Raw genomic sequence first — 111,205 nt, 5'->3', positions numbered from 1 at the left:
AGCTCAGTCGGTTAGAGCGCATCCCTGATAAGGATGAGGCCGGAGGTTCAAGTCCTCCTAGGCCCACCCAGTAGCCCCAGCTCAGAGGCCGGTTCCGCGTCCAGCGGACCCGGCCTCAGATCTTTTGGCACTCCGATGGCACTCGGACCTCGTGTCATCAAGGAGCACGAGCCGATCACCCGAGACACCCGACCGTCCCTTGGTCATGTTCTACTTCCTGGCGAAGCCGCCTCATCTGGAGCGGTGGGACTGGGCGTTCCGGGCGGCTACGGCGAGCCGACGAGGACCAGTTGGTCGCGGCGGCGCGGGAGGCCGAGGACGAAACCGGTTGAGGCTCCGCAACGTGGAGTTCGTCTGCTTGTTCCAGCCGATGATCGTGTCGGCGGACGCTCTGCAGGACCTGTACGTCGCCGGTGGTAGTGATCTGATGGGCGACCAGCACGTCGACGAGGACGAAGAGGTCCGGTGGATGTCGCTGAACAGGAAGGAAGAAAATTCCTATCCGAGGGTGCGTTGGACGAGGATGATTCACAGATGGCTTGGGAGTGGGTCGCACCTGTCGTCACGGGCGCCACTGGCGCAATCGGAGTGGGCTTTACCTGGCTTGCCGGCGCCCAGAGCCGCATCCACGCCGAACGTATGGTCGAGCAGAGCCACCTGGCCGAGGAACGTGCACGCCTGTTCAAGGAACGCAGGGACGCCTACTTCACTCTCCTGCGCTGGGTCGACTTGGTGGCCAAGCGGGCCGACATCGAGGCGCGGGGCGACCAGGACAAGGTTCGAAAGTTCGACGAGCAGTGGCCCTGGGGCAAGCGCATCGACTGGACGATAGACGTGCTGATCGGGGTCCAGGCGTTCGGAAGTGAACGTGTGTCGCAACTCTGCGAGGACTGGAACGTCGCCTTCGGCGCAGGACTCTACGATGCCGCCGCCGAACTCCGCGAACAGCTCCGGGCAGTAGTCCGAGACGAGCTCCAGGGCATCGAGTCCCAACGCGAATTCGGCCGGCACCGACGCTAGCCCCGTCCCTGACCCGGAGAACAACGAGCCCCTTCAGCTCTATGCCAGGGCACTGATGCCCGCTCGCGTCCTGTCGTGTAGGACACGTCGGATACGGCAGGGGGTGTCGGTCCGGTGCGGGGCTTCGCGGTCGCGGGCAAGAAATGGAAATCGTGCACATAAGGCGCCTGAACCGGGCGCGGTCCAGGTGGCGGACGGGATCGAGCGCGATTCTGGAGGTGGCAGTAGTAGCCGGACAGGGGAAGCGCGGTAGATGAGCGCCCAGCGTGAACCGGCGAGCTCCGGCACCTGCCTTGAGACCGAACTCGGGCGGTCATGATCCCGGTGTGGGCGGTCACGCCCACTTATCGGGACGTTGGCGAACCAGGCCCTTGTCCGGGACGGAGTCGGGCAGCAGGGACGCCTTCAGATGCTCCTCCCTGATCGGGAAGGAGGTCACCATGCCGTCGAACCGGCTGGGGCTGCCTCTGCCTGGAGGGCAGGCGACCAGTATCGGGCGGGTGGGGGCCAACTCCAGTGAGGCTTTGATCGCGGGTAGGAAGTCGGTGTCCGTCGAGACCAGCACTGACAGGTCACCGTTCCCGAGGGCGGCGTCCCGGACCATCTCGGTGGCCAGTGCGACGTCGGTCAGCTTCTCCTCGTAGGTGCGGTAACGCTGCTGAGGCGGCTGGCACTGGCACTGCCACTGCGCGCCGCAGGCCCGGCAGCTGATCCGCATGTTCTTCACCTTGAAGTGGCCTCGGATCACCTGCACCTGCGGCCGGTGGGCCGTCAGCGCGGCCAGGTACGTCTCCTGGCGACGCGCAGCGTCCGGCTCGCCTTTGACGATGGCGGTGAAGTACTTCACGGCTCGCACCGTGTCATCGCGCCGCATCCGTTGCACCAACTCGACGACGTCGAGCCACAGGTAGGCACGGCCGTACTTGGACTTCAACCCGTGGTAGAGGTTGAACCCGTCGACGTACGCGATCGCATCCGGCACGTCACAGAACGTTAGACGGCAGCGTAGGTGGCGCGGGCCGGAAGTAGTAACTATCCTGGGTGGCAGACGAAGTCGGTTACGGCCGACAGGGCGGCCCCGTTCAGGGGCCGCATTTTTTTTACGGGGTGGATCGCCTCCTCAACGCCAGAGCCCGGGAACAACCGGCCATCGCGCATTGCTCGGCGTCTTCAGCGGGGGTGCCGATGCGGCACCGAGGCCGGGGCCTGCCGTCAGGCCGTGCTCATGTGGGGACGGGAGTCGGGGCGGAGGGCCAGAGCCATGTCGGCGAAGGCGGCTCGGAGGCGTTCGTTCTCGGCCTTGAGAGCGTCCAGCTCGGAGGTTTCCGAGGCTTCGTTGATCTGGGGTCCGCGGATCTTGTCGAGCGCGGCGAGGGCGGTCTCATCGGCGTTGGGGAGGGTGTGGAGGTACTGCTTGGTCGTGGCTATCGAGGCGTGGCCCAGTCGCTCCTTGACGACCTGGAGGTCTGCGCCGCCGGCCAGGAGCCAGGAAGCGTGAGCGTGGCGTAGGTGGTGTGGGGTGACATGGTCCAGCCCCGCCGTCTTGCAGGCCGGGGTCCAGATCTGCTTGCGGAACCAGTCGGCCGGGATGTGACCGTCGGACTGGCGTACGCGCGGTGAGCGCGGGTTGTCCTTGCCCGTGGCCCGGCGCTGGGCACGGTAGAGGCGGTAGGCCTCCTTGCAGTACTCGCAGCGGCACTTTCCGGTGGTGTAGGCAGTGAGCGAGCCGTGGTCGTAGCTCTTCCCCTGTTCGTTGGGCATTGTCTTGCCGTGGGCACCGGGCACCGGAACGGGACGCAGCTTCCTGGGCTTGGGCTGATCAACGGGTAGGTACGTGAAGAAGAGGTCGCCCTCCCCGAGGTCTCGGGTCCCGGCGTGTGCCTTGAGCTTGCGGACGATCTGGGGACTGAGCTTGAAGCGGCGGTACCCCTTGCCCTTGGGATAGGGCTTGACGAGGAACCGGCCCTGGGTCGGATGGAACTGCGGGTTGAGTTCGACGACCGGCCTGCTGACGGTGAGGACGCGCGTGGCGAAGTCCAGGTCCCCCACGCGGAGTTCGGCCACCTCACCCCAGCGCAGCCCGCTCTCGATGATCGTCTCGACGAGCAGGCGGCCGTCGGCGTCGGGCAGCGCCCCGTAGAGGCTGTCGAACTGCTTGGCCGTGATGGCCTTCTTCGGCTTCTTGGGGACCGGCGGGATCCGCACCCCTCGGCTGGGATGCTGACTGATCACCTGGTCGTTGAGTGCCGTGGTGAAGATCGAGTTGAGGATCCCCCGCTTGCACTTCTGGATCGTGGCCGCGGATGCCCCCTTGCGCTGCATCTCGGTGATCCATTCGCGCACGTGCTCGGGGAGGAGGTCGCACATGCGCATGGGGCCGAAGAAGCCCATCAGGTGCTTGTTGATCTTGTAGGTGTAGTCCTGCCGGGTGGTCGCCTCAAGGACCTGGTGGGGCAGCCACTTCTTCTCGACGTACGTCTGGAAGGTCTGGCGTCCGCGACGCCGGTCGCCCAGCCCGCCCTTGGCGATCTCCGCCTCGGCGGCGTGCCACGCGGCGACGGCTTCCTTCTCGGTGGCGAACGTCCCGGCCGTCTGGCGCCTGCCGCGCGTCGTCGTACATCGCGCGGTAGCGGGGGACGCCGGTCTTGGTGAACCGGACCTGCACCTGACCCAAGTCGATCACTCCGAGCAGCTGATCGTTTGGCACTCTCGTGGCACTAGATCTTGCGATATCGAGTGCCACGAGGAGGGATCGCCTGACACTCGATCAATGCTCTGACCAGCAGCTTAGCGTAATTATTTGACCCTGGGTAACCATTCGAATGCATGCCGATGGGCGCTGATAAGGATGAGGCCGGAGGTTCAAGTCCTCCTAGGCCCACTCGGAGTTGGGAGTGGTGTGGTCGAAGCCCCTTTGGGGCTTCTTCCCCGCCACTCCTTCGTCGTGTTTGCCCGGGGGGCGACCCCCGGACCCCCGGTGTGGGGGCTCCGCCCCCACGCCCCCTGCTGGTTGCGGTCCTTGGTCATGTGGCCGTTTGTGCGGGGGTGGTGTTTGCGCACCTACAGCGCTCCTGGTTGCGGTGGGGGCGCGTCCTGGCTCGTCCGTTGGGCCGTTCCGGACGGGAGCAGGTGGCTCTGCCGCTGAGTCCCTGGGCCTTGCTCGATCTCAGCCATTACCATCCCACGATGGAAGACGATCTCAACTGTTTGCGTTGCGGGGCGAACGGCCTGGAGCAGGGGTACCTGCTTGACTCCGGAGACAGTGCGTCCGGTGACACCCGGTGGGTCGAAGGGCCTGTGGAACGCAACTGGGCTGGTCACGCGAAACTTAAGAACAAAAGGGTGTGGCATGTTGTCGCGCTCCGCTGCCCCCGGTGTTCTCACTTGGAGTTGCTCGCCCCCGCCTCGAAGGACTGACCTCCGGTAGCGGCATTGGGCAGGGTGTGGGAGGCCTGCTCGGTTTAGAAGGGCGGGCTGTAGGGGCGGGCCTTGACGGCCTCGTAGATGGCGCGTAGCCAGGGTTGGCGGACGTCGCTCAGGTGCGCCAGCGTGTCGAGGAACACTTCCCAGCTGGGGCGGAACGGGCCGTTCGGTAGCAGTGGGGGTAGGTCGTCCAGGCGGGCATCGTCGGCGGGGATCCCGCCTGCTCTGGGGGTGGGGCTTGGGGGTTGGCAGAAGGCCAAGTAGGTCCACACGTCGGCGGCCAGTGGCACGGGTGCTGCCGTGCCGGACGGCTTCCACGTGTCGCCGGTCTGCGGGTGTTGGGGGACCAGGGCGATCTCCGCGGTGGTGGCGGGTAGGCCCGGTCCGGCGAGGGCCAGGGTCTTCGACGGTGGGCCCGGAGGCAGCAGGGCGTCCAGGGGGCGGCGGAACACCTGGGCGACGAGGCCGTCGGGGACGGTGACGTGCGCGCCGGCCGACACCGCCAGCACGCGGGCCAGTGCGTCCGCCACGGCCGCCGCCCACAGCGGGCTCCACATGCCGGGCGGTTCGGTCGGCGGTGTCCCCGGCCGTTCCTCGCGGAGCTCGTCCCAGCCGATCACACGCGGGGCGGGGGCGTCGTCGGCGACACGGCGCACGGCCCGGGGGTCCAGCCGAACCGTCTGCCACAGCGAGCAGTCGTCGATCCGGGTCGCGACCGCCTGCCCGCACCGGACGCGCGGGACCGTAGCGGCGGCCGCAGCGGATACGGTCTCGGCCTCGCCATCGTCAACGCCGTCGCCCAAGCTCACCGGGCGACCCTCACCACCGTCGCGCGTCCCGAGGGCGGGCTGGCCATCACCGTCCGATTCGCGCGCCCTTCCCCAGGAACGCCCCTGCGCCAGGAGGACGGCGGCTCAAAGAGCGCGAGCTAGCGGTCGTCCTCCTCGATGCCTGGTTGCGGAGGCGAATGACCAGGGACAGCATGGCGTTGTCGGCACGCTGAGCAACCGGCAGAAGGCCGACGGCACCGCTTCCCCGCCTAACAAGGAATATCGCCTTGAGCAGTTCGCACGCCTTTCCCCTGGAGCCCACGCCGATCCATGTGTCCGACGAGGTCCTGGACGACTTGCGCGCCCGTCTCACAGCGACCCGTCCGCCGCTGGACGAGGGGAACGAGGACTGGTCCTACGGCGTCCCGGACAGCTATCTCCGCGGGCTGGTCGCCTACTGGCGGGACGGCTACGACTGGCGCAAGGCCGAGGCCGCCATCAACGCCTACGAGCACTACCGGGTGAGCGTCGCCGGCGTTCCGGTGCACTTCATGCGCAAGCCCGGCCGCGGGCCACGCCCGATCCCGTTGATCCTCACCCATGGCTGGCCATGGACGTTCTGGCACTGGTCGAAGGTGATCGACCCGCTCGCCGACCCGGCCGCGTTCGGCGGTGACCCCGCCGACGCGTTCGACGTCATCGTGCCGTCCCTGCCCGGCTTCGGATTCCCCGGCCCGCTCACCGGCTTCCCGGACGTCAACTTCTGGAAGGTCTCCGACCTCTGGCACACCCTGATGACCGAGACGCTGGGATACGAGAAGTACGCCGCCGGGGGCTGCGACATCGGCGGGATCGTCACCAGCCAGCTCGGCCACAAGTACGCCGACGAACTGTACGGCGTCCACATCGGCTCCGGGCTGCCGCTCGACTTCTTCAACGGGCCCCGCGCCTGGGACTTCGCCCGGAACCGGCCCCTCACCGACGATCAGCCCGACGACGTCCGGGCCCGCATCATCGAGATGGACCACCGCTGGGCGCCCCACCTCGCCGTGCACATGCTCGACGGCGCCACCCTGGCCCACGGGCTGAGCGACTCACCCGCCGGAATGCTCGCCTGGCTGCTGGAGCGATGGAACGCCTGGAGCGACAACGGCGGCGACGTCGAGTCCGTCTTCAGCAAGGACGACATGCTCACCCACGCCACGATCTACTGGGCGAACAACTCCATCGCCACGTCGATGCGCTACTACGCCAACGCCAACCGCTACCCCTGGGCCCCCGCCCACAACCGCACTCCGGTCGTGCAGGCCCCGGTCGGCCTCACCTTCGTCACGTACGAGAACCCGCCCGGCATCCGCACCGCCGACGAGCGCGTCCGGGCGTTCAAGGCCGGCCCGCAGGCCGACTGGTTCAACCACGTCAACGTCAACGCACACGAACATGGCGGCCACTTCATCCCCTGGGAGAACCCCGATGCCTGGGTGAGCGACCTGCGCCGTACCTTCCACGGCCGCAGACCCTGAACGGCCCTGCGCCACTGGTGTCCATGGTGGGTGGCCGGCGGTGAGCTGCCGCTAGAGAGAATTGCGGGTACGGGGGGCCAAGTCGTCTACTACCTGGGCGACTGCCTCGACCAGGGCCTTGCCTGTTGGAGTGCCGGTCGCCGTCCACACTTCGCGGTCTTCCTCTTCGACGCCGGTGACGCCGCTGACTCCGCTCAGCGCATCTGCGATGCGGCTGCGCAGTTCGGATTCGAGGGGGTCGGTACGGATGAACTCCATGACCCAGACGCTGACGCTCCACAACGGCCCCGAGCGGAGCTTGGAGGCCGATACGGCGCGCAGGTGCGGCTCGTCCGTCTTGCGAATCCACTCCTCGGCCATCCCGGAGTCGAGCGGCTGAACCTGCTGGACGTCATCATTCACGCGACGAGGTTAGTGCGGATCATCGGCGACAAGTCCAGGCCCAAGGGAAAGTGCGCGAAAGTCGCGCGCCGCCGAGCCGGCTGAGCGGGATGTCAGACCGGCTCGGCGTTTCACTGCGATCTGCGGGTCGGCATCGTCGCGCCTTAGGTCCCGCCGTGGAGTCGGTAGATCAGGCGGGCTGGGGTGCGCGGGCGGCCTTGACGGCCTCGCGCAGCTGCTCCTCCTGCTCGGGGGACAGCGAGGTCTGGATGAGCCTGCCGCCCAGCGGCGCCATTTCCGGGACGGCCTTTTCGGGATTGCGCTTGTCGACCAGGACGAACACGGCCGCCGTGCCGGGCGGCAGGTTCTCGCCGAGATCGCGCATGAACTCGTCGTCGATGCCGATGTCGGCCGAGGCGCCCATGGCGGCACCGGCGGCACCGCCGATGGCCATGCCGAGCAGCGGCATGAAGAAGATCAGCCCGATGAGCCCGCCCCATGCGGCACCGCCGAGCGCACCGCCCGCGGTGAGGTTGCGGGCCTGGTGAAGCTTGATCTTGCCGTCTTCCTTGCGCTCGACGATGACGACGTCCGCCAGCTCGATGATGTGCTCCTTGTGCAGCTGGACGAGCTTCTCGCGCGCCTGCTCGGCGTGCGGCAGGTCGTCGTAGGCGACGGCGATCAGGTCGCTCATGTTTCCCCCGTATGTCTCCTGCTACCGGGCGCAGGAGGGTGCGTGTGCGCTGTCTGCGACGGTTCCCGGCGTGCCGACCACCCGCGATCTCTCGGGATGCCTGAAAAGTCCCCAATGTGTGGTCCGAGGCAAACCCTTGGCGACGCTCTCTTGGCTCGGAGTGGAACGAAACGTGGACTGCGATTGGCGAAGGCGCTGCGGCACAGGCTGCGGAGCCAGTTGGATCACGCCTTGTCGACACCGGTCGAGAGACGGTTATCCAGATTGGAGGGGTGTTTCTCCACAGGTTGTGGATAACCTGCGTTTCGCTGTGGCTCTACGAGGGCGATGCCAACTCTCGAACCTTGCCGCAGTGCGGGAGGAGCGGGCGGTGATGGGCGCCGATCCGCGGGACCGAAGGTCACGCCGGCTCTCTGCTCAGGATCAGGTCGAACTCGGCGTGCCGGAACGGGGCTTGGACGCCGTTCTGCGCGGCCGCCTCCGCGTCGTCCGACTCCGGGAAATCGACGACGAGGCTTTGTTTGACCGCGAAGACCGCGTCGGAGTCCAGGTAGGGGCTGCCCGCCACGAAGACGTGAGTGGTCAGTGGCGTGTGGCCGTCCGCCCGGACGATGAAATGGATGTGCGCCGGACGGTAGGGATGGCGTCGGGCGGCTTCCAGGAACCGTCCGATCGGGCCGTCCGTCGGGATCGGGTAATGGCTGGGCAGGACGGTCCGGAAGCGGAACCGGCCTTCCTGGTCGGTGTGGAAAAGGCCTCGGCCGTTGCCCGACGGTTGCACCCCCGGCTGCTGGACGTCGTAGAAGCCCTTCTCGTTGCACTGCCAGACGTCCACCTCCGCGTCAGGTAGGGGCGTCCCGTCGGTGCTCAAGACGCGCCCGGACACCACGCATGGTTGTGCTTCTCCGACCAGGTCGATGCTGTCGCCAAGCGCGCGCGGGGGCGACTCGACCATGTGGAACGGGCCCAGGACGGTGCTCTCTGTGCCGCCCTCCTGCTCGTTCAGGGTCTCCACCAGCATGGAGACGCCCAGGACGTCCGACAGCAGGACGAACTCTTGGCGCGTGTCCGTGCAGCTCTTGCCGACGGCGGTGAGGAACTCGATCGCCTGCTCCCACTCGCGGATCGTGGGCCGCACCTCGCCGACGAAGGCGTGCAGGTGGCGGGTGAGCGCGTCGAGGATCTCGCGGAGCCGCGGGTCGGGGGTGTCGCGGAAACTGTCCTGGACGGCCCGGGTCGCGGTGTCCTCGTTGAAGTCCACGGACGCCCTCCTTTCCACAACCTGTGGAAAACTTTGCGGTCGGATCACTCTCATGCTCAGGAGTGATGCCGCCGAGCCGCTCCGCCAGGGTGGGATCGACCTCCATGGGTCTTTCCGCGCCCCTGGAGATCGCCCTCGATGCGCCGGCGGCCGCCCTGCCGGTGACCGCGATCACCCTCACATCATGCTCCACCTCCGCTGTTCACGCCCGCCTGAACCACGCGTCCGCATTGCGATCTCGCCGTTGGTGAGTGCGCCGTCCGTCTTCCAGAGCCCGGAGGTGGAGCGGCTCTGTCGTACTAATCAAACTTGACTAATGCCGAGCGGTCTTCCTAGGCTCCGGCCATGGGCGAGAAGGCGATACCGATCTTTCCGTGCCGGTCGATCGAGCTGACCTGGGACTTCTACCGGGCGCTCGGGTTCGAGCGGTCCACGTGGCAGACCCGTCCCAACCCGTACCTCGCGGTCCGGCGCGGTGACGTGGAGCTGCAGTTCTTCGGGTGGAAGAAGCATGATCCGGCCGTGTCCATGAACATGTGCTACATCACCACCACGGAGGTGGACGCCCTCTACGAGGCGTTTCGCGGCGGGCTCCGTCAGGCCCTCGGCCGGGTCCCGGCTCGTGGGCTCCCTCGGCTGGGTGCCTTGCGGGACATGTCGTACGGCGTCCGGCAGTTCCTGCTCACCGACCCGGATGGGCTCCAGCTCCGCATCGGCCAGGCCATCTCGGACGACCTGCGCCATGCGCCCATCTCGGAGGGCGAGACGGCCCGGGCCTTCCACATGGCCACCCTTCTGGTCGAGTCGAAGGGGGACCATCGGGCCGCGGCTCGGATTCTCGACCGTCTGCTGCGCTCGGGTGAGGCGCTGACCCAGTCCGAACGGCTGAGGGCTCTCGTCCTGCGCGCCGACGCGGCCGTCCACATGGAGGAATGGCTTCGCGCCCGCACCCTCCTGGCCGAGGCTCGCGCGATCGACCTGCCTGACTCGTCCGGCCTCGCCGACGACCTCCGCCGCCTGGCCGACCTCGAGGCCGCCGTCCCCGCCGACGACGCGGATCCACCGACCCGAGGCGCGCGCTGACGGAACCGGCGGGGCCGCGCGGGCGATTCCAGGCGTCGGGACGGGTCGGCGATTGATCATTCCCGCGTTGACCGCCGGGACGAGTCGGCGTTGCCGGGGGCGGGGCGGTGCCCGGCAGTACCGCAGCTCAGGGCGGGCCCAGGCCGGAGGCGCGGCCTTCACCCTCGTCATCCCCAAGGTGAGGCGCGGTGCTGGGGATGCGGTTGGGGATTGTTGTGGGCAACGCCGTCCACCGGTACGGCGAGGTTGTGGAGGGGATTCGCCCACAGGGTGTGAACGGGGTGTGGAGCATGCCGGCGAGGAACGGCTTCTCCCGCTGGTCAGCGGCTTTTCCACGAGGTGGACAACTCGGCGCGCGGGTTGGGGGCGACCTGGGGAAGAATGTGGATCCGGAGCCGCGCGGCCGTACCCAGGTTGTGCACGAGAGTTATCCACAGGTTGTGGATTCTGTGGACGGAGCGGCCGTCTCGGTCATGCTGGGAAGGGCGGCGGCCGACAGGCCGTCCGAACCGTGGAAAGCCCGGCTGTTCTGGGGATCCGCCTGTGGACGCGCCCCCCAGGCCGCCTGTTGCGGCGACGAGGAAGGTGTGCGCGATGGTTGCCCACAGCCTGTGGATGACGGTGCTCGGAGACCCCTGGCCGGACGCGGCGCTCTCCCCCTGACCCGGACACGGCGGGATGAGGGTGGGGGCGATTTCTGTTGGTCTGTTCATGACTCGCGTGACTCGGCTCGGCGCCCCGGAGGCGAGCGGCGCGCCACGCCCGGCGGCACAGGGGTTTCCGTGCCCCGATCGGTCCGGGGGCGGTGCGAGGCCGCGCATGAAAGCCGTCCCGACCTGCGAACATTTGTTCGAACGCGTGCTAGTCTCCCCGCATGGGGCAGTTGCTGAACGAGCCGGTCCGGGCCGAGCACGACCCGGCGGGGCGGCTCACCGCGTACGAGTGGCGGGGGGCGCGCTACGCGGTCGACGCGGTGCTGAAGACCTACGGATCGGCCCAGGAGGGCAGGGTCTACCGCTTCCGGGTGACCGGCGCGGAGGGCGTGGCCGTCGTGGAGCTCGGCCGTGACGAGGACCGCTGGCGGCTCCGGCACGTCTTCTCGGCCTGACCGGCGCGCGGTGGGCGGGGGCCCGCGCGACGCCAGGGGAGTCGACCGGACGCTGTGGACCCGTGTCAGCGGCATCCAGGGCGCGCCGCTCGACCTGCTGACGGCCCGCATCGGCCGCCGGCACTACGCGCCGCACACCCACGACGAGTACGCCATCGGCGTCACCGTCGACGGCACGGAGACGATGCTCTACCGGGGCGAGAGGATCTACTCGGCGGCCGGCAGCGTCGTCGTGATCGAGCCGGGTGAGGCGCACACCGGTGGTCCGGCGCGTCCGGAGGGCTTCGCCTACCTGTGCCTCTACCCCGCGACCGACCTGCTGGGCGCGGCGACGACCGCGGAGCCCGGCCCGGTTCCGGCCGAACCCCACTTCGCGAACCCGATCGTCGACGACCGGCGGCTCGGCGAGGCGCTCCGCCTCGCCCACCACGCCCTGAGGCTCGGCGCCGACCCGATCGAGGGCGAGTCGCGGCTGCTCGGCGTGCTGGGCGCGCTCGTCCGGCGGCACGCGGTGTCCGGCCCGAAGGCGCCTCCGGTCCACCGCAGGGCCGAGGCCGGACGCATCGCGAGCACGGTCGCGACCCGCCTGTCCGACGAACTGGTCGCCCCGCCCACGCTCGCCGAAGTCGCCACCGACCTCGGGCTTTCGCGTTACCAACTGCTGCGCGCCTTCCGGGACGCGATGGGAATGCCGCCCTACGCATGGCTCGCCCAGCACCGCGTGGCCCGCGCCCGAGCGCTGCTGGACGCGGGGCACCGTCCCGCCGAGGCGGCGACCCTCGTCGGGTTCGCCGACCAGGCGCACCTCACCCGCTGGTTCCGCCGCGTACTGGGCGTCACCCCGGGCGCGTACCGCAACAGCGTTCAAGACAGCCCGACTCGCCCGACCACATCCTGAATGTCCGTCCCGGGGCAAACCTCGGGTGTCTGGGCCATTCCCCTTCGGTAGCGACGCGCCCGCTCCACCGCGGTCAGGGGCCGGGAGCGGGGCCCAGGCGGAGACGGATGAGAACGGAGGTCGGGTTGAGTCGCCGTGGCTGGATGCTGTTCGCGCTGATGAGCGTGCTGTGGGGCATCCCCTATCTGCTGATCAAGGTGGCGGTCGAGAGCGTCTCGGTCCCCATGGTGGTGTTCGCCCGCACCGCGCTCGGTGCGCTCATCCTGCTGCCGCTGGCGATCAGGGCCGGGCGGCTGGACGTGGTCCGCCGCCACTGGCTCCCGCTCCTGGTGTTCACCGCGGTCGAGATCCTCGGCCCGTGGGCGCTGCTGTCGGACGCCGAGAACCGGCTGACCAGCTCCATGACCGGACTGCTCATCGCCGCCGTCCCGATCATCGGCGTGGTGCTCGCCCGGCTGACCGGGGACGCCGAGCGGCTCGGCCCCGTCCGCTGGGCGGGGCTACTGGTCGGGCTGGCCGGCGTCGGTGTGCTCGCCGGGCCGCACCTCGGCGGCGGCAGCGCGTGGGCGATCGGCGAGGTCATGCTGGTCGCGCTCGGATACGCCATCGCCCCGATGATCGCCACGCGGCACCTCCAGGACCTCCCGAGCCTGCACATGGCCGCGTTCGCGCTGGCGATCGCCGCGCTCGTCTACACCGGCCCGGCCGTCGCCACCTGGCCGAGCGCCATGCCCGACGGCCGGGTCCTCGCCGCGCTCGTCGCGCTCGGCCTGGTCTGCACGGCCCTGGCGTTCATCGTGTTCTTCGAGCTGATCCGGGAGGTCGGCACGTCGAGGGGCATGGTGTTCACCTACGTGAACCCGGCCGTGGCGGTCGTGGCCGGGGTCGTGTTCCTCGCCGAGCCCCTCACCGGGACGATCATCGCGTCCTTCGTGCTGATCCTCGGCGGCTCCGTCCTCGCCACCGCGCGCCGCTCCGCGTCCGCCGACCCGGACCCCCTGCCCGACAACGACGCCACCGCCTACGCCCCCGATCCCGCCGCGAAACCCGCACCGGAGCCGGCCCCCGAGCTCTGAGCCGCCAGGCACCTCGGTCGGCGCCGAGCCAAGGCGCCGACCCTCGAGGCGATCCAGCAACGAAGCGCCTCGGCCCTGCCAAGCCGATCGCGGGTCAGTACGACCCGTCCAGTGGTGGTCTCGGTCAGCGGAGGGTCGCTTTGAACGCGGCGGGCTCGCCGACCTGCAGGACGGTGAGCGTGGTGGGTCTCGGTCAGCGGAGGGTCGCCATGAACCTGCCGGGCTTGCCGATGTTGCCCGCCGGGTCGATCGCGCGGTACTCGATGGTGTGGCGGCCCTTGCCGAGCCTGCCGTAGGTGAGGCTGTCGATGACCGTGCCGTTCTCGGTGAACAGCCAGGGCGCGGACGAGTCGGTCGGCCAGCCGAAGTAGTTGAACCAGCCGTCACCGTCCACGCGGAACTCGGAGACGACCACGCCTGGACGGTCGTCCGCGCCGGTGAGCCGCATGGTGAAGGGGCCGTCGAAGACGTACTCGGGCGTGCGCCCGGGGCGAACCCGGCTCTCCGCCGCCTTGGACAGCTCGAACGCCACTGTCGGCGCCTGCGCGTCGATCGTCCACGTGCGGCTCTTGGAGCCGACCCGTGCGACGAGCGTGTGCGTGCCCTTGGCCAAGCGGAACCGTCCGAGATCGATGTCCCGGTCGCCTCCGCGTACGCGGTGCCCGTCCAGTTCCCAGCTCACCTTGGGGGCGCTCTGCACAGGGTGGGTCGTCTCCACGTACACGACGGAATCGCCCCCCACGGGCTTGTCAGTCGGCGTGGACGAGCTGAAGTCGACAGGCACGTTCTCAGGCGGAGTGGTCATGCCGGTGTCGACCGTCCATGTCCGCACCTGCGTGAGCGCGGCGGACGACCGGATGGCCGGGTCGCGGACGAATCCGGTGGGGTCGGTGACCGTCGCCGTGACCGTGTGCGTGCCCTTCCCAAGGTGGAGCCTGGACAGATCGAGGTTCGCGCCTCGCCCGACGGTCTTCCCATCGACCGTCCATGTGACGGACAACGAATGACCGCTCGGATGCATCGTCTCGACCCACAGCACACGATCGTCGCCCACCGGGGCGTTCGTGGGCGTGTTCGCCTGGACGAGGTTGACCTTGCCTGAGATCCGCTGGGTCATCCGCTCGCGCGCGACCTGGTCGTAGTAGTAGCCGAGCGTCTTCATCATCGAGTGCCGGCTCGGCCTCCACACACCCTTACTGGAGTAGAGGCCGCCTTCGTAGCGTCCAATGGTGCCCCCGGCCTCGCTCCGCTCACCGAGCCATCGCCACCACTTCTGCTTCTGCGCCGTCATCTCCTTCTCGGTAAGCAGCGTGTGGTGGATGGAGCTGGGCTCAGGACCGGTGTACGTGCCCCCAGGGACGCCCCGCTGGTAGTAGTCGTACTCGTCGTCGAGCCCACCCAGGGAGTGGCCGAGCTCGTGCGGCGCGATGAGCGCCGACATCGCGTTGCCTCCGGATGCCGTCGCATAGGCGCCCCCTGCGCCGCCGTAGGTGTCGCTGTTGGCGAGCGCGAGGATCTGACGGTTCCCCACAGTCGTGCCTTGGACGAGGTCCGCGTACGTCTTGGCGGCCGCGGAGTCCATGACGAGAAGGCGCTGAATGCCGTCATCCCGGCAGCCGCTCCAGAAGGCCATGCTCAACGGCGTCTTGCGGCGCGGTGAGGACAGCGCCGGGTCGCAGCTCACACCGGATTCGCCGGACGGGATCTCCACCGCGTACACGTTGATATAGCTGCGGTACGACTTGAACGGCTCGATCGTCCACAGGTCGTTGAGGTGCTTGGCGAGGTGGGCGCGGAACTTCGGCATGTCCGCCGCCGTGTAGCCGTCGCCCATCACGACCAGGTTGAAGCGCTTCGCGGGGTCGCCGGTGACCTGCACCGGCACCACGGTCGCGTCCGCGGGTTCCGCCGCCCGCGCGGGCACCGCCACCAGCGACAGGACGGTCGCGGCCGCCGTCCCGATCACGATCTTCCTGCCCGTCCGCATGCGCAGACCTCCTCGCGCGGGGGCGCGTGCGGCAGGGCGGGGTACGGCCCGGGCGCTGCGCCGGCTCTTCCCGCTGATCAAGCGGGCCCGCCCGGATTATCGCCGGAAGATGCTGATTTGTCGCTAGCGCTTGTCGCGCTGGCCGTCCGCGAGGCCCTGCGAGATCCGGTGGCCGCCCGCGCGCCGCTGCACCGCCGCCGACAGGACGGGCGCGACCCCGCCGATCAGCGCCCCGATCCGCAGCCCCAGCGGCGCCACGTCGATCTCCGCGATGTCGCGCTCGACGGCCCGGACGGTCGCCCGCGCCACGTCCCGCGGCGACCGCGTCCCGACCCCTCGGGGCAGCGACACTCCGGCCTCGGCGAACATGCCCGCGTCCCGGATGAAGCCGGGAAAGACGGTGGAGACGCCGATGCCGTGCGGGCGCAGGTCCTCGCGCAGCGCCAGGGCGAATCCCCGCATACCGAACTTCGTCGCGTTGTAGAGGGACGCGTGCCCGGACGCCGCCTTGCCCGACAGCGACGACACGAAGACCAGGTGCCCCCGGCCACGATCGGCCATCTGCGCGGCGGCGAGCTTCGCCATCACGATCGGCGCCCGAAGGTTCACGTCCAGCGCCCGGTCGATCTGCGCGATCGAGTACTCCGAGAGCAGCCCGGACGCCGGCAGCGCCGCGTTCGCCACCAGCACGTCCACCCGGCCCGCTTCGTCCAGAAGCCCCTCGGCCGTCGCGCGATCGGCCAGGTCGGCGACGATGGCCCGGCAGCCGAGCCGCTCCGCCAGCGGTTCCAGGACCTCCGCCCGGCGCCCCGTCAGCACCAGCCGGGCGCCCCGATCGGCCAGCGCCTTCGCCAGCGCCTGGCCGATCCCGCCGGTCGCGCCGGTCACCAGGACGTTCGCTCCGCGCAGATCCATGCCGAGATGATGGCGGATCACATCCCGATGCGCCACAGCAGCAGGATGATCGACGAGAGCACCAGCCCGGCGGTGCCGAGCGGCACGTCGCCTAACGCGATCACGGCGGCGCACGCCGTGGCGGTCAGCCCCGCGACCAGCACCAGCCCGCGGCCCCCGGACGGCCGCTCGTCCTGCGCGTCCGACTCCAACTCGCGCTCCCAGCGCCCGAAGTCGTCCTCTGCCATCGGCACTCCCGAAGGTCGTCCACCCGGATTATGCGGCCGTTCCGGCGTTCGGACGAGAGGCGGAATGCGGGCCTTCGTCAAAGACTGCGTCCGGTGAGGGGGCTTCGGTGCTGATCGCGCGGCAACGGTTGCTAGGCTGCGGAGAGCCTGGGGGAAGCAGACACTGATGAGCCGTTCCCGGGCTCTGACTTGATAGTCGAAGGTGAAGGGGTCCCACCGTGAAGAAGCTGCTCGTCCTCGCCGTCGTCGCACTCGGTGGCTTCGCCGTCTGGCGCAAGCTCCAGCAGGACCGCGCCGAGCTGGACCTGTGGACCGAGGCCACGTCGTCCGACAACTGATCCACCGGCGACAGGCCCCGGCGTGAGCGAAGCAGAGCCGATCACACTCGCCTGCCTCGATCTCGCCGGGACCACCGTCGCGGACGGCGACACCGTCGAGGCCGCCTTCGCCGAGGCGATCGCCACCCTGGGGATCGTCTCCGGCACGGCGTCCTACGGCCGTGCCCTCGCCCGCTTCCGCGACACGCGCGGCGGGTCGAAGATCGGCGTTTTCCGCTCGCTCTTCGACGAACCCCGCGCCCAGGCCGCGCATCTGGCGTTCGAGCACTCCTACCAGCAGCTCATCGACCGGCGCGGCCTCACACCCGTCCCCGGCGCCGACGACGCCCTCTCCCGGCTTCGCGGCGCCGGCGTCCGTGTGTGCCTGCTCACCGGCTTCGGCCGCGGCACGCAGGCCCGCATCCTCGACGCCCTCGGCTGGTGGGACCGCGCCGACCTGACCCTCTGCCCCGAGGACGTCCCGCGCGACCGCCCGTGGCCCGACCTCGTCCTGACCGCGGCCCTCCGCCTCGGCGTGGACGACGTCCGCCACATCGCCGTCTGCGGCGACACCGCCGCCGACATGCTGTCCGGCCGCCGCTCCGGCGCCTCCATCGTCGCCGGCGTCCTCACCGGCGCCCACGACCACGACCGCCTCCTCGCCGCGGGCGCCACCCACGTCCTCCCCTCCATCACCACCCTCCCGGACCTGGTCCTCCACACCCCGGCCACCGCCGACCACGGATAGCCGCCCGGGAGGGCCTCAGCTCAGCGCCGGACGCACGGTCTCGGCGAGGAGTTCCATCTGCTCGAGCTGGGAGTCGAGGGACGGCGCCGCGATGCGGCAGACGAGATGGTTCGCGCCCGCCCCGGTGTAGCGGGACAGCGTGGCGGCCACGTGCTCGACCGGGCCGGCGACCACCGCCTGGATGGTCCGCACCGTCTCGTAAGGGAGGCCGTAGGTCGATCGGCAGTACGAGTCGAGTTGCCGTTCCACGCCGTCCACATCCTCGGTGACCAGCACCGTCACGAACAACGCCGGACTGATCGCGTCATCGGGGCGCCACGCCGATGCCGCCGCTCGCCGCACCGCCGCGAGGCCCGCCCGGTAGTCCGCGGGATCGGGCGGATAGGGCAACCAGCCGTCATAGAGCCGTCCGGTACGGTCCAGCGCCGACGGACTTGCACCACCCAGCCAGATCGGGGGGCCGCCCGGCCGGTAGGAGGGTGTGGATTCAGGCAGGTCGTCGAAGCGGAGCACCTTGCCGTGAAAAGCACGCTCACCCGACCACAGCGCCCGCCACAACGCCACCGTGTCGTCCAACCGCCCGAACCGGCGCTCCCACGGCACCTCGGACACCGCGTACTCGATCTCCGACCGGCCCGGAAAGCCCGCCCCCACGGTGACGACCAGGCGCCCGCCGGACAGGTGATCGATAGAGGCGATCTCCTGAGCCGCCATGACCGGACGACGGAAGGCGGGCAGCAGCGCGGCCGTCCCCAGCGCGACGCGCTCGGTCGCCGACGAGAGGGCGGCGAGCATCGCCAGCGGCTCGATCCGCGGCCCGAGCAGAGTGTCGTTGGCCCACACCGAGTCGAAACCGAACCGCTCGGCCTGGACGCCGAAGTCGACCAGCCGTCGAGCGTCGTCCCACTGGTCCTGACCGGTAGGAAGCAAGATCCCAAGTCTCGTGTTCATGGGGAAGGATCGTCGCCCCCACCGGGAATCACGACAACTCCCTAAAAGGAATGAACGGGCCGGGTGTGAAGCCGCAGACCGACCTCCCACGACACGCAGGGACGACGCAGCCCCACCTCACTCCCATGGACGACGGCCACAAGCTCCCAACCACACCCGAGTTCATCCCGCCGACTAAGCAACGGCATCGCTCCTGGCGAACCGCCCTACGACCCCGCCGGCAAGGTTGAGATGCCGAGCCCACCGGCCCCCGGCCCGGACAGCCCATCCTCTTCCCACGGTGTACGATCGTCACCGGTCGCGCCTGTGCGGCGTCACCGCAGGTCAACCAACAGGAAACCAGGGGCCTTAGCTCAGTTGGTAGAGCACCGGCTTTGCAAGCCGGGTGTCAGGGGTTCGAATCCCCTAGGCTCCACACACGAAAAAGCCCAGGTCGGACGCCATGTCCTGACCTGGGCTCTCGTCTCTCACGACCGCTTCTTTCGCTTCCGTGCCCGTTGCGTGCCCGATCGCTTCGCCTTCTTGAGTTCGGCCTTGGCCATCGCACTCAAGGGGCGGCGGCGCTCGCGCCGCTGCGCGGCCCCGCGCCAGGACGCCCGGAGCGTGCGGCGTGGGCGCCGGTCACCGGACGGCCGCGCCGGGCCGCACATCGAGCCGCCGCACCCCGTCCGCAAGTCGCCGGCGGTCGCGGGGGCGCGCCGCCACTTGGCCGTAAATATGATCGTCCGATCAGCCCAGCGTCATAGGAGCGGCAATGCCTGAGATCGGCGTCACCGAGATCGTCATCATCCTCGTCTCATTAGGTCTGGTGGCAGCCTTCGTTGTGGGCTGTATCGCCGTCTTGGTCAGGGTCTTCAAGCGTTAACGACTCGGGCAGGCCTCCACTCCGGGAAGCACAGGCCGTCAGAGCGCGCCCGTTCGTCGATGAGCACCAGGGCGTGAGTGTGGTCGAGCGCCGTTGGAGTCTTCGGAGAGTTGCCGGAAGATCGGTTGCGCGTGCGCTACTGGGGAACCCCGTGGTTCCCCAGGCCGGTTCGTGTGTAGCTAGCGGCGAGTGTCCGCTGGAGACGCGCGTCGGGCCATTCGCGGGCCATTGGACACGGTGATCAAGGGGTAAGAGCGGTCACTCGGGGATCAAGGTTTGCCCAGGTGGGTCGCCTGACGGGGGTCGACCTCGCAGATTTGCACCCCTAGGCTCCACACACGAAAAAGCCCAGGTCGGACGCCATGTTCTGACCTGGGCTCTCGTCTCTCACGACCGCTTCTTCCGCTTCTGTGTCCGTTGCGTGCCCGATCGCTTCGCCTTCTTGCCAGGCCGCCCGGAGTTGCGGCGTGGGCGCCTGTCACCGGACGGCCGCGCCGGGCCGCACATCGCGACGCCTCCGCCGGGGTCGCGCCCCAACGGCCCGCCATGGGTGCGCGCCGCCGCCGGCTCGGCATCAGCGCGCCAGGGCGACGATCTCATCAACGGTTGTGAGAGGGATCATCAGCGCCACATCCCATGTCTCGTCATCCTGGCCGATCAGCATCGTTGCCCGATCCTCCCCGGCCACCGACCAGAAGACCGGCGATCCAGCACAGACGCCCACCCTCAGGGATCGCCGCTCGTCCCAACTTGCCTCACGGATCCCGCCCAGCCGAACCAAGTCCGCGAGAGGCGCCCAGATATGCACCTCCCACGTTTCGGTCTGCACCATCAACAAGGGCACCGGGTCGGCGTCCACATCCAACGTCACCTCAACCATCCCGGGATGCTCGCATACGGCCGAGCGCTCCGACGGGTCGAAAGAGACGCCTCCGGCGGGGGATGACCTGCCGTAGCTGCTCCACCGCACGAATGCCGCCGCTGGTGCCGTAGCCGACGAACCCGGCGACCTTGTGCTGCCATTCGGAATACAGATGATCGAGGGCGTTCTTCAGCGCGGCGGGAAAGGAGTGGTTGCACTCGGGGGTGACGAACGCGAACGCGTCGAACACCGCGACCGCCTGGGACCAGCGGCGGTTTGTCCAGCAGAAGAGATCGAAGTCGGCCACATTCAGGATGTCGATGCCGGCACGGCCATCGGCGACGGCCGGTGAGGCGGCAGCCGCGTCAAGGGCCCAGCGGGCCACGGCGGTGTGCCGCGGCGGCCGGGGCGGGTGCTGCCGACGACGAGAGCGATGCGGATCATCAGGGTCTCCTTGGGGAAGTGGTGGAGGGATGTCACCGGGACTGGTAGGCCCCAGCCGGTTCCAGGTACGTCACGGTCGGCGGCTGGGTGCAGATCTCGTTCAGCGCGGCCCGGTAGCGCTGGAAGGAAGGCAGGTGGTGGTGGGCGGCCTCGGCCGGGCCACCGTCGGACTCGATGATGGCCAGGAACTGGCAGGTGCCCTCCAAGCGGAAGGTCTCGTAGCGCAGCCGTGGCGGTCGGCTGTGCTCCAGGTCCGCATAGACCTGTCGCAGCAGCTCGATGCTGTGGTCGACCAGTTTCGGCTGAACGGTGTAGCGGATCATCACGCGCATGCGGGCTCCCGGTAGCACGACGGCACAGGTTAATTTCGTCAGACAAGCCGTCTTTCGTCGGACATGCTGTCTTCCATCGGACGTGCTGTCAAGTGAAGCGGTAGTGTCATGGCATGCCTGTCACCCGTAAGTACGAGCAGCGGCTGAGGGCCAAGGCCGCCGACCAGACCCGGCGGCGCATCCTGGACGCCGTCTACCAGCGCCTCGTCGAGGCCCCCTCCGAGCAGGTCAGCATGGACAAGGTCGCCAAGCTCGCCGAGGTTTCCCGCTCGACGATCTACACCGTCTTCGGATCACGCGCGGGCCTGTTCGACGCGCTCGGCATGGACCTGCTCCACCACGGCGGCTTCACCGACATGGTCACCGCCGTCCTGCAACCCGACGCCCGGCGCGCGCTCCGCGACGGGATCACCGGCAACGTGCACATGTACGCCGCACACCGCGACGTACTGCGCGCCCTGTTCTCCATGGCCCAACTCGACGCCGAAGCCGTCGGCGGCACCGTCCGCCGCCTTGAGGACGGCCGCGCCCAGGGCATGAACGACCTGGCCCAGCGCCTCCACGACCAAGGTGCGCTCCGCGACGAGGTCACCATTGAGCAGACTGCTCACCTGCTATGGCTCCACACCAGCTTCGACGCCTTCGACCTGCTGTTCACCGGACGATCACTGCCCGCCGACACCGTCGCCACCCTGCTGGCCGACGCCGCCGAGCACGCCCTGTGCCGCCCCGCGTAACCGCGAACTTTCACCCGACCACGGCCACACACCAACACCCCAGCGGGGGAATCTGCTGTCCGCCAGCGTGTTAGATCTCTTGTCCGCCACCGGGGAGATCCTTCTGTCCGCTAACACGCCCGTGACGGTCGTTGGTGGCTTGGGGTGCCTGAGCTTCCCTCCTGCCGTCCTCCCGATCGGAGCCAGGGTCGGTGGGCGGGGCGCGGCGTAGAACGGAGCGAGTCTGCGTGATCTCGTGGACCGGAGGGGCAACGACAGTGCGGGCGGCGATGACCTGTCAGCACACGACCTCTGAAGCAGGCCGCACGCTCGCTGATGCGCTCAACAAAAGGATCAAGGCGGAGCGACTCGGCCCCGCCCGTGGTCAGGGCCGGGAGAAGGCAGGGGGAAGGACAGTGGCTACGCCGCCAGAGACCCACGCGTTGCCGAGCTGGCGGAACCCATGTCGGCCAGCGCGGTGACAGACTCCCCGCATGACTGACCGGTGGCCCGAGATCGACGAGCACATCGTGTGCCATCGCATCCTTCCGGCAATGATGATCTTGCGGGAGGTGTTCGGCTACAGCATCCACGAGGCGATCGATGCCTTCGACACCCGGTACCGACTTCTTCGGGAGACCCGGCCGGACGACTTCACGGTCAGCCCCGAGGAGTACGGCAGGCACTTCTACAGCTGACGATCAAGATCCGGAACATGCGCGGAACGAGCGGACGTGACGGAGACGAGGCGGAGCGTTCGTGCGCACGTCAGCGGTTCTACTACCAGTGAGCCTTTTCATCCTCGGGTGGTTTCGTAGTTCTGTAGGACGGCGATGGCCTTGACGAGGTGGCCGGCCTTGCGGCCCGCACCCTGTCGCATGCGATGAGCGTGCCGTCCAGCACCAGCAGGTGCAGCCCGTCCTGTCTGGCCTTGCGCAGCGCCGCCGTCAGCTTCGGTGACCGCGCCGACAGCAGCGCCACCGCCTCCTGGACGTACCGCCAGGCCGTGCTCGTCGACACCTCGGCCCCCGCCCCGAGTTCGGCGAACGTCTCGCCTTTGCGCAGGTGAACCAGCACCAGCAGGGTTTGCTGCTCGGGGTTGAGCTAGCCGCCAGGCCGACCCGATCGCCTTGCGGTGCCGCCGGATCTGCCTTTATGCCGTCCAGGTCAACTCGAAGTCACCGTCATCGAAGCCGACTGCCACGCCTTCCAGGAAGTACGGCCAAGATCGCTCAGGTGCCAGGCGGCGGACTAGATCAACGGCGTGGTCCAGCATCGTCACAGTGCCATGCGCGGCATGCGCATTCAGGTCGGCCAGGAACAGGTAGCGCTCCATCGGCTGCCATTCAGCGTCGCAGGCCCAGTCGCCGGAGCCATCCTCCCGATCGAACTCTCGGCACCCACTCACATACAGGTGCCACGCCGAGTCTTCGGCAGCGGCCAACTCGACCAGGCCGAACCACAGTGCCCGGACCGTGGGAGTCGGCCCCGCCTGACCGACTATCTTGCGCCACCACGAACTCAAGGCTTCAGCATCGCTCACCTTTACGTCACCGCCATCCGGTTCGATCGACCGATTGTGCCTCCGGTGGGGGTCACTGGCTGCGGGGCCCCTGCGGCGACGGGCCACTGCTCGGGTGAGGATCAGGGCATGCCCGTGGGGTCAGGTCGGGGGTGCCTTGGAGTGGCAATTGGGTCTTGGCCGCGATGCCGAAGCCGGACACCTCGTCCCAGGGCACTACGCGCCAGAGGTCTTCCAGCGTTGTCCATATCCGTTGGACCAGTGGCCAGTCCGGACGGTCACCGCTCAATGTGAGCAGCGCTAGGAGATCGCTGCCCCATACGCCGTGGTCGTTGTCGGGGTCTGCTGCGATCACGGTGTCAGCGATGGACCGCATGCCGACATGGATCTCCAGCAGGAGGTAGTCGGCGGCAGGTTTCATGTCCTCGGTCGCAGTTGCCAGTTTGAAGCTTCGTACGGCTTCGGTCTCGGGACCGGACCACTCGCCGAGTTGGAGCGGGGGCGGGCCGAGGGATTCCCCGAGCAGTGGTGGTCCGCTCTCCAGCATGGCGTCGAGAACATGGTCCATGGCGGCCGCGGCGGTTTCCTGTTCTGTTGCCTTGCCGAAGAACGTGAGCTGATATGCCAATGCGCACCCCTTGACCACTACTCGCCCACCATAGTTCCGCTCTCCTCCCATGTCCGGTGTGCGGCCGCGGGCGGTGCGCACGGCGGGTGGGTGAGAAGGGGTGGGGCGGGTTTGGGCGAGAGAAGGTATGACGAACGTTCATCGCCGGACGAGGGCGGTCGCGGGTGGCGGTCCTCCGGGCAGTAGGTCGCTACGGTCGGCCGGTCCTTGGCCCGCGCCATCATCTCCCGTTCGAGGACGGGCACGAGAGCGGAGCGGCCGGTGACAGATGGAGTGAGCGCCGCCGAAGCCGTTCCGGAAGTGCGAGAGGACGTGGACGCGGAGGTCATCGCGGCGTCCCAGCGCGAGCCGGATCGGTTCACCGAGATCTTCGACCGCTACTACCCCGAGATCCACCGCTATGTGGACCGGCGGCTGGGGGCGGACGCCGCCGACGACATCGCGTCGGAGACCTTCCTGGTCGCCTTCCGCAAGCGGGCCCGTTACGACTCCGGACAGGGTCCGGCACGTGCGTGGTTGTACGGCATCGCCACGCGGCTGGTGAGCCGGCACCGCCGGGGCGAGGTCCGGCGGTACCGAGCGCTGGCCCGCGCCGCCGACCGCGGTGCGGGTGCCGAGGCGCACGAAAGCCACGAGGAGCGGGTGGCCTCCCAGGTGGCGGCGGCCGGAGTCGGCGGACGGCTGGGGGCGGCGCTGGCCTCGCTCTCCCCCGGTGACCGTGACGTGCTGCTGCTGGTGGCGCTGGCCGACCTCACCTACCCGGAAGTCGCCCAGGCCTTGGGGGTCAAGTACGGCACCGTCTGCTCGCGGCTCAGCAGGGCCCGCAAGAAGGTGAGCGCCGCCCTGGGCGGCGCCGACCCCACCCGGCACATCGACCGCGAAGGAGCATGACCATGGACATCGCGAATGGCCCCGTTCCGGGCGGGCGGGCGCCGGTGGACGAGTTGACGGCCGTCCAGGAGTTCCTGGCCGAGGAGCGGCCGGCCGCCATGAGCACCGTGACGGCGGCCAGGCGGCGGCTGGAGCGGGAGGCCGCCGCGAAGCGCGGGTTCGGTTCGCGGCTGCGGCCGGACGTCGTGAGGCCGGGCAGGCGGCGGATCGTCATGGCGACGCTGGGAGCGGCGACCGCGATCTCGGTCGCCGCGGGCGGCTACCACGCCTGGGTGACACGCCCGCTCTATCATCCCGAGCCGCTGGCAGCGCAGAGCGGTCCGGCCTCCGACTTCCTGCTCGCCGCCGCGGACGCCAAGGCCAGGCACATCACCGACGGACGGATCTGGTACGTGCGGAAGGTCCGGGGCCTCGCCATGGCGATCTCTTCCATCAAGAAGCCCGGCACCGTCTACCAGATCGTGGTCACGCGCAACGACTACAGCGTCGTGTCGAAGGACGGCAAGGTCGACGACGGCTGGAACGACGAAGGCCAGGACGACCTCGACGACGGCCTGGACCCGCACCGGGTCAAGTCCGACGACGTCCGGCCGGCCGGGCCCCGCGACAGGGCCGCCTGGGAGCGGGACGGCCGGCCCGACCAGCAGGATCTGGTCTTCGCAGAGAAGATCAAGGGCGACGAGCTGGTGATCCCGCGGCGAGGTCCCGAGGGGAGGGAGGGCGGTGAGCTGGACTTTGGTCCGGAGGAGGCCCGCGCCCTGCCGGCCGACCCCGAGGAGTTGCGCGCGGAACTGCTGAACTACGCGACCAGGTTCGACCACAGGCGCCTCCGGAACCCCGACCTCTATCTCTTCGTCCACGCGCCGCAGTTGTTGATCGACGATCCGGTCAGCGACCGGGTCCGGATCGCGACCTACCGGATCCTGGCCGCGCTGAAAGGCGTTCGCGTCGTCACCGCGACCGACCCGGCCGGCCGCACCGGACGCGCGGTCGCCATGCGGGAGACCACCCGCGAGCACGGCGTCATCGAGTGGCAGCTGTTCATCGACCCCGCGACCGGGCGGCTGACCGCCAGCCAGGGCATCGTCATCAGCCCGGGCACGGCCAACGCGGCGCTGCGGCCGGGCACCGCCGAGTTCACCGAGGTCGTCGAGCAGGCGGAGTGGACGAACAAGCCCGCCGAGCAGCTGCGGCCGAAGTGGTGGAACGACCCCGTTCGACGGGCATCGAACCAGGACTGAACCTCCCGCCGCCCCCGGCGCCCACCTCACCGTGGGCGCCTCGGCCGTTGGGTGCTCAGGTCAGTAGGGTGCGCTCGGCGGTGGTGGTGAGGGTTGTCGCCGTTTCCTCGACGGAGAGGGCGCGGCCGGTGTGCAGCAGGTCGAAGCTGTCGAAGCCGGTCAGTAGCCACAGGACGTCGGTGGCCCGGTCCACGTCGACGTCCGGGCGGAGCAGTTCTTGGTCGGCCAGGTGCCGGGCGAGTTCGGCCATGCCGCCGGCGCGGCCTTGTTCCATTCGCTGGATCGCACCGCCGACCGCGTTGGCGTCGAGCATGGCCATTGATTGCAGGACGCGCAGCACGTCGCGGTGGGCCGTGTACATCTCGACCACTCCCCGGATGCTGCCGCGCAGCGCTTCCCGCGCGTCGGGGTGGGCGGAGGCTTGGAGCATGCGGCCGAATCCGCCGCGCTGGAGCAGGTCGGCGCCGACGGCGTCGAACAGCCCGGCGCGCGAGCCGAAGACCAGGTACACGGTCGGACGCGCCACGCGGGCCATGCGGGCGATGCGGTCGATGCTGATCGGCTCCGAAGGCGCCTCGCGCAGCCGCTGGTAGACCGCGTCGAGTATGCGGCGCCGGGTCTCCTTCGCCGCCTCCGCGCGCAGGCGCTGCTCGTACTTGCGGGTGGCCATGGCCCATCACCCTAGCAATTGGCTTGACGGTCCGTATTTTGGAATACATGCTGTCATCTGAACTTGAGGGCGGGAGTCCCCGCCGCCGTCCGGGGCGGTGGGACGGCGGCCGCCGACGCCCAGGTGAGGAGGCGGCGATGCAGGTGATGATCCGCTGGAAGATCAAGCCGGAGCAGGTGGAGCGCGAACTGGAACTGCTGCGGGAGGTGTACGCGGAACTTCGGGCGGTCCGGCCGGACGGCCTGCGCTACGCGACCTTTCGGCTCGACGACGAGGTGACCTTCATGGACATCGTCGAACTGGACGACGGTCCCGAGGTCCTGCGGCGAATCGAGGCGTTCCAGCGGTACCGGTCGACCCTCGATGAGCGGTGCGACGAGGCCCCGGCGATGACGGCGCTGCACCAGGTGGACTGCTACGGATTCAACGCTGGGTCGTAGCCGTCCTGCACTTCCCGAACGAGTACCGACGGCAGAGTATTCGTCAGGCTGAACCGGACGGTGCCCGGCTCAGGTCCACGATGCAGAAGGGGTTGCCGTCCGGGTCGGCGAGGACGACGAAGTCGGGGTTCGGAGGGTACAGATCCCAATCGAGCCTGCTCGCGCCTAGGCCGACCAGCCTCTCGACCTCGGCCTCCTGCTCGGCGGTGGTGTCCACCAGCAGGTCGAGGTGGAGACGGGGATGGGGCTCGACGGGCGATTCGCTGCGCATCAGACCCAGGGCCCGGCCCGATCCGTCCGCATGATTCAGCGTCTTCCAGTTCGGGCCTTCCCATTCCGGGGAGGCGACCAGGTCTAGCGCGGAGGTCCAGAACGCCACGGCACGGGGAATGTCGGTCACACCGATCACAGGGAATCCGAGTCTCAGCACGTGACCGAGCTTAGAAGGCGCCGAGAGGACATCCCGGCCAGACCGAGCCGTGGCCGGCGCTCGCTCATACTGCGGCCGTTCGGGGGTGGCGCGCTCGGCCACGGCAAGGAACCGATCTTCGGTGTGGATCGTCTCAGCGGGGTGAGCGTGGCGACGACGGTCCTGCCGCTGGCCGGGGTGGCTCTCGGGTCTGCTGGGACGCTGATCGGGCAGTACCTCTCGACGCGGGTCGAGGCGCGGCGGGCGCGGTTCGAGCAGGCGAGCGCGGAACGGTCGGAGCGCAAGGAAGCGCTCATGGAGTTCCTGTCAGCGGCGCAGCAGGTGGAACTGTTCCTGGATCGGCTCTCGATGGGAGAGCGAGTCGAGGAGTCCGAGAAGTGGCAGTACCTGCACTCGCTCTGGCTCGCCAAAAAGGTCTTCGAACTCGTCTGCTCGCCCTCGGTCGCGCAAGCCGCCCACGACTACACCCTCGCCCTTCATGCGCTGCTCCGGGGACAGGACGCGGGTGCACAGTCCAAGCGTGAGCTCCGTTTCGCGTTCATGGAGGCCGCGCGCCGGGAGCTCGGAACGGCGGACGAGCCGCTGAGGCGGGATCCGCAGTTGCCCGCGCCCGGCGAGTAGCTACTCAGGGCGAGTGCGCTTGCGGCCGTATTCCGCGAGGGCGTGGAAGGCGGCCTTGGGTTCCCAGGGCAGGCCTGGGTGGGAGGTGCTCGTGCGGCCTTCCGGGAGGACCTTCACGACGCCGAAGGACGCCTTGTCGAAGTCGCGGTCGTCGCCTTCCGCGTGGGGCAGGTCGTAGCGGGCGAAGGTGTAGACGAAGGCCGCGTCGATTCCGGAGTCCTCGAAGATGTCGAGGAGTTCGCGCAGGTAGTCGGCCTGTTCCTGCTCGTCGCGGACGACCGGGCGGGTGAACCGCGCGGGACGGGCCCGGTCGTTCCATTCGATGACCTCGTCGCCGCGGCTCGCGATGGCGGCGGCGCCGCGGTAGGGGGCGCAGCCGAACTCGGTGACCGCCGCGGGCCTGCCGTGCGCCTTCAGGGCCTGGAGCCCGGCGGGGAGCTGGTCGGCGTTCTGCGCGTCGCGGTAGCCGGCGTCGGTGGCGACCACGTCGAACGCCGTCCAGTCGACGCCTTCGAAGGGCAGGGAGGCGTAGCCGATCCGGCCGCCGAACTCGGCCCGCACGGCCGCGACGGCCTTGCCGAGGAAGGCGTTGACCGCGGCGGGGAGAGTGGCGAGCGCGGTGCGCAGCCGCTGCGGGTCGGTCAGGACGGAGGCCCTTTCGTGGAGCGTGTCGCCGGGGAGGAAGCCCGCGGTGCAGATGGAGATCTCCGAGCCGGTGAGGAAGACCACCTCGGCGCCGTCGCGGCGCAGGCGCTCCGCGCGGGCCGCGCTGTCGGTCAGGAAGTCGAGGAGTTCGTCCTGGGTGAGGTCGTTGGTGAACGGGCAGTACCAGACCTCCAGCCCGGCCTCGGCCGCGAGGCGGGCGGCCGTCTCCAGCCGGTCGCGGTGGCCGCCGGTGATCCGGACGGCGTCGCAGCGCAGCTCGTCGCGGATGACGGCCATCTCGCGGCGGACGGTGTCCGGGTCGAAGGGTTCGCGGGTGGTGGTCCCGGCGCTGGTGAATCCCGTGTCGTAGTTGATGCCGAAGACGCGCATGGTCGTTCCTCCCGAAGATTTAGGGTACGCAACGTACCTTATAGCCTCCACGGCGGAGAAGGGCATCCGGCTTTCTTGGCGTACGCTTCGTACCCAAGGAGCTGAAGGGGAGGCATGGCCGGGAGCGGAGGGTCGCGGCGGCGCGGGGCGGCGCTGGAGGAGGCGATCCTGGAGGCGGCGGCCGAGGTGCTGCGGGAGTCCGGCGCGGCCGGCCTGACCATGGACGAGGTGGCCCGGCGCGCCGGCACGAACAAGAACGCGATCTACCGGCGCTGGCCGAACCGTGTCGCGCTCGGGGTCGCCGCGTACCGCCGGCTGGCCGACGCGGAGACCACGGTGCCGGACACCGGTTCGCTCCGCGACGACGCGCTCGACCTGCTGCGCCGCGCCAACAGCACCTGGTCGTCGCCGTACGGGGAGATCCTGCGCGGACTGATCGCGGCGGCCGGGGGCGCGCCGGAAATGCTCGCCGAGCTGCGGGAGGGCGGCGGTGGCGGCGCTTACGAGGCGGCGTGGCTGACCGTGCTCGGGCGGGCGGTGGCGCGGGGCGAGGCCGCGCCCGAGGCGCTGCATCCGCGGGTCGCGTCCACGCCCGTGGCGCTGCTGCGCAACGAGTACATGGCCCGGGGCGTCCCGGCCGTGCCGGACGGCGTGCTCGTCGAGATCGTGGAGGAGGTCTTCCTGCCGCTGGTCCGGGGGCGCGGCGCCGTCAGCGGATCAGGTTCTTGATGCCGCGGGCCGCCAGGTAGGCGGGGTCCTCGGCACGGCTCTGCAGGACGATGGCCGGACGCTCTCCCCGGTCGACGAGTTTCATGAACGGGTCGAAGAGCCGGGTGAGGTCGGCCAGCGGGATCTCGTCGTCGGGCAGCACGAGGGCTGTGGCGCGCGGCGACGGCGCGGGAGGGCGGGCGTCGTACTCGGCGATGAGCTTCCGGATCGTCCTGCCGATCGGTTTGAGTTCGCGGTCGTTGGTGAACAGGCCGAGGTCGTATTCGAGGTCGACGTATCCGCTGAGTGCCGGGTTCAGGTCGTGGGAGTCCCACCAGGTGATGCCGAAGAGGCCGGCGCAGTCGGCCATGGCGCGGATCGACCGCTCGGTCCATGCGGGGATGTCGGCGGCGTCCATCCAGACGGTGGAGACGCCCGTCTCCTCGATCCAGACCTGGCGCTTCAGGTCGGTGTGGAAGGCCTTGATGAGCTCGATGAAGAACTCGGAGTAGTGCGTGGACGAGGTGGAGAGGGAACCGTAGCGCTGGATCACCTGCGTCCAGCCGGCCCAGGTGTGGTTCGCGGTCATCGTGCCGGAGGTCGCGAGGCCGTGGCGCGTCCAGTACTCGTCGTTCTGCCACGGCCAGTGGTCGATGCCCGAGACGTGGACCTTGCCGGGAGCGACCTTCTCGCAGGTCTCGAAGAGGGCGGTGTGCCAGGCGTCGCCCTGGGCCCGGGTCGCCGCCATTCCCAGGGGCTTGGCGAACCAGTGGATCTCGTTGGACAGGTCGAAGCCCATGAAGCGGCGGTGCCGTCCGACGCGTTCGGCGATCCGGGTGAGGAGCCGCTACTCGCGCTCGATCGCCACCGGGTCGGTGAGGACGTTGCGGATCGCGCCGTCCCCGTTGCCGATGAGGTGCGGCGGGACGAACAGGACGCCGCTGACGGCGCCGTTGAGGACGGTCACCTGCACGTCCAGGCGGCGGCGGTCGGCGAGGTCGAGGAGTTCTTCGAGCCGGTCGAGCTGCTCGCCGCGCACGTAGGAGGCGTTGGGCTGGAGCTCCGACCAGATCAGCATGATGCGGATGTGGTCCATGCCGAGGGACGCGATGTCGTCGAGGTCGGCGGCGATCGAGGCGCGGTCCCAGTCCGCCCAGGAGAACCACCAGTTCTTGCTCGGCACGTAGTTCACGCCGAACCGGAGCCGGCGGCGCGGGCGGTGGCCCGGCCGCGCGGCGTCGGCGCGGGCCGCGGGGACCGGCATGGTCGTCGCCGCGGCGGCCCCCGCGGTCACGCCGATGAACTTCCTCCGGTCGATCGGCGATGCGGCGGGGCGTTCTGGCACGGGCCCTCCAGGAGTCGCGTCCGGACCCCGGAGACTAGGGGTGTCCCATATGTCCGACTAGGCGTCTTTCATGCTTTTCATATGGCCCGCCGTCAGGACTCCTCGAGCGTCCTCGGCGCGGTGGAGGCGCGGATGGCGAGGCGGGGACGCAGGCGCTCGGACGGGGCCGTCCGCCCCGCGAGCAGCTCGGCGAGCAGGTCGAGAGCCCGCGCGCCCATCTCCCGCATGGGCGAGACGACGCTCGTGAGCGGGATGGGCAGTTCCGCCGCGAGGGGCGTGTCGTTGTAGCCGGCGACCGCGACGTCCTGGCCGGGACGCAGGCCGTGGTCGCGCAGGGCGCCGAGCGCGCCGATGGCCGCGAAGTCGTTGACCGCGAAGACGGCCGTGGGCGGCGGGTCGTGGCGCAGGAGGCGTTCGGCGGCGTCGCGCCCGCCGGCCGCGTCGAACCCGCACTGGACGACGTGGGAGTCCGGCACGGGGAAGCCCGCCTCCCGGTAGCGGTCCACGAAGCCGGCGGTGCGGTCGGCGCCGGTGCTGGCGAAGGGCTCGCCCGCGATGACGCCCACGCGCCGGTGGCCCAGGGCGAGGAAGTGGTCGGCGACCAGGCGGCCGCCGAGAAGGTCGTCGCAGGTGACGGACGGGTGCCGCCCGGCGTGCCGGCTGACCAGGACGAACGGGACGCGCCGCTCGGCGAACTCGTCGAGGAAGGCGGCGTCGGTGTGCGCGTCACCGAAGACCAGGCCGTCGACGTGGCGGGACAGCGCCAGTTCGGTGCGCGCCCGCTGCTGCTCCGGCCGGTCGTGGCTGTTCATGACGAAGGTGGTGAGGCCGTGCCGCGCGGCGGCGTCCTCGATGCCCTCGTAGACCGTGGCGAGCACCAGGTCCGACAGCCGGGGGACGAGGACGCCGACGAGGTTGCTGCGCCGGGTGCGCAGGCTGGTGGCGTGCGGGTTGGGGCGGTAGTCCAGCCGGGCGGCCCAGCGCCGGATCTCCTCGGCGGTCTCGCGGGACGCGGCGCGCTGGGCGTCCTCGGCGGAGCCGTTGAGCACCCGGGACACCGTGGAGACGTCGACGCCCGCCGCCTGCGCGATGGTCCGCAGCGTCGCGGGCCGCCGCCGGTCGCTCCGGGCCACTAGTCCGCCCTCCTGTCACCGCGCCCTTGACAGGGCCGCCGTCCGGTGTCTTTTATACAACCCAAACGTTTGACCCAATCGTTTGGGTCACCAAATGATCCACCCGGTCGAGGGGAAAGAGGCGAGCCGTGGCACGAAGGGGCGACGCGGGGAGGCCGGCGTGATCGGCCTGCCGCCGGGGGCGGGCTGGTTCGCCCGCCATACGGTCGCGGGACTGGCCGACGCCCTGCGGGACGGGCGGACGTCCCCGGGGGAACTGGTGGAGCGGGCGCTGGCCGAGGCGTCCCGGCTCGAAGCGCTCAACGCGTTCGTCACGCTCGACGGGCCCGGGGCGCGCGCGGCGGCGGAGCGCGCCGGACGGGAACTGGCCGCGGGCCTGGACCGGGGCCCCCTCCACGGCATCCCCGTGGCGTTCAAGGACGTCATCGACACCGCCGGGCTGCGCACCACGAGGGGTTCCCGCCACCACGCGGAGCGGGTGCCCGAGCACGACGCCGAGTGCGTGCGCCGGCTGCGCGCGGCCGGCGCGGTCATCGTCGGGAAGACCGCGACGCACGAGTTCGCCTTCGGTCCGACCGGCGACCGTTCGCTGAACGGGGCGACCCGCAACCCGTACGGGGACGGGCGGCTCGCGGGCGGGTCCAGCAGCGGGTCGGCCGCGGCCGTGGCCGCCGGGATCGTGCCGCTCGCGGTGGGCACGGACACCGGCGGATCGGTGCGCATCCCCGCCGCGTGCTGCGGGATCGTCGCGCTCAAGCCCACCCTGGGCGCGGTGCCGACCGGAGGCGTCTTCCCCGTCTCGGCCTCCCTGGACACGGTCGGCCCGATGGCGCGGACCGCCGATGACTGCCTGCTGCTGTGGAACGCACTGGTCGGAGGCGACGCGCCGGCCCCGGACATCTCCGGCGCCCGCGTCGGCTGGGTGGCGCCGGACGCCGTCCACCCGGTGGATCCGCGCGTGAGCGCGGCTGCCCGCGCCGTGGTGGAACCCCTGATCGTTCGGGACGTCGCGGTCCCTGACATCGCGCGGCTGCGCTGGGCCTACACCGCGATCCAGGGCGGCGAGGTCCACCGGCTCCATGCGGAACGGATGGCCGCCGCGCCGGAACTCTACGACGAGGAGGTCCTGGCGCGCCTGCGCGCCGCCGGGCGGTTCACCGCCGAGGACACCGCCGCGGCCCGCGAACTCCGTGAGCGGGTCCGGGGCGCGGTGACGGACCTCTTCGGACGCTTCGAGTTCCTCGCCATGCCCACCGTTCCGGTCGTCCCCCCACCGCTCGGCGCCCGGACCCTGGCGCTGAACGGGACGCCCGTCGACGTCCGCGCCGCGCTGCTGGCGTTCACCAGCCCGTGGAGCGTGCTCGGACTCCCCGCCGTCAGCCTGCCCGCCGCCCTCATCGACGGGCTGCCTGCCGGTGTCCAACTGATCGCCCCGCCGGGGGCCGAGCGCCTGCTGCTCGCCGCCGCCCGTCACCTGGCCAAGACGACGTCCGCTGCCCGGCCCTGAAGGAGCAGCCCAGGCCGACCGTCAGCCCGGGGCACCGCACCAAGAAAGGCCCCGCTTTCGGCGTACCGGCCGGCTCGACCGTGTCGGCACCGTGCTCGCCGCCGTGTCACCTCGCCCACGCTTCCGCTTCCCGGCCGCCGGCAAGCACATCCGGGACGCGGTCAATGCGCAACGAGAACGTCCGCGTGCTCGCTGTTCGCGCCGCTTCCGGCTGGTGGCGGGGCGGGAGCGGCGGCTCGGGCGGCGTCCAGGGCGCCGATCGTGGTGGCCAGGGCGAGGAGCACCATCGCGATCCGGAGTGCGATGCGCAAGATCTTCATCTGTGGGATCCCCCGATCCGTCGACTGGATCCTGTACTCCGTGTGATGCGGACGGACCGGGACGTGTTCTCCAAACTCCTCAGAAAAGGAGCAACAGGCGGTTCGGCGGACGGGTCACGTGAGTTGGGGAGCCGGTGCGGTGGCCTGCTCGCGCCGCCAGAGCGCGCGGTAGGGCCCGGGGCGGTCCAGGAGGTCGGCGTGGGTGCCCCGGTCGGCGACGCGGCCCCCGTCCAGCACGATGATCTCGTCGACGGCCTCCAGGCCGGCGAGCCGGTGCGTGACCAGCAGCGTCGTCCGGCCCTCGGTGGCGGTGAGGAGGTCGGCGGTCAGCTCGTCGGCGGTCGCGATGTCGAGGTGCTCGGCGGGCTCGTCGAGGAGCAGGATCGGGAAGTCGGCGAGGAGCGCGCGGGCCAGGGAGATGCGCTGGCGCTGGCCGCCGGAGACCTGGGCGCCGTGCTCGCCGACGCGGGTTTCGAGGCCGTCCGGGAGGGACTCGACCCAGTCGAGGAGCCGGGCGCGGCGCAGCGCGTCGCGGATCTCCTCGTCGGTGGCGCCCGGGCGGGCCAGGCGGATGTTCTCGCCGATGGTCGAGTCGAACAGGTGCGCGTCCTGGGCGCAGAGGCCGATGACCCGCCGGACGTCGTCGCCGGAGAGCGCGCGCAGGTCCACGCCGTTGAGGGACGTCCGGCCGCCGGAAGGTTCCAGGAAGCGGAGCAGGACGGAGGTCAGGGTGGTCTTGCCCGATCCGCTAGGGCCGACGATCGCGCAACGGCGGCCGGGCGCCAGGTCCAGGGAGACGCCGTCGAGGGCGTAGGGCGCGTCGGGCGTCCACCGGGCTCGGAGGTCCTCGACCGCGAGGGTGTAGGGCGCCGCAGGCAGCGGGGCCGGGGCGTCCGGCTCCCGCACCGGGGGCGGGGTGTCCAGGACGGCGAAGATGCGCGCGGCCGAGCGGCGGACCCGCTCCAGGTACTGCGCGGCCATGGGAAGCCCGGCGACGACCTCGAACGCGGCCAGCGGGAGGAGGACGACGACCGCGAGCAGGACGCCGTCGAGTGCTCCCGAGCGGACGGCCGGTACGCCGACGGCGAGACTGCCCCACACGGCCAGACCACCGGCAAGGGCGGAGATGGCGGCGCCCGCCCCCGCGGTCGTGGCGGAACGGGCCGTGGCGCGCGTGAAGTCGCGATCGAGCTGTGCGGCCTTGGCGAGCTGCTCAGGCGCGGCGCCGTAGGCGATGAGCTCCGGTGCGCCCTGCAACGTGTCGACGACGTGCGAGGTGAGTTCGCCGCGCAGGTCGGTCGTGCGGCGTTCGGCGCGGCGGGAGAGGACGGACGACAGCCAGGGGGCGGCGAGCCCGGCGAGCAGCAAGGCCAGCAGGAGGACGACGCCCGCCGAGGGAAGCAGAAGCCAGGCGAGTCCGACGGAGGCCCCGCCGACGACCGCCGCCACGGTGCAGGGCAGCAGCACCCGCAGGAAGAGGTCCTGGACGGCGTCGACGTCGGCGACGAGCCGGTTCAGCAGGTCGCCGCCGCGGAAGGCGGGCAGGCCGGAGGGTGCGAGCCGCTCCAGCCGCTCGTACACGCGGGCCCGCAGGTCGGCGAGGATCCGGAACGTAGCGTCGTGCCCGGCGAGGCGCTCGACGTACCGGAACACGCCCCGGCCGAGTCCGAACGCGCGGACCGCCACGATCGCGACCATCAGCATGAGCACCGGCGGGTGCTGCGCCGCGCGCGAGATCAGCCACGCCGACGTCGCCATGAGCCCGACCCCGCTGCCGAGCGCCAGCACTCCGAACAGCACCGCCAGGGCGAGCCGCCCCCGCGCCGGCCGGGCGAACCGGAGAAGCCGGAAGATCATGCCCTCACCCCCGCCTCGTCCGCGAAGCCGTCGCCGCGGGCCGAGCCCTCCGTCGCAGGGAGCCCGCAGGTTTCACGTGAATCATTCGCGCTCATGTCGTCACCAGGGCCGGGGTGAGCGGGACCGTGCGGTCGGCCATCGCGGCCAGCGCCGGGCGGTGGGCCACGAGGATCACCGTGCGGGACGCGGTCAGGCGGCGGACGGCGTCGAGGACGGCGGCCTCGCTTTCGGCGTCCAGGTTGGAGGTCGGCTCGTCCAGCAGGAGGAGCGGGGCGTCGCGGAGGAACGCGCGGGCCAGGGCGATGCGCTGCCGCTGGCCCGCGGACAGGCCCGCGCCGCGGTCGCCCAGGGGCGTGTCGAAGCCCGATGGCAAGGCCTCGACGAACGCGAGGGCGTTGGCGGCGCGGGCGGCTTCACGGACCTCGGCGTCGGAGGCGTCCGGGCGGCCGAGGCGGATGTTCGCGGCGACGGAGCCGGCGAACAGGTGCGGGCGCTGCGGCACCCAGGCGATCCGCTCCCGCCAGGCGTCGGGCGAGAGGTCGGCGAGGTCGTCCCAGTCGACCAGGACCCGGCCCGAGTCCGGCCGGACGAAGCCGAGCAGCACCGAGAGCACGGTCGACTTGCCCGCACCGCTCGGACCGACGAGCGCGACCGTCTCGCCCGGGTGGACGGTGAGCGAGAAGTCGTCGAGGGCGGGAACGTCGCGGCCGGGGTACGTCACCGTCACACCGTCCAGGCGGAGCGTCGCGCGGTTCGGGTCGGGGACGTCCCGCCGCGTCCCGGCGGGCGGCAGCGGAGTCTCGAGGACCTCGAAGATCCGCGCGGCGGCGGTGAGGCCCTCGACGCTCGCGTGGTACTGCGCGCCGACCTGGCGGAGGGGGAGGTAGGCCTCCGGCGCGAGGATCAGGACGAGCAGCGCGGTCTCCAGCCCGAGGCCGCCCTCCACCAGCCGGAGCCCGATCGACACGGCGACCAGCGCGACCGACAGGGTGGACAGCAGTTCGAGGACGAGGGCGGACAGGAACGCGATCCGCAGGGTGGACATCGTCGCGCGCCGGTGCCGGTCGGTGATCTCGCGGATCCGGTCCGCCTGCGCGCGGGCCCGGCCGAAGATCTTCAGCGTGGGCAGCCCGGCGACGACGTCCAGGAAGTGGGCGGCGAGCAGGGAGAGCGTCCGCCACTGCCGGTCCATCCTGCGCTGGGTGGTGAGCCCGACCAGGATCGCGAAGACGGGGATGAGCGGCAGCGTCGCCGCGATCGTCACCGCGGACAGCCAGTCGCCCAGCAGGATCCGCGCGCCGACCGCCACCGGGACGATCACCGCGAGGACGAGCTGCGGCAGGTAGCGGGAGAAGTAGTCGTCCAGCGCGTCGATCCCGCGGGTGGCGAGGGTGGCGAGCTCGCCGCTGCGCTCGCCGGACAGCCAGCGCGGCCCGAGGGCCAGGGCGCGGTCGAGCAGCCGGCCGCGCAGCTGCGACTTCACCGCGGCGGACGAGCGGTGCGCGGCGACCTCCTGGAGCCACGCGACGAGCGTCCGCCCGAGGACGACGGCGAGGAGCAGCAGCAGCGGGGTGCGCAGGTCGTCGAGCGAGGCGCCGCCCAGGAAGGCCCGGGTGAGCATGTCGGCGAGGAGCGTCGCCTGCGCGATGATCAGCCCGGCGGTGGCCGTGCCGAGCAGCACGGACGCCGCCAGGAAGGGGCGCGTCGTGCGGGCGTGGCGCAGCAGCCGCGGGTCGAGGGGTTTCATGCGACCGGCTGCTTCACGGGGATGTGGGACGTGCCGATCCGCTTGCGGAAGACCCAGTACGTCCAGCCCTGGTAGATCATCACGATCGGGGTGAACACCACGGCCACCCACGTCATGATCTTCAGCGTGTAGCCGGAGGACGCGGCGTTCGCGGTGGTCAGGCCGCCGGTGCCGAGCGTGGACGGCAGGACGTCCGGGAACAGCGCCAGGAACAGGGTCGCGACGGCGAGCACGATGGCGGCGCCGGTCCCGATGAACGCCCAGCCCTCGCGGCCGCGCCGGTTGGCCGCCGCGGCGGCGAGCAGGCCGGCGGCGGCGCCCGCGGCGGTGAGCCAGGTGACGGGCTTGCCGTACTGGAGCTGGGTGATCAGCAGGAACCCGCCCCCGGTGACGACCGCGGCGACCACGGCGAACTCCGCGATCCGGCGGGCCCGCGCCCGGACGCCCCCGGACGTCTTGAGCGCGAGGAACACCGCGCCGTGCAGCAGGAACAGCGTCACGGTGGTGAGCCCGCCGAGCAGCGCGTACGGGCTGAGGAGATCGGCGAGCGATCCGGCGTACTCGTGGTCGGCGGCCAGCGGCACGCCCCGCACCATGTTGGCGAACGCGACGCCCCACACGAACGCGGGCACGAGGCTGCCCCAGAAGATCGCCTTGTCCCAGCGGGCCCGCCAGCGGGCGTCGTCGCGCTTGCCGCGGTACTCGAACGCGACGCCGCGGACGATCAGCGCGAGCAGGATCGCGAGAAGCGGCAGGTAGAAGCCGCTGAACAGGGTGGCGTACCACTCGGGGAACGCGGCGAAGGTGGCGGCGCCGGCGACGATGAACCACACCTCGTTGCCGTCCCACACGGGGCCGATGGTGTTGATGACGACGCGGCGCTCGACGTCGTCGCGGCCGAGCACGGGCAGCAGCATCCCGACGCCGAAGTCGAACCCCTCCAGGAAGAAGTAGCTCGTCCACAGGAAGGCGATGATGATGAACCAGGCGGTGGTGAGTTCCATGACGGGGCCTCAGTAGGCGAACGCGAGCGAGCGCTCGGAGTCGGAGTCGGATCCGGGGCCGTCGGACGGCGGCGGCAGCACCTCGTCCTCGGACGGCGGCCCGGCCTTGGCGTACTTGAGCATCAGCCCGGTCTCGATGACCAGGAGGACGCCGTAGAGCACGGTCAGCGACACGACCGAGATGAGCATCGACGTGGCCGTGACGCCGGGGGAGACGCTGGACGCCGTCTTCAGCACCCCGAACACCGACCAGGGCTGCCGCCCCATCTCGGTGAAGATCCATCCGGCGGAGCTGCCGATGAAGGGCAGGGTCAGCGACAGGATGCCGATCCGGTACACCCAGGGGTTGGAGGGGAGCCGGCCGCGCCGCAGCAGCCACAGCCCGGCCAGCGAGACCAGCGCCATGACCATCCCGGCGCCGACCATGACGCGGAAGTTCCAGTAGATGACCGGGATCATCGGCCGGTAGTCGCCGGCGCCGTAGCGTGCCTCCTCGGCGGCCTGGACGTCGTTGATGCCCTTGACCTCGCCGTCGAGGGTGCCGGTGGCGAGGAAGGACAGCACCCGCGGCACCTTGATCCCGAAGACCTCCTCGTCGCCGTTCAGCGTCCCCACGGTGAAGATCGAGAAGGACGCGGGCTGCTCGGTCTCGTAGAGGGCCTCCGCCGCGGCCATCTTCATCGGCTGCTGCTCGGTCATGACCTTGCCCTGCAGGTCGCCGGTGATCGCGACGCCGATGGACGCGATCGCGGTGACGGCGAGGGCGAGCTTCAGCGACGGCCGGAACACCTCGACGTTCCTGCGGCGGGCCAGGTGCCAGGCGCTGACGCCGGCCATGAACATGCCGCCGGTGGCGAACGCCGCCGTCATCGTGTGGGGGAACGCGACGAGCTGGGTCGAGTTGGTCAGGACGGCCCAGAAGTCGGTGAGGACGGCGCGTCCGGACTCGTGGTCGATCCGGTAGCCGACGGGGTGCTGCATCCAGGAGTTCGCGGCGAGGATGAAGTAGGCCGACAGCAGCGTCCCGACGTGCACGATCCAGATGCAGGCGAGGTGCAGCCGCTTCGGCAGCCGGTCCCAGCCGAAGATCCACAGGCCGAGGAAGGTCGACTCGACGAAGAAGGCGAGCAGGCCCTCGATGGCGAGCGGCGCCCCGAAGATGTCGCCGACGAAGCGGGAGTAGTCACTCCAGTTCATGCCGAACTGGAACTCCTGCACGATGCCGGTGACGATCCCCATCGCGAAGTTGATCAGGAAGAGCTTGCCCCAGAACTTGGTGGCGCGCAGGTACGCCGTCTTCCCCGTCCGCAGCCAGGCCGTCTGGAGCACCGCGACCAGTGCGGACAGCCCGATCGTGAGCGGGACGAAGAGGAAGTGGTACACGGTGGTGATCCCGAACTGCCACCGGGCTATGTCGACGGTGTCCATGGGCGCAGGCCTCTCCCGCTCAAGTACTACAGGCTGTAGTACTACATCCTGTCAGAAATACTACGAGCTGTAGTACTACGAGCGGTCGTTAGTTGGGTCACTCGCCCCTGACATGGCCGGACGGGGCGGCGCGAGGGGTGCGCCGCCCCGTCCAGGGCTGGTGTGCGTTCGGTATGCGGGGCCGCGTGAGCGCGGCGGTGGGTCAGCTAGTGGGGCGCGGGACGAGGCAGCCCGGGCGGTTGAAGTCGAGGACGCTGCCGGGGGCGATGCACGCGGCCAGGATGTAGGTCTCCTGGGCGTAGCCGATGTGCGGGTGCACCGTGATGTTGCCGGACTCGTCGACCTCGCACGGGTTGTTCAGCGTGCAGCGCTCGCCGTCCTCGTTGATGGTGTTGTTCGCCCCGACGACCTTGCCGGTGGAGGCGTCGACGAGCGGGGAGCCCGACGTGCCGCCGATGACGTCGCACTCCGGGGTGTAGCGGATCGAGTCCTTCCACGTCCACTCCCCTTCGCGGACGCGGTAGGCGAACCCGTCGATGGCGCAGGAGTAGATCTTGCGCCAGTAGCCGGAGACCACGCGCACGTCGGCGCCCGCGGTGGGGTGGTCGAGCGAGAGCTGGAGCGCCGGCGTCCGGTAGGACTGCTGGATGCTCGCGTAGCTCCGGTTGAGCTTGTACAGGGTCACGTCGGTGTCGGTCATCGTGGAGTACAGCACCGTCGTGGCGCGCAAGGTGCCGAGCGTGCCCGACCCGCTGGAGTTGAGCAGCTTGAACGTGCGGCTGGACGGGCGGTTAGTGATCACCTGGCCGGCGCTCGGCATGCCGCCCTCGTAGCAGTGGCCGTTGGTGAGCACGAGCGCCGGGTCGCTGTCGGCGGCGGCCGGGGTGCGGACCAGCGAGCCGGAGCAGTTGCTGAGGGCGACGATCCCGGTGAAGTCGACGGCCTTGACCTGGGCGGAGGGGGCGGGGGCGGCGGTCGGGACGGCGGCGGAGGCGGTGGGGGCGCCGGCGGTCAGCGCCGCGGCGCAGGCGGCCGCGGCGGCGAGCACGCCGAGAGTGCGTCTGTGCATGGCGGGGGGTCCTCTCCGGTGAGGGTGGCAGCGTGATGCTAACCAGGCCTCCGCCGCCCAGAAATAGCGAAAATGGACAAAAAGGAGAGCGCCGCGAATCTGGCACGCATTGCAAAGCCGGACCCGCGGCGCTCCCCCGGGGATCAGTAGTGGAACGCCGAGGTCATCCTCGCGCCCTTGGTGCCGAGGTTGACGACGGACGCCCCGCCGGAGGGGACGGTCCGGCAGAACGCGCCGCCGTAGCCGTCCGGAAAGACGAAGAGGCCCCAGACGGCGATCCAGTCCTCGACCGCGCCGGTCTCCGCGTTGAGCATCGGCTCGCTCACGGGGACCACGCGGCGCTGGACGATGTAGTCCTCCTTCAGGCAGTCGGCGACCGTCTCGGCCCACTCGCGGTCGGTCTGGTCCCAGCCCGCGCGGACGCCCCGTCCCGAAAGGCCCGCGACCGGCTTGAGGATCAGCTCCCGCCGCTCGGCGCGGACCTGGTCGGCGAGGTCAGGGGTGAGGGTGCGCGTCCACGGCAGGATCCGGTCGATCAGGGCGTTCTCGTCCGGCGTCAGGTCCGCACGCATGGCCGGATCGGAGACCAGGGGCAGGCAGCTCTTGTAGCTGAACATGGACGCCGTCAGGGGAGTCCACAGGACGACCCTGCCCTCCTCGTAGGCGCGCATGATGGTCTCGACGGGCTCGTCGTTGCGCGGGTCCCTCGCCATCTGGTGGGCGGAGAAGTACCGCAGGACGAGGTCGATCGGGCGGTCGTGCAGGTACAGCCGGCCGTCCCTCTCTTGCACCTGGTGCACTTCGCCGATGAGCAGCTCGATGCCGCACCGCTTCATCGACTCCTGGAAGGAACGGTGCAGCCCCTCATACGCCGCCATCCCGTCGACGGCCTCGAGCGTGGCGACGACGGGCGCCTCCTTCTGCGTGGCCTGGACGAAATACCGCGCGATGGCCGCCGGAGTGTCGACGCTCGACAGGCCGTGCTCGTCGGCGAACGCGGCGAACTCCTTGTGGCCGAGCAGGGTGCGGTTGACCTCGCTCATGTCGACGCCGCCGAGTTCGCTGCCGATGTTGAACTCCAGCAGCCGGAACTGCGAGCCGTCGTCGTAGAGATCGGCCCGTCCCCACAGGACGGGCTCCGCATCGAACCGGGTCATGAGGTCGGTGCGGCGCGCGTCCGCGCCGATCGCGGCGCAGAACTTCCTGCGGTCGCCGTCGAACAACCGGTCCGGCAGGGACGCCATCAGCCGGAACAGCCCGGCCAGGTCGTCCGCGGCCTGGCGCGTCCGCGCCTCCGACGACAGCAGCGGCCGCGTCCCCAGGTACTTGCCCCACGCCTGGCCGAACACGGGCGGGAACTCGACCTCCGACATGACGTCGCGCAGGGGCCCCTCGGCGGCGGCCGCCATGTACTTCGCGGTGACCATCAGGCGGTCTCCTCCACGTCCACGACCAGGTCCTTCTCGATCTTGCGGATGACCTCGCGGTCGGCGTAGATCTGCTCGGCGTCCTCGTGGGCGAGGATGATGTAGCCCATCGTCATGCTCGCGAACAGGTCCGTGCTGGCGTCGACGCGGTCGCCGGTGCTCACCAGGTGCACCGGCGAGTGGTAGCTGGGCAGGTCGCGCGCCTGGTCGTAAATCTCGGCGTTGCGCACGATCCCGGTGGAGTGCGACATGAGGAACACGGCCATGACGTTGCGGCGCAGCGTGTAGCCGGGCGGCATCTGCGGGCCGAGGCCGCGGCACACGTCCACGATCCTCGTGACCTGGCTCTCCCCGGTGGCGATCTCGGTCACCGCGGGGTTGCCCGCGCCGGCCAGCCGCGCGTTGACCTCCAGCAGGCGCGGCCCGTCCGGGGTCATCATGATCTCGGTGTGCGCCGCCCAGTTGCGCAGGCCCACCGCGTCCAGCGCGGCGAGCCCGTAGTCGATCAGCTCGCCGTAGGCGTCGGTGTCGTAGGGGAGCCACTCGACGAAGTCGTACACCGCGATGCCCTCGCCGAACGGGACCCGCCGGTACCGGATGATGTCGGTGATCGAGTGCCGGCCGTCGTGGCTGACGGTGTCGATGGCGTACTCGGTGCCGGTCATCATCTCCTGGACGAGGACCTCCTCGGCCAGCACGTCGAGCTTGTCGCGGGTGCCGAGCATGGCCGTGAACTGCTCGCGCCACCCCTGCCCGCCGGGCGCTCGGCTGACCCCGACGGTTCCGGCGCTCGTCGGCGGCTTGACGACGAGGTCCTTTCCGGCGAGGCCCTCCCGCTCGATCCAGGCGGCGACCTCCTCGGGGTCGGTCGTGGAGATCTGCCGGGGGACGGGCAGCCCCGCCTCGGCCAGGGCCTGGTGCATGAGGTACTTGTGCCGCCGGGCGTCGACCAGCTCCGGGACGTTGGAGAACTCCGGCGCGAGGGCGTCCGAGCACTCCTGCGCGAGCCGCAGCGCCGCCTCGACGCCGGGGATGACGGCGATCGGCTTCAGCGCGCCGAGCCGGGCGATCGTCTCCGCCATGTCGCCGTGGTGGTTGATGACCGCGTCGTAGTTGCCCGGGTCGTGCGAGGAGTGCAGCGGCGCGAGCGCGGGTCCCGTGTAGTCCATCACGGCCACCGGGCTGAAGCCCGCCTCCCGGAGCGCGGGAGCGACCATCGCCGCGGAGGTGAAGGGCCGCACGATTGCGACGACTGGCTTGTCCATGGTGGTCACCTTCTGTTTCGGTCGTTCCGTTCGTTGCGCGGGGGTCGTCCTCGCGGGCGCCGCCGCCGTCGTCCGTGCCGTGTCGTCCCGGCTCACTCGCCGGCCTCGGCCGCGGCGGCCGGCTCCAGGGCCGGGCCCGGCTCCTCGGCCGGGCGCCGCCGCCCCAGCCCGGCGCCCGCGGCCACGGCCGCGGCGCCCACGAGCCCGAAAGCCCCGGTCAGCACCCAGACGCCCGAGCCCCACGCGTGCCACGCCGCGACACCGATCATGGGGCCGACGGCGTAGCCGACCTGCTGCGGGATCGTCGCCGCCGCGATGTAGCGGGCGCGCAGCGCGGTCGGCGCGACGAGGCCGGGGTAGGCCATCATGGACGGCGCCGCGATGATCTCCCCGAACGTCCACACGACCGTCGCGAGGAGGAGCAGCGCCACGGGCGTGGGGCCGGTGTAGATCAGATGTCCGGCGCCGAGCATCGCCATGCCGAGCGTCATCGGCACCCCGATCGGCAGGCGCTGGAGCCACTTGGACAGCAGCACCTCGAAGGCGATGACGATGCCGCCGTTGACGGTCAGCAGCATCGCGAACACCCGCTCGTCGTGGCCCGAGCCCGTGACGAACAGCGGCAGGGCGGCCGACGACTGGATGTAGGTCATCGCGGTGAGGAAGAGGCCGAGCACGACGAGCATGAACCGCCGGTCGGCCAGCACCTGCCCGTAGCCGGCGCGGTCCTTGCCGGACCCGCCGCCGGCGACCTCGGGCTCGGCGTCCGACCGCAGCGCCAGGTAGGCGACCACGCCGAACGCCAGCGACGTCGCCGCGTCCACGTAGAACAGCGCGCCGTAGGACGCGTAGGTCAGCAGCAGCGCGGCGCCCATCGGACCGACCGTCGAGCCGACGTTGAAGGTCAGCCGCAGCACCGAGAAGACCATCACGTGCCGGTCCTTCGGCGTCAGCTCGACCACCCACGCCATCGCCGCCGGGCGGTACGCCGTCGCGGTCAGCCCCGCTCCCCCGGCGACGAGGGCGCCGATCCACATGTTCGGCACGTGCACGAGGGCCGCGGTGAGCACCGCCGTGCCCGCCATGGAGCCGACGATGACCCACCGGTACCCGACGCGGTCCGCGGCGGCGCCGCCCACCGCCGACCCGGAGATCCGGCCGATCATGAGCGCGGTCAGCACGACGCCGCTCTCCCACGCGCTGAAGCCCTCGCTGGTCAGGAACAGCACGAGGAACGCGTTGAGGAAAGCCGCCAGATTGCTGATCAGGTTCCCGAGGACCAGGATCCGGACCGTCCCGCTCATCTCGCGCAGCGTCGCGAGGATCGTCGGGTGCTCCCCGGACGTCATGGCGCCTGCTCCAGCGGGGTGCCCTCGAACGTGAAGTACCGCCCGGCGTCCGGGATCGCGGCGCGGGTCCGCTCCAGCGTCTCCGCGACCGCGATCACGTAGCCGCAGCGGGCCAGCCCGTTCGGCGGCAGCCGCACCTGCCAGCCCGGCTGCACGGCGAGCTCCACCTCGGCGACCGGCGGGCGCATCGGCTCCCTGTCCACGGTCGCCGAGGTGATCTCCATGTCGTACGGGGGATAGGCGAACCGGATGGACGCCGCCTTGGGCGGCTTCGGGAACGCCACGGCCGGCGGGCGGCCCGCCACCACGTCGGCCGCGGCGAGCGGCCCGTCGACACCGGACGTCAGCAGCCCGAGGTAGGGGATCATCCCCCCGCCGAGCCGGACGTTGATCTCGATGACGTGCTTCGCGCCGTCCGGGGTCAGCTTGAACTCGATGTGCGTGTACCCGTCGGTGAACCCGACCGCCGCGTGGACGCGGGCGAGCATGTCGCGGAAACCGGCGTCGGACAGCAGCGGGTCGTTGGCGTCGACGTCATGGCCGATCTCCTCGAACGCCAGTGTGCCGCTGCCGCCGAGGACCTTGCGCGCCACGATCAGCGGCGTGCACTCCCCCCGGAACAGGACGCACTCGACGGAGATCTCCGGGCCCTCGAGGAACTCCTCGACGACCACGTAGTCGTCGAACTGGCGGATGCCGCCGAGCCGCGTCCCGTCGGTGAGCGCGAACGCGGCCTCCAGCTCCTCGGGCTTCTCGACCTTGCTGAGGCCGAGGCTGCCGCCGAGGTTGCGCGGCTTGACGATGACCGGGTAGCCGATCTCGCCGGCGAACGCGCGCGCCTCCTCCAGCGACGCCACGGCGCGGGACGCGGGCTGCGGGAACCCGGCGTCCCGCAGCGCCTCCCGCGTGGCGGACTTGTCCCGGCAGCGCGCCACCGCGCCGGGGTCGAGGACGGGGAACCCGAGCGCCGCGCTGAGGTGCGCGGACGCCTCGATGTAGACCTCGTCGTAGCAGAACACGCCGGCGACCTCGTGGTCGCGGGCCACATCGCGCGCCGCCGCCGTCAGCTTGTCCGGGTCGAGGCAGTCGACGACGGTGTGCCCGGCGATATAGGGCTCCTCCCAGCTCGCCGGGGTCGGGTTGAGCAGCCACAGCCGGTACCGCTGCGACACCGACTTCAGGATGTACTCGCGGTAGACCCAGTAGCTGCTCGCGACCAGGAGAAGGAGCGGACGCTCATCGCCCGCGGGCGGGTCATAGGACATACGGACCTCGATCGCAGGTTGTCAGGAGAAGTAGTCCTCGGGCCCGCCGCGGCGGCGGACGTCGAGGGTGGCGCAGTGGAAGCCGCCGCCGAAGGTGTTGACCGTGCGGAACGGGACGGGGAGGGGAGTGAACCCCTCCTTCTCCAGGACCCGCATCAGCTCGGTCTCCTGCGCCTCGACGAAGATCCGCTCCTGGTCGAGCATCAGGGTGTTCATCGCGATCCACCGGCTGCAGAAGTACATCGTCTGGTCGGCGGGGATGGCGGGCTCGGGGCAGACCACCGTGTCCCAGCCGGCGAACATCTCCGGCAGCTCGGGCACCCGCTCAGGGTTGATCAGCACCCGGCCGGGGCGCAGCGGGACGAACGTGGCGTTCATGTGCATCGGGTGGTCGTCGGCGAACGCGACCTCGTGCACCCGGAACTCGCCGCCGAGCAGCCGCCGCATCCACTCGATCCCGAACCGGTTGGTGACGTGGCTGCGCTGGACGAGGATGTCGCGGCCGAACCGCATGAAGTCGCCCGCGTCCACGATCGGCTCGAACTCGGTGATGACCGAGGTCGCGTCCGGGAACGGGTCGTCCAGGGACATGGTCTCCGGCTTCGCCGCGGCGTAGTCGGTGTTGAAGGAAGCGTCGGTGAGCTGCGGCTTCGGCGCCGCGACCCAGCGGGCGCCGCGCCGGAAGTAGTCCTTGAAGATCGTCCGGAAGGGGTGGGTGGCGAAGTAGTACGACCGCCAGCCCATCGTCGCCTCGACGATCTGGTCGCCGGCGACGAGCGCGATGTCGCGGGGGAAGGTGTGCGACGAGCCGCCGGTGGACGTCCAGTCGGCGGTCCCGAACGGGCGGGACTGGTCGACCGGGTCGGGGCGCCGGACCGTCACGCCCTCGCCCTCCAGGATCGCCACGAACCCCTCGAGCTCCTCGCGGGCCGCCTCGATCTGCTCCTGCGGGAAGCCGCCGCCGCCGTTGCGGCGGTAGAACTCCCACGCCTCGGGCGGGACGGTCGCCTCGATCGCCGGATGCCACGGCGGGACGGCGGCGCCGTCGATCACGCCGACGATCACCTCTTCCAACGGGTCCCACTCGTTGTACGAGCCGACCGGGGAGGACGGTCCGGCCGACGGCGCGGCCTGCGGTGCGGTCTCAGTCATCGAGGGACGTCCTTTCGACGGAACGAACGGTGACCCGGGCCTCGGGCGAGGCGGCCTTCAGGCCGTGCAGGCGGCCGCGCGGCACCAGCAGCACGTCGCCCGTGCCGAGCCGGTGCGGGTGGTCGGTCGCCCACGCGTACACGTCCACCTCGCCGCCCGTGACCTCCACGAGCCGGTCGGAGTCGTACACGCCGGTACAGAAAGGGCTGTCCGGACGGAGCGTGCTCGTCTCGGCGTCGTCCATCGCGGAGGACGCCAGCGCGGCGCCCGCCTCGGTGTGCCGGTCGAGATTGTCGGCCCACGCGATCTGCGCGCGGAAGTCGGCGTCGCCCAGGCGCAGCAGGAGCTTGGTGTCCTCGATGCCGCGCACCAGTTCGGGGATGACCAGCTCGCCGTGGGCGCGGGCCAGGCCGAGCAGCAGGTTCTCGTAGGTCATCCGCCCGTGGTGGACGTCGATGTGCGCGTGCTCGTCGCAGTACTTGGCGTCCACGCGGTCGCCGTAGACGGCGCGGAGCATGGCGCCGGTGTCGGCGAACCCCTGCGCGAACAGCCACTCCAGGTAGGTCACCGCGGCCATGTAGCGGAACATGCCGCGGTGGTCCTCGGTGAGCCAGTTGAAGTAGTTCACCCCGACCAGGGAGCTGGTCAGGTAGAAGTTCCAGTAGGCGTGCAGGTCGGTGCGCAGCCCGACGCTGGCCAGCATCTCCTTGAAGATCGTGCTGTGCTTGGCGCCGTAGACCCCGTACCCGAACTCGTCGTTGAAGATCTTGAAGAGCTCGGACTGCTCGACGCCGTAGGACCCGCCGAGGTTGCGCGCCATCGCCGACGCCTCGGTCAGCGCGTCCAGGGCGAGCTGGATGAGGTGCAGCGCCGCGGCCTCCTCCGGCCGCCGGCACTCGGTGATCAGGCGCATGGTGCCACTCACCCCGGCCGCCGCGTTGACCGCCGGGTTGTTGCCCGACATGTCGGCGGGCGCCCCGGCCCCGCTCACCTCGGTGAGGAAGTACGCCTGCAGCTCGTCCAGGGTCCGCACCGGCGGGACGGTGACGGCGTCGTCCAGGAAGGAGTACGCGTACCGCTCCAGACCGGGCCGGACGGCGTCGCGCAGCGCCCGCACCTCGTCGCCGTAGAAGAGCTCGAAGTCGTCCTTCGCGGAGGCCAGCCCGGCGGGCGGCAGCAGGATCATGTCGCTCTCGTAGGCGTTGCACAGCACGCGGCCCGCGATGAGCTGCCCGCTGCCGAGGAACTCCGCCTCCGTCGCCGGGACGGAGAAGTCCCGGTCGCCGGCGCCCGGCGGGCCGATCGGCCGCCGGAACGGGTTGCCCTCGATGTAGACCTCGGGCCCCGGCCGGAAGATCGGCTGCGAGCAGTACGCGGCGAGGGCGCTCGCCGCGGCGGCCGTCGGCGCCGGGCCCGTCGTCACCATGCGGGCCGCCGGCGCGCGCATGGCCGCCGCGCCAGCCGCCGGGCCCGTCGCCTCCATGGCGGCGGTCACGCGACCACCTCCTCGGACTCGACCTCGAAGCGGACGCACTCGCCGTCGTGGGCCGCGACCAGCGACACCGGCAGGTCCGGCTGGACGTGCAGCGGGAGGGGCAGGCACTGGATCGCCTGCTTCCAGTGCGAGTCGTGCTCGGGCGCGTTGTCGACCACGATTCCCGGCAGCAGCTCCATCTCGAACCAGAACGCGACCGCGTGCATCGTGCCCGCCGCCGTGGGCCGGACCGTCAGCTCGGTGCGCTGCGGCCGCGCGTCCGCGGTGTAGAAGTCGAACTCGAACACCGTCATCGGCTCCGACAGCGTCCGGTGCTCGTGCTTGGAGAGCCGGGAGTCGAAGTACTCGAGCGTGGACAGCCGGTTGAAGGGCGCGAGGTCGAACCCGTACAGCTTGCCGACGTGGTTCTTGCGGTGCAGCGGCTCGCTCTCGATCAGCTGCGCGATGATCCGGCCCCGCGACGGCATGATCGTCGCGTTCGGGGCGAGGAGGTGCTCGCGGGCGTGCGCGATCGTGCCGAGGATGCCCTCGCCGAGCAGCCCGCAGTCGACGATCTCGGTGACCAGCAGGTCGGCGCGCCTCGGCAGGTCGCCGGGCACCGTCATCCGGGTGGACATCTTCGACACGACGCGGACCGCGTCGTCGTACCCGGCCACCCGGACCACCCGCGCCGCGGTCTCGGCGACGGACGGCTGGCCCTCGCAGGCCACCACGTCCCGTGCCCCGGCCCGCGCCGCCATCATCGCGAGCAGGCCCGAACCGGCGCCGATGTCGAGGACCATCGCGCCCGGGGCGGCCGCCACCGCCTGCCGGATCGCCCGGTCGTACAGCTCGGCGCGCTCCTCGTCGTGCAGCATCTCCCAGTGCCAGCGGGGGACCGAGCGCCGGACGGCCCGGTTGCGGCCGATCAGGGCCTCCTGGTTGTCGGCGTCCATGCCGAGGATCAGCTCGAAGGCCCTGGCGGCGTCCTCGTAGCGGCCCTGGTGGTGCAGCTCGCGCCCCCACCTGAGGAACTCGCCGAGCTCCAGTCCGTCGCGGATCTCGGTGACCGCGCCCTGCGTCTGCGGCTGTGCGCTGTTCATCGGCTCTCGGCCCCTTCGTCGTGGGTCGGGTCGGGCGGCAGGTTGGCGAGGATCTCCTTGTGGATGACCGAAACGGGGGCGTCGTCTTCCGGAAGGACGACGACGGCCTCGTCCCCGCTGCGCACCATCGGCAGGCAGGAGCGCTTCACGGCGGAGACGCCGACCTTGGTGCCGTGCCACGGGCAGCTGAGCCGCCGCCCGTCCGGGGTGCGGCGGGCCAGGCTGAGCGGGCCGCCGCGGTGCGGGCAGTGGTCGCGGACGAGCAGCGACCGGTCGCCCTCGTGCAGGACGAAGTAGCGGTCATGGCCGACCATCACGGTGTTGTGCCGGCTCAGATCCATCACGATGACGCGGGCCATCGGCTCCTCTTGTCTTTCGGGCGCGCTCCGGTGACGGGCGGGGTCGGCACTGGGCATGGCGCAGTCAGGCGGGGCAAGAGAGACGGGAGTCTCGGTGGGAGCGTCGAGAGCGGAGAGCGGGAGAGGGGAGGCGTCAGGCGGGGGCCGTGGCGGGGGCCGTGGCGGGGGTCACCGCGTGGAGCAGGCAGGAGGTCTCCGGCGTCGCCGCCTGGATCCCGTAGAGGCGTCCGGCGGGGATCAGCACGGAGTCGCCGCGCGCCAGCCGCTCCGGCGGTCCGGTGGGGGTCGTGACGAGGTCGGCTTCGCCGCGCTCCACCTCCAGGACGATGTCGCCGTCGTGGGTGCGCGTTCCGAACGGGCTCTCGGGAGTCAGCGCGACGCGCTGCGGCGGCTCGGACCCGGTCCGCGCCGAACCGGCGAGCTCCCGGTGCCGGGGGAGGTCGTCCGACCAGCGGATCTGCGCCGCGGTGTCGTCCTCGAACCAGCCGCCGATCAGCCGCGCCTCCGCGATGCCGCGCAGCAGCTCGGGGACGACCCGCGGGCCGTGCCGCTTGGCCAGCGCGAGCAGCACCTGGTCCCTGGTGATGCGGCCGTGGTGCTCGTCGATATGCGCGTGCTCGTCGCAGTAATGCAGATCGACGGCGTCGCCGAATATGCCGCGGAAGACCTTGACCATTTCCACGAAGGCGGGCGCGAAAACGGCCTCGGCATAGGTGACGGCACCCGCGTAGCGGAAGAACTTCGCATGGTCGCGGGACAGGTAGTAATAGTAGTTGTTCGTCGCCAGCGGACCGGTCAGGTAGAAGTTCCAGTACGCGTGCACATGGGTCGCCATGGCGCGGCTGCGCAGCATTTTGGCGAAGATCGTGGTGTGCTTGGCGTCGTAGACCCCGTAGCCGAATTCGTCGATGAAGATCTTGAATAGGGCGGACTGCTCGGGGCCGTAGGCGCCGGCGAGGTTGCGCGACATCGCGGAGGCCTCGGTGAGGCCGTCCAGCGCGAGCTGCACCAGGTACAGGTCGGCGGCGCTCTCCTTGTCGCGGGCGCCGGCGATGGCGGTCAGCGCGGGCGACGGCCCGGCGGCGGCCTCGTCCACGACGTGCTGGAAGTAGGCCTCCAGCACCTCGGGGGTGGCCGCGCCGCTGACGTCCACCGCGTCGTCCAGGCAGCCGAACGCGAAACGTTCCAGTGCCGAGACCGAGGTTTCCCGGAGTTCCTTCAGCTGCGGGCCGTAGAAGAGATCGAAATCTTCGTACAGCCCGTCGAGCCCTTGTTCGGGGAGCAGCACCGTCTCGGCTTCGTAGAAGGTGCCGAGGAGCCGGTGTGCGGCGAGCGATCGATGGGCCGACCAGTCGGCGGGCCCGGGCGGGCGGTCGAAGTCGGACTCGGCCAGCGAGCCGGGCACGAGCATGCGGCGGTAGGGGTTGCGGCCGTGGACGACATGGGCGTCACCGCGGAACAGCGGGTGGCCGGCGAATGCCAGGATCCGCTTTCCGAGGGTGTCGCCGGTGCGGGGCGCGGCGGGAGCCGCCTGTGGTTGGACTGTCATTAATTTGTACCGTTCACCTGACTACTTCAAGGGTCGGGTGTAGCTGGAGGCTTGCGCGGCCGATTGTGTCGGCCAGGGTCACCGAGAACGGCTTTCATTTGTTGGCAGGATGAACAAACGTGGCGGAGTGGATTTGGTCTCTCACGATCAGTAAGAGTCCGCTTCCGTTGACTGCCGGGGCAGATTAACAAAGGCCCGGGCCACCGATCAACGATTGATCTGGAACTTTGTGCCAAGGGCCGGCCTTCCCGGCGCGGGGCCCGAGTTTTCGGTCCCGTCCGAAATGATCTTGCGGGCGTCCGCCCGGATCGGCCCCCGTGTCCGCCCTGGACGCCTCCGGGGCCCGCTGACCTCGCCGCCCCGCCGGCGGCCCGCTCGCGCCCGACCGCCGCGGGTGCGGCGCAACCGGCTCCTGACATCGGTGACTTCTGCTGGTCAGGAAACTCCGGGGCCGCTCCCCGGTTGATGGCCGTAACCGGACGGTTACCTTGCCGAGGCCCCGCGGGCCCCCGCCTCCCGCCTCCCTCGGCCCTCGGCGGCCTGGCTCAGATCGACCGCCAGGCTCCGCTTCCGCACAGCGCCTGAGGCGGTCGGGCGGTCGGGCGGTCGGCCGCCGGCCCCGACGTCGGACCCCCTGGGCCGGGCCGTCCGGGGCGCTTCCGCCGGCGGTCAGGTGCCCGCGGTCGCCCGGAACGTGCGCCGGTAGGCCGACGGCGAGGTCCGCATCGTCCGGGCGAAGTGGTGCCGGAACGTGGCCGGGCTCTCGAAACCGACCGCCGAGCCGACCTCCTCGATCGGCGCGCCGCCCTCCTCCAGCAGCGGCAGCGCCGCCAGGACCCGCTGGCCGACCACCCAGCGCAGCGGGCTCGTCCCCGTCCGCAGCTGGAAGCGCCGCAGGAACGTGCGTGGCGCCAGGCACGCCTCGCGCGCCATCCGGGCCACCGTGATCGGCTCGGCGAGATGGTCGAGCGCCCACGCCATGGCCCGCGCGACCGGGTCGTCCTCCTCCGGCGGAAGCACCGCTGCCTCCACGAACTGCGCCTGCCCGCCGTCCCGGTGCGGCGGGACGACCAGCCGCCGCGCCACCGCGTTGGCGACCCGCGCGCCGTGGTCCTTGCGGACGAGGTGCAGGCACATGTCGAGCCCCGCCGCGCTGCCCGCCCCGGTGAGCACGTCGTCGCCGTCCACGTAGAGGACGTCGGGCGTCACCTGGACGAGCGGGTAGCGGCGGCGCAGCAGGTCGGCGTACCGCCAGTGCGTCGTGGCCGCCCGTCCGTCCAGGAGCCCCGCGGCGGCCAGGGCGAAGGCGCCGGAGCAGATGGACACCACGCGGGCGCCCCGCGCGTGCGCCTCGCGGAGCGCCGCGACGACCTCGGGCGGCGGGTCCGCGCGGACGTCGGGGACGGCGACGACAAGCACCGTGTCCGCCGACGCGAACGCGTCCAGCCCGTGCTCGGCCGTCATCGTGAAACCGCCCACCGCCCGCATCGGTCCGCGTTCCAGCGAGCAGACCCGCAGGTCGTACCAGGGGACGTCCAGCTCGGGCCGGGGCAGCCCGAACACCTCGACGACCGTGCCGAGCTCGAACGGCGCCATGCCGTCGAACACCAGCACCGACACCGTGTGCCGGCGGGAGGGGGAAGCGAGACGCATGGCGAGATCTTAGCGATAGGCGGCATTCACGCCACTTCCGGACGGGCGGCCGCGAACCCGAGGATCGAGGTGGCCACGAGAGAGAGTTCTCACGTTTCCTAAGGAGCCCGCACATGAACACAGCCACCCCGGCGCCCGCGGCGACGCAGGCGCCCGCCGCCACCGCCGACGAGGCGCTCCGGCACTTCGCCGCCCGCCTGGCGTTCGAGACGGACGTGTCGGATGTGGCAGCCCAACTCGCCGAAGGGACGCCCGGCCTCGTGGTCGTCGACACCCGCAGCGCCGAGAGCTGGGCGCAGGGCCACGTCCAGGGCGCCGTCCACCTGCCCACCGCCGAGATCGCCGATCGCGCCGCCGCGCTCGTCCCGGAGGGCGCGACCGTGGTGGTCTACTGCTGGGGGCCGGGCTGCAACGGCGCCCAGAAGGCGGCGCTGGAGTTCGCGAAGCTCGGCCGCCCGGTGAAGGAGATGCTCGGCGGATTCGAGTACTGGGCGCGGGAGGGCTACCCGGTGGAGACCGGTGGCGGCGCCGTCACCCGGCGTTCCCCGGACCCGCTCACGGCCCCTGTCGACGGCGTTTCGTGTGCATGCTGAGCATGAAGTGACGAATGTTCCTTCCGGGATGGGGCATAAGGTCGTTCCCCGACGACGTTAGACTCTAGGAATCAATCTTCGGCGCCGCCGCTGGCGCCAGGCTCGTCCTTGCAGGCCACGCCCACTGAGGTGCCTCCCGAGACGTGCCCCCTCTCGGAAGGTAATGCGTGACCACAGCTGCCGCTGCACAGAACCCGACCATGCCCGCCATCGCGGACGAGGAGACGGTTCCCACCTTCGCCGAGCTCGGCCTCCCGCCGGTGCTGGTGAGCGCCCTGGCCCGCCAGGGCATCGAAGCCCCGTTCCCGATCCAGGCCGCCGCGATCCCCGACGTCATGTCGGGCCGCGACGTCCTCGGGCGCGGCAAGACCGGGTCCGGCAAGACCCTGGCGTTCGGGCTCCCGCTGCTCGCCCGCCTCTCCGGCCGCAAGGCCGCCCCCAAGCGCCCCCTCGCGCTGATCCTCGTCCCGACCCGCGAGCTGGCCCAGCAGGTCCAGACGAACCTGGAGCCGCTCGGCCGCGGGCTCGGCCTGCGCTTCAAGACCGTCATCGGCCAGACCTCGATGTTCAAGCAGATCGACGCGCTGCGCCGCGGCGTCGAGGTGCTCGTGGCCACCCCGGGCCGGCTCAAGGACCTGATGCGGCAGGGCGCCTGCGACCTGTCCGACGTCGAGATCGCCGTGCTCGACGAGGCCGACCACATGGCCGACATGGGCTTCCTGCCCGACGTCACCGACATCCTGGACGCCGCCCAGCCCGGCGGGCAGCGGCTGCTGTTCTCCGCCACCCTCGACAAGGACGTCGACGTCCTGGTCAGGCGGTACCTGAACGAGCCGGTCACGCACGCGATCGGCCCGGTGGACGAGTCCGTCGACACCATGGACCACCACCTGCTGCTCGTGGCGCCCAAGGAGAAGGGCGCCATCACCGCCGAGATCGCCAACCGCGAGGGCCGGACGATCCTGTTCGCCCGCACCAAGCACGGCGTCGACCGGCTCGCCAAGCAGCTCACCCAGGCCGGCGTCCGCGCGGCGGGCCTGCACGGCGGCAAGAGCCAGGGCCTGCGCACCCGCACCCTCGCCGAGTTCCGCGAGGGCTCCATCAGCGTGCTGGTCGCCACCGACGTCGCCGCCCGCGGCATCCACGTCGACGACGTGACCCTCGTCATGCACGTCGACCCGCCCGCCGACCACAAGGACTACATGCACCGCGCCGGGCGCACCGCCCGCGCCGGCGAGCGCGGCACCGTCGTCACGCTCGTCCTGCCGCACCAGGTGCGCTCCACGTCCGCGATGACGCGCCGCGCCGGCATCAACGCCCCCCGGACCCGGGTGACCACCGGCGACGCCGAGCTGGTCAAGCTGACCGGGGCCCGGCAGCCGTCCGGCATCCCGATCGAGGAGCCGCTCATCCCCGAGCGCCCCGCGCGCCGCGAGGGCGGCCGGGGCCGGCCGGGCGCGCGCCGGGGCCGCGGCCCCCGCACGTTCGACCGCGAGGGCGGCAACCGCCGCCGCGACGGCGAGGGCGGGCGCGGCGAGCACCGCTCCTTCTCCTCCGGCGAGCGCCGCGGCGGTCCCCGGACCGGCGGCGGCTCCCACGGCAACCGCCGCGGCGCCTCCTTCGGGGGCGACCGCCGGACCGCCCGCACCAGCTGACCGACCACGGAAGAGCCCCGCACGCGAGTGCGGGGCTCTTTCGCATGTCCTGTCCGCCCGGCGGGGGCGGAACGGTCAGCCGGCCTCCTCGCTCAGGACGTCGCCGTCCCGGGCGGCGGTCTCGGCCCGCAGACGGTCCTGGAGGATCTGGAGGCCTTCCAGGCCGTTGACCGAGAGGGCCGCGAGCTCGTCCAGCGACATGAGGGAGTCGGTGCGCAGGGGCGGCTGCCAGCCGTTCTCCTTGTCGTGGCTGCGCAGGATCTTGGCGGGCACGCCGCCGATGACCGAGTGGTCGGGGAACTCGCCGCGGACGACGGCGCCCCCGGCGACCGCGACGTTGCGGCCGAGGCGGGTGCCGGGCAGGATGATCGCCCCGGTGCCGATCCAGCAGCCGTCCCCGATCACGACCGGGTTGTTCTCCGGCCACTGCCGCCCGATCGGGGTGTGCAGGTCGCCGTAGGTGTGGTTCTGGTCGGTGATGTAGACGTTCGGGCCGGTGAAGACGTCGTCGCCGATGTCGATGGACTGGTGCCCGACGATGTGGGTGCCGCGGCCGAGCGAGCAGCTCGCGCCGATCCGGACGATGACGTCCGGGCCGAGGTCGAGGCCGGGCACGAAGCCGGCCGAGATGGTGACGTGCGTGCCGACCAGCGTGTGGTCGCCGATCGAGATCCAGGGCTCGCCGTAGATGCTCCCGGTCGGGAAGCCGATGCAGGCGCCCTCACCCAGGTAGGCGAACTCGCGGCGGCCCGGCGTGTGCGGGGTGATCTCCCCGTGCCGCTGGATCCATTCCCAGGCGCGGTGCACTGCCGTGTGCACGCCCTGGCGGGCCCGCTGCCTCGCGCGGTCCGCCAGTACCTGCCGCAGGGGGCGTTTCGGCGACATGGCGTTCACCGTACCGGGTGGTAGCCATCGGGGCCGCACGGGGACGGAGAAGGGCCCGGCCGTGCGGCCGGGCCCCTCCTCCTGCGTGCTCAGTGCGGCGAATGCACCTGGCCGTCGACGTCGGCGCCGCTGACCGTCATGGAGTCGGCCGAGGTGGCGCTGTGCGCCTGCTCGCCCGACCCCTTGGCCATGTCGCGGATGGCGCCGCGCCGCGTCGCCACCGCGCCGGCAACGCCGACGGCGGCGACCACGCCCATCATCGCCATGAGGGCGCCGCGTCCGGGCTTGGTCCGCTTCGGCGGCTCCACCCGTCCGGCGACGTCACTCAGGAACGTGCTCACCCGCGGGGCGAGCCCGGTCTCCACATACCGGGCCGCCTGCCGGAGCCTCGGTGCGCTCCATCCGCGGACGACCAACACGCGCTCGTTCGCGATGGGGCCGATCCGCTCGGCCGCGACGGAGGCGCCCTGGCGCCACCTGTCGGCGCCCTGGCGGGCCGCCTCCTGGACGCGGCCGAGCCGGTTCACGACCTCGTCCTGCGGCTTCCGGCGGATACTGATCATTAGGGACACGCTAACCTCCCTGTTTGCGAGGTCCTGTCAGGCAGCCTTCCCTGCGACCGAAAGGTAAACACGGCGAGCGTGACGAACTTTTCACGCAGGGTGACGATTTCCGGCATGGCCGAGACCCCGCATCAGACGTCACAGAACCCATCTCACGAGGAGGCGGCCAGCGTGGCCAACGAGATCTTCGCGACGCTCAACACGTCGCTCGGCAAGATCGTGATTCAGCTGTACCCGGAGCACGCGCCCGAGACGGTGGCGAACTTCGTCGAGCTGGCGGAGGGCACCCGCACCTGGACCGACCCGAACACCGGGCAGAAGACGGACCGGCCGCTCTACAACGGGACGATCTTCCACCGGGTCATCGACCAGTTCATGCTCCAGGGCGGCGACCCGCTCGGCACCGGCACCGGCGGCCCGGGCTACCAGTTCAAGGACGAGTTCCACCCGGACCTGAAGTTCAACCGCCCGTACCTGCTGGCGATGGCGAACGCCGGGCCCGGCACCAACGGCTCCCAGTTCTTCATCACGCTGAGCGTCGCGCACACCCAGCACCTGACCGGCCGGCACACCATCTTCGGCAAGGTCATCGAGGGGACCGACGTCGTCGACCGGATCGGCAAGGTCCCGACCGGCCGGATGGACCGTCCGAAGGAGGACGTCGTCATCGAATCGGTGACGATCGAGCGCCGTTAGTCGTTGGTCCAGGTGAGACCCCGTGACGGGTAAGAGCCGAACCGTACCGGCCCCACGGAGCCGCTGATGAGCACAGACCAGAGTCCCGCCCCCGAGACCTCGGTGCCGACCTGCTACCGGCACCCGGGGCGCGAGGCGTATGTCCGCTGCACCCGGTGCGACCGCTTCATCTGTCCCGACTGCATGCGGGACGCGGCGGTCGGGCACCAGTGCGTGGAGTGCGTCGCCGAGGGCAACCGGGGGGTCCGCAAGGCGGTTCCCCGGACGGTGCTCGGCGCGCGGGGCCCGGCGTCCGCCGTGCCGGTCGTCACCTACACGCTGATCGGCCTGTGCGTCGCGGCGTACCTCGCCGAGCTGGCGTCCTGGCGCGTGGTCTGGGAGTTCATGATGCTCGGCCAGGCCGTCCTGCCGGACGGCCGGGTCGGCGGGGTCGCCGAGGGCGAGTGGTACCGGCTGTTCACCACGATGTTCCTGCACCAGCGCGGCGGATCGTTCGGCATCACCCACATCCTGTTCAACATGTGGGCGCTGTGGGCCGTCGGTCCCGCGCTGGAGCAGGTGCTCGGACGGTGGCGCTACCTCGCCCTGTACCTGCTGTCGGGGCTCGGCGGTTCGGTGCTGCTGTACCTGGTCGGCTCCCCGCACGACTCGGCGGTCGGCGCGTCCGGGGCCATCTTCGGCCTCTTCGGGGCGTACTTCGTGATCGGCCGCAGGCTCGGCGGACCGGTCGGCCCCATCGTGGTGCTGCTGGTGATCAACCTGGTGATCACGTTCTCGGTGCCGGGGATCTCCTGGCAGGGCCACGTCGGCGGCCTCGCGGTGGGGGCGGCGCTGGCCGCGGCCTACGCCTATACGCCGGACGCGCGGCGCAGGCTGGTCCACCTCGCGGCGCCGCTGGCCGTGCTGGCGCTGCTTGCGGCGCTCGTGATCCTCAGAACGGCCGAGCTGAGCCCCTCGGTGTAGCCGCGGGCGCGGACGCCGCGCACGCGCAGGGCCACCATGCCCGCGCGCGGCGGCGTCCGCGCTCCGGCGCCTGTGGACACTCCCTGTGGAAAACTTGGGGAAAGGCGCGGTGAGCGACCCTCAACCTGTGGATAACTCGCGATCAGCGCCAGCGGGTCGAAAGGATCACACCGAGGATGATCGCGGTGAAGCCGATCCCCAGGTTCCAGTTGTGCAGGTCGGTCATGTACGGCACATCCGTACCGGTGCTGGCCGTCACATAGAAGACAGCGATCCAGATCAGGCCGACGAGCCACAGCGCGACCATGGTCGGCACGAGCCAGCGCGGGCTGACCTCGGGCGCCTTGGACTTCTGCGGGGGCGTGTAGACGGCCTTCTTGCGCACTTTGGACTTGGCCACGGTGGGATCGATCTCCTCGGGCGTCCGGCGGCCGGAGCGCCGGGCCGCGCATGGGTGGTTTGTCGGTTAGCGTAGTCGCTGGTGAGCAGCGTACGGCGTCCAGCGTGGGGAAGCATCATCCCAGTTCTCACGCTCCTTGCGGGAACCCTGTTCGCGGCGAGCGCGAGCACGGCCCGCGGTACGAGCCTGCGCGAGCAGGGCCGGACCAGGATCACCGAGCTCATCACCGCGGAGCAGCGCCGGGCCCGGCAGGATCGCGCCGAGTACCGGCGGTTGCGCCGCCAAGTCGACGGTATCTCCCGGGAGGCCGGACGTCACGACGCCAGGGTGAAAAACGCTCAGGCGGAGGCCGACCGGCTGGCCGCCGAGGCCGGGTTCACCCCCGCCGCCGGACGGGCCGTCCGGGTCACGCTGGACGACGCGCCGCTCCCGAAGTCGGGCGAGCTGCCCCGCGGCGTCAGCCCGGACGACCTCGTCGTGCACCAGAGCGACGTCCAGTCCGTCGTCAACGCGCTGTGGGCGGGCGGCGCCCGCGCCATGCAGATCATGGACCAGCGGGTGATCTCGACCAGCGCGGTGCGGTGCGTGGGCAATACGCTGATCCTCCAGGGCGTCGTGTACTCCCCGCCGTTCCGGATCACCGCCGTCGGCGACCCGGACCGGCTGCGCGCGGCGCTCGGCGCGTCCCGCGAGATCGCGGTCTACCGCAAGTACGTCCGCGCCTACGGGCTCGGCTACGCGGTGCGGACCGTGGGGCGCGCCACGTTGCCGCCCTACACCGGCAACGTGACCATGAAGCACGCTACGGTGCCGACGGAACCGCCCAAAGGCGACTGAACCCCCCGGCAGAGGAGGACGCGGTGCGCACGGTGATCCGTGGCATGGGCGAGCTGTGCATCACCGCCGGACTGATCGTCATGCTGTTCGTGACGTACGAGCTGTGGGGCACCGGCCAGTACACCAAGGGCGCGCAGGACCGGCTCGGCGACGAGATGCTGAAGAACTGGCGGGCCACCAAGGTCACCACCGAGAAGGTCGAGCTCGGCAGGGGACTCGCCGTGATCCGCATCCCCAAGTTCGGCGAGCACTACCGCTTCGTGGTGATCGAGGGCGTCGACCGCGCCGACCTGCGCAAGGGCCCCGGCCACTACCCGGGCAGCGCGCTGCCCGGCCAGGTCGGCAACTTCGTGGTCTCCGGGCACCGGACGACCTACTCCGCGCCGTTCAACCGGCTCGGCGAGCTCGACCGCGGCGACGAGATCCTCATCGACACCCGGGACGAGCAGTACGTCTACAAGGTCACCGACCGGCGGATCGTGCGGCCGTCGGCGGTGGAGGTGACCGCGCCCGTCCCGTTCCACCCGAAGCGGCGGCCGACCGAGCGGCTCATCACGCTCACCACCTGCCACCCGAAGTACTCCGCCGCGCAACGAATGATCATCTTCGGCGAGCTGACCGAGGCGCTGCCGCGCGCGGCAGCGGCCCGGCAGGCCGCCGGGACGTAGGAGGCCCCGTGTACGCCTGGATCTGGCGCCGGCTGCCCGGCGCCTGGCAGACCAAGACCGCGACCGCCCTCGGCCTGCTCGTCGCGATCGCCGCCATCCTCTGGTACGTGGTGTTCCCCTGGGTCGAGCCCAAGGTCCAGTTCGACCACGGCGTCGTGCAGGATCCGGCGCCGTCCGGCTCCGCCACCCCGGGCTGACCGGCGATGCGCGTCCTCGTCGTCGACAACCACGACAGCTTCGTCTACAACATCGTCCAGTACCTGCTGGAACTCGGCGCGGAGTGCGTCGTCAAGGACCGGTCGGACGTCGCCGTCCAGGACGCCGAACAGGCCGACGGCGTCCTGCTGAGCCCCGGGCCCGGCCACCCGGCGGACGCCGGAGTGTGCCTCGACCTCGTCCGGGACGCCGAACGCCGCGGCGCCCCGCTGCTCGGCGTCTGCCTCGGCCACCAGGTGATCGCCCACGTGCACGGCGCGACGGTCGCCCGCGCGCCCGAGATCGTCCACGGCTCGACGAGCGAGATCCACCATGACGGCGCCGGCGTCTTCCGAGGCCTGCCGGACCCGTTCTCCGCGACGCGCTACCACTCGCTGGCCGTCGTGCCCGGGACCGTCCCGCCGGACGTCCTGGAGGTGACGGCCCGAACCCGCGACGGCGTCGTCATGGGGCTGCGCCATCGGAGCCGCCCCGTGGAGGGCGTCCAGTTCCATCCCGAGTCGATCCTGTCCACCGCCGGACACCGGCTGCTGCGGAACTGGCTGGCCACCTGCGATGACCTGCGGCTTCACCGGGCGGGCCGGGGCTAGGCGGGATCTTCTCCTCCAACTCAGAAAATTTCGGTTGAAATCCGTAACGTCCCATGGGGTCGCGACGAAGACCATAGCGAAGGGCTTCCGCCATTGCCCCCGAGTGGCGGAGGCCCTTCTCTCATGCCCGGGCACGTCCGGGACCGCTCGGGCCCCGCGGCCCGTCCGCGAACGCCGAGGGCCCCGCCTCCAACTGGAGGCGGGGCCCTCGTTCATACCCGGGTCAGCCCTGGCCGTCCCCGTTGCCCGGGAAGCCGGGGAAGCCCGGCGTCGGCGTGCCCTGCCCGGGCGGCGGCGACTGCTGCTGCTTCTCCGCAACGAAGATCGTCACCGTGTCGCCCGGCGCGACCGTCGCGCCCTCACCCGGCTGCTGGTCGTAGACGAAGCCCGGGGCCACCTGCTTGTCGGGCGGCGGCGCGCCCTTCTGCACCTGGCACTTCAGGCCGAGGCCCTCCAGCTTGCCGCACGCGGCGCGCTGGCTGTTGTTGAACAGGCTCGGCACCTTCAGGCTCGACGGGCCGGTCGACACCGTCAGGGTGACGCTCGACCCCTTCTTCGCCTTCGAGCCGCCGGTCGGGTCGGTCGAGATCACGTTGCCCCGCGGCACGGTGTCGCTCGACTCGACCCTCTTGTCGACCTCGAACCCGCGGCCCTCCAGTATCTTCTTCGCCGTGGCGTACGGCTTGCCGGTCACGTCCGGGACATCGACCTCCGTGGGCGGCTTCGGGCCCTTGGAGACGATCAGCGTCACCGTGGCGCCCTTGGCGGCGTTCGTGCCGGGCTCCGGATCGGAGCTGATCACGTTGCCCTTGTCGACGCCGTCGTTGAAGGCGGTCTGCGGTGCGCCGACCTTGAATCCGAGCTTGGTGAGCTGGTTCGTCGCGTCGCTCTGCGAGACGTTGACGATGCTCTTCGGGATCGCGACCTGGTCGGCCGCCTTGTCCCCGCCGCTCATCAGCCAGCCGATGAGCGCGGCGCCGCCGATGAACAGCACCGCGAGCCCCACCCACAGCGCGGCCTTCCGCCCGGCGCCGTCGCGTTCGGGGCCGTCGTCGTAGTGGACGGGCGGCAGGCCGTAGCCGTCGTCCTGCGGCCGCCGCACCTGCGTGCGCGCCGGGCCGCCGCCGTAGGCGCCCATCATCTGGGTGCCCTGCGGCTGGCCGCTCATCAGCATCGTGGACGCCGCCGTCGACGAGACGGGCTGGCCCTGCAGGACGCGCTGGATCTCCTGCCGGAACTCCGTCGCGTTCTGGTAGCGGTGGTCGGCGTCCTTCGCCATCGCCTTCAGCACGATCGCGTCCGCCCACTGCGGGATCTGCGGGTCCACCTGCGACGGCGGGACCGGCTCCTCCCGGACGTGCTGGTAGGCGATCGCGACCGGGGAGTCGCCGGTGAACGGCGGCTTGCCGGTGAGCAGCTCGTACAGCACGCAGCCGGTCGAGTAGATGTCGCTGCGGGCGTCCACCCGCTCGCCGCGCGCCTGCTCGGGCGACAGGTACTGCGCGGTGCCGATCACCTGGGCGGTCTGCGTCATCGTGGACGCCGTGTCGGCCATGGCCCGGGCGATGCCGAAGTCCATGACCTTGACCTCGTGCTGCCGGGTGAGCATCACGTTGGCCGGCTTGATGTCGCGGTGCACGATGCCGCCGCGGTGGCTGTAGTCCAGCGCCCGCAGGATCCCGTCGGTGATCTCCAGGGCCTTGTCCGGCAGCAGCGCGCGGTTCTCCCTCAGCAGGTCGCGCAGCGTGCTCCCGTCCACGTACTCCATCACGATGTACGGGATGGGGGTGTCGCCGATCATGTCCTCGCCGGTGTCGTACACGGCGATGACCGAGGGGTGGTTCAGCGACGCGGCCGACTGGGCCTCGCGCCGGAACCGGGCCTGGAACGTGGGGTCACGGGCCAGGTCGGACCGCAGCGTCTTGACCGCGACGACGCGATCGAGGCGGCGGTCCCGGGCACGGTAGACCTCGGCCATGCCGCCGCGCCCGATGACCGTTTCGAGCTCGTAGCGGCCGCCGAGCAGCCGAGGTTGACTCATATGTGCACTTTCCCTCGTACGTCTACACCTTGTCTCCAGAACCTAGCTTCCCCTCCTGGGTCGGCGGGGGATCCGGGCTTGGAGTTGACGGAGTCGTGGTGCTCCCCGTCGGTGCGGGTGTGGGCTCAGGGGCGGTGGGAGTCGCCCGGGGCGGATTCCTTGATGGCTTATGTGAAAGGGACGCCTTGGGGGTCGCCTGCGTTGACGGACGGATCCTATGCGTCCGGTGCCGCGGCGGAACAGCCGGCCTGGGAGTGGTCCTGGCGGTGTGCCGCGGCGGGGTGGCGGGGGCGGTGGACGCCGGGTCGCCGACGCTGCCGTCCCCGACCGGCCGGGTGGCGGGAGGTGCGGGTGGATCCCGCTCGTCCTCGCCCGGCCCGGCGAACGCCAGCCCCTTCCACAGGGAGCCGACGACGATGACGCAGACCAGTACCACGGCGGCCGCGACGGATGCGTACGCCAGTGCCGGGCGCCGTTGCCCGGGCACCGGCCCGCTGGTGAGGTTATCCGCCCTCCCGCCGGCGTCAAATCCCGACAAAGTTGACGATTCTACGACAGGGTGATCGTTGCTGCTGGCGCCGGGGCCTCGCCGAGCGCCGTTCCGGCCCGTGTCCGGCCGGACGCTCCGATGGGCCGCGCCGCCCGCGGCGGTGCTGAGCGACGCGCGGATGCCGAGCGCCCGGGCGGCCACCGTGTCGGCGTCCGGGGGACGGTCCCGCGGCTCCTTCGCCAGCATCTCCATGATCAGCTCGCGGGCCGCCTCGGGCACCCGCGCCGGCAGCTCCGCGGGCGCGTCCCGGACGTGCTTGAGGGCCACCTCCACCGGCGTCCGCCCGTCGAACGGCGGCGCGCCCGTCAGGCACTCGTAGGCCACCACGCCCAGGGAGTACAGGTCCGCGGAGGGGGAGAGCTTCAGGCCCTGCGCCTGCTCCGGCGAGATGTAGTGCGCCGTCCCCATGACCATCCCGGTCTGGGTCTGCGACGCCGCGGCCAGCCGGCGGGCGATACCGAAGTCGGTGATCTTCAGGGTGCCGTCCGGGGCCACCATCAGGTTGGCCGGCTTGACGTCGCGGTGCACGATCCCCGCCGCGTGCGCGACCGAGAGCGCCCGCGCTGCCTGGACGATCAGGTCGAGCACGGCCTCCAGCGGCAGCCCGCCGTCGCGCGCGAGGATCTCGTCCAGCGGCTCGCCGGGCACCAGCTCCATCACCAGGAACGTCCGGCCGGCCTGCTCGCCGTAGTCGAACGCCCGCGCGATCCCCGGGTGCCGCAGCTCCGCGGCGAACCGCGCCTCCGACTCGAACCGGCCCCGCGCCCGCACGTCCGAACCGAGCTCCAGGCGCAGCAGCTTCACCGCCACCGGCCGCCCGGACAGCGCGTCGGACGCGCGCCAGACCTCGCCCATCCCGCCGATCGCCAGCCGCTCCAGCAGCCGGTACCGGTCGTTCAGGACGAGGCCCGTACTCACTTCTGCAGCACCTTCGCCATGATCGCCGCCGCGACGGGGCCCGCGTTGGCGGCGCCCGAGCCCGGGGTCTCGACCATCACGGCGAACGCGTAGCGCGGGTTCTCGGTCGGGCTGAACCCGACGAACCAGTTGGCGTTCGGGTTGCCGGGGCCCTGCTCGGCGGTACCGGTCTTGCCGGCGATCCGCTTGCCCGCCAGGTTCTTCGCGGTGCCCTCGGAGACCACCGCGCGCATCATGTCCTCCAGCTGGCCGGCCTGGTCGCCGGACATCGCCTTCCCGAACTCCTTCGGCGAGGCGTTGTAGAGCTCGCTCTGGTCCTTGGCGCGGACCCGCTGCACCACGTACGGGTTCATGATCTTGCCGCCGTTGGCGACCGCGCAGGCGACCATCGCCATCTGCAGCGGGGTGGCCCGCACGTTCTCCTGGCCGATGCCGGAGCGGGCCGTGCCGTCCTTGCCGGTCTGGATGGTGTTGCCCTTGGCGTCCTTGATCGAGACCGGGATGTCGCTCTCCGCGGCGTACATGTCGGGCTCCAGCTGCACGTGCTTGCCGAACCCGAAGGACTCGGCGCCGTCGTGCAGCTCCTGGATGCCCATGTCGAGCGCCATCTTCGCGAACGAGGTGTTGCAGGACTCGGCGAACGCGCCGCGCAGCGGGGCGGACCCGGCGCAGCTGCCGCTGTCGTGCGAGTTCGGCAGCGGGCGGCCCGACTCCGGCAGGATCAGCTGGCCGGTGTTCACCGTCGACGAGCTGTTCAGGCCGAGCTTCTGCATCCCGACCGCCGACACCACCGTCTTGAACGACGAGCCGGGCGGGAACGTCTGGCTGAGCGCGTTGTCGACCAGGGGCTTGATGACGCCCTCGCCCTTGTCGAGCTGCTCCAGCCGCTTGCCGCCCTTCTCACCCGTCTGCGGCGCGACCTCGTTCGGGTCGAACGACGGCCACGACGCCGCCACCTTGACCGCGCCCGTCTTCACGTCGATCACCACGGCGCCGCCGCGGCGGCCGTTCGACGTCCCGGCCTTCAGCTGCTCGTAGGCGGTGCGCTGCGCCTGCGGGTCGATGGTCAGCTCGACGTTCGCGCCCTCGGCCTTCTTGCCGATGAACGTGTCGAACCAGCGCTGCTGCGTGATCCGCTTGTCCTTGCCGCCGAGCAGCGAGTTGTAGGCCCGCTCGACCTGCGTGGCGTTGCCGTTGAAGTAGCCGGTGATCGGCGCGAAGACCGGTCCGTCCTTGTAGGTCCGGCCGTACTTCGGGTTGTCCTTGCCGGTCTCCTTCGAGACCACCAGCACCTCGCCGCCCGCCGAGATCTGGCCGCGCGGCGAGTTGAACACGTCCGCGTACTGGCGGCTGTTGCGCGCGTCGGTGCGCAGGTCCTCGGCCTGGCTGCCCTGGACGTAGTTGACCTGGGCCATCAGGCCGAAGAACAGCAGCAATGCGAAGATCGCCACCCGCCGAACCGGCTTGTCCATGTTCATAGGGGGGAAGTCACCTCGTGCTCACGATCTGGGTCATGCCCTCGTCCTGGATCGCCTGGGGGGCCGGCTTGCGCGCGTCGTGGCTCATCCGCACCAGGATCGCGATCAGGATCCAGTTGGCCATCAGCGACGAGCCGCCCTGGGACAGGAAGGGCGTCGTCAGACCGGTGAGCGGGATGAGCCGCGTGACGCCCCCGACGATCACGAAGACCTGCAGGGCCAGCACGAACGACACGCCGCCCGCGAACAGCTTCAGGAACGGGTCCCGCGCCGCCACGGCCGTCTTCATCCCGCGTTGCACGATCAACGCGTATATCAGCAGCAGCACCATCAGCCCGGTGAGCCCGAGCTCCTCGCCCAGCGAGTCGAAGATGAAGTCGCTGAACGACAGGGGCGTCCGCCACGGCTCGCCCTGGCCGAGCCCGGTGCCGAGGACGCCGCCCTGGCCGAGCGCGAACAGCCCCTTCATGAGCTGCGCGCTGTCGGAGTACTCCCCGCCGAGCTCGGCGCAGGCCGAGAAGCCCGGCGAGGCGCTGCCCTGCGCCTTGAACCTCTTGTAGATCTCGGTGTCGGGGTTGACCGGGACGACCCTGCCGCTCTCCAGCAGGCAGCCGCCGTCGAAGTAGGGCTTCGGGTTCTGCCAGATGTCGATGCGCTGGTTCACGTGGCCCATGAACGGCAGCAGCGTCGCGATGAAGACGCCGATCGACAGCAGCCCGACACCGATCAGCACCCAGGACACCCGTTGGGTCGCGATGTACAGCATCGACACGAACAGGCCGAAGAACAGCAGCGCGGTGCCGAGGTCCTTCTGCATGAACAGCACGCCCAGGCAGAAGAACCAGATCACCATGATCGGGCCGAGGTCGCGGGCCCGCGGCAGGCTGAACGGGCCGACCTTCTTGCCGATCAGCGACATCGCCTGCCGCTTGTTCACCAGGTAGCCGGCGAAGAACACGACCAGCAGCAGCTTCGCGAACTCGCCCGGCTGCACCGAGAACGGACCCAGATGGATCCACACCCGGGCGCCGTTGATCTCCGCGCCGATGCCGGGGACGATCGGCAGCAGCAGCAGGATGACCGCGCTGAGCCCGATCAGGTACGTGTAGCGCTGCGCGGTCTTCGGCGTGAACGACAGGGGCGCGTCCGGCTTGTCGGTGTCGCGCATGATCAGCACGGCGGCGACGAACAGGCCGATCCCGACGAACGTCCACATCAGCTGGCCGGGCGCGTCGGCGGCGTCGGGGAGCAGCTTCTTGCCCGCGGCCGCCGCGACCTTGCGGTCATGGCTGGTGTCGAGGTCCAGCCGGTAGATCATCGCCAGCCCGATGCCGTTCAGCGCCACGGCGAGCGGCAGCAGCAGCGGGTCGGCGTACGGGGTGAACTTGGCCTGGATGAGGTAGGCGGCGAGGGCCAGCACGACCAGCCCGCCGCCGTAGATGAACAGGCCGCCGGGGATGTTCCCGTCACGCGCGAGGCCGACCTCCGCGAACGCCGACAGCGTCAGGACCATCGCGAAGACGAGAAGTGCCAGCGACGCCGCGTTGCGCCGCTGGTACGGGAGGTGGGCCCTGATCTGGTCGCCGATCGATTGCATCTACGAGCTCCCCCCGCTCGAGGGGCAGTCCTTGATGGACGGGCTGCGCTTCCTGCACTCTTCCCGGCGTGCGCCGAGCTGGTCGAGCCTGGCCTGCGCCGCCTTCTGCCCGATGAACACGAGGGTGCCATTCTGGACCGCGGAGACGTCCGAGGCGGGCAGCTCGTCGATCCGGACGCCGCTCTTCTTGACCTCGGTCTGCCGGCAGTTCTGCTGCTCCCGGCCCTTCACCATGACGACCTCGCCGTCCTTCTCGACCAGCGAGTACTTGCAGACGGCGGTCTCCAGCTGCTTCAGCGCGTTCGGGCCGTCGACGGTGTAGGTGTCCTTGACCTGCTGCTGGAGGTCCTGCGGGAGGTCGGCGACCAGGATCGGCTGCTTCGGCTGGTCCTTCTCGGCCGCCTCGCGGGACAGGCTGAGGCCCGGCACCTTCTGCGTCGTCCCGCGGTAGAGGACGACCTCGCCGGCCTTGTTCGCGCCGATGTAGTAGCCGTTCCGGACGTTCTGCAGCAGCACGAACCCGCCCGCCACGACGCCCACGACGACCACGCCCGCCACGACGACCAGCCACGTCCAGCGGCGCGTGCCGCTCCGCCTCGCCTGCATCTGCTGCGCCTGCGGCATCGCGCCCGGCGCCGGCGGGGGGCCCATCGGGTCGCCCATCGGCATCGGAGCCTGCGGCGGCGGCATCTCGTCGACCGCCACCGGCGGCTGCGGCCGGGTGTCGCGCAGCTGCGCGGCCCGCCCGGCCGGGGTGTCGGCGACGGTCGTGTTCGGGCCCGTCCCGCCGCCCGGCGGCTCCGGCGGCGCCGCGTTCGCCGCCGCGCCCACCGCGTGGCCGGGGCCGCCCGTCGGGGGCTGGCGCTCCAGGTCCACGACGTCGGCGACGACGCAGGTGATGTTGTCGGGGCCGCCGCCCCGGTTCGCCAGGTCGATCAGCTGCCGGACGGCCTGCTCGGGGTCGTCCACGTCCGTGAGCACCTGGAAGATCGTCTCCGCCGTGACGACGCCCGACAGGCCGTCCGAGCACAGCAGGTACCGGTCGCCGACCTTCGCCTCGCGCAGCGACAGGTCGGGGTCGACCTCGCCGCGGCCGTCCAGCGCCCGCAGCAGCAGCGACCGCTGCGGATGCGAGGCCGCCTCGTCCGGGCTGATCCGGCCCTCGTCGACCAGCGACTGCACCAGCGTGTGGTCGTGCGTGATCTGGAACAGGCTGCCGTCGCGCAGCAGGTAGGCGCGCGAGTCGCCGATGTGCACCAGGGCGACCTGGTTGCCCGCCCACAGCATCGCCGTCAGCGTCGTCCCCATGCCCTGCAGGGCCGGGTCGGACTCCACGATGCGGTGCAGGTTGTCGTTCGCCGTCTTGACGGTGTGCTCCAGCGCGGCCAGCAGCTCGGTGGCGGGGAGGTCCTTGTCGAGCGCCCGGAGGGCCTCTATCGCGGCGGCGCTCGCGATCTCGCCGCCGACGTGCCCGCCCATCCCGTCGGCCACCGCGAGCAGGTGCGCGCCCGCGTACGCCGAGTCCTCGTTGCCCTCGCGCAGCATGCCCACGTCGGAGCGCGCGGCGTAGCGGATTCCCAGAGTCATTTGCGCAGCTCGATCACGGTCTTGCCGATACGGACCGGGACGCCCGGCGGGACCGGCATCGGCCGGCTCACCTTCGTGCGTCCGAGATACGTCCCGTTGGTCGAGCCGAGGTCTTCCACGATCCACTGGCCGTCCTGCGCGAAAATTCGGGCATGGCGGCTCGAAGCGTAGTCGTCGGTCACGACGAGCGTGGCGTCATTGGCACGGCCGATGGTGATGGGCACCCCCGTGAGGTCGATGACGGTGCCGGCCCGCTCGCCCTGGACGACCACCAGCTTCGTCGGGGCGCCGTTCTGGGCGCTGCGCTGCGGGCGCGGCGGCTTCGGCTGCCGGGCAGCCCTGGGGGGACGGGGCTGGGACGCGCGTGTGGCCGCCTTGGTCGCGGCCTTCGAACCGAACAGGTCGGCCCTGATCACGCCGACGGCCGCGATGACGAACAGCCACAGCACCGCCAGGAACGCCAGCTTGATCAGCGTGAGGGTGAATGGGGACATCGGAGTCGGGGTTACTCCCTATCGCGGCGGAACACAAGGGTCGTGCGGCCCATCGTGACCCGGGAGCCGTCGACCAGCGTGACCCGCCGGATCGGCTGCCCGTTCACGAACGAGCCGTTGGTCGACCCTAGATCCACGAGAGCGATTTCGGGACCTTCTACGCGGATCTCGGCATGGTGCCGGGACACGCCAGGGTCGACGAGGCGCAGGTCGCAGTCGGTGCCGCGACCCAGCAGGGTCACTGGGGTGTTGATCTCATAGGTGCGCTGAGTCGTGTCCGATCCCTCCACCGCCGTGGTCACCAGCAGGCGCGGATGCCCCCCGAACACCCCGCCCCGGCCGCCCTGCGGCACGTCGCTCACCGGCCGGCGGATCTCCCCGCCCTCGACCGTCGAGCCCCGGATCACCCCCGACCTGATGCGGAACATGCCCGTGGCGAGATCGCCCGCGTTCTCGAACCGCACGCGCACCGGACCGACGAAGGAGTACCCCTGCTCCTTCGCGTACTCGCGCGCCAGATTCGCCAGCTCCTGGCTCAGGCTGTCGGCGTACACCTGGAGCCGCTGCCCGTCCTGCTGAGAGATCTCGACGACGAAGTCGTTCGGAACGAGCGTGCGGCCCTGTGCCACGATCGCCGCCCGATCGTCCATCTCGCGCTGCACAGCACTGGCCACCTCGACCGGCTGCAGCTCAGACTTGAAGGCACGGGCGAAGGCCCCTTCGACCATGCCCTCGAGCCGTCGCTCGAAGCGCTGAATGACGCCCACGGGCACCTCCCTTCCCCACTGGTAGACGATCGTATCGGTGCGAAGGTTCGCTCGGCGTATCTGGATACCTAACCACTCCCGCCCCCGTGCTAGCCTTTTCAGGCACCCGGAAACGGGACGGCGCCCACGGGCGGGTGGCGGAACGGCAGACGCGCACGGTTCAGGTCCGTGTGTCCGAAAGGATGTGAGGGTTCAAATCCCTCCTCGCCCACTCAGGGGTAGTGACGCAGGTCCTTCCCTAACAGTGACGGAATGAGCCCCCCGGCGACAAGCCGGGGGGCTCTTCCGTGTTCTGGGAGGCGAAGCCGCTCAGCGTAGTACGGCCGCCAGCAGGTCGGCCCCCAGTGCGGTCAGATCGGTCAGCTTCGCGGTGTACCGAACGTAACGGCCCTGCCGCTGGGCCGTGAGCAGGCCTGCGCGGCGCAGGACGGCGAGGTGGCGGGAGACCTCCGGGGGCGAGAGCTCCCAAGCGTGGGCCAGCTCACCGGTGGTGTGCGCGCCGCGGGCCAGGGTGCGCAGCAGCCGCAGCCGGACCGGATGCGCGAGCGCCTCCAGCCGTAGCGTGACCGTTTCCAGCGACACCGGTTCCGATGGACTCGCCTCGGCGACGGGGTACTGCACCACCGGCTGCCACCCGGGCGCGTAGACCGCCACCAGGTGCGGGCGGCCGAAGACGCTGGGGAGGAAGGTGACCCCGGCGCCGCGGGCGGCGGTCGCGCTGTCCTGCAGCTTGTCCACGATGATGTGGTCGCCGTCCGGTGCCAGGGTCACGGCGCTGGAGACCGACGCGAGTGCCGCCCTGACGCCCTGCTGCTTCAGCAGGTCGTTCTTCAGACGCAGGTCGGTGGCCAGTTGCGCGGCGACGCCCGTCCAGGCGAGGTCGAAGAAGGCCTCGGCGCACTGTTCGAGGGTGTCGCGCACCCGGGCTCGCACGCCGGCCGGGTCCGCGAGCAGCCGTTCCGCGAACGCCTCCTGGAGCGCGCCGCGGGCCTGGGCCAGGTCCAGGGCCCGCTCGCGCGCCGCCGCGTCGGCGAGCGGCGACGGTGCGGCGAAGTGGACCCGGTTGCTGCCGCACGTGGTGATGAGCGCGGCGGTCACATAGGTCTCGTCGTCGATCCGGTCCACCTCGTCCAACTCCTCGGCGAGGGTCGGCCGGGGACGAGCGGGGACCAGGAAGTCCGCTCGTGAGGAACGCCAGAGGAACTCCGCCTCCCTGAGCCTTTCGGCAAGCTCCGGTCGCAGTCCGGCCCAGACGCCCCCGGCCCAGCCGGCGAGCTGCGGGTGATGCCCGGGTTCGGCCAGCACGTGCAGCATCGCGGTCAGCTCGGCCAGCGGGGAGGCGGCGAACCGCAGTCGCCCCGATGGCAGGCCGCCGATGTCGATCCTCAACGTCATCCCCTCATCCTCGCTGGTCGGATGGCCTACGGCCGTCTCGGTTGACGGTCTTCGTCAACCGGGACGGCCGGCCGGGCGGCCGGACGCACCGTTGACGCCATGGCGACCACCACCAAGATCCACCCGCGCGCCCTCGTCCGTGCCTCCGGAGGCCCCCGCTACGCCGTCGCCCTGGCGGTGGACGCGCTCGGCACCGGCTTGCTGCGGCCCTTTCTACTGCTCTACGGGGTGATGGTGCTGAGGCTGTCCGCGTCGGGCACCGGCATCGCCATGACGGCCGGGGTCGTCGCGGGGCTGGTGTGCATGCCCGCTGTCGGCCGTTGGATCGACCGGGGCGCACGCAGCACGGTCGTGGCGGCATCGATGCTGGTGCGGGTGCTGGGCGTGGCGCTGCTGCTGGCCGCTCCCGCAGGGCACGTCTGGCCGTTCGCGACGGCGGCGCTCTTCCTCGGCATCGGCAACCAGGCGTGGCCGGCCGCCCACGCCGCCCTCGTGGCCACGGTCGCGCACGGCCGCGAACGCGACGCCGCTCTCGCGGGAGGGCGCGCCCTGCGCAACGCCGGCCTGGGCGTGGGCGCCCTCCTCGCCACCGCATGCCTTACGGGCGGCGCCACCGCTCTGCAGGCGCTGGCGGCCGTCACCGGGCTCGCCTATCTCGTTGCGGCGGCTTTGGCATGGTCGGTCCGCCTGCGCACGCGTCCGGCCGCCGTTCCGGCCACGGGTGGGGCCGGCCCCGCACCTCGGATGCGTGTGTTGCTGGCGGCCAACGTGGTCTACGTCTTCTGCCTCAACGTCCCCGAAATCGCGGTGCCCCTGGTCCTGGTGACCCAGTTGCACGCATCCCCGCTGTGGTCGGCGGGCGTTTTCGTGGCGAACACGGTGCTGGTGGTCACCCTGCAGGTACCGGTCACCGTCCTGATGTCCCGCTTCTCCCGGCGGACCGTGCTGGCTCTCGCCGGCGTGGTACTCGCCGCGTCCTACCTCGGTTTCCTGGCGGCCACGTCGCCGGGACACCGCTGGAGTGCCCCGGCCGTCGCCGCGGTCTCCGTGCTCTGCGCCATCGGCGAGATCATCTATGCCGGCAGCGCCACCGCGCTCGTCACCGCCCTCGCCCCGGCCCCGGTCCTCGGACGCGCCCTCTCCCGCTTCCAGCTCTCCACCGGCTTCGGCCTCGCCGTCTCCCCGGCGGTCATCACCGCTCTCGCCTCCCACGGCCCCGTCGCCCTCTGGGGCGGCCTCGCCGCTTCGACGCTCCTCTCCGCCTCGGCCGTCGCCACCGAGAAAGATCAGGGAACACGGCCGAGCGGTCGCCGCCCGGCGGGAGCGGGCTCGTGAGCGGACGGGGTCGGTGCCGAGGCCGGCGGGCTCAGACCCGTGATGCTCGGGTGTCGACGGGGTCGGCTGAGGAGGCGCCGCGAAGCCGCCGGATCTCTTGCAGGCTGAAGGCGGAGGCGACGGCGATGATGACGGTCGTCACACAGGCCCACTGGACCGTGCGGATACCGAACGCCGTGGTGGCGGGCCCGGCGATGCCGTAGGCGATGGGGAGGCCGATGGCGCCGATCATGCCGATGGTGGAGAGCACGCGGCTGAGCTGGTCGTCGGGGACGACGGCCTGCAGGTGGCTCTGGTAAGTGATCATTTGCAGGGTGGCGGCGGCTCCGGCGCCCGCGGCGGCCGCCGCTACGACCGCGAGCGGCGCCTCGCTCGCCATGGCCGCCAGGAACACCACGTCCGGCAGGTAACCGCCGACGACCACCAGGCCGACACGGCTCGGCCGGGTCAGCAGGGAGGTCACCGAACCGAGGATGAATCCGACGCCGATCGCGGATTGGACGATGCCCCATGCGACCGGGCCCCCGAGCGCGGACCCGGCGTAGACAGGGCCGACGACGTTGACGGCCGTCACCCAGGCCATCCCCGTGATCGCGCTGAGCAGAGCCAGCACCCACATCCAGCGGCGGCTGCGGAACGCGCTCCACCCCTCGGCCAGGTCCCGGCCCAACGGCTGCCGTGGCCCGGCCTGCCGGGCCGCGGGGATGCGGACGCCGGCCAGCAGCGCGGCGGACAGGAAGAAGGTGCCGGCGTCCCAGGCCAGGATCCAGCCGGGACCGCACGTGGCGATCACCGCTCCTGCCACCGACGGCCCGACGATCATCACCGTGTTGTTGGTGATCTGGTGGAGGGCGTTGGCGGTGGTGAGGTTCCGCTTCGCGACCAGGGTCGGCAGGACGGCCTGGGAGGCGGGAGTGAAGAAGGCGCCGGACGCACCGCCCAGCAGCGCGAGCGCGGCCAGCGAGGGGAGGTTCGCGGTGCCGGTGAGGATCGCCGCGGCCGACAGGGCCTGGGCCATGCCGCTGGCGATCTGGCAGACGACCATGACGGGGATGCGCGGGAAGCGGTCGGCGGTCACCCCGGCCGGGGGGCTGAGGAGCAGGACCACGGTCGGTGCGCCGAGCAGGACCACGGCGATGCCGCCGGCGCCGCCGCCGAGGTGCAGGATCGCCCAGGCGAGCGCCACCGGGGCGACGGTGGAGCCGGTGACCGACACCCACCGGCCGATGAACCAGCGGCGGAACCGCCGGTCGGCCAGCAGCCGTGCCGCATCGTTGACGCCGCCCATCAGGACGCCTCGGGTCGGCGGCCGGTCCGCCCGGTGGAGATGCCGGTGGATGCGCTCATCGAAGTCCCCGATGGCCGTCGTCTGACATCGGGTGGCCAGGGCTTGCCTCGGCCGTGCGTGATCCGGTGCCCGCTCGCGCGGGCACCGGAAAATCAGCGTATCGACGGCCTTTCGGAGTTGCGGGCAAGGCCGACGCTGACCTGCTCGCGGCTCGAGATCAGGTCAGCGGGGTGCTGGACAGGACGCGGCGGAGCACGCTCCAGGAGAGGTCGGAGTGGGTCGTGAACTTGTCCCGCTCCTGGTTGTCCTCGCGGATGTAGTCGAAGACGTTGCGGTTGTGGCTCTCGCCGTCGTTGATCTCGATGGCGGTCTCGTCGGGGTTGAGGTACACGTGGAAGCTGGCGCCGAACTCGTCGGTGGAGTTCACGAAGCCCGGGCCGGTGGTGCCGTCGCCGCCGTCCATGGGGCAGAACACCCGGTGCACGGCGTAGGTCTTCTTGGTCAGCCACGCGCACTGCCCCGGGGTGAGGGTGACCAGGCCGAGTTTGGTGGCGTCCCAGTCCAGGTCGTCGTAGAGCATGACGTCGAGCTGGCCGGCGAGGCAGAAGACGATCCCGGACGTGTGCCCGTGGGAGTGGATGGGCGAGTAGTGCTGCGCCGGCCAGATCTCCAGCACCACCGGTGAGCCGATGTCGCCTTCGGTGTCGTCGAGGCTGTCGAGGTGCCCGTGTTCGGTCGCCAGATGGTCGAAGTCTCCCCGGCCGGTGCAGGCGACGCGGATGTAGGGCGGGTGCGAGTCGTCCTTGTCGTTCTTCTTCAGCAGGATCCGGCGCAGGAGTCCCATGTCCTCGTCGTTCTCGGAGGGGGCCAGATGCTTGCGCATCGCCTCCACCTCCCACGCGGAGAGCCGCAGGTCCGCGGCCTTCCGGGCCAGGTCCATCACCGCGGGCGGGATCATCAGCTGCCGGTTGTACTCGTCGAACGACGTCGCCTGCCCGATCACCGGCGACGGGACGGCCCGCGCGCCCTGCAGGCGCAGTCGCCGCTCCTCCTCCTTGGTGATGTGGAAGGGGTACGCCCCCTCGACCTCGTCGAGGGTGTCGGCGGAGTGCGTTGCGTTGGTCATGATCATGACGGACTCCTGTCGCGGGGGGCTTGGTCCACCGGGACCACTCGATGCGGCACGAGCCTCCCACCGCCCCAAAAGCCCGAACAATCACCACCACAACCATGGAAGTGTCACTAAGAGTAATCAAGCGTAAGCGTTCCGGAAAGACCGGGCGACCGGCGTTCCAGAGCGGTCCTCGCCGACCGGCGGCCGGGGCGCAATGGGCCGGACGACCTCACCGCGGACCCGGCCGGCGGCGCGTCAGCGCCGTCCGATGACGGCGCGCTCCTCCTGTTCCAGGATCTCCACGAGCGGTACGTCGTCGTAGTTGGTGAGGACGACGCCGACCCAGCCGGTGTCGGGGTAGACGTTCCAGTTGGCGCCGCTGCCGGCGGTGCCGCCGCCGCGCCCGAACTGCCACTGGCCGTTGACGATGCGCATCGGCCCCGTGTAGCCCTCGAACGACGCGTCGGCGGAGGCCGCCCGGCGGCCCCCGCCGTTCTCCTGCGGAGCCAGGGGGTACTTGGCCCCGGTGAGCAGGTCGGCGTAGGGCCGGTCCAGCACTTCGCCTTCCTGCAGGGCCTGCGCGAACCGGACCAGGTCGCGCGCGGTGGCGAAACCGTCGTCACTGGCGTAGCCGATGAAGGCGCGGCCCGGGTTCTTGCCCGCTATCTCCGGCTGCACGCTGCCCTTGTCCAGGTTGCGGACGGCGTCCACCCGGCCCCCGTCGGACTGCCGCATGTACGAGTGCGCGATGTGCTCGTCGGCGAGCCATTGCGGCCTGGTGTAGAACCCCGAGCCGGTCATGCCGCAGCGCGCGAAGATGCGCTCGTGCACGTAGTCCCAGTAGGTCATGCCGGTCACGGCCTCCACGATCTGGGCGGCCATGGAGAGCCCGACGCCCCCGCCCGCGATGTGGCCCTGGTTGACCGAGCCGGGCGGGACCACCAGCCTCGCCTGCCGGATCCACTGCCGGTTGAACTCGTGCACTTCCTCCTTGCTGTTGAAGACGCGTCGCAGGTCCAGTTCCGGGGCGTCCATCCCTCCGGAGGTGGTGAGCAGATGGTGGATCGTCACCCGCTCCGCGATCTCCTTGTCGATGCCCGTCAGGTGGGCGCCCACCGTGTCCGCCAGATTCACCTTGCCCTGCTGCGCCAGTTGCAGGACGGCCACCGCCAGGAACGGCTGGATCGCCGAGGAGAGGTTGACCGCGATGCCCTCGTGGTTGCGGATTCCTCTCTCCTTGTCGGCCATGCCGTAGCTGCGCGACAGCACCGTCCGTCCCCGGTGCGACAGGAGCACCACGCCGGAGAACTTGTCCTTGGCGGCCAGGTTCGCGACGAACCGGTCGTAGGCCCCGCCGGGCCGAGTGGCCGGCGGGATGTCGGACACGGCCGGGGCCTCGTCGGCGTGGCCGGTTCGGGCGTCTGCCAGCGGCGCGCCGGCCGCCACCACGCCGGCGGCCGCCAGCCCGCCCCGTCCGAGCAGCCGCCGCCGGTCCATCCCGGGTGCGGAATCCGAGCCCATGATCACGCCTTTCCCCTGCTCGACGAACCGGCCTTCGATGCGCTGTTGTGCATGCCTCCACTGAAGTCGGGGGCCTGTTGCGGTGGCGTATGCGGTTTTCGATACGCCCGCGATATGCGGAATCCCGGCATCGAGGAATCGGCACACGCCGACGGCGGGACCGCTGCCGGTCGTCGGGGCAGCCCGGCTGACGTCTTCCAGGCCCGGCGGGTCGGTCACTGGGGGTTGCAGTGGCGGCCTGTTCGCAGGTTCGCTGTGGCGTTGGCGATGACGGTGTCCAGGCGGTCCCGCGTGCTCGCCAGATCGGTGATCTGCCGGTCGATGCGGTCCCGTTCGGCCGAGAGGCGGTCGAGCAGTTCCGGTGTGGCCTCGCCGTCCACGACGCAAGGCAGCAGGTCCCGGATCGACCTGCTCGCCAGCCCGGCGGCGTACAGCCGCTGAATCAGCCGGACGCGGTCGACCGCGCCTTCGGCGTAGTGACGCTGGCCGCTGGGGCTGCGCTCCGAGGCGAGCAGCCCCTGCTCCTCGTAGTACCGAAGCGCCCGGACACTGACGCCCGCCCTGGCGGCGAGTTCGCCGATGCGCATCGTGCCTCCACCCGTGACCTGGGCTACAGCCCTTGCCTCTGACGTCAATGTCAGGTTTTAGCGTAGCCAACGCCGGGCTCGTGCCCGCCATCAGCCAGGACGCCGCACGGGCGCGATTGCAGGCCCGCGCCGTCCCGCCTCCGGAAGGAAGAACGTTCCATGACCGCATCGGAAAGGGCAGCCGTGGCGCTCCCCCCGTCCGCCCCCGTCGTCTCCGTGAAGCCGGTGGTGCTCGAAGCGCCGGGCCGAGGTGAGGACCTCAAGGTGAGGGTCTCCGCGCCGGTGACCGGAAGCGAACTGCCCATCGTCGTCTTCTCACATGGCTTCGGCTCGTCGCTGGACGGCTACGGGCCCCTGGCCGACTTCTGGGCCGCGCACGGCTTCGTGGTCGTGCAGCCCACCCACCTCGACTCCAGGACAGTAGGCCTTCCCCAGGACGATCCCCGCACTGCGCGGCTCTGGCGGTTTCGCGTCGAGGACATGCAGCGTGTTCTCGACCGGCTCGGTCTGTTGGAAGCCGCCGTGCCCGGTCTCAGCGGCCGCCTCGACCGCGGCCGCATCGCCGCCGCCGGGCACTCCTTCGGCGGCCAGACGGCGGGCAATCTGCTGGGCCTGCGCGTCCTCGATCCGGGAAGCGGGCGGGGCGAGGACCTCTCCGATCCGCGGATCACGGCGGGGGTGCTGCTCGCCACGGCCGGAAGGGGCGGAGCGGACCTGACGCCGTTCGCGGCCGAGCAGTTCCCGTTCATGAACCCCGACTTCGCTGACATGACCACGCCGGCCCTCGTGGTCGCCGGTGACAACGACGACTCCCCGCTGTCGGTCCGGGGACCGGAGTGGCTCGCCGACCCGTACTTCCTGAGCCCGGGGCCCAAGAGCCTGCTCACCCTGTCCGGGGCCGAACACTCGCTCGGCGGGATCGCCGGCTACGAGATCCGGGAGACGACGGACGAGAACCCCGAGCGGGTCGCGCTGATCCAGCGGGTCACCTGGGCCTACCTTCGCCACGCGCTCGGCGTCGACGACGCGGGTTGGACCGCGGCGCAGAAGGCCTTGGCGGACGGCGCGAACCCCATGGGCCGCCTCGAATCCAAGTGATGCGCCGAGGAGCCGGTCACCGCCGTTCGCGTCATCGGACGGCCAGGTCGAAGCGGTCCTTGAGGCCGGTGAGGCGTTCGAGGGGTTCGTTGGCGAACACGAGCCGCAGGTAGTGCGTTCCGCTGGGGCCCCAGCCGTCCATGGGGGTGGCCGCGATCTTCGCCCGGTGGAAGAGGCGCCGGGACAGCTCGGCGGCGGTCAGACCCAGGGGCCTGGCGTCGATGAGGAGCGACCAGCCACCGTGCGGACGGACGACCCGGTAGTCGGCGAGCTGGTCCAGGATCCTTTCGCAGCGCCGCTGCCATTCGGCGGTGGCGGCGGCGACGTCGGCCTCGGCGTCGGGCGCGTCCAGCGCGGCCGCCACCGCGTTCTGGGCAAGGCCGACCTGGCAGACGACGTTGGTCAGGCCGACCAGGCGGATGTCGGCGACGATGGGGGCCGGGCCCACGACCCAGCCGACGCGCCAGCCGATGAGCCGCAGCTCCTTCGAGGCCGAGCCGACGGTGATGGTGCGCGCCGCCAGGCCGTCGTGGGCCGCGGGGTGGCCGGGAGGACGGCCGTCGAAGCGGATGCGCTCCATGGCCGCGTCATAGATCAGCCAGGCGTCGTGGCGTTCGCAGGCGTCGGCGAGGGCGGACCAGTGGCGGTCGTCCAGGACGAGGCCGGTCGGCATCGCCGGGCCCATCATCAGGACCGCCGCCGTCTCGGGGCCGACGGCGTCGGCGAGCCGTTCGGCATCGACGGTCCAGCCGTCCGCGGTGGGCTCCGCGGGGACGAAGCGGGGGACCCCGCCCGCGAGCCGCACCCGGTTGACCAGTCCGGCGTAGATGGGGTCGCACAACACGACCTCCTGCCCGGGTTCCACCGTCGCCAGCAGCGTGTTGAGGATGCCGTTGAGCCCGCCGGCCACGCTGACGCACTCGGTGGCGGGGTCGTAGCGACGCCCCGCGATGCGTCCCACGTGCGCCGCGGCGGCCTCGCGAAGGGAGCGGTGCCCCTGGAACGGCAGGTAGCTGTTGGCCGCGTCGTCGTCGACGGCCGCATGCGTTGCGGCGAGGGCGACGGCGGGCGGCCGGAGGTCGGTGTCGAGGTTCTCCAGCCGCAGGAACTCCGGGTCGTTCACGGCGTCGGCCGCGTCACCGACGGCGTCCACACCGATGCCCGGGATGTCGCGCAACCGCGCCACCGTCATGACCGCCTCCACCGTCGTTCAGTTTCACTGGTACAGGCATACCACTATGCTGATATGCATGGATTCTGCGCAAGTGGTGGGGCGGAACGTGCACCGGCCGCGTCCCCCACCGACCTGTCCGAAGTCGATTCCATCCGGTTCGACATCGCTCACCCGCACCTGTACGAGGGCACACCGCGGGCAGCCGCGCCGTCCATCCGCTTCGGGCCTACGCGGCCGGAAAGGCGGCCTGTAGCAGGAGGCCACCTTGCCGGCGGGGGGACGCGCTAAGGGTTCCGCCGTGGGCCAGCACTATCGCGTGGACGATGGACAGGCCCAGCCCGTGGTGGCCGTCGCCGCGCGCGGAGCGGTCCAGCCGCTGGAACGGTTCGAGCAGCCGGGCCACCTGTTCGGGCGAGACGACCGGGCCGGTGTTGCTCACGCTGATCACGGCGTGCCCGTCCCGCGTTCCCGTCGCCACGTCGACGCTCCCTCCGGGCACGTTGTACCGCATGGCGTTGTCGACGAGGTTGGCCACGAGGCGCTCGACCAGAGCGGGGTCGCCCGCGGTCGCGGCGGGGGCGATCCGCGCATACAGGCGAGGGCCGCCGGGCGTCTCGGGGTGGTCCGCCAGCACCTGCTCGGTGAGTGCGGCCAGGTCCACCGGGACGCGGCCGTCCAGCCCACGCTCGCTGGTGGCGAGGGTGAGCAGCGACTCCAGCAGCCTTCCCTGCTGGTCGCTGATCGCCAGGATGCGCTCGAAGGTCTTCTGGAACGCCGCAAGGGTCGGCCGCCGGTCGGTGAGCGTCTCCTCCACCAGCGCGCGTTGGAGCGTGAGCGGGGTGCGGAGTTCGTGCGCGGCGTTGGCGACGAAGCGCTTCTGCGCGTCGAGCGCGGCCTCCAGGCGCCCGAGCAGGCCGTCCACGGTGTCGGCGAGGTCCTTGAGCTCGTCGCGGGAGCCGGTGAGGGCCAGCCGCTCGTGCACGTTGCGCGCCGAGATGTGCCGGACGGTCGTGGTCATCGTGCGCAGCGGGCGCAGCACTCGTCCCGCGACGAACCAGCCGAGCGCCAGGGACACCACCAGCATGATCGCCAGTGCGATCCCGGCCTGGGCGAGGAACCCGTGCGTCAGCGTGTCCTGCTGCTGCTCCCTCCACAGGGCCACCGAGTCGGCCGTCTCGGGGGGAAGGCCCAGCCGGGACTTGCAGTCCGTCATGCTCGCGTCGACGCACGGGACCCGCACCTTGAAGACCGCGTTCCTTCGCAGGAGCACGAACGTGATCGCCAGCAGGACCGCGCCGGAGACGGCGAACAGCGCGCCGTACAGCACCGTGAGGCGCATCCGGACCGTCCGCGGCACCCCGCGCAGGAGCGGCCTCATATCCGGTAGCCGCTCTGCGGGACGGTCTCGATCACCGGCGGGGGGCCGAGCTTGGCCCGCAGGCGGTTGATCGTCGCCTTCACCGTGGTGGTGAAGGGGTCGGCCGCCTCGTCCCAGACGCGTTCCAGCAGTTCCTCGGCGGAGACGACGCGCCCTCTCGCCGCGAGCAGGTACTCCAGTACCGCCATCTCCTTCGGGCTCAGCGCCAGGCGCAGCCCGGCGCGGGTGACGACGCGCCGGGCCGGGTCGAGCCGCAGGTCGCCGTGCTCCAGGATCGGCGGCAGGGCCGGCTGCGCCCGCCGCCCGAGGGCGCGGATGCGCGCGACCAGCTCGGCGTACGCGAACGGCTTCGGCAGGTAGTCGTCGGCGCCCAGGCTGAGCCCCTCGACCCGGTCGGCGATCGTGCCGGACGCGGTGAGCATCAGGACCCGGGTCCGGCGGCCCGGGTCGGCCACCAGCGCGCGGCAGACGTCGTCGCCGTGCACCTCGGGGAGGTCGCGGTCCAGCACGACCACGTCGTAGTCGGTCAGGGCCGCGCGGTCGAGCGCGGCTCGGCCGTCGAGAGCGATGTCCACCGCCATCCCCTCGCGCTGCAGGACCCGGGCCACGGAGTCCACCAGTTCCGCGTGATCCTCGGCCACCAGCACTCTCATCGCGGTCAGCCTTCCCGATGCGCGGTCACACCCGGGTCACAGTCTCGCGCACCGCCCTGTGACCGCTCCCCTTCTAGACATGACCTCGCAAGTGACGTCCTTCAGGAAGGGGAGCGATGAACAGGGCCTCAGTGTCGCTGGCCGCGTCGGCCGCCGCACTCGCCGTGGCCGCCGCCGGATGCGGGGGCTCCGGTGAATCGAAGAGCGGGTCGTCCGGCACGGATCCCGCGGGCGCGTCCGGCGCGAAGGCGGTCGCCACGGTGGACCAGGGGATCAGGCACGCGCAGTGCATGCGCGAGAACGGCCTTCCGGGCTACCCCGACCCCGGCCAGAACCCGGGCGCGAACCTCCCGGACCGCGACTCCGCGGCGTTCCGGAAGGCGCAGCGGGCGTGCCAGTCGCTGGAGCCGCCCCAGAAACAGCCCGGTACGCCGGAGAACGCCGAGCTCCAGGCGAAGATGCTGAAGTGGACGCAGTGCATGCGCAAGAACGGCGTCCCGAACTTCCCTGACCCGCAGGACGGGCGCATCCTCGTCAAGAAGGGCACCATCGACAACAAGACCCCGCAGTTCCGCAGGGCCGTGGAAGCCTGCCGCCCGCTCGAAGCCGGCGGCGCCAAGGGCACCGGCGGCTGAGGGCGGGGACTCGATGAGCATCAAGGTGACCGAACCGGCCCTGGAGAAGCGGGACGCGCCCGCCCGCCCGCCGCGGCGGCGGAGTCGCCGCAGGATGATCGGCGGCGGAGTCGTGCTCGCGGTGGCGGCCGCCGTCGGTGCGGCCGTCGCCGTGGCGGCCTCGTCCGGTGACGACGGCAGGGCCGAGACGGCGGCGGGCGGCGCGACCTCGCTCGTGGCCGTCCAGGAGGGCCCGCTCTCCTCGCAGGTCAGCCAGGACGGGACGCTCTCGTACGCGGGCGCCGCCGGAGGGGCCCCGTACCAGGTGGTCAATCAGGCGAAGGGAACGTACACCCGGTTGCCGGCGGCGGGCGCCCAGGTCGACTGCGGCGAGACGCTGTACAAGGTGGACCAGAAGCCGGTGATCCTGGTCTGCGGGAGCACGCCCGCATACCGGGACCTGGCCGTGGGCGACGACGGCAGGGACGTCCGGGCGCTGAACAGGACGCTGGTGGACGGGGGCTACGCCGGCGGGTCCGGGCTCGATCCCGATTCCCGCCACTTCGGGTGGGCGACCGCGGCGGCCCTGGAGAAGCTCCAGGGCGAGCGCGGCGCCGACGTGACCGGCAGGCTGGACCTCGGCCAGGCGGTGTTCCTGCCCGGCCCGCTGCGGATCGGCAAGGTCACGGCCGGGAACGGCACGGGAGCGGCTCCGGGCCGTCCGATCATGGAGGCGTCGTCGAACCGGCGCGAGGTGGTCGTGTACCTCGACCCCTCGCAGCAGTCGGAGGTCGGGAAGGGCGACGGCGCGCGGATCACGCTGCCGGACAACCGGACCACGCCCGGCGTGGTCAGCCGGATCGGCACCGTCGCGACGTCCTCCGGTAAGGACGACGCCGATGCGGCGCCCGCGACGCTCCCGGTCTACATCACGCTCAAGCGCCCGAAGGACGCCGGGACGCTCGACCAGGCACCGGTCCAGGTGGAGATCACCACGGACGGCGTCAAGAACGCGCTCAGCGTGCCGGTCACCGCGCTCCTCGGGCGGGCCGGCGGGGGGTACGAGGTCGAGGTCGCGGCGGGGGACGGCCGGACCCGGTTCGTCCCGGTCACGTTGGGACTGTTCGACCATGCGGGCGGGCGGGTCCAGGTCTCCGGCGCGCTGAAGGCCGGCGATCGAGTGGTGGTGCCGTCGACGTGAACGTCATCGAGCTGGAGAACGTCACCAAGACCTACGGTACGGAGCCTCCCGTCCACGCGTTGCGCGGAGTGAGCTTCACCGTCCGGAGCGGGGAGCTGGTCGCGATCGTCGGCCCGTCGGGATCGGGCAAGTCCACGCTGCTGCACATCCTCGGCACGCTCGACCGGCCCACCGAGGGCACGGTGCGGATCGGCGGGGAGGACGTCGCGGAGCTCACCGACCGCGGGCTCGCTGCGCTTCGGGCGCGCAGCATCGGCTTCGTCTTCCAGCAGTTCCACCTGTCCGAGCACGCGACCGTCCTGGAGAACGTCGCCGACGGCCTGCTGTACGGCGGGGCGGGGCGGGCCGAGCGGCGCGAACGCGCCGCCGAGGCGCTCGTCCGGGTCGGGCTGGAGGACCGGGCGGGCTTCCGTCCGGGCAGGCTCTCGGGCGGGCAGCGCCAGCGCGTGGCGATCGCCCGCGCACTGGTCGGCCGCCCGGCCATCGTCCTCGCCGACGAGCCGACGGGGAACCTCGACAGCGGGACGGGCGCGGCCATCATCGAGCTGCTGCACGAGCTCAACGCCGGCGGGGCGACCATCTTGATCATCACGCATGACGGGGGCCTGGCCGAGCGGATGCCCCGCCGGCTGCACGTTCTCGACGGGCGGATCGTCACCGACAGCGCGGCGCGTGCGATGGAGGGCGTATGAGGCTGTCGGACCAGATGCGCGTGGCCGGCGTCGGGATCCGGGCGCGCCGCCTGCGGGCCGCGCTGTCCGCGCTGGGGATAGCGATCGGCACCGCGGCGATCGTGGCGGTGCTCGGGCTGTCCGCGTCCTCCCAGGCCGGGCTGCTGGCGCAGATCGACCGTCTCGGCACGAACCTGCTGACCGCCAACACCGGCAAGTCGGTCACCGGCGGGACGGCGCAGCTCCCGGTCGCCGCGCCCCAGCGGATCTCCCATCTGCCCGATGTCGAGCACACGGCGCACGCCGGCGCCATCGACGGCGCGAACGTGTACCGCAGCCCGCTGATCCCGGCGATCAACACCAACGCGCTGAAGGTGGAGGCCGCCAGCCTCAACCTTCCCGAGGTGGTCGGGACCGGTGTGGCGCAGGGCCGCTGGCTGAACACGGCGACCGAGCGCCGGCCGGTCACGGTCCTCGGCGCCCTCGCGGCGGAGCGCCTCGGAATCGACCGCGTCCACCCGGGGCAGCGAATCTGGCTGAAGAACCAGTGGTTCTACGTCGCCGGCATCCTGCAGCCGGCGGTGCTGTCGACCGACATCGACACCAGTGCCCTGATCGGCTACCCGGCCGCGGAGCGCTACCTCGGCTACACGACCGTCGACAAGGGCGAGCAGGCGGCCGGACCTCCGACGACGGTGTACGTGCGGGCCCGGACGGACAGGGTGAACGCGGTGCAGGGGGTGCTCGCGCAGACCGCGAACCCCGAGTCGCCCGGCGATGTCGACGTGAGCCAGCCGTCGGACGCGCTCACCGCGCGGGCCGCCGCCGAGGGCGCGTTCGACAGCCTGTTCCTCGGGCTCGGGATGGTGGCGCTGATCGTGGGCGCGGTCGGGGTCGCCAACATCATGATCATTTCGGTGCTGGAGCGGCGGTCGGAGATCGGGCTGCGCCGGGCGCTCGGCGCGACCCGGGGCCAGATCCGCACCCAGTTCCTGTCCGAGGCGGTCATGCTCGCGCTGCTCGGCGGGGTCGCCGGGGTCGCGGCCGGGGCGCTGACCACCGCGGTCTACGCGAACGTCAAGGGCTGGGCGGTGGTGATCCCGGCCGAGGCGTGGGCCGGCGGGATCGGCGCGGCGATCGTGATCGGCGCGATCGCCGGCCTGCTGCCCGCCCTGCGGGCCGCCCGCCTCTCCCCGACCGAGGCACTGCGCACGCTCTGAGCGGCAGGGAGCCGTCGGCACGCCTGGAAGTGCCGAGGCCGAACGATCACGAAGAGGAGAAGTCCATGACCGATGACGGCGAATGGGACCGGCGTTCCGTCCTTCGGGGCGCGGCCGTGGCGGCGGGTGCCGCCGCGGCGGTGCCGCTGCTGGGCCGGGCGGCCACGGCGCGGACCGGGACCGGGGACGCGGACGCACTGTTCAAGGCCGGCAGGTTCGAGCAGGCCGGCCGAGCCTACGAGAAGATCCTGAGGACGGACCCGGAGAACGTGCGCGCGGCCCGCCAGCGCGGCTATGTCGGGCTGCTGAGCAACAGGTTCCCCGAGGCCGAGAAGTACCTCAAGATGGCCTTCGACCTGGCGCCCGGCGACAGGGAGACAAACCAGCTCCTGGGCGACTGCTACATCCGGCAGGATGAGTTCTCCCTCTCCCTGCCGCACTGGCAGGCGGTCGGCAACGAGGTGCGCGTGAAATGGTTCGGGGCGCTCCGCGGCCAGGCGTATCAGATCCACGGTGACACGGCGCGGCTGCCGTGGCAGCAGCTGGATCCGGCCGCGCTGGTGGAGGGCTCGGTCAACGGCGGACCGCCGAAGCGCTTCATGTTCTACACCGGCGCCCCGTGGCTGGGCCTGTCGGCAGAGGTGGCCGAGGAGGCCGGGCTGACCGCCGTGGCCGAGCAGAAGATCGATTACCTGAACGGCACCGCATGGCAGTACTTCGGGGTGCTGGAATCGTTCAGGATGGGCGGCATCGAACTGCGCAACATCCCCGTGGAGTGGTCGGAGACGGACCAGGCTTCGCCCGGGGGCGCCAACGACGGCATCATCGGCACGTGGATCTTCTACCACCTGCTGACCACGTTCGACTACGCGGGCCGGTCGCTGATCCTGCGCCGCCGGACCCCGGACACGGCCGCGAAGGTACGCGCCGAGGCCGCACAGGCAGGCGTCCAGCCCCTGCCGCTGTGGCTGGCTCGTGAGCATGCGGTGCACAGCAGGGGCGGCATCGCCGGCTCCGGCCCAGGGGTGGTGGGCCTGTCCATCGGCGGAGCCACCGAGACCGCCGCGATCGTGTCCGAGGAAACGGCCAAGCGGTTGCGGGTCCGCGTCGACTACGACCGCCCGATGGAGACCTTCGGCCACAGCCATCCGGTCGTCGTCTACCCCTGCTACCCGCAGGAGATACGTCTCGGCAGCGCCTCCGCCAAGGAGATCTACTGCGGCGCGAACCCGACCATGCGGCCCGCCCCCAACGGATTCGACACGCTGGGCGCCTTCTTCCACCCCTTCTACAAGCCCTACAACATCACCCTCGACTTCACCGACATGAACGTCTACATCGCCCGGGGCAAGGCCGCCTGACCGTCGTTCAGTTTCACTGGTACAGACATACCACTACGCTGATACGTATGGATTCTGCGCAAGTGGTGGGGCGGAACGTGCACCGGCTGCGGACGGCGGCGGGGATATCGCTGGCCGACCTGGCGTCCGCCAGCGGCATCAGCAAGACCACGCTGCACGGCATCGAACAGGGCCAGGGCAACCCGACCCTGAGCACCCTGTGGGCCATGGCCACCGCGCTGAAGGCGTCCCTCGGCGAACTGCTGGAGGCGCCCCCCTCGACGCTGGAGGTGGTCCGCGCCGGTGACCGGCGGCCGCGGGTCGAGGGCGACGCGGTCAGCGCACGCCTCCTCCACCGCATCAGGCTGCGCGGCACCGTGGAGGTCTACGACATCGCCATCGCCGAGAGCACCCAGCACTCCGACGCCCACCTGCCCGGTGTGGAGGAATGCCTCGTGTTCACCCGGGGACGCGCCACCACGGGCCCGGCCGCGTCCCCCACCGACCTGTCCGAAGGCGATTCCATCCGGTTCGACGCCGCCCACCCGCACCTGTACCGAGGTCGCACCGCGGACGCCCGAGCCGTCCTCCTGATGATCCACCCCGAGAACTGACGCGCGACCCCGGCGCCAAGACCACCACACGAGTGGTCCGCGCCGAGGCCGGGTGGCCATCACGTCCTCTGGTCGGCGGCACACGCGCAGCGCAACGGCAACCCTCTCGACGCTTGATGGGCGCTGCGGGGGGCGGGGTACGGAGAGGGCATGACGTCGGTAGAGCGACTTTCGCCTCCCCTGTTCGACGGCGACCTGGTGCTCGACGGCCCGGCCCTTGAGGCCGCGGCGGAGGACTTCGGGCATCTCGTCCGGCGGGAGCCGCTGGCGGTGGTCAGGCCGCGCACGGCGGCGGACGTCGTCCGCGCGACCCGATGGGCCGCCGAGCGGGGATGGAAGATCGCGCCTCGCGGGGAGGGGCACTCCCTCTACGGCCGGGCGCAGGTGGACGGCGGCATCGTCGTCGACATGAGCGGGCTGAACGGCGTCCACGACCTCGGCGAGGACCAGGTGGCCGTGGACGCCGGCGCGACGTGGCGCTCGGTCCTGGCCGAGACGCTGCCGCGCGGGCTCACGCCGCCGGTGCTGACCAACTTCCTCGACCTGTCGGTGGGCGGCACCCTGTCGGTCGGCGGGCTCGGCGGCACGACCCACCGGTACGGGCTCCAGACCGACCAGGTGCTCGAACTGGAGGTGGTCACCGGCGACGGGCGGCTCCTGACGTGCTCGGCGCACGAACGGACCGACCTGTTCGACGCGGTGCGCGCCGGGCTGGGCCAGTTCGGGACCATCACCCGTGCGCGCCTCGCCCTCATGCCCGCGCCCGAACGGGTCCGCCGCTACACCCTCGCCTATCCGGACCTCGCCGGCCTGGTGCGCGACCAGCGGCTGGTCGTCGAGGACGGCCGGGCGGAGCACCTGCAAGGAGCGATCCTTGCCGGAGGCGCGGGCTGGCAGTACCAGTTGGAGATGGTCGTCTTCGCCCGGGACGGCGAACTGCCGCCCGACGCGGAGGTGCTCGCCGGTCTGACCGACGACCGGGCAGGGGGACGCATGGAAGAGCAGTCCTACCGGGAGTACGCGCTGTCCTTCGACGCCTTGGAGTCGGCCCTGCGTTCGACCGGTCAATGGTCGAACCCCCATCCCTGGCTGCTCACCGTCCTGCCGGGATCCACCGCCGAACGGATCGCGGGCGACATCCTGGGCGCCCTCACCGCGGGCGACCTGGGCGAGTACGGCCGGGTGACGTTCTATCCGATCCCGACAGGCCGGATCACGACGCCGCTCCTCCGCCTCCCCGCCGAGGGGACGGTGTTCCCGTTCAACCTCGTCCGGTTCCCCGTGGATGATGATCCGGCGCAGGCCGAGCGGATGGTGACGCAGAACCGCGCGCTCTACGACCGGGTGCGCGCGGCGGGCGGCGTGCTCTACCCGGTCAGCGGCTTCCCCTTCACGCCCGACGACTGGCGCGACCACTTCGGCGAGCTGTGGCCCGCCTTCCGTTCCGCCAAGGAGCGGTTCGACCCCGGTCGCGTTCTGACGCCAGGCCAGGGCGTCTTCGCGGCCGTCCCGCCGCCGTGACCGGGGGCGCCGGCCCTCGGAAGGACCAGCGCCCCAGAGACCGCGGGCCGGGGTCAGTCCTGGCCGGCGGAGGGCTTGAGCCGGTACGACAGCAGCACGATGCCGGAGTCGAACGTCCGGGTCTCGACGACGTCGAACATGGCGTGGGTGTCCGGCCGGAAGAGCAGTCCCTCCTCGTCGGCCTTCCCGACGAAGAACGGGTGGACCCAGAGCCGGAGCTCGTCGAGCAGTCCGTGCCGCATCAGGGTGTGGGAGAGGCGGCCGAACCCGTACAGGAGGATGTCCCCGCCGGGCTGCTCCTTCAGGCGGGAGATCTCGCCGACCACGTCGCCGCCGATGATGACGGAGTTGTCCCAGTCGGCCTTCTCGAGGGTGGACGAGACGACGTACTTCGTCACCGCGTTCATCTTGTCGGTGTAGGGGTCGCCGGACCGCCCCTTCCACACCGAGGCGAAGCTGTCGTAGGTGTGCCGGCCCAGGAGGACGCCGTCGCAGCCGAGCAGCAGCTCCGTCTGCGCGCCGGAGTCGCCGCCCCCGAGGGACGGCCAGTCCTGCGGGTCCTGGATGACACCGTCGATCGAGACGAACGCGGAGTTGATGATGCGTCGCACGTGGTTCTCCGATCCGGGACGTGTGGTTGATCGCCGTATGCCGCAAGTCTCCGGGGCGGGCGGGCGCCGGGACATCCGTGCCGCCACGGAGACGGCACGGAAGCCGCCACCGGAGTTCTCCGGATTGGTCAGACTGGCGTGATGACCCCCCAGCGTCCGGTCCAGGTGTCCAAACGTGAGGCGGAGGTCCTCGCGGCGCTCGGCGAGCGGCTGTCGAACGTCCAGATCGCCGGCAGGCTCCACATCTCCGTGCGGACCGTCGAGAGCCACATCTCCTCGCTCCTGCGCAAGTACGGCGCGGCCGACCGGTGGGAGCTGGCGGAGGAGTCGCGGCGCGGAACGCCCCCGCCGGGGCACATCGCCGGCCTGCCGGCCGCGCGGACCACGTTCCTCGGGCGCGCCGAGGAGATCGCGACGGTGCTCGGCCTGCTGGAGGGCGAGCGGCTGGTCACCCTCCTCGGCGCCGGCGGGATCGGCAAGACGCGGCTGGCGGCGGCGGCCGCGGAGGCGGCCGCGCCCGCGTTCCCGCTCGGCGGCGCGTTCGTCGACCTGGTGCCGGTCGCCGAGGGGTTCGTCGCGCAGGCGGTGGCGTCCGCGCTCGGCGTGGCCCAGCGGCCCGGCCAGGCGCTGGAGGACGCCGTCGCCCGCCGCCTCGCGCGGGGCCGGACGCTGCTGGTCCTGGACAACTGCGAGCATCTCCTCGACGCCGCCGCCGAGTTCGCCGACCGGCTGCTGACGGCCTGCCCCACCCTGACCGTCCTGGCCACGAGCCGCGAGCGCGTCGGCGTGCAGGGCGAGCGGACCGTTCCCGTCCCGCCGCTCCCGACGGGCTCCGACGCCGAACGGCTCTTCCTGGACCGCGCCGCCGCGGCCGATCCGGGGTTCACCGCCGCCCGCGCGGACGTCGCCGAGATCTGCCGCCGGCTGGACGGGATGCCGCTGGCGATCGAGCTCGCGGCGGCGCGCGGCGCGTCCCTCGGGGCGGGCGGGCTGCTGTCGGCGCTGGACGATGCGCTGCGGCTGCTGGCCGGAGGGCGCGGGCCGGTGGAGCGGCACCGGTCCCTGCGCGCGGTCGTCCGCTGGAGCCACGACCTGCTGACCGAGGACGAGAAGGACCTGTTCGAGTGCCTTTCGGTATTCGTCGGCGGGTTCGACCTGGAGGCCGCGGGCGCCGTCTTCCCCGGCCTCGGCGCTGGGGCGGTCGCCGACCTGCTCGGGCGGCTGGTCGACAAGAGCCTCGTCGTCCGGACCGCGGAGGGCCGGTGGCGCATGCTGGAGACCGTCCGCGCGTTCGCCGCCGAGCGGCTGGTCGCCGGGGCCGCGCGGGGGGTCGTCCGCCGGCGGTATCTGGAATGGGCCGCGGACACCGCCGCCGAACTGGAAGGCCTGCTGGACGGCGATTGGCGCGCCCGCTTCGACGCCGTCGCCGACGACCTGCGCGCGGCGCTCGCGGGCGCGCCGCCGGGCCGGGCGGAGGTGCCGCACCGCCTCGCCCGGTCGCTGGGGCATCTGACCTATGCCCGCCGGTTCCTCGACGAGGCGCCCGGCCATTACCGGGAGGCGGCCCGGCGGGCGCCCACCCCGAACGAGGCGGCGCTCGATCTGCGGGACGCCGCGGACGCCGCGCACGCCCTGATCGAGACCGGACGGGCCTTCGACCTCCTGCTGGAGTCGGCGGAGCAGTCCCGCGGCGCGGGCGACGGCGACGGCGAGGCGGTCACCCTCGCCTTCGCCGTCGTGACCGCCGAGCGGCACCCTTCCGGATTCGACACCGAGATCCCCCACGAGCGCCTGCGGGAACTGCTGGCACGGGCCCGCGCCGCCGGGGACGCCCGCGACCGCGTCGTGGCCGCGCATGTCGCCGCCGCCAGGGCGTGGAACCACGGCGCCGAGAAGGTGACCCCGGACCCGTCCCTGGCCGAGGACGCGTTGGCCGCCGCCAGGGCCACCGGCGACCCGGTCCTGCTGGCGGCCGCGCTGGACGCGTCCGGCATCGCCGCCCTGACCGGGGGCCGGTTCCGGGAGGCGCACCGGATCGCCGCCGAACGCGTCGGCCTGCTCCCGGCGATGCCGCGCGACGTCCCGTACACCGCCCCGGAGATCACCGACACGTACCACATGGCCACCGCCTGCGCCGTCGCGGCCGGCGACCTGCCCGCGGCCCTGTCGGCGGCCCGGCTCGCCGCGTCCGACGACCTCATCGGCGACCGGTCGCCCGTCGCGATGAGCACCCTCGTCCAGGCGCTGGTCCTCATGGGCGACCTCGACGGGGCGCTGTCGCAAGCGGGCACACTGTGGGAAGCCTGCGAGGACGCGGGAAGCCCGCTCGCGTGGACGGCGCCCTCGGTCGCCGCCGTCGCGCTGGCCCACGGACTCCTCGGCGACGAGGACGGCCTCCGGCTGTGGCGCGCCCGCGCGGAACGGATCGCCGGGGACGCCCGGTCCCGCTACCTGGCCTCCTACGCGGCGTTCGTCGACGCGCGGACCGCTTTGCGGGCCGTGCGGACCGAAGAGGCTCCGGCGCTGGTGGAGCGGGCTTTCGCCGCGTTCCCGCCCCAGGACTGGTACCGGGGGTACGCGCGCGCGGCCGGGGCCGAACTCGCCGTCGCCGCCGGCCTGCCCGGCGCTCCGGAACGCCTGGCCGCCGCGTCGGACGCCGCCGCGGAGAACGAGTGGGCCGCCGCCTGCCTCGCCCGCGCCTCCGGGCGCCTCCACCGCGACACCGGTGAACTCACCGCCTCAGCGCGCGCATGGGAGCGCGTCGGCGCCCGCCACGAACACGCCTGCACCCTCGCCCTGATCGAGGACCTGCGCGCCGACCCCTGAGCCTCGCGGGCGCGGCCGGGGTCTCAGGTGGGAACGCGCGGATGCCGGGTAGCGCGACTGCATGGACAGGATGACGCGCGGGCTGGTCGCCGGAGCGGCCGGGACCACCGCACTCAACATGGTGACCTATCTCGATATGGCCCTCCGGGGGCGACCGGCCAGCAGCACACCCGAGCAGAGCGTGGAGAAGCTGGCCGACGCCGCCGGGGTCGACCTGGGCGAAGGGGAGAAGGCCGAGAACCGCAAGGCCGGGCTCGGGCCGATGCTCGGCTTCGGCACGGGCCTCGGCGCCGGGCTGGTCTACGGCCTGCTGGCGGGGCGCCGGCGCTTCCCGCGGCCGGTCGGGACGGCCGTCCTGACCGGGCTGGCCATGGCCGGATCGAGCGTCCCGATGACCGCCCTCGGCCTGACCGACCCCCGCGAGTGGTCGGCGTCGGACTGGGCGTCCGACGCCGTCCCCCACCTGGCGTACGGCGCGGTGGCCGCCCTCGTCTACGACGCCCTGAACTAGCCGGCGCGGGCGCGCTTGCTCAGGAGGGCGTTCGCAGGGCGGGTCACGGGCTTGGGGCGGTGAACGGGGGCTCGTCCTGCGCGCAGGTGGTGCCAAGCGCGGGAAGCTTCCCGGTCACCAGGTAGGCCGCCTGGTGGTCGTCGGCGCAGGTGCTCCTGTTCTGGATGGCGCCGTGTCCGTATCCCTCGACGGTGAGGAGCCGGGCTCGGGACAGTTCTCTGGTGAGGGCCACCGAGTTGGCGTAGGGCGTCTGCGGGTCGTGGGTCACGCCGATCACCAGGACCGGGGCGGACGTGTGCCGGTTCCAGGGGCCGGCGTAGCGGTCGCGGTCGGTGAACGCCCAGTCCGCGCACACGGCCAGTTTCCAGGCGGACATGCGTCCCGCGTCGCCGGAGCGGCCCTCGGCCCAGGCCGCCTGCGCGGGATAGGACGAGGGGTCGCGCGGGTTCGGGCTTTCCGAGCAGGCGATCGCGGCGAACTGCTCGGGACCGTCGTACCTGTCTCCGGTGTCTTGGACGCGAGTGTGGTGCGGGGCGCGAGGAGCGGTGCCGTGGGCGGCCTGCCAGAGCGTCTGCAGGAGCTCCGCGCCCTGGGGCCAGCCGGCGTCCACCGCGCCGGGGATCGCGGTCGTGGCCTCCAGCGTCCACGAGACGGCGGCCACGGTCGAGGCGTACGTGTAGGTCTCGTCTCCGACCTGGACCGGTCGGCGGCGCAGTGCTTCGAGGAGCGCGCTGTATTTGGCGCGGGTTCCTTCGGCGGTGCCGGTGGAGAACGGGCAGCGGACGGACCCGGCCCGGCCGCACAGGTCGAGGAAGGCGTTCAGCGTCCGCATCCGGTCCACGTCCTCGCGCAGGCGCAGGGCCGTGCCCAGCCGCCTGGCCTCCCCGTGCCGTCCCTTGGTGTACGCCACCGGCTCCAGGACGCTGTCGAGGACCATGGCGCGGACCCGTCCTGGGAACAGGTTCGCGTAGGTCGCGCCGATCAGCGTGCCGTACGAAAGGCCGTAGTAGCTGAGCTTGGGATCGCCGACGGCCCGGCGGAGCAGATCCATGTCCCTGGCCGTGTTCGCCGTGGAGACATGGGACAGCAGGGCCGGATCGCGCGTCGCGCACGCCTTCGCGAAGCGCGCGAAGACGGCGAGGGTCCGACTCTCCTCGGCCTGCCCGATGGGGAAGCCGGCGGGAAGCCGGGAGAACAGCTCCTGCTCGTCGGCGGCGGTCGGGAAGCACTGCACGGCGGTGCTCTCGCCGACCCCGCGCGGGTCGAACCCGACGACGTCGAAACGCTCCTTCACCTGCTGGGGGAACCGGTCGTAGAGCGCGGGGAGATAGGACGTGAGGGCGTTGCCGGGCCCGCCGGAGTTGAAGAAGAGGGTGCCGATGCGGTGCCGCCGGTCGGCCGCCGGGCGTTTGATCACCCTGAGGTCGATCTGGGGGCCGTCGGGATGGTCGTAGTCGAGCGGGACGCGCGCGGTGTCGCAGACGTACGCGCCGCCGCCCTGGGCGCAGCGTTCGTCCCAGCGCAGCGTCGGGACCGGTGGCCGGTGCCCGGCGTCGTCCGCGGCTCCGGTCCGCACCGTCGCGGCCGAGGCGGTGCAGGCCGCGAGGGCGGAGGCGGCGAGCGCCAGCGCCACGGCCGACCAGGGGGTGCGGCGTGAGCGGGGCCGCTCGGGGGAACGCCCAAGAATGCCGTACATGATGATCTCCTTGCGGTGCCGGCGGGTGATGCCCGCGCGGCCGGGGAACGGTGGGGTCACGCGGGGCTCGCCATCACCTCCGCCGGATGCGGGCGCATGGCGGCGCGGCTCGACAGCAGCGTGACGACGAGCGTCAGCGCGCTGGCCGAGCCGATCACGGTGAGGAAGATCCAGGGCGGCCCGCCGGGTACCGGGGAGCCGTTCAGCGCGATCCCGAACGGCACCAGCGTCAGGGCCGCGACGGCGCAGCCGAGGAGCACGCCGGAGACGGCGACGATCAGGCCCTCGACAGTGATCATCCGGAGCAGCCGGTCGCGGTCGGCTCCGACGATCCGCTGCAGCGCGAACTCGCGCCGCCGTTCCGCCGCGGCGATGATCAGCATGTTCACCAGGGTGATCACCGTGTAGCCGATGATCACGGCGACGAACAGGTAGTTCACCGAGGCACCGGTCCGCTCCTGCTCGGCCTGTGCCGCGACGGCCTCGTCCCGTCCGGCGACCCGTATGCCGGGCCGGTCCGAGACCCGCGCGGAGAGCGCGGCGGCCAGCCGGTCGCGGCCGACGCCGGGGGCGGCGCGCACGAGGATCTCCGCGGGCATGCCGGCCGTGGTGTGCCGGGCCAGCAGGGGCGCGGGCATCAGCACGGTCGCGGGCCCGTTCCGCGTGGTGAACAGCGCGACGACCCGGAGGCCGGCCTTCGCGCCGTCGCCCAACCGGAATGTCACGGTGTCGCCCACGCCCACCCCGCCGCCGATCCGCCGCGCATGCCGGACATCGAGGGCGACCGTGTCGTCGCGCAGGTCGGTGAGCGCGCCGGCGGTGACGGAGACCGCCGTGGTGGCCCCGGCGCCCTCCGGGCTGACCCCGCGCAGCTCCAGCCCGTCCTCGCTCTGCCCGGCGAGGCGCGGCGTCTCGACGAACCCGGTGCTGGTGACCAGCGCCGACGCCGCCGCGACGCCCGGGGTCGCCCGGACGGTGTCCACCAGGCCGAGGGGAACGCCTCCGGTGGACGAGGTGACCACCGCGTCCGCGCGCAGGCTGCCGGCGAACACGTGCCGCGCGTCGGCCGCCTGCGAGGTCTGGAGGTAGATCAGGCCGGTGGCCAGCCCCGTCGCGAGCATCACCGGGGTGAGGGCCGCGGCCGTCCGGTCCCTTCGCGCCCGCACGTTCAGCAGCGCCAGGTACCCGGCGTTCCCCGGCAGGGCGCGCAGCGCGGGCCGCAGCGCCGCCGTGACGACCGGAACGATCAACGGGGCCAGCAGCGCCAGCCCGGCCGCCCAGAGCATCGCCGACGGTCCGGCGGTGCTCGCCGCCACCGGCCCGGACAGCACGATCGCCGTGACGAGCATCAGCGCGAAGGCGCCGCAGAGGCAGACCAGCGCGGCGCCGATCCGGAGCGGGCCGAGCCGCCGGGCCGGCAGGGACGCCTGGACGAGCGTGCGGGCGGGACGGGCCGTCGCCGCGCCATGGACCGCGACGAGCGCCGCCACCACGGCGGTCAGCAGCGCGACCCCGGCCGCGGCGGCCGGCGGGATCCAGCCCTGCCGGAAGGCGATCTCGGCGGGGACCACGTCGTGCCCGGTGATCTGGCCGAACAGCGCCCGCCCGGCCCGGGGCCCGAGCGGCCGGGCCAGCGCGGCGGCCGCGGCGGCCGCCAGGACCGCCTCGCCGAGGACCATCCGGCGCAGCTGCCCCGGGGTGGCGCCGATGATCCGCAGCAGCGCCGTCTCGCGCTGCCGCTGCTGGACCGACAGCCCCAGCGTGCTCGCCGCGACGAAGACCACCACCATGATCGCCAACCCGCCGAAGACGGCCGCCAGCACGATGAGGATCTCCCCCGCGGGCCGGACGTCGGTGAACTCGGCGTGCCCGCGGTCGCCTCCGGTGGCGACGGTCACGTCGTGTCCCGCGAGCGCGGCGGAGAGCCGTCCGGCGAGTTCGCCGGTGCCCGTTCCCGGGGCCGGGAAGACCGCGAGCGCGTCGATCTGCCGTGGGACGATCCGCCGCACGTCCGGATCGGAGAAGAACACCCCGGCCGGCAGCTCCGGGCGGCCCGCGGCCAGGCCCGCGACGCGGAAGCGCTCGACCGTGCCGCGTACCGCCAGATCGACGGTGCCGCCTGGCCGCGCTCCCACAGCGGCGGCCGTCCTGACGTCCAGCACCACTTCGCCGTGACTTCTGGGCTCCCGTCCGGCGGTCAGGGCGTAGGGCGCGAGCGAGGCCGATGACCAGCCATGACCGGCCGGTCGTTCGGGCATGGGCAGGAGTCCGCGGCCGTCCGGGGCGAGCACGGCGACGGGAAGGAGACATCGGGCACCGCCCTCCCGACACCGGGCACGGCCCGAACGGCGTCCACCAGCTCGGGTGCGAGGCGGACCCGTTCGGGGAGCGTCACATGCTCGGCGTCGCCGGACTTCGGCACCCGGTAGGACTGGTCGCCGGTCACCACGACGGGCGCGCCCGCCAGCCTGCGCGGCGGCGCGTCGGCGCGGATGCCGGTCTCCATCAGCCCCCCGCACGCCGTGACGATCAGCACGCCGAGGAACAGGGCGGCGAAGGAGGCGGCGAGGCCGCCCTTCCGGAAGCGCAGGGTGCGCAGGGCGAGCCGGAGCATCACGACACCTCCTCGCGCGGGCGCCCGCCGTCGCGGCCCCACGCGCCCAGCCGGGTCATCCGCTCGGCGATCGCTTCGGCGGAGGGCTCGGGCATCTCGTCGGTGATCCGCCCGTCGGCCAGGAACACGACCCGGTCGGCCTGGGCGGCCGCCACCGGGTCATGGGTGACGATCACGACGGTCCGCCCCGCCTCGCGGACCGCGTCGCCGAGCAGGGCGAGGACCTCCCGGGCGCTGCGGGTGTCCAGCGCCCCGGTCGGCTCGTCCCCGAAGACCACCGCCGGCCCGGTGATCAGCGCCCGCGCGATGGCCACCCGCTGCTGCTGGCCGCCGGAGAGCTCGGCGGGGCGGCGCCGTCCCATCGAGGCGAGACCGACCCGTTCCAGCGCGTCGTCCACGGCCCGCCGCCGTGGCCTGCCGCCCGCGAGCCGGATGGGGAGCGCGACGTTCTCGGCCACGCTCAGCGCCGGCAGCAGGTTGAACGCCTGGAACACGAACCCGACGCGTTCGCGCCGCAGCCGCGTGAGGGCGCGCTCGCGCATCCTCGTCAGGTCGTGGCCGTCCAGTACGGCCGAACCGGAGGTCGGCCGTTCGAGACCCGCCGCGCAGTGCAGGAGCGTGGTCTTCCCCGAGCCCGAGGGGCCCATGATCGCGGTGAAGCCGCCCCGCCTGATCGCGATGGTGACGTCGTCGAGGGCGACGACGCCGTTCCGCTTGTTCCCGAACGTCTTGCGTACCGCCTGGAGGCGGACGACGTCATCCGCGTCCGGCTCTTCCGGACCCATGGCCGGACCGGCGAACCTGGTCATCTCGCTCCCTCTGCCGTCTCCGGTGCCCCTGCGTGGACCGGGTGGTGCGCGCCGCTTTCGGAGGGCGCTCGTCCTGATGCGTCGAGCGTCGCGCGGCGTGCGGGGGACGCGGCAGATACCGATGTCGTCAGTCGGCAGTGATGAACGTCATCGGTGAGACGGGGACATCGGCATCTGCCCCCGGGCCCGGCCGGGTGGCGACAATGGTTCGCGATCGTCCAGGGGCGGGCGGTCGTCGCCGGCGGGATCGTCGTCGCGAGAACGATCGGGGCGGACAGCCATGCGGAGAGTCCGGGGAGGTCACGTGCTGGACGCCGTCGCCTTCCCGGCCGCGTCCCGGGGCGAGCGCATATCCTGGTGGACCCCGGGTTCACGGGTGGAGGGCCACCTGAAACCGCGTTCGAGAACCGATCTGCTCGCCTCACCCGCGGCGGGCTTCGTTCCGCTCGCCACCATGGGCGCGGTCGCCTACAGCGTGCTGATCCCCGCGGTGGAGCTGTGGCGGTTCGCCCTCATCTCCACCGACACGGCGCGTACCGCGGGGGCGGTGCTGGCCACGGCGGGCTACCTGCCCCTGCACGTCAGGCACGTGCGCCACGCCGCCCGGGGGACCCGTCCCCCGAGAGCCGGCTGGACGGTCGCGGCGATGGCGCTGATCATCGTCGGGGTGCTGCCGTACCTGGGGGCGCTGTGGCTGGGGCAGTTCCACGCGCTGGCGGTCTCGGTGCTCATCGTGCTGCGCCGTCCCTGGTCGGTGGCGCTGTTCGGGGTGATCGTGGCGGCTCAGCCGCCGCTGGCGGTCCTGCTCGGCCGCCCCGACATGGCCGCGTTCTTCACGATCGCCGGGGCCCTCAAGGGCCTGCCGGTGTTCCTGCTGATCTGGCTGGTCGGCGCGGTGCGCCGGCTGCACGCGGCGCGGCGCGCACTGGCGGACAGAGCGGTCGCGCGCGAGCGGCTGCGGATCGACCGGGAGCTGCGGGAGACGGTGGGCGCGGCCCTGGAGTCGATCACCGTGCGGGGTGAGCGGGCGGGCGCGCTGGCCGGATCCGACCGGGCCGCGGCGGAGGCCGAGCTGCGCGCGCTCGCCGGGGGCTCGCGGCAGGCGCTGGCCGAGGCCCGGCGGCTGGTCCGCGGCTACCAGCGGACCTCGCTGCACGCCGCGCTGGACACCGCGACCACCCTGCTGTCGGCGGCGGGCATCGAGAGCCGCGTCGTCCTGCCGGACGGAGACGTCCCGGACACCGTCGACGAAGCCCTCCATGCCGCGCTGCGCGCCGACGTCGCGCGCCTGCTGCAGGACGACCTGGTCCGGCGCTGCGTCATCGTGGTCGCCCGCCACGACGGACGGCTGCGCCTGGAGGCCAGGGCCGAACCCGCCGAACCCGGCAACCCCGGCGAACCCAGTGGCCCCGGCGACATCGCGGCCGGTGCCCGGTGAGCGCCGCGTCCGCCGAGTGGCTGGAGGGGCCCGCCTGGTCGCCGCGCCGGGCCCGCTGGTTCCTGGTCGCCGCGCACCTGCCGTTCATCCTGGCGTCCCCGATCTACGCGATCAGCGGTCCGGACGGTCCCGTCGCCCGGAACCCCGCGGTGCCGCTCCTCGCCGGGTCGGTCATCGGCGCGCTGCAACTGCGGCACAGCTTCGCCGCGGTGCGCGGAGAACGCCCGCGCGGCTGGCACTGGACGTTCCTGGCGCTGATCGTCCTGGTCTACCTGCCGATGCCCTGGTTCACCGGCAACTGGATCGACATGCAGCTGTTCGTGGTCGTCTCGGCGATCATGCTGCTGCGCGGGGCCGCCGCGGCCGCGGCGGCCCTCCTGCCCGCGGTGGGGACCCTGGTGGCGCTGATCTTGTCGCCGCCCGGCGACTACGCGGACGTGGGCGTCGTCGAGCGGGTGGCCTGGGCCGCCTTCTGGCTGTCGGCCGGCTTCACGATCGGCGTGGTGGCCACGTGCGGGTCGGTCTGGCTGGTGCGGATCGCCGACGAGCTCCAGGCCACTCGCACCGAGCTGGCCGAGGTCGCCATCGGGCGGGAGCGGCTGCGCGTCTCCCGCGACCTGCACGACCTGCTCGGCCAGAGCCTGGCGGCGGTGTCCCTCAAGGGCGACCTCGCGCTGCGGCTGCTGTCCAAGGACCCGGCCGCGGCCCGCGCGCAGATCGAGAACCTCACTCTGGTGGCCCGCGAGGCGCTGGTCGGGATGCGGGCCGTGGCCAGGAACGAGCATTCGGTGTCGCTGGAGGAGGAGACCAGGGGCGTGGCCGCACTGCTCGACGCCGCCGGCATCGAGGCCCGGGTGGAGGTGCGCCTGCCCGACCTCGACCCGGCCGTCCAGGACGTGCTCGCCTGGGCGGTGCGGGAAGGGGTGACCAACGTGCTGCGCCACAGCGACGCCCGCACCTGCTCCATCACCGCGCGGCGCCGCGGCGGCGCCGTCCGGCTGGAGATCGTCAACGACGGGATGCGCGAGCCGAAGGGCGAGGGCAGCGGCCTGGCCGGGCTGGCCGAACGCGCGCGGGCCCTGTCCGGCTCCGTGTCCGCCGACGGGGCGAGGGGCCGGTTCCGGCTGCTCGTCGACGTTCCCGAGGAGACTCTCTGATGATCAAAGTGCTGATCGCCGAGGACGTGCACATGATCCGCGGCGCGCTGGTCGCGTTGATCCTGCTGGAGGACGACATGGAGGTCGTCGCGGAGCTCGACCGCGGGGACCGGATCGTCGCCACCGCCCTGGAGACCCGGCCGGACGTGGCCGTCGTCGACATCGACCTGCCGGGCATGGACGGCCTCACCGCCGCGGGCGAGCTGTACGAGCGGATGCCCGAGTGCCGGGCGCTCGTCCTCACCGGGCTCAGCCAGCCGGGCAACCTGCTGCGCGCGCTCAAGCTCCACGTCCGCGGCTTCATCGTCAAGGACGCGCCCGCCGAGACCCTCGCCGACGGCATCCGCCGCGTCGCCGCGGGGGAGCGCGTCATCGACCCCGACCTGGTCGCCGCCGCCCTGGAGACCGGCAGCAGCCCGCTCACCCCGCGCGAGGCCGACGTGCTCCGCGCCGCCGACGGCGGCCTGTCCACCGAGGAGATCGCCGTCTCCCTCTCCTTGACGCGGGCGACGGTCCGCAACTACCTCTCCAACGCCATCACGAAGGTCAACGCCCGGAACCGCATCGACGCCATCCGGATCTCCCGCAACGCCGGCTGGCTCTGATCCGCCCGCGTGAACGGCCACGAGATACGGCTCGGTCCCCTGGCGGACGTCGCCGTCGGCGTCATCCGCCACCCCGGAGCGACGGTCTTCTCGATGCTCCACGACGTGCTGGGAGGCCGCCCTCAAGGGGTGCCGCCGGAGTGGCGCGGGGCCGTCCGGCGCGCTCTCCCGCGGTCGGATGCGGCTTTCATGGGCTCTCTGATCGCTTCGGGACGCGGCTGGGTGCCCGAGCAGATCGTGTTGCCCCGGACGCTCGCGACCATGGACATGGCGACGGTGCTGGAGGAGCTGGACGGACTCGATCCCGGCCTCCTGGCGGCGGAGGTCGAGTTCCGCCTCGGAGGAGACGCGCTGCCTCCCGCATGGCGGGCCCTCGTCGAGCGGCCCGCGGCCTTCGTGGACTCCTACCGCCGCCTGCTCAAGGCCGCGTGGGAATGCGTCGCCCCCTGGTGGTCCCTGACGGACGACCTATACGGGCGCGAGATGGAACGGATCGGCGTCGCGGCCGTCGCGGGCGGTCTTGAGACCGTGATGAACGATCTGAGCACGTCCGTGCGTTTCGATGACGGCCTGCTGCGGTTGGCCCGCTGCCCGCACCGGCGACCGGCCGGGTCCGGGTGGCGCCGCCTCGTCCTCGTGCCGCTCGCCTCGGGGTTCTCCGCCGGCATGTACAGCGTCGAACGCGATGACGCGATCTGGATCGGCTACCCGCTCCCCGGCCTCGGCCGGATCGTCGAGCGCCAGGAGGACCCCGCGCCCGTGCCGGACGACGCCCTGGCCCTCGTGCTCGGGCCGGTCCGCGCGGCGATCCTGCGGCACGCGGGCGACCGCCCGTCGGTGAGCGACCTCGCGAGCCGCCTGGCGGTCGGCGTCAGCACGGTCACGTACCACTGCGACCATCTGGTGACCGCGGGCCTTCTCCGCCGCGAACGCCGGGGCCGCGAGGTGCGCCTGCGCCGCACCGACCTGGGCACGAGCCTCCTCGACCTCCTCGCCCGCTGAACGACCCGCCACGACACGGGCGGGTTCAGCGGCAGCGGCGGAAGGCGGCGGGAGGGACGCCGTGCCTTCTCGTGAAGTGCCGGCGCAACTGCCCGGGTTGGAAGCCCACTTCCCGGGCGATGGCGGAGACCGGCTTGCCCGTCGTCCGCAGCAGTTCCTCGGCCCGGTCGAGACGCTGCTCGCGCAGCCACGCCATCGGTGTCGTCCCGGCCGCCTCCCGGAACCATCGCGCGAACGTCCGCGAGCTCATCAGCGCGTGCCGGGCCATGTCGTCGACGGACAAGGACTGATCCAGCCGGTCCAGTGCCCAGGCCAGCAGTTCCGCCAGATCCCCCTCCTGGGCCCAGCTCCACGCGCAGGGCGCGTCGGGCAGCAGATCGACCGCCACGGCCTGCGAGACCGCGGCGCCGTGCTCACGCCGCAGCAGGTGCAAGCACATGTCGATACCGGCGGCCGTTCCCCCGGCCGTCACGACCTGTCCCGCGTCGACGTACCGGGCCCGCGGTTCCACGGTCACCGATGGATGATCCCGGGCCAGCCGCGCGGCCAGATCGGGATGGGTCGTGGCACGGCGGCCGTCGAGCAGCCCGGTACGGGCCAGCAGAACCGAACCCGCTCCGAAGGCCGCGACGACGGCTCCCCGCTCGTACGCTTTCCGAATCGCCTCGGCCGCCGCCGGGTCCAAGGTGAGCGGCCGCTTCTCGGTCGGCAGCACCATCACCAGGTCCGCCCTGATCAGCGACGCCGGGCCCTGCTCCACATCGACCCGCCACCCGAGGTCGGTGCGCAGGGGACCGGTCGCGTCCGCGCAGACGGCGAAGTCGATGCGAGGAAGCCTTTGGGCCCGCCGATCGGCGAACACCCTTCTGACCGCGCTCAACCCCAACGAGCTCACACCGGGCACGGCGTAGGCGGCCACTGACCGGAACGGCAGGGCCCCCGCCCCTTCGCCCGCCCTCCGGCGATCAGGTCGATCGAGACACGTGACGCTCATGCTCCCCCACGAGTGAAGTCCTCCGAAAGGCCGTGCCCTTCCCTGGGACTCTCGCCGATGCGCTGCCCGGCCGCGAGCCTTTCGAAGGCTCTCGAAAAGGCACCGGGCGCCGAACCGGCCGCGGATCCGCCCCGGGGAGAGGAGCAGATCCGCGAACCTCGCCACCGGTCAGAAGTCGCGGTTGGTGATCCGCACGCTGCCGGTCTCGTCGCCGGTGGTCGAGGTGATCCGCACGCTGCCGGTCTCGTCGGCCGATGCCGATGACGCCCCGACGACTCCGAGGCCGCCGGCGAAGATGCCGGCGGTGAGCATGACCACGGCAATGCGTCGCATATTTCCCTCCATTGTCTGGACGAACACCGCATCAGCGTGCCATCTGCCCGGCTTCCACCATGAGACGGTCAGCTGCCATTCGACGCGGCATTTCTGCCATTTCGGCCCGGCTGGCGGAAAGCCTCTGTTCTGGCAGTGCCGGACGGCGCGCGTGCTCGGCGGTGCAACCGGTGGCGGCGGGGCGGGGTTCAGAGGGCGAGGCGCGTCCGAGGCGGGCGCGCTCGCCTATGAGAGGGGTACCCATGGACCTGCGGCTCGCCGGACGCGTCGCGATCGTCACCGGAGCGTCGAAGGGGATCGGGGCGGCCGTCACGCGGACGCTGCTGGACGAGGGCGCCCGCGTCGTGGCCGTGTCCCGCAAGCCCGGCGGGGAGCTGGACGCGCTCGCCGGGCCGAACCTGCTCCACGTGTCCGCCGACCTGATGGACGCCGCCGCCCCGGCGCACGTCGTGGAGCGCGCGGTGGAGGAGTTCGGCCGGCTCGACGTCCTGGTCAACAACGCGGGCGGGCCGCCGCCCGGGGCCATGCTGCCCCGGTTCGGGTTCCTGACCCCGTCGGACGACGACTGGCGTGCGATGTTCGAGTTCAACCTGTTCGCCGTGGTGCGCGCGGTCCGGGCGGCGATGCCGCACCTGCTGGAGAGCGACGCGGCGTCGATCGTCAACGTGTCGTCGGGGAACGGGCGGCGCCCCGGGCCGATGAACTACGACTACAACGCGGCGAAGGCGGCGCTGAACAACCTGACGAAGGGGCTGTCGGAGGAGTTCGCCCCGCAGGGCGTGCGGGTCAACTCGGTGTCGCCGGGCCCGGTCCGGACGCCGTGGTGGACCGACGAGGGCGGCGCCGCCGACATCATCGCCGGGGCAACCGGCTCCGACCGCGACGCCGTGCTGGACGGCGGCGCGGCCGAGATGATGAGCCTCACGACCGGCCGCCTCGCGACGCCGCAGGAGGTCGCGGACGTGGTCGTGCTGCTGGCGTCGCCGCGGTCGGCGAGCACCACCGGGGCCGACTTCGCGGTCGACTCCGGCTTCCTCAAGGAGGTCTGAGCCTCCCGGTGCGGCCCCCGGCTCCCGCGGCCGGGGGCCCGCACGGTCATCCGGCCTTCCTGCGCGGCAGCAGCAGCGCCGGGACCAGGGCCAGGGCCAGCATGGCCACCGCGAAGAGGTAGGTGTGCCGGAACGCGTCCGCCAGCGGCCCGGCGACCGCCCGGTGCCCGTCCGGTCCCAGCCTGTGGACGGCCTGGAGCGGGCCGCCCTCCCCGTCCGGCACCAGGCCGCTCATCAGCGCGGACAGCACGACCGACGCCGCCGCCATCCCGACGGCGCCCGACATCGTGTTGAGCAGGTTGACCGTCGCGCTCGCCGCCGGCGCCCGGTCGTGCGGCAGGCCGCGGGTCGCCGCCGCCATCGCGGGCATCATCGTCGCGCCGCCGCCCGCGCCCATCAGCAGCATCGTCGCGCACAGCCCCCAGTAGGACGCGTCCGCGTCGAGCTGGGCGGTGAACAGCGCGAACCCGGTGAGGGCGGTCGCGACCGACACGGGCACGAGCCGCCCCGGCGGCACCCGGTCGGCGATGCGGCCCGCGACCTGCATCGCCGTCCCGGAGCCGAGCGCGAACGGGATGCCGATCACCCCGGCCATCGTCGCGCTCTCGCCCCGGACGACCTGCAGGTACAGGGGGAGCAGCAGCATCGACCCGAAGTAGCCGAACGAGAACAGGGTCAGCGTGCCGGTCGCGGCGGCGAACGTCCGGTCCCGGAACCCGCGCAGGTCGATCAGCGGATGCCGGGCCGTCAGCGCCCGGACCGCGAACGCGATGACCAGCGCCGCGCCCGCGGCCATCGGCACCAGGACGCCCGGCGAGCCGAACCCGCCGCGGTCGCCGCCCGTCGTCACGCCGTACAGCACGAGGGCGATGCCGGGCGAGAGCGTCAGCAGGCCCGGAAGGTCCAGCGGCCTGCCCTCCGCCGGGACGTCGCGCGGGAAGACCCGCAGGACGAGGACCACGACGGCCGCCGCCACGGGCAGGTTCACGAAGAACATCCACCGCCACGACACCTCGTCGATCAGCCAGCCGCCGAGGACGGGCCCGGCCAGCGGCCCGACGAGGATCGACAGGCCGAGCGTGCTCATCAGCCGGCCGAGCCGCTCGGGCCCGGCGGCGCGCAGCAGGATCGTCATGCCGACCGGCATCACCAGCCCGCCGCTGAACCCCTGCACGACCCGGAACGCGATCAGCGACTCGATGTTCCACGCCAGCCCGGCCAGCAGCGACCCCGCCCCGAACGCCGCGATCGCGCCCAGGTAGAGGCGGCGGGCGCCGAACCGCCCGACCGCCCACGCGCTGGACGGGATCACCGCGCCGAGCGCCAGCGAGTACCCGGTCGCCACCCACTGGATCGTGCCGAGCGGCGCGCGGAACTCCTGGGACAGCCGGTTGATCGCGACGTTCACCACCGTGGTGTCCAGCGTGATCATGATCGAGCCGAGGACGAGGACGAGCGCGACCGCCATCGGGTCCGGCCCCGTCCGCTCCCGAGGCGGGGCCTCCGCCGTCGCGGTCACCTCAGCTCCCGTACGGGCGGACGGCCCGGGCGTCGCGCAGCGCGTGCCCCCACCAGGCGAGCTGGTCGAGCATCCCCTTGGCCGCCGCGGACGCGCCCTCGGGGTCGTTCGGCCGGCCGTCACCGCCGAACCAGTTCCACGGGCTGTGGAAGCTGACGGTGTCGCGCACGGTCATGGCGTGCAACTCGGCGAAGACGGCCCGCAGGTGCTCGACCGCGCGCAGCCCGCCCGCGAGCCCCCCGTACGAGACGAACGCGACCGGCTTGGCCCGCCACTCGTGGAAGTGGGTGTCGATCAGGTTCTTCAGCGTGCCGGGGAAGCTGTGGTTGTACTCGCAGGTCACCACGACGAAGGCGTCGGCCTCGCGCAGTGTCGCGGTCACCCGCGCGAACCGCTCGGACGCCTTCGCCCCGAGCGCGGACGGCGGCGGCTCGTCCGCCACGTCGACGACGTCGACGATCAGGTCCTCGCGCTGCCGGGCCTGTTCGGCGAACCAGTTCCCCACGGTCGGCCCGAACCGTCCCTCCCGCGTGCTCGCGATGATGATCGCGACGCGCAGCGGTGCCTTGGTCATCGGTATCTCCTTCAAAGGCGCGGTCTGATGACGCGTCCGAAGCTACGGAGAGCGCCGTGGGCGGCTCATCTGTCAGATGACCGGGGTGCCCTACCTGTCCGCGCAACGGCCGCCGGCCGGCGCGGCCGCCGGGGACGCCTGCGCCTCCCCGATCTGGGCGGCGAGCGCGTCGCGCAGTTCCGTCAGGCGCGCGATCTCGGCGTCGAGGACGTCCAGCCGGCGTCGGGCGACCCCGGCGCTCCGCGTGCAGCCGGGGCCGCCGTAGGGCGGCAGGGCGTCGCCGTCCAGCAGGTCGAGCCGGTCGGCGCAGCCGCGGATGTCCTCGATGGTCAGCCCGAGGGACAGCATCCGGCGGATGGTCAGCACGCGGGCCACCTCGCGCGGCCCGTACGTCCGCTGCCCGCCGGAGGTGCGGGACGGCGGCGGCAGGAGGCCGCGCTGCTCGTAGAACCGCAGTGCCCGCGGGGTCGTTCCGGCCGCCGCCGCGGCGTCGCCGATCCGCATGGGGACTCCTCTCGCACGTCACAGCTCGACGATGACGGCTCCGAGGTGCCGTCCGGTGATCAGTTCGTGCAACGCGCGCGGGGCGTGCTCGATGCCCGCGACGCGCGCGTGCGGGAAGGTGAGGGCGCCGGAGCGCAGCCAGGCGCCGAAGCGCTCGGCCCACTCGGGGCGGGGCCCGGCGTCGTCCAGCCCGCCGAAACCGCGCATGCCGATGCGCTTGGCGATGAGCTGGAACGTGTCGATCTCGACGGGGGCCGTGGTTCCGGTGCGGTCCGGCGCGAGCTGCCCGGCCAGCGTCCCGACGAGGACGAACCGCGCGCCGGGCCTGGCGGCGGCGATCGCGGCCTGGAGCTGTTCGCCGCCGACGTTGTCCACGAGGACGTCGATCCCGTCGGGTGCGGCCTCCGCCAGCTGCTCGGCGATGGGCCGCCCGCCCCGGACCAGGGCCGTGTCGTAGCCCAGTTCGGACTCCATGCGGGCGGCCTTGTCCGGCGAACCCGTGCTGCCGATCACGCGGCCCGCGCCGAGCAGCCGGGCGATCTGACCGGCGAGCGAGCCGACCCCGCCCGCGCCGCCGGAGACGAACACGGTGTCGCCGGGACGGACGCCCGCGTCCCGGGTCAGCGCCGTGTACGCGATGCCCGCCTGGCCGAGGTGCGCGGCAGGATCGGGCAGCGTGCCGTCCAGCGGAGAGCACTGCCCGGCGGGCATGACCGCGTGCTCGCGCCAGCCCAGCCAGTGCCGGACCAGGTCGCCGGGACGGAGCCCGGAGTCCCGGGGCGCCGAGACGACCTCGCCGATCGCCGCCCCGAACAGGGTGTCGCCCTGACGCAGCGGCGGGAAGGGAGTGCCCTTCACGCCGCCGCCGATCAGGGTCCGCAGCGCCGGGAAGACCTGGAACCAGCGGTTGCGGACCAGCACCTCCCCCTCCGCCGGCACCGGCATGGGCACTTCCACGACGCTGAAGTGCTCGGGCCCGGGCAGCCCCTCGGGAAGGGCGGCGAGCTGGACCACGCGGGTGGTCGGGGGCGATGACGGCATCGGACGCTCCTCACAGCCGGGAATCCGGGGAGGAGCCCCGGACGCGGGCCACGAAGCTAACCGTTGACCCGCGCGTCAGGGTCAAGCGTCCGCCGGCGCCTGTTTCGGTGACGCGGCGGGACGGCCCGGGGTGAGGACGGCGGACGCCAGGGTCGCGACGGCCGCGGTGACGGCGGCGAGGACGAAGCCGTTCGTGAAGCCGTCGAGGGTGTCGCCGGCGAGGCTGGCGGCCGCGACGCTGGAGATGACGGCGGCCCCGATCGACGCGCCGAACTCGTGGAAGGTGCTGACGATGCCGGACGCGATGCCGGACTCGTGCGGCGCCACCTGGCCGAGGGCCGTGGCGGAGGCGACGACGAACATCGCGCCCGCTCCGGCGCCCGCGATCGCGGTGCCGACCACGACCGTCACGGGGTGCAGCGAGACGGCCGGGATCGCCATGCCGGCGGCGGCGGCGACGAGCCCGGCGACGGCGAGGCGGCGCGGTCCCGCGGCGGCGATGGTCCGGCCGGTCAGGTCGGCGCCGGCCATCGTCGCGACCGCGATCGGCAGGAACAGCAGGCCGGTGCGCAGCGCGCCGTAGTCCCGGGCGTGCTGGAAGTAGAACGTGCCGAGGAAGAACATCGCGATCATCAGGGCCGTCGCGGTCACGATCAGGAACGTGCCGGTGGCCACCGGGCGGCGGGCCAGCAGCGACAGGTCCATCATGGGCGAGGCGGCGGTCTTCTGCCTGGCCGCGAACGCCAGGTAGCCGACCGCGGCGAGCAGCACCGGCCAGCCGGTGCCGAGGTCGAGCCAGCCGGCGTCGCCGGCGCGGATGAACGCGTAGATCAGGGCGCCGGACGAGGCGGTGACCAGCAGCGCCCCGAGGACGTCGAGCCGGGGGCGGAACGCGGCCGCCGCGTGGCGCGGCAGCATCCGGGCGAGCGCGGCGAAGATCACCAGTCCGATGGGGACGTTGACGAAGAACACCCAGGGCCAGCCGGGACCGGCGGTGAGCGCGCCGCCCAGCAGGACGCCGAGGGCGGCCCCGCCGCCGCCCAGCGCGGACCAGACGCCGAGCGCCTTGTTCCGCTCGTCCCCCTGGAACAGCGTGACCACGAGGGACAGGGCCGACGGGGACAGCATCGCCGCCCCCACCCCCTGGGCGACGCGCCCGCCCAGCAGCACGGCGGCCGATCCGGCCAGGCCCGTCACCAGCGACGCCGCCGTGAAGACCAGCAGGCCGGCGAGGACGACGCGCTTGGCCCCGAACAGGTCGGCGGTCCGCCCGCCGAGCAGCATCAGGCCGCCGAACGCCAGGGTGTAGGCGCTGACCGTCCAGGTCACGGCCTGGCGGCTCAGCTCCAGGTCGGTCTCCATGTGCGGCAGCGCGATCGCGACGACCGTGACGTCGAGGATCAGCATGAGCTGGGCCACGCCGAGCAGCCCCAGGATGCGCCAGCGCAGCGGATGCGGCCGCGCGGACGGGTCGTGACCGGTGTCTGTCATGACGACTCTCCCCCATAACTCGTATAGGACCATACGAGTTAGGAGAGTAACACGTACTTCGATGTACGAGTTAGGATGCGGGCATGTCCTCCGCCGCCCCAGGCCGGCGCCGGCGCGCAGACGCCGAGCGCAACATCGCCCGCATCGTGTCCGCGGCACGCGAGTGCCTGGGCCGGGACCCGGGCGCGAGCATCGACGACATCGCCAAGGCGGCCGGTGTCGGACGGATGACGCTCTACGGCCACTTCCGCAACCGGGCCGACCTGGTCGAGGCCGCGCTGGTCGACGCACTGCGCGCCGGCGAGGAGAAGCTGTCGGGCCTCGACCTGTCCGGGAGTCCCGAAGAGGCGCTCACCCGGCTGGTGGAGTCCAGTTGGGCCCTCGTGGCCGAATCCAGGGCGCTGCTCGTGGCGGCG

109 protein-coding genes, 3 tRNA genes and 1 pseudogene (2 of these 113 only partly in view) are annotated in these 111,205 nt (G+C 71.7%); 45 read left to right on the top strand and 68 right to left on the bottom strand.

Features of this window, described 5'->3' with window-relative positions:
- Together AB0C21_RS09545 and AB0C21_RS09540 are read left to right on the top strand one after the other, a co-directional pair.
- A tRNA-Ile gene (locus AB0C21_RS09545) sits at positions 1-66 on the top strand (it extends 8 nt beyond the left edge of the window).
- A 399-nt stretch (positions 67-465) separates the two neighbouring features.
- Positions 466-1,020, top strand: coding sequence for a hypothetical protein (locus AB0C21_RS09540; protein WP_500203581.1), 555 nt, complete (start codon positions 466-468; stop codon positions 1,018-1,020).
- A 334-nt stretch (positions 1,021-1,354) separates the two neighbouring features.
- Here AB0C21_RS09540 and AB0C21_RS09535 read toward each other — a convergent pair whose 3' ends face one another.
- The 3 genes from AB0C21_RS09535 to AB0C21_RS09525 all read right to left on the bottom strand — a co-directional run bounded on the left by AB0C21_RS09535 (position 1,355) and on the right by AB0C21_RS09525 (position 4,973).
- Positions 1,355-2,002: an NYN domain-containing protein gene (locus AB0C21_RS09535; protein ID WP_500203580.1), complete on the bottom strand. Its 648-nt coding sequence runs from the start codon at positions 2,000-2,002 to the stop codon at positions 1,355-1,357.
- Between the two features lie 230 nt (positions 2,003-2,232).
- Positions 2,233-3,477, bottom strand: a complete 1,245-nt coding sequence (locus tag AB0C21_RS09530; RefSeq protein ID WP_500203744.1) for a tyrosine-type recombinase/integrase — start codon at positions 3,475-3,477, stop codon at positions 2,233-2,235.
- A 1,004-nt stretch (positions 3,478-4,481) separates the two neighbouring features.
- Positions 4,482-4,973, bottom strand: coding sequence for a hypothetical protein (locus AB0C21_RS09525; protein WP_500203579.1), 492 nt, complete (start codon positions 4,971-4,973; stop codon positions 4,482-4,484).
- Between AB0C21_RS09525 and AB0C21_RS09520 the strand changes: the two genes are divergently transcribed.
- Together AB0C21_RS09520 and AB0C21_RS09515 are read left to right on the top strand one after the other, a co-directional pair.
- On the top strand, positions 4,926-5,375 hold the full coding sequence (locus tag AB0C21_RS09520) for an ATP-binding protein (RefSeq protein ID WP_500203578.1): 450 nt from the start codon (positions 4,926-4,928) through the stop codon (positions 5,373-5,375). The two genes, AB0C21_RS09525 and AB0C21_RS09520, sit on opposite strands and share 48 nt — an antisense overlap.
- A gap of 125 nt (positions 5,376-5,500) precedes the next feature.
- Complete coding sequence (locus tag AB0C21_RS09515; protein ID WP_500203577.1) at positions 5,501-6,736, top strand: epoxide hydrolase family protein; 1,236 nt, start codon at positions 5,501-5,503, stop codon at positions 6,734-6,736.
- Positions 6,737-6,787: 51 nt separating this feature from the next.
- On the opposite strand, the gene AB0C21_RS09510 is transcribed toward AB0C21_RS09515, so the two are convergent.
- From AB0C21_RS09510 to AB0C21_RS09500, 3 genes are all read right to left on the bottom strand, one after another.
- A complete protein-coding gene (locus AB0C21_RS09510) occupies positions 6,788-7,138 on the bottom strand; it encodes a hypothetical protein (protein ID WP_500203576.1) in 351 nt (116 codons plus the stop codon).
- Between the two features lie 169 nt (positions 7,139-7,307).
- Entirely contained in the window at positions 7,308-7,811 is a 504-nt protein-coding gene (locus AB0C21_RS09505; protein ID WP_500203575.1) for a DUF1269 domain-containing protein, read from the bottom strand.
- 400 nt (positions 7,812-8,211) lie between these two features.
- On the bottom strand, positions 8,212-9,072 hold the full coding sequence (locus AB0C21_RS09500; protein ID WP_500203574.1) for a dioxygenase family protein: 861 nt from the start codon (positions 9,070-9,072) through the stop codon (positions 8,212-8,214).
- 345 nt (positions 9,073-9,417) lie between these two features.
- Between AB0C21_RS09500 and AB0C21_RS09495 the strand changes: the two genes are divergently transcribed.
- The 4 genes from AB0C21_RS09495 (at position 9,418) to AB0C21_RS09480 (ending at position 13,237) form a co-directional block, all read left to right on the top strand.
- Entirely contained in the window at positions 9,418-10,155 is a 738-nt protein-coding gene (locus tag AB0C21_RS09495) for a bleomycin resistance protein (RefSeq protein ID WP_500203573.1), read from the top strand.
- Positions 10,156-11,029: 874 nt separating this feature from the next.
- Positions 11,030-11,263 carry a hypothetical protein gene (locus AB0C21_RS09490; RefSeq protein ID WP_149262757.1) on the top strand — a complete coding sequence of 78 codons (234 nt, stop codon included), beginning with the start codon at positions 11,030-11,032 and terminating at the stop codon, positions 11,261-11,263.
- Positions 11,220-12,161, top strand: coding sequence for a helix-turn-helix transcriptional regulator (locus tag AB0C21_RS09485; RefSeq protein WP_500203572.1), 942 nt, complete (start codon positions 11,220-11,222; stop codon positions 12,159-12,161). Before AB0C21_RS09490 ends, AB0C21_RS09485 begins: the two co-directional genes overlap by 44 nt.
- Positions 12,162-12,286: 125 nt before the next feature.
- The gene (locus AB0C21_RS09480) at positions 12,287-13,237 is read left to right on the top strand and encodes a DMT family transporter (RefSeq protein WP_500203571.1); all 951 of its coding nucleotides are present in this window, start codon (positions 12,287-12,289) and stop codon (positions 13,235-13,237) included.
- Between the two features lie 193 nt (positions 13,238-13,430).
- On the opposite strand, the gene AB0C21_RS09475 is transcribed toward AB0C21_RS09480, so the two are convergent.
- From AB0C21_RS09475 to AB0C21_RS09465, 3 genes are all read right to left on the bottom strand, one after another.
- Positions 13,431-15,224, bottom strand: coding sequence for a M64 family metallopeptidase (locus AB0C21_RS09475; RefSeq protein ID WP_500203570.1), 1,794 nt, complete (start codon positions 15,222-15,224; stop codon positions 13,431-13,433).
- A gap of 123 nt (positions 15,225-15,347) precedes the next feature.
- The gene (locus tag AB0C21_RS09470; protein ID WP_500203569.1) at positions 15,348-16,139 is read right to left on the bottom strand and encodes an SDR family NAD(P)-dependent oxidoreductase; all 792 of its coding nucleotides are present in this window, start codon (positions 16,137-16,139) and stop codon (positions 15,348-15,350) included.
- 17 nt (positions 16,140-16,156) lie between these two features.
- Entirely contained in the window at positions 16,157-16,366 is a 210-nt protein-coding gene (locus AB0C21_RS09465; RefSeq protein WP_149262752.1) for a hypothetical protein, read from the bottom strand.
- 218 nt (positions 16,367-16,584) lie between these two features.
- Between AB0C21_RS09465 and AB0C21_RS09460 the strand changes: the two genes are divergently transcribed.
- Positions 16,585-16,704, top strand: coding sequence for a DLW-39 family protein (locus AB0C21_RS09460; RefSeq protein ID WP_021592723.1), 120 nt, complete (start codon positions 16,585-16,587; stop codon positions 16,702-16,704).
- Between the two features lie 22 nt (positions 16,705-16,726).
- Positions 16,727-17,431, top strand: a complete 705-nt coding sequence (locus AB0C21_RS09455) for an HAD family hydrolase (RefSeq protein ID WP_500203568.1) — start codon at positions 16,727-16,729, stop codon at positions 17,429-17,431.
- Positions 17,432-17,446: 15 nt separating this feature from the next.
- Here the strand turns inward: AB0C21_RS09455 and AB0C21_RS09450 are convergent, their stop codons facing one another.
- A complete protein-coding gene (locus AB0C21_RS09450) occupies positions 17,447-18,382 on the bottom strand; it encodes an LLM class flavin-dependent oxidoreductase (protein ID WP_500203567.1) in 936 nt (311 codons plus the stop codon).
- A gap of 342 nt (positions 18,383-18,724) precedes the next feature.
- Between AB0C21_RS09450 and AB0C21_RS09445 the strand changes: the two genes are divergently transcribed.
- Positions 18,725-18,797 (top strand) — tRNA-Ala (locus AB0C21_RS09445).
- A gap of 1,024 nt (positions 18,798-19,821) precedes the next feature.
- Here AB0C21_RS09445 and AB0C21_RS09440 read toward each other — a convergent pair.
- The 3 genes from AB0C21_RS09440 to AB0C21_RS09430 all read right to left on the bottom strand — a co-directional run bounded on the left by AB0C21_RS09440 (position 19,822) and on the right by AB0C21_RS09430 (position 20,885).
- Positions 19,822-20,127: a hypothetical protein gene (locus AB0C21_RS09440; protein WP_500203566.1), complete on the bottom strand. Its 306-nt coding sequence runs from the start codon at positions 20,125-20,127 to the stop codon at positions 19,822-19,824.
- Complete coding sequence (locus tag AB0C21_RS09435; RefSeq protein ID WP_500203565.1) at positions 20,120-20,494, bottom strand: NADPH-dependent FMN reductase; 375 nt, start codon at positions 20,492-20,494, stop codon at positions 20,120-20,122. Before AB0C21_RS09435 ends, AB0C21_RS09440 begins: the two co-directional genes overlap by 8 nt.
- A 91-nt stretch (positions 20,495-20,585) precedes the next feature.
- Positions 20,586-20,885, bottom strand: a complete 300-nt coding sequence (locus tag AB0C21_RS09430; protein WP_500203564.1) for a hypothetical protein — start codon at positions 20,883-20,885, stop codon at positions 20,586-20,588.
- Positions 20,886-20,998: 113 nt separating this feature from the next.
- Between AB0C21_RS09430 and AB0C21_RS09425 the strand changes: the two genes are divergently transcribed.
- A complete protein-coding gene (locus AB0C21_RS09425; protein ID WP_500203563.1) occupies positions 20,999-21,622 on the top strand; it encodes a TetR/AcrR family transcriptional regulator in 624 nt (207 codons plus the stop codon).
- Positions 21,623-22,095: 473 nt separating this feature from the next.
- A complete protein-coding gene (locus AB0C21_RS09420; protein WP_500203562.1) occupies positions 22,096-22,299 on the top strand; it encodes a hypothetical protein in 204 nt (67 codons plus the stop codon).
- Positions 22,300-22,438: 139 nt separating this feature from the next.
- Here AB0C21_RS09420 and AB0C21_RS09415 read toward each other — a convergent pair.
- The 3 genes and pseudogenes from AB0C21_RS09415 to AB0C21_RS09405 all read right to left on the bottom strand — a co-directional run.
- Positions 22,439-22,748: pseudogene (locus AB0C21_RS09415) on the bottom strand (helix-turn-helix domain-containing protein); the annotation flags it as partial.
- Between the two features lie 6 nt (positions 22,749-22,754).
- On the bottom strand, positions 22,755-23,144 hold the full coding sequence (locus AB0C21_RS09410) for a hypothetical protein (protein ID WP_500203561.1): 390 nt from the start codon (positions 23,142-23,144) through the stop codon (positions 22,755-22,757).
- Between the two features lie 52 nt (positions 23,145-23,196).
- Positions 23,197-23,751, bottom strand: coding sequence for a hypothetical protein (locus AB0C21_RS09405; protein ID WP_500203560.1), 555 nt, complete (start codon positions 23,749-23,751; stop codon positions 23,197-23,199).
- Positions 23,752-24,012: 261 nt separating this feature from the next.
- Between AB0C21_RS09405 and AB0C21_RS09400 the strand changes: the two genes are divergently transcribed.
- Together AB0C21_RS09400 and AB0C21_RS09395 are read left to right on the top strand one after the other, a co-directional pair.
- Positions 24,013-24,642, top strand: coding sequence for an RNA polymerase sigma factor (locus tag AB0C21_RS09400; RefSeq protein ID WP_500203559.1), 630 nt, complete (start codon positions 24,013-24,015; stop codon positions 24,640-24,642).
- Between the two features lie 2 nt (positions 24,643-24,644).
- Positions 24,645-25,883 (top strand): hypothetical protein, encoded by a 1,239-nt coding sequence (locus tag AB0C21_RS09395; protein WP_500203558.1) that lies wholly within the window; start codon positions 24,645-24,647, stop codon positions 25,881-25,883.
- Between the two features lie 55 nt (positions 25,884-25,938).
- Here the strand turns inward: AB0C21_RS09395 and AB0C21_RS09390 are convergent, their stop codons facing one another.
- The gene (locus AB0C21_RS09390; RefSeq protein ID WP_500203557.1) at positions 25,939-26,553 is read right to left on the bottom strand and encodes a TetR/AcrR family transcriptional regulator; all 615 of its coding nucleotides are present in this window, start codon (positions 26,551-26,553) and stop codon (positions 25,939-25,941) included.
- Positions 26,554-26,690: 137 nt separating this feature from the next.
- On the opposite strand from AB0C21_RS09390, the gene AB0C21_RS09385 reads away from it, so the two are divergent.
- A complete protein-coding gene (locus AB0C21_RS09385) occupies positions 26,691-26,993 on the top strand; it encodes a hypothetical protein (protein ID WP_149262742.1) in 303 nt (100 codons plus the stop codon).
- Between the two features lie 43 nt (positions 26,994-27,036).
- Here the strand turns inward: AB0C21_RS09385 and AB0C21_RS09380 are convergent, their stop codons facing one another.
- Positions 27,037-27,423 carry a VOC family protein gene (locus tag AB0C21_RS09380; protein ID WP_500203556.1) on the bottom strand — a complete coding sequence of 129 codons (387 nt, stop codon included), beginning with the start codon at positions 27,421-27,423 and terminating at the stop codon, positions 27,037-27,039.
- Between AB0C21_RS09380 and AB0C21_RS09375 the strand changes: the two genes are divergently transcribed.
- Positions 27,424-28,044, top strand: coding sequence for a hypothetical protein (locus tag AB0C21_RS09375; protein WP_500203555.1), 621 nt, complete (start codon positions 27,424-27,426; stop codon positions 28,042-28,044).
- Here the strand turns inward: AB0C21_RS09375 and AB0C21_RS09370 are convergent, their stop codons facing one another.
- Positions 28,045-29,079: a glycoside hydrolase family 113 protein gene (locus AB0C21_RS09370; RefSeq protein ID WP_500203553.1), complete on the bottom strand. Its 1,035-nt coding sequence runs from the start codon at positions 29,077-29,079 to the stop codon at positions 28,045-28,047.
- 114 nt (positions 29,080-29,193) lie between these two features.
- On the opposite strand from AB0C21_RS09370, the gene AB0C21_RS09365 reads away from it, so the two are divergent.
- A complete protein-coding gene (locus AB0C21_RS09365; protein ID WP_149262738.1) occupies positions 29,194-29,808 on the top strand; it encodes a TetR/AcrR family transcriptional regulator in 615 nt (204 codons plus the stop codon).
- Here AB0C21_RS09365 and AB0C21_RS09360 read toward each other — a convergent pair.
- The 3 genes from AB0C21_RS09360 to AB0C21_RS09350 form a co-directional block, all read right to left on the bottom strand.
- On the bottom strand, positions 29,789-30,586 hold the full coding sequence (locus AB0C21_RS09360) for a hypothetical protein (protein WP_500203552.1): 798 nt from the start codon (positions 30,584-30,586) through the stop codon (positions 29,789-29,791). The genes AB0C21_RS09365 and AB0C21_RS09360 overlap by 20 nt on opposite strands.
- Positions 30,587-30,634: 48 nt before the next feature.
- Positions 30,635-31,132: a hypothetical protein gene (locus AB0C21_RS09355; protein WP_500203551.1), complete on the bottom strand. Its 498-nt coding sequence runs from the start codon at positions 31,130-31,132 to the stop codon at positions 30,635-30,637.
- 92 nt (positions 31,133-31,224) lie between these two features.
- Positions 31,225-32,265, bottom strand: a complete 1,041-nt coding sequence (locus AB0C21_RS09350; RefSeq protein ID WP_500203550.1) for a LacI family DNA-binding transcriptional regulator — start codon at positions 32,263-32,265, stop codon at positions 31,225-31,227.
- A gap of 160 nt (positions 32,266-32,425) precedes the next feature.
- On the opposite strand from AB0C21_RS09350, the gene AB0C21_RS09345 reads away from it, so the two are divergent.
- The gene (locus tag AB0C21_RS09345; protein WP_500203549.1) at positions 32,426-33,772 is read left to right on the top strand and encodes an amidase; all 1,347 of its coding nucleotides are present in this window, start codon (positions 32,426-32,428) and stop codon (positions 33,770-33,772) included.
- 161 nt (positions 33,773-33,933) lie between these two features.
- Here AB0C21_RS09345 and AB0C21_RS09340 read toward each other — a convergent pair whose 3' ends face one another.
- From AB0C21_RS09340 to AB0C21_RS09265, 16 genes are all read right to left on the bottom strand, one after another.
- Positions 33,934-34,092, bottom strand: coding sequence for a hypothetical protein (locus AB0C21_RS09340; RefSeq protein ID WP_500203548.1), 159 nt, complete (start codon positions 34,090-34,092; stop codon positions 33,934-33,936).
- A gap of 114 nt (positions 34,093-34,206) precedes the next feature.
- Positions 34,207-35,949, bottom strand: a complete 1,743-nt coding sequence (gene cydC / locus AB0C21_RS09335; RefSeq protein WP_500203547.1) for a thiol reductant ABC exporter subunit CydC — start codon at positions 35,947-35,949, stop codon at positions 34,207-34,209.
- A 91-nt stretch (positions 35,950-36,040) separates the two neighbouring features.
- Complete coding sequence (gene cydD / locus AB0C21_RS09330) at positions 36,041-37,696, bottom strand: thiol reductant ABC exporter subunit CydD (RefSeq protein WP_500203546.1); 1,656 nt, start codon at positions 37,694-37,696, stop codon at positions 36,041-36,043.
- Positions 37,693-38,700, bottom strand: a complete 1,008-nt coding sequence (gene cydB, locus AB0C21_RS09325) for a cytochrome d ubiquinol oxidase subunit II (protein WP_500203545.1) — start codon at positions 38,698-38,700, stop codon at positions 37,693-37,695. Before cydB ends, cydD begins: the two co-directional genes overlap by 4 nt.
- Positions 38,701-38,709: 9 nt before the next feature.
- On the bottom strand, positions 38,710-40,128 hold the full coding sequence (locus AB0C21_RS09320; RefSeq protein ID WP_500203544.1) for a cytochrome ubiquinol oxidase subunit I: 1,419 nt from the start codon (positions 40,126-40,128) through the stop codon (positions 38,710-38,712).
- A gap of 202 nt (positions 40,129-40,330) precedes the next feature.
- Positions 40,331-41,197, bottom strand: a complete 867-nt coding sequence (locus AB0C21_RS09315) for a S1 family peptidase (RefSeq protein WP_500203543.1) — start codon at positions 41,195-41,197, stop codon at positions 40,331-40,333.
- A gap of 143 nt (positions 41,198-41,340) precedes the next feature.
- Positions 41,341-42,624, bottom strand: coding sequence for a hypothetical protein (locus tag AB0C21_RS09310; RefSeq protein WP_500203542.1), 1,284 nt, complete (start codon positions 42,622-42,624; stop codon positions 41,341-41,343).
- A complete protein-coding gene (locus tag AB0C21_RS09305; protein ID WP_500203541.1) occupies positions 42,624-43,889 on the bottom strand; it encodes an ATP-grasp domain-containing protein in 1,266 nt (421 codons plus the stop codon). Before AB0C21_RS09305 ends, AB0C21_RS09310 begins: the two co-directional genes overlap by 1 nt.
- 92 nt (positions 43,890-43,981) lie before the next feature.
- On the bottom strand, positions 43,982-45,238 hold the full coding sequence (locus AB0C21_RS09300; protein ID WP_500203540.1) for an MFS transporter: 1,257 nt from the start codon (positions 45,236-45,238) through the stop codon (positions 43,982-43,984).
- On the bottom strand, positions 45,235-46,503 hold the full coding sequence (locus AB0C21_RS09295; RefSeq protein ID WP_500203539.1) for an ATP-grasp domain-containing protein: 1,269 nt from the start codon (positions 46,501-46,503) through the stop codon (positions 45,235-45,237). Before AB0C21_RS09295 ends, AB0C21_RS09300 begins: the two co-directional genes overlap by 4 nt.
- A 21-nt stretch (positions 46,504-46,524) precedes the next feature.
- A complete protein-coding gene (locus tag AB0C21_RS09290) occupies positions 46,525-47,655 on the bottom strand; it encodes a hypothetical protein (protein ID WP_500203538.1) in 1,131 nt (376 codons plus the stop codon).
- Positions 47,648-49,150: an iron-containing redox enzyme family protein gene (locus AB0C21_RS09285; RefSeq protein ID WP_500203537.1), complete on the bottom strand. Its 1,503-nt coding sequence runs from the start codon at positions 49,148-49,150 to the stop codon at positions 47,648-47,650. Before AB0C21_RS09285 ends, AB0C21_RS09290 begins: the two co-directional genes overlap by 8 nt.
- Positions 49,147-50,232 carry a 50S ribosomal protein L11 methyltransferase gene (locus AB0C21_RS09280; RefSeq protein WP_500203536.1) on the bottom strand — a complete coding sequence of 362 codons (1,086 nt, stop codon included), beginning with the start codon at positions 50,230-50,232 and terminating at the stop codon, positions 49,147-49,149. The genes AB0C21_RS09285 and AB0C21_RS09280 overlap by 4 nt, the downstream gene beginning before the upstream one ends.
- Entirely contained in the window at positions 50,229-50,591 is a 363-nt protein-coding gene (locus tag AB0C21_RS09275) for a Rieske 2Fe-2S domain-containing protein (protein WP_500203535.1), read from the bottom strand. The genes AB0C21_RS09280 and AB0C21_RS09275 overlap by 4 nt, the downstream gene beginning before the upstream one ends.
- A gap of 133 nt (positions 50,592-50,724) precedes the next feature.
- Positions 50,725-52,140 (bottom strand): iron-containing redox enzyme family protein, encoded by a 1,416-nt coding sequence (locus AB0C21_RS09270; RefSeq protein WP_500203534.1) that lies wholly within the window; start codon positions 52,138-52,140, stop codon positions 50,725-50,727.
- A gap of 669 nt (positions 52,141-52,809) precedes the next feature.
- The gene (locus tag AB0C21_RS09265; RefSeq protein WP_500203533.1) at positions 52,810-53,793 is read right to left on the bottom strand and encodes a helix-turn-helix domain-containing protein; all 984 of its coding nucleotides are present in this window, start codon (positions 53,791-53,793) and stop codon (positions 52,810-52,812) included.
- 113 nt (positions 53,794-53,906) lie between these two features.
- On the opposite strand from AB0C21_RS09265, the gene AB0C21_RS09260 reads away from it, so the two are divergent.
- Positions 53,907-54,386, top strand: coding sequence for a rhodanese-like domain-containing protein (locus tag AB0C21_RS09260; RefSeq protein ID WP_500203532.1), 480 nt, complete (start codon positions 53,907-53,909; stop codon positions 54,384-54,386).
- Between the two features lie 200 nt (positions 54,387-54,586).
- Positions 54,587-56,041: a DEAD/DEAH box helicase gene (locus AB0C21_RS09255; RefSeq protein ID WP_149262721.1), complete on the top strand. Its 1,455-nt coding sequence runs from the start codon at positions 54,587-54,589 to the stop codon at positions 56,039-56,041.
- Positions 56,042-56,116: 75 nt separating this feature from the next.
- Here AB0C21_RS09255 and AB0C21_RS09250 read toward each other — a convergent pair whose 3' ends face one another.
- Together AB0C21_RS09250 and AB0C21_RS09245 are read right to left on the bottom strand one after the other, a co-directional pair.
- Complete coding sequence (locus tag AB0C21_RS09250) at positions 56,117-56,926, bottom strand: acyltransferase (RefSeq protein ID WP_500203531.1); 810 nt, start codon at positions 56,924-56,926, stop codon at positions 56,117-56,119.
- Between the two features lie 89 nt (positions 56,927-57,015).
- Positions 57,016-57,489 (bottom strand): hypothetical protein, encoded by a 474-nt coding sequence (locus AB0C21_RS09245; RefSeq protein ID WP_500203530.1) that lies wholly within the window; start codon positions 57,487-57,489, stop codon positions 57,016-57,018.
- Between the two features lie 171 nt (positions 57,490-57,660).
- Between AB0C21_RS09245 and AB0C21_RS09240 the strand changes: the two genes are divergently transcribed.
- A complete protein-coding gene (locus tag AB0C21_RS09240) occupies positions 57,661-58,185 on the top strand; it encodes a peptidylprolyl isomerase (RefSeq protein WP_149262718.1) in 525 nt (174 codons plus the stop codon).
- A gap of 66 nt (positions 58,186-58,251) precedes the next feature.
- Positions 58,252-59,148, top strand: coding sequence for a rhomboid family intramembrane serine protease (locus AB0C21_RS09235; protein WP_500203529.1), 897 nt, complete (start codon positions 58,252-58,254; stop codon positions 59,146-59,148).
- A gap of 142 nt (positions 59,149-59,290) precedes the next feature.
- On the opposite strand, the gene AB0C21_RS09230 is transcribed toward AB0C21_RS09235, so the two are convergent.
- Positions 59,291-59,548 carry a cell division protein CrgA gene (locus AB0C21_RS09230; RefSeq protein ID WP_121432795.1) on the bottom strand — a complete coding sequence of 86 codons (258 nt, stop codon included), beginning with the start codon at positions 59,546-59,548 and terminating at the stop codon, positions 59,291-59,293.
- An 81-nt stretch (positions 59,549-59,629) separates the two neighbouring features.
- On the opposite strand from AB0C21_RS09230, the gene AB0C21_RS09225 reads away from it, so the two are divergent.
- The 4 genes from AB0C21_RS09225 to AB0C21_RS09210 are packed head-to-tail and all read left to right on the top strand — an operon-like array spanning position 59,630 to position 61,859.
- Positions 59,630-60,385: a DUF881 domain-containing protein gene (locus tag AB0C21_RS09225; RefSeq protein WP_500203528.1), complete on the top strand. Its 756-nt coding sequence runs from the start codon at positions 59,630-59,632 to the stop codon at positions 60,383-60,385.
- Between the two features lie 23 nt (positions 60,386-60,408).
- Positions 60,409-61,053, top strand: coding sequence for a class E sortase (locus tag AB0C21_RS09220; protein WP_500203527.1), 645 nt, complete (start codon positions 60,409-60,411; stop codon positions 61,051-61,053).
- Between the two features lie 8 nt (positions 61,054-61,061).
- Complete coding sequence (locus AB0C21_RS09215) at positions 61,062-61,250, top strand: hypothetical protein (protein ID WP_500203526.1); 189 nt, start codon at positions 61,062-61,064, stop codon at positions 61,248-61,250.
- Between the two features lie 6 nt (positions 61,251-61,256).
- A complete protein-coding gene (locus AB0C21_RS09210; RefSeq protein WP_500203525.1) occupies positions 61,257-61,859 on the top strand; it encodes an anthranilate synthase component II in 603 nt (200 codons plus the stop codon).
- Between the two features lie 223 nt (positions 61,860-62,082).
- On the opposite strand, the gene pknB is transcribed toward AB0C21_RS09210, so the two are convergent.
- Genes pknB through AB0C21_RS09175 form a run of 7 tightly spaced genes read right to left on the bottom strand, consistent with a single transcriptional unit; the run spans position 62,083 to position 71,291 of the window.
- Positions 62,083-63,900 carry a Stk1 family PASTA domain-containing Ser/Thr kinase gene (gene pknB / locus AB0C21_RS09205; protein ID WP_500203524.1) on the bottom strand — a complete coding sequence of 606 codons (1,818 nt, stop codon included), beginning with the start codon at positions 63,898-63,900 and terminating at the stop codon, positions 62,083-62,085.
- Positions 63,901-63,922: 22 nt separating this feature from the next.
- Positions 63,923-65,368 carry a serine/threonine-protein kinase gene (locus tag AB0C21_RS09200; RefSeq protein ID WP_500203523.1) on the bottom strand — a complete coding sequence of 482 codons (1,446 nt, stop codon included), beginning with the start codon at positions 65,366-65,368 and terminating at the stop codon, positions 63,923-63,925.
- Positions 65,365-66,840, bottom strand: a complete 1,476-nt coding sequence (locus AB0C21_RS09195) for a peptidoglycan D,D-transpeptidase FtsI family protein (protein WP_500203522.1) — start codon at positions 66,838-66,840, stop codon at positions 65,365-65,367. The genes AB0C21_RS09200 and AB0C21_RS09195 overlap by 4 nt, the downstream gene beginning before the upstream one ends.
- A gap of 16 nt (positions 66,841-66,856) precedes the next feature.
- Positions 66,857-68,443 (bottom strand): FtsW/RodA/SpoVE family cell cycle protein, encoded by a 1,587-nt coding sequence (locus AB0C21_RS09190; protein ID WP_500203521.1) that lies wholly within the window; start codon positions 68,441-68,443, stop codon positions 66,857-66,859.
- Complete coding sequence (locus AB0C21_RS09185; protein ID WP_500203520.1) at positions 68,444-70,030, bottom strand: Stp1/IreP family PP2C-type Ser/Thr phosphatase; 1,587 nt, start codon at positions 70,028-70,030, stop codon at positions 68,444-68,446.
- Positions 70,027-70,524 (bottom strand): FHA domain-containing protein FhaB/FipA, encoded by a 498-nt coding sequence (locus AB0C21_RS09180; RefSeq protein ID WP_500203519.1) that lies wholly within the window; start codon positions 70,522-70,524, stop codon positions 70,027-70,029. Before AB0C21_RS09180 ends, AB0C21_RS09185 begins: the two co-directional genes overlap by 4 nt.
- Positions 70,525-70,535: 11 nt before the next feature.
- Positions 70,536-71,291, bottom strand: a complete 756-nt coding sequence (locus AB0C21_RS09175) for an FHA domain-containing protein (RefSeq protein WP_067627928.1) — start codon at positions 71,289-71,291, stop codon at positions 70,536-70,538.
- 128 nt (positions 71,292-71,419) lie between these two features.
- On the opposite strand from AB0C21_RS09175, the gene AB0C21_RS09170 reads away from it, so the two are divergent.
- Positions 71,420-71,502: transfer RNA gene (locus tag AB0C21_RS09170), tRNA-Leu, on the top strand.
- 98 nt (positions 71,503-71,600) lie between these two features.
- Here the strand turns inward: AB0C21_RS09170 and AB0C21_RS09165 are convergent.
- On the bottom strand, positions 71,601-72,686 hold the full coding sequence (locus AB0C21_RS09165) for a DUF5937 family protein (protein WP_500203518.1): 1,086 nt from the start codon (positions 72,684-72,686) through the stop codon (positions 71,601-71,603).
- A gap of 99 nt (positions 72,687-72,785) precedes the next feature.
- On the opposite strand from AB0C21_RS09165, the gene AB0C21_RS09160 reads away from it, so the two are divergent.
- Positions 72,786-74,021, top strand: a complete 1,236-nt coding sequence (locus tag AB0C21_RS09160; protein ID WP_500203517.1) for an MFS transporter — start codon at positions 72,786-72,788, stop codon at positions 74,019-74,021.
- A gap of 31 nt (positions 74,022-74,052) precedes the next feature.
- On the opposite strand, the gene AB0C21_RS09155 is transcribed toward AB0C21_RS09160, so the two are convergent.
- The 4 genes from AB0C21_RS09155 to AB0C21_RS09140 form a co-directional block, all read right to left on the bottom strand.
- On the bottom strand, positions 74,053-75,309 hold the full coding sequence (locus AB0C21_RS09155) for an MFS transporter (protein WP_500203516.1): 1,257 nt from the start codon (positions 75,307-75,309) through the stop codon (positions 74,053-74,055).
- A gap of 217 nt (positions 75,310-75,526) precedes the next feature.
- A complete protein-coding gene (locus AB0C21_RS09150; RefSeq protein WP_500203515.1) occupies positions 75,527-76,435 on the bottom strand; it encodes a cupin domain-containing protein in 909 nt (302 codons plus the stop codon).
- A gap of 243 nt (positions 76,436-76,678) precedes the next feature.
- Entirely contained in the window at positions 76,679-77,944 is a 1,266-nt protein-coding gene (locus tag AB0C21_RS09145; protein ID WP_500203514.1) for a serine hydrolase domain-containing protein, read from the bottom strand.
- 215 nt (positions 77,945-78,159) lie between these two features.
- Positions 78,160-78,531, bottom strand: a complete 372-nt coding sequence (locus tag AB0C21_RS09140) for a MerR family transcriptional regulator (protein WP_500203513.1) — start codon at positions 78,529-78,531, stop codon at positions 78,160-78,162.
- A 159-nt stretch (positions 78,532-78,690) separates the two neighbouring features.
- Between AB0C21_RS09140 and AB0C21_RS09135 the strand changes: the two genes are divergently transcribed.
- Complete coding sequence (locus AB0C21_RS09135; protein ID WP_500203512.1) at positions 78,691-79,629, top strand: alpha/beta hydrolase family protein; 939 nt, start codon at positions 78,691-78,693, stop codon at positions 79,627-79,629.
- A 31-nt stretch (positions 79,630-79,660) separates the two neighbouring features.
- On the opposite strand, the gene AB0C21_RS09130 is transcribed toward AB0C21_RS09135, so the two are convergent.
- The 3 genes from AB0C21_RS09130 to AB0C21_RS09120 form a co-directional block, all read right to left on the bottom strand.
- Positions 79,661-80,821 carry a pyridoxal phosphate-dependent aminotransferase gene (locus tag AB0C21_RS09130; RefSeq protein WP_500203511.1) on the bottom strand — a complete coding sequence of 387 codons (1,161 nt, stop codon included), beginning with the start codon at positions 80,819-80,821 and terminating at the stop codon, positions 79,661-79,663.
- Between the two features lie 208 nt (positions 80,822-81,029).
- Entirely contained in the window at positions 81,030-82,181 is a 1,152-nt protein-coding gene (locus AB0C21_RS09125; protein WP_500203510.1) for a sensor histidine kinase, read from the bottom strand.
- A complete protein-coding gene (locus tag AB0C21_RS09120) occupies positions 82,178-82,834 on the bottom strand; it encodes a response regulator transcription factor (RefSeq protein ID WP_500203509.1) in 657 nt (218 codons plus the stop codon). The genes AB0C21_RS09125 and AB0C21_RS09120 overlap by 4 nt, the downstream gene beginning before the upstream one ends.
- Positions 82,835-82,950: 116 nt before the next feature.
- Here AB0C21_RS09120 and AB0C21_RS09115 point away from each other — a divergent pair, with 116 nt between their 5' ends.
- The 7 genes from AB0C21_RS09115 to AB0C21_RS09085 all read left to right on the top strand — a co-directional run bounded on the left by AB0C21_RS09115 (position 82,951) and on the right by AB0C21_RS09085 (position 90,015).
- Positions 82,951-83,469 carry a hypothetical protein gene (locus AB0C21_RS09115; protein ID WP_500203508.1) on the top strand — a complete coding sequence of 173 codons (519 nt, stop codon included), beginning with the start codon at positions 82,951-82,953 and terminating at the stop codon, positions 83,467-83,469.
- A 13-nt stretch (positions 83,470-83,482) separates the two neighbouring features.
- On the top strand, positions 83,483-84,649 hold the full coding sequence (locus AB0C21_RS09110; protein ID WP_500203507.1) for an efflux RND transporter periplasmic adaptor subunit: 1,167 nt from the start codon (positions 83,483-83,485) through the stop codon (positions 84,647-84,649).
- Positions 84,646-85,341 carry an ABC transporter ATP-binding protein gene (locus AB0C21_RS09105; protein ID WP_500203506.1) on the top strand — a complete coding sequence of 232 codons (696 nt, stop codon included), beginning with the start codon at positions 84,646-84,648 and terminating at the stop codon, positions 85,339-85,341. The genes AB0C21_RS09110 and AB0C21_RS09105 overlap by 4 nt, the downstream gene beginning before the upstream one ends.
- Positions 85,338-86,540 (top strand): ABC transporter permease, encoded by a 1,203-nt coding sequence (locus AB0C21_RS09100; protein WP_500203505.1) that lies wholly within the window; start codon positions 85,338-85,340, stop codon positions 86,538-86,540. The genes AB0C21_RS09105 and AB0C21_RS09100 overlap by 4 nt, the downstream gene beginning before the upstream one ends.
- Positions 86,541-86,605: 65 nt before the next feature.
- A complete protein-coding gene (locus AB0C21_RS09095) occupies positions 86,606-87,901 on the top strand; it encodes an aspartyl protease family protein (RefSeq protein ID WP_500203504.1) in 1,296 nt (431 codons plus the stop codon).
- A 47-nt stretch (positions 87,902-87,948) separates the two neighbouring features.
- Complete coding sequence (locus tag AB0C21_RS09090; RefSeq protein ID WP_500203503.1) at positions 87,949-88,494, top strand: helix-turn-helix domain-containing protein; 546 nt, start codon at positions 87,949-87,951, stop codon at positions 88,492-88,494.
- A 150-nt stretch (positions 88,495-88,644) separates the two neighbouring features.
- On the top strand, positions 88,645-90,015 hold the full coding sequence (locus tag AB0C21_RS09085) for an FAD-binding protein (protein WP_500203502.1): 1,371 nt from the start codon (positions 88,645-88,647) through the stop codon (positions 90,013-90,015).
- A 53-nt stretch (positions 90,016-90,068) separates the two neighbouring features.
- Here the strand turns inward: AB0C21_RS09085 and AB0C21_RS09080 are convergent, their stop codons facing one another.
- A complete protein-coding gene (locus tag AB0C21_RS09080) occupies positions 90,069-90,626 on the bottom strand; it encodes a dihydrofolate reductase family protein (RefSeq protein WP_500203501.1) in 558 nt (185 codons plus the stop codon).
- Positions 90,627-90,767: 141 nt separating this feature from the next.
- On the opposite strand from AB0C21_RS09080, the gene AB0C21_RS09075 reads away from it, so the two are divergent.
- Both AB0C21_RS09075 and AB0C21_RS09070 read left to right on the top strand, forming a co-directional pair.
- A complete protein-coding gene (locus AB0C21_RS09075) occupies positions 90,768-93,452 on the top strand; it encodes an ATP-binding protein (RefSeq protein ID WP_500203500.1) in 2,685 nt (894 codons plus the stop codon).
- Between the two features lie 61 nt (positions 93,453-93,513).
- Positions 93,514-93,963: a hypothetical protein gene (locus AB0C21_RS09070; protein WP_500203499.1), complete on the top strand. Its 450-nt coding sequence runs from the start codon at positions 93,514-93,516 to the stop codon at positions 93,961-93,963.
- Positions 93,964-94,006: 43 nt separating this feature from the next.
- Here AB0C21_RS09070 and AB0C21_RS09065 read toward each other — a convergent pair whose 3' ends face one another.
- Genes AB0C21_RS09065 through AB0C21_RS09050 form a run of 4 tightly spaced genes read right to left on the bottom strand, consistent with a single transcriptional unit; the run spans position 94,007 to position 99,082 of the window.
- Entirely contained in the window at positions 94,007-95,719 is a 1,713-nt protein-coding gene (locus AB0C21_RS09065; RefSeq protein ID WP_500203498.1) for an alpha/beta hydrolase, read from the bottom strand.
- The gene (locus tag AB0C21_RS09060; RefSeq protein ID WP_500203497.1) at positions 95,716-97,917 is read right to left on the bottom strand and encodes an FtsX-like permease family protein; all 2,202 of its coding nucleotides are present in this window, start codon (positions 97,915-97,917) and stop codon (positions 95,716-95,718) included. Before AB0C21_RS09060 ends, AB0C21_RS09065 begins: the two co-directional genes overlap by 4 nt.
- Positions 97,857-98,273: a hypothetical protein gene (locus AB0C21_RS09055; protein ID WP_500203496.1), complete on the bottom strand. Its 417-nt coding sequence runs from the start codon at positions 98,271-98,273 to the stop codon at positions 97,857-97,859. Before AB0C21_RS09055 ends, AB0C21_RS09060 begins: the two co-directional genes overlap by 61 nt.
- The gene (locus AB0C21_RS09050) at positions 98,273-99,082 is read right to left on the bottom strand and encodes an ABC transporter ATP-binding protein (RefSeq protein ID WP_500203495.1); all 810 of its coding nucleotides are present in this window, start codon (positions 99,080-99,082) and stop codon (positions 98,273-98,275) included. Before AB0C21_RS09050 ends, AB0C21_RS09055 begins: the two co-directional genes overlap by 1 nt.
- 304 nt (positions 99,083-99,386) lie before the next feature.
- Here AB0C21_RS09050 and AB0C21_RS09045 point away from each other — a divergent pair, with 304 nt between their 5' ends.
- The 4 genes from AB0C21_RS09045 (at position 99,387) to AB0C21_RS09030 (ending at position 103,284) form a co-directional block, all read left to right on the top strand.
- Positions 99,387-100,520: a histidine kinase gene (locus AB0C21_RS09045; protein ID WP_500203494.1), complete on the top strand. Its 1,134-nt coding sequence runs from the start codon at positions 99,387-99,389 to the stop codon at positions 100,518-100,520.
- Positions 100,517-101,677, top strand: coding sequence for a sensor histidine kinase (locus AB0C21_RS09040; RefSeq protein WP_500203493.1), 1,161 nt, complete (start codon positions 100,517-100,519; stop codon positions 101,675-101,677). The genes AB0C21_RS09045 and AB0C21_RS09040 overlap by 4 nt, the downstream gene beginning before the upstream one ends.
- Positions 101,677-102,282 (top strand): response regulator transcription factor, encoded by a 606-nt coding sequence (locus AB0C21_RS09035; RefSeq protein ID WP_353820029.1) that lies wholly within the window; start codon positions 101,677-101,679, stop codon positions 102,280-102,282. Before AB0C21_RS09040 ends, AB0C21_RS09035 begins: the two co-directional genes overlap by 1 nt.
- Before the next feature lie 189 nt (positions 102,283-102,471).
- The gene (locus AB0C21_RS09030; protein WP_500203492.1) at positions 102,472-103,284 is read left to right on the top strand and encodes a hypothetical protein; all 813 of its coding nucleotides are present in this window, start codon (positions 102,472-102,474) and stop codon (positions 103,282-103,284) included.
- A 25-nt stretch (positions 103,285-103,309) separates the two neighbouring features.
- On the opposite strand, the gene AB0C21_RS09025 is transcribed toward AB0C21_RS09030, so the two are convergent.
- Positions 103,310-104,164: a GlxA family transcriptional regulator gene (locus AB0C21_RS09025; protein WP_500203491.1), complete on the bottom strand. Its 855-nt coding sequence runs from the start codon at positions 104,162-104,164 to the stop codon at positions 103,310-103,312.
- A 282-nt stretch (positions 104,165-104,446) separates the two neighbouring features.
- Positions 104,447-104,611: a hypothetical protein gene (locus tag AB0C21_RS09020; protein ID WP_500203490.1), complete on the bottom strand. Its 165-nt coding sequence runs from the start codon at positions 104,609-104,611 to the stop codon at positions 104,447-104,449.
- Positions 104,612-104,853: 242 nt separating this feature from the next.
- On the opposite strand from AB0C21_RS09020, the gene AB0C21_RS09015 reads away from it, so the two are divergent.
- Positions 104,854-105,660 carry an SDR family NAD(P)-dependent oxidoreductase gene (locus tag AB0C21_RS09015; protein WP_149260692.1) on the top strand — a complete coding sequence of 269 codons (807 nt, stop codon included), beginning with the start codon at positions 104,854-104,856 and terminating at the stop codon, positions 105,658-105,660.
- A 46-nt stretch (positions 105,661-105,706) separates the two neighbouring features.
- Here AB0C21_RS09015 and AB0C21_RS09010 read toward each other — a convergent pair whose 3' ends face one another.
- The 5 genes from AB0C21_RS09010 to AB0C21_RS08990 form a co-directional block, all read right to left on the bottom strand.
- Entirely contained in the window at positions 105,707-107,179 is a 1,473-nt protein-coding gene (locus tag AB0C21_RS09010; protein WP_500203489.1) for a DHA2 family efflux MFS transporter permease subunit, read from the bottom strand.
- A gap of 1 nt (position 107,180) precedes the next feature.
- A complete protein-coding gene (locus AB0C21_RS09005) occupies positions 107,181-107,753 on the bottom strand; it encodes an NADPH-dependent FMN reductase (protein ID WP_500203488.1) in 573 nt (190 codons plus the stop codon).
- 90 nt (positions 107,754-107,843) lie between these two features.
- The gene (locus AB0C21_RS09000; RefSeq protein WP_500203487.1) at positions 107,844-108,257 is read right to left on the bottom strand and encodes a MerR family transcriptional regulator; all 414 of its coding nucleotides are present in this window, start codon (positions 108,255-108,257) and stop codon (positions 107,844-107,846) included.
- 18 nt (positions 108,258-108,275) lie between these two features.
- The gene (locus AB0C21_RS08995; RefSeq protein ID WP_500203486.1) at positions 108,276-109,298 is read right to left on the bottom strand and encodes an MDR family NADP-dependent oxidoreductase; all 1,023 of its coding nucleotides are present in this window, start codon (positions 109,296-109,298) and stop codon (positions 108,276-108,278) included.
- Between the two features lie 81 nt (positions 109,299-109,379).
- Positions 109,380-110,789, bottom strand: a complete 1,410-nt coding sequence (locus AB0C21_RS08990) for an MFS transporter (RefSeq protein ID WP_500203485.1) — start codon at positions 110,787-110,789, stop codon at positions 109,380-109,382.
- Between the two features lie 83 nt (positions 110,790-110,872).
- Between AB0C21_RS08990 and AB0C21_RS08985 the strand changes: the two genes are divergently transcribed.
- A protein-coding gene (locus tag AB0C21_RS08985) for a TetR/AcrR family transcriptional regulator (protein WP_500203484.1) crosses the window boundary here: on the top strand, positions 110,873-111,205 show its 5' portion. The gene runs 246 nt beyond the window's last position; 333 of the gene's 579 nt are visible here — the first part of the coding sequence; its start codon is at positions 110,873-110,875; the stop codon falls past the right edge of the window.

It is taken from the genome of Spirillospora sp. NPDC049024 (genome assembly GCF_040649235.1).
Classification (GTDB): Bacteria; Actinomycetota; Actinomycetes; order Streptosporangiales; family Streptosporangiaceae; genus Spirillospora.
This window is presented reverse-complemented; position numbering and strand designations above follow the sequence as displayed.

Excerpts from the sequence above, each read along its gene's own strand:
- AB0C21_RS09505 (WP_500203575.1), bottom strand. The coding sequence starts at position 7,811 with ATGAGCGACCTGATCGCCGTCGCCTACGACGACCTGCCGCACGCCGAG.
- AB0C21_RS09495 (WP_500203573.1), top strand. The coding sequence starts at position 9,418 with ATGGGCGAGAAGGCGATACCGATCTTTCCGTGCCGGTCGATCGAGCTG.
- AB0C21_RS09490 (WP_149262757.1), top strand. The coding sequence starts at position 11,030 with ATGGGGCAGTTGCTGAACGAGCCGGTCCGGGCCGAGCACGACCCGGCG.
- AB0C21_RS09475 (WP_500203570.1), bottom strand. The coding sequence starts at position 15,224 with ATGCGGACGGGCAGGAAGATCGTGATCGGGACGGCGGCCGCGACCGTC.
- AB0C21_RS09470 (WP_500203569.1), bottom strand. The coding sequence starts at position 16,139 with ATGGATCTGCGCGGAGCGAACGTCCTGGTGACCGGCGCGACCGGCGGG.
- AB0C21_RS09465 (WP_149262752.1), bottom strand. The coding sequence starts at position 16,366 with ATGGCAGAGGACGACTTCGGGCGCTGGGAGCGCGAGTTGGAGTCGGAC.
- AB0C21_RS09450 (WP_500203567.1), bottom strand. The coding sequence starts at position 18,382 with ATGAACACGAGACTTGGGATCTTGCTTCCTACCGGTCAGGACCAGTGG.
- AB0C21_RS09440 (WP_500203566.1), bottom strand. The coding sequence starts at position 20,127 with ATGGTTGAGGTGACGTTGGATGTGGACGCCGACCCGGTGCCCTTGTTG.
- AB0C21_RS09430 (WP_500203564.1), bottom strand. The coding sequence starts at position 20,885 with ATGCGCGTGATGATCCGCTACACCGTTCAGCCGAAACTGGTCGACCAC.
- AB0C21_RS09425 (WP_500203563.1), top strand. The coding sequence starts at position 20,999 with ATGCCTGTCACCCGTAAGTACGAGCAGCGGCTGAGGGCCAAGGCCGCC.
- AB0C21_RS09420 (WP_500203562.1), top strand. The coding sequence starts at position 22,096 with ATGACTGACCGGTGGCCCGAGATCGACGAGCACATCGTGTGCCATCGC.
- AB0C21_RS09395 (WP_500203558.1), top strand. The coding sequence starts at position 24,645 with ATGGACATCGCGAATGGCCCCGTTCCGGGCGGGCGGGCGCCGGTGGAC.
- AB0C21_RS09390 (WP_500203557.1), bottom strand. The coding sequence starts at position 26,553 with ATGGCCACCCGCAAGTACGAGCAGCGCCTGCGCGCGGAGGCGGCGAAG.
- AB0C21_RS09385 (WP_149262742.1), top strand. The coding sequence starts at position 26,691 with ATGCAGGTGATGATCCGCTGGAAGATCAAGCCGGAGCAGGTGGAGCGC.
- AB0C21_RS09370 (WP_500203553.1), bottom strand. The coding sequence starts at position 29,079 with ATGCGCGTCTTCGGCATCAACTACGACACGGGATTCACCAGCGCCGGG.
- AB0C21_RS09365 (WP_149262738.1), top strand. The coding sequence starts at position 29,194 with ATGGCCGGGAGCGGAGGGTCGCGGCGGCGCGGGGCGGCGCTGGAGGAG.
- AB0C21_RS09360 (WP_500203552.1), bottom strand. The coding sequence starts at position 30,586 with ATGGGCTTCGACCTGTCCAACGAGATCCACTGGTTCGCCAAGCCCCTG.
- AB0C21_RS09340 (WP_500203548.1), bottom strand. The coding sequence starts at position 34,092 with ATGAAGATCTTGCGCATCGCACTCCGGATCGCGATGGTGCTCCTCGCC.
- cydC (WP_500203547.1), bottom strand. The coding sequence starts at position 35,949 with ATGATCTTCCGGCTTCTCCGGTTCGCCCGGCCGGCGCGGGGGCGGCTC.
- cydD (WP_500203546.1), bottom strand. The coding sequence starts at position 37,696 with ATGAAACCCCTCGACCCGCGGCTGCTGCGCCACGCCCGCACGACGCGC.
- cydB (WP_500203545.1), bottom strand. The coding sequence starts at position 38,700 with ATGGAACTCACCACCGCCTGGTTCATCATCATCGCCTTCCTGTGGACG.
- AB0C21_RS09320 (WP_500203544.1), bottom strand. The coding sequence starts at position 40,128 with ATGGACACCGTCGACATAGCCCGGTGGCAGTTCGGGATCACCACCGTG.
- AB0C21_RS09315 (WP_500203543.1), bottom strand. The coding sequence starts at position 41,197 with ATGCACAGACGCACTCTCGGCGTGCTCGCCGCCGCGGCCGCCTGCGCC.
- AB0C21_RS09310 (WP_500203542.1), bottom strand. The coding sequence starts at position 42,624 with ATGGTCACCGCGAAGTACATGGCGGCCGCCGCCGAGGGGCCCCTGCGC.
- AB0C21_RS09305 (WP_500203541.1), bottom strand. The coding sequence starts at position 43,889 with ATGGACAAGCCAGTCGTCGCAATCGTGCGGCCCTTCACCTCCGCGGCG.
- AB0C21_RS09300 (WP_500203540.1), bottom strand. The coding sequence starts at position 45,238 with ATGACGTCCGGGGAGCACCCGACGATCCTCGCGACGCTGCGCGAGATG.
- AB0C21_RS09295 (WP_500203539.1), bottom strand. The coding sequence starts at position 46,503 with ATGTCCTATGACCCGCCCGCGGGCGATGAGCGTCCGCTCCTTCTCCTG.
- AB0C21_RS09290 (WP_500203538.1), bottom strand. The coding sequence starts at position 47,655 with ATGACTGAGACCGCACCGCAGGCCGCGCCGTCGGCCGGACCGTCCTCC.
- AB0C21_RS09280 (WP_500203536.1), bottom strand. The coding sequence starts at position 50,232 with ATGAACAGCGCACAGCCGCAGACGCAGGGCGCGGTCACCGAGATCCGC.
- AB0C21_RS09275 (WP_500203535.1), bottom strand. The coding sequence starts at position 50,591 with ATGGCCCGCGTCATCGTGATGGATCTGAGCCGGCACAACACCGTGATG.
- AB0C21_RS09270 (WP_500203534.1), bottom strand. The coding sequence starts at position 52,140 with ATGACAGTCCAACCACAGGCGGCTCCCGCCGCGCCCCGCACCGGCGAC.
- AB0C21_RS09265 (WP_500203533.1), bottom strand. The coding sequence starts at position 53,793 with ATGCGTCTCGCTTCCCCCTCCCGCCGGCACACGGTGTCGGTGCTGGTG.
- AB0C21_RS09260 (WP_500203532.1), top strand. The coding sequence starts at position 53,907 with ATGAACACAGCCACCCCGGCGCCCGCGGCGACGCAGGCGCCCGCCGCC.
- AB0C21_RS09255 (WP_149262721.1), top strand. The coding sequence starts at position 54,587 with ATGCCCGCCATCGCGGACGAGGAGACGGTTCCCACCTTCGCCGAGCTC.
- AB0C21_RS09250 (WP_500203531.1), bottom strand. The coding sequence starts at position 56,926 with ATGTCGCCGAAACGCCCCCTGCGGCAGGTACTGGCGGACCGCGCGAGG.
- AB0C21_RS09245 (WP_500203530.1), bottom strand. The coding sequence starts at position 57,489 with ATGATCAGTATCCGCCGGAAGCCGCAGGACGAGGTCGTGAACCGGCTC.
- AB0C21_RS09235 (WP_500203529.1), top strand. The coding sequence starts at position 58,252 with ATGAGCACAGACCAGAGTCCCGCCCCCGAGACCTCGGTGCCGACCTGC.
- AB0C21_RS09210 (WP_500203525.1), top strand. The coding sequence starts at position 61,257 with ATGCGCGTCCTCGTCGTCGACAACCACGACAGCTTCGTCTACAACATC.
- pknB (WP_500203524.1), bottom strand. The coding sequence starts at position 63,900 with ATGAGTCAACCTCGGCTGCTCGGCGGCCGCTACGAGCTCGAAACGGTC.
- AB0C21_RS09195 (WP_500203522.1), bottom strand. The coding sequence starts at position 66,840 with ATGGACAAGCCGGTTCGGCGGGTGGCGATCTTCGCATTGCTGCTGTTC.
- AB0C21_RS09190 (WP_500203521.1), bottom strand. The coding sequence starts at position 68,443 with ATGCAATCGATCGGCGACCAGATCAGGGCCCACCTCCCGTACCAGCGG.
- AB0C21_RS09185 (WP_500203520.1), bottom strand. The coding sequence starts at position 70,030 with ATGACTCTGGGAATCCGCTACGCCGCGCGCTCCGACGTGGGCATGCTG.
- AB0C21_RS09180 (WP_500203519.1), bottom strand. The coding sequence starts at position 70,524 with ATGTCCCCATTCACCCTCACGCTGATCAAGCTGGCGTTCCTGGCGGTG.
- AB0C21_RS09165 (WP_500203518.1), bottom strand. The coding sequence starts at position 72,686 with ATGACGTTGAGGATCGACATCGGCGGCCTGCCATCGGGGCGACTGCGG.
- AB0C21_RS09160 (WP_500203517.1), top strand. The coding sequence starts at position 72,786 with ATGGCGACCACCACCAAGATCCACCCGCGCGCCCTCGTCCGTGCCTCC.
- AB0C21_RS09155 (WP_500203516.1), bottom strand. The coding sequence starts at position 75,309 with ATGGGCGGCGTCAACGATGCGGCACGGCTGCTGGCCGACCGGCGGTTC.
- AB0C21_RS09150 (WP_500203515.1), bottom strand. The coding sequence starts at position 76,435 with ATGACCAACGCAACGCACTCCGCCGACACCCTCGACGAGGTCGAGGGG.
- AB0C21_RS09145 (WP_500203514.1), bottom strand. The coding sequence starts at position 77,944 with ATGGGCTCGGATTCCGCACCCGGGATGGACCGGCGGCGGCTGCTCGGA.
- AB0C21_RS09140 (WP_500203513.1), bottom strand. The coding sequence starts at position 78,531 with ATGCGCATCGGCGAACTCGCCGCCAGGGCGGGCGTCAGTGTCCGGGCG.
- AB0C21_RS09135 (WP_500203512.1), top strand. The coding sequence starts at position 78,691 with ATGACCGCATCGGAAAGGGCAGCCGTGGCGCTCCCCCCGTCCGCCCCC.
- AB0C21_RS09130 (WP_500203511.1), bottom strand. The coding sequence starts at position 80,821 with ATGACGGTGGCGCGGTTGCGCGACATCCCGGGCATCGGTGTGGACGCC.
- AB0C21_RS09125 (WP_500203510.1), bottom strand. The coding sequence starts at position 82,181 with ATGAGGCCGCTCCTGCGCGGGGTGCCGCGGACGGTCCGGATGCGCCTC.
- AB0C21_RS09120 (WP_500203509.1), bottom strand. The coding sequence starts at position 82,834 with ATGAGAGTGCTGGTGGCCGAGGATCACGCGGAACTGGTGGACTCCGTG.
- AB0C21_RS09115 (WP_500203508.1), top strand. The coding sequence starts at position 82,951 with ATGAACAGGGCCTCAGTGTCGCTGGCCGCGTCGGCCGCCGCACTCGCC.
- AB0C21_RS09110 (WP_500203507.1), top strand. The coding sequence starts at position 83,483 with ATGAGCATCAAGGTGACCGAACCGGCCCTGGAGAAGCGGGACGCGCCC.
- AB0C21_RS09100 (WP_500203505.1), top strand. The coding sequence starts at position 85,338 with ATGAGGCTGTCGGACCAGATGCGCGTGGCCGGCGTCGGGATCCGGGCG.
- AB0C21_RS09095 (WP_500203504.1), top strand. The coding sequence starts at position 86,606 with ATGACCGATGACGGCGAATGGGACCGGCGTTCCGTCCTTCGGGGCGCG.
- AB0C21_RS09090 (WP_500203503.1), top strand. The coding sequence starts at position 87,949 with ATGGATTCTGCGCAAGTGGTGGGGCGGAACGTGCACCGGCTGCGGACG.
- AB0C21_RS09085 (WP_500203502.1), top strand. The coding sequence starts at position 88,645 with ATGACGTCGGTAGAGCGACTTTCGCCTCCCCTGTTCGACGGCGACCTG.
- AB0C21_RS09075 (WP_500203500.1), top strand. The coding sequence starts at position 90,768 with ATGACCCCCCAGCGTCCGGTCCAGGTGTCCAAACGTGAGGCGGAGGTC.
- AB0C21_RS09070 (WP_500203499.1), top strand. The coding sequence starts at position 93,514 with ATGGACAGGATGACGCGCGGGCTGGTCGCCGGAGCGGCCGGGACCACC.
- AB0C21_RS09060 (WP_500203497.1), bottom strand. The coding sequence starts at position 97,917 with ATGCCCGAACGACCGGCCGGTCATGGCTGGTCATCGGCCTCGCTCGCG.
- AB0C21_RS09055 (WP_500203496.1), bottom strand. The coding sequence starts at position 98,273 with ATGCTCCGGCTCGCCCTGCGCACCCTGCGCTTCCGGAAGGGCGGCCTC.
- AB0C21_RS09050 (WP_500203495.1), bottom strand. The coding sequence starts at position 99,082 with ATGACCAGGTTCGCCGGTCCGGCCATGGGTCCGGAAGAGCCGGACGCG.
- AB0C21_RS09035 (WP_353820029.1), top strand. The coding sequence starts at position 101,677 with ATGATCAAAGTGCTGATCGCCGAGGACGTGCACATGATCCGCGGCGCG.
- AB0C21_RS09030 (WP_500203492.1), top strand. The coding sequence starts at position 102,472 with ATGGGCTCTCTGATCGCTTCGGGACGCGGCTGGGTGCCCGAGCAGATC.
- AB0C21_RS09020 (WP_500203490.1), bottom strand. The coding sequence starts at position 104,611 with ATGCGACGCATTGCCGTGGTCATGCTCACCGCCGGCATCTTCGCCGGC.
- AB0C21_RS09015 (WP_149260692.1), top strand. The coding sequence starts at position 104,854 with ATGGACCTGCGGCTCGCCGGACGCGTCGCGATCGTCACCGGAGCGTCG.
- AB0C21_RS09005 (WP_500203488.1), bottom strand. The coding sequence starts at position 107,753 with ATGACCAAGGCACCGCTGCGCGTCGCGATCATCATCGCGAGCACGCGG.
- AB0C21_RS09000 (WP_500203487.1), bottom strand. The coding sequence starts at position 108,257 with ATGCGGATCGGCGACGCCGCGGCGGCGGCCGGAACGACCCCGCGGGCA.
- AB0C21_RS08995 (WP_500203486.1), bottom strand. The coding sequence starts at position 109,298 with ATGCCGTCATCGCCCCCGACCACCCGCGTGGTCCAGCTCGCCGCCCTT.
- AB0C21_RS08990 (WP_500203485.1), bottom strand. The coding sequence starts at position 110,789 with ATGACAGACACCGGTCACGACCCGTCCGCGCGGCCGCATCCGCTGCGC.